The sequence below is a fragment of the Roseibium sp. MMSF_3412 genome (assembly GCF_030733265.1).
GTDB lineage: Bacteria > Pseudomonadota > Alphaproteobacteria > Rhizobiales > Stappiaceae > Roseibium.
In genome coordinates, this window is sequence record NZ_JASHJI010000007.1 from 56880 (window position 1) to 172222 (window position 115343).

Annotated in this window: 104 protein-coding genes (2 of these 104 cut by a window edge); 50 read left to right on the forward strand and 54 right to left on the reverse strand. The window is 59.3% G+C overall.

What is annotated here, in order from left to right; translation table 11 throughout:
* On the reverse strand, window positions 1-437 hold the 5' end (the start) of the coding sequence (gene lptF, locus RBB49_RS14135; protein ID WP_306143485.1) for an LPS export ABC transporter permease LptF. 748 nt of this gene lie to the left of the window's left edge; only the first 437 of its 1185 coding nucleotides appear in the window; it begins with the start codon at window positions 435-437; its stop codon lies off the left edge, out of view.
* 232 nt (window positions 438-669) lie between these two features.
* On the opposite strand from lptF, the gene RBB49_RS14140 reads away from it, so the two are divergent.
* Window positions 670-2169 (forward strand): leucyl aminopeptidase, encoded by a 1500-nt coding sequence (locus RBB49_RS14140; RefSeq protein WP_306143486.1) that lies wholly within the window; start codon window positions 670-672, stop codon window positions 2167-2169.
* A gap of 452 nt (window positions 2170-2621) precedes the next feature.
* Window positions 2622-3074: a DNA polymerase III subunit chi gene (locus tag RBB49_RS14145; protein ID WP_306143487.1), complete on the forward strand. Its 453-nt coding sequence runs from the start codon at window positions 2622-2624 to the stop codon at window positions 3072-3074.
* A gap of 62 nt (window positions 3075-3136) precedes the next feature.
* On the opposite strand, the gene RBB49_RS14150 is transcribed toward RBB49_RS14145, so the two are convergent.
* The 3 genes from RBB49_RS14150 to RBB49_RS14160 all read right to left on the reverse strand — a co-directional run bounded on the left by RBB49_RS14150 (window position 3137) and on the right by RBB49_RS14160 (window position 7788).
* The gene (locus RBB49_RS14150) at window positions 3137-4408 is read right to left on the reverse strand and encodes a hypothetical protein (RefSeq protein ID WP_306143488.1); all 1272 of its coding nucleotides are present in this window, start codon (window positions 4406-4408) and stop codon (window positions 3137-3139) included.
* Between the two features lie 322 nt (window positions 4409-4730).
* Complete coding sequence (locus RBB49_RS14155; protein WP_306143489.1) at window positions 4731-6614, reverse strand: ABC-F family ATP-binding cassette domain-containing protein; 1884 nt, start codon at window positions 6612-6614, stop codon at window positions 4731-4733.
* Window positions 6615-6714: 100 nt separating this feature from the next.
* Window positions 6715-7788, reverse strand: coding sequence for a prolyl oligopeptidase family serine peptidase (locus RBB49_RS14160; RefSeq protein WP_306143490.1), 1074 nt, complete (start codon window positions 7786-7788; stop codon window positions 6715-6717).
* A gap of 144 nt (window positions 7789-7932) precedes the next feature.
* Between RBB49_RS14160 and RBB49_RS14165 the strand changes: the two genes are divergently transcribed.
* The gene (locus tag RBB49_RS14165; RefSeq protein WP_306143491.1) at window positions 7933-8970 is read left to right on the forward strand and encodes an AraC family transcriptional regulator; all 1038 of its coding nucleotides are present in this window, start codon (window positions 7933-7935) and stop codon (window positions 8968-8970) included.
* Here RBB49_RS14165 and RBB49_RS14170 read toward each other — a convergent pair.
* The gene (locus tag RBB49_RS14170; RefSeq protein ID WP_306143492.1) at window positions 8940-9797 is read right to left on the reverse strand and encodes a DUF4344 domain-containing metallopeptidase; all 858 of its coding nucleotides are present in this window, start codon (window positions 9795-9797) and stop codon (window positions 8940-8942) included. The genes RBB49_RS14165 and RBB49_RS14170 overlap by 31 nt on opposite strands.
* A 263-nt stretch (window positions 9798-10060) precedes the next feature.
* Between RBB49_RS14170 and ndk the strand changes: the two genes are divergently transcribed.
* The 3 genes from ndk (at window position 10061) to RBB49_RS14185 (ending at window position 13969) form a co-directional block, all read left to right on the forward strand.
* On the forward strand, window positions 10061-10483 hold the full coding sequence (ndk, locus tag RBB49_RS14175) for a nucleoside-diphosphate kinase (RefSeq protein WP_306143493.1): 423 nt from the start codon (window positions 10061-10063) through the stop codon (window positions 10481-10483).
* Between the two features lie 175 nt (window positions 10484-10658).
* Window positions 10659-11756, forward strand: a complete 1098-nt coding sequence (locus RBB49_RS14180; RefSeq protein WP_306143495.1) for a YHYH protein — start codon at window positions 10659-10661, stop codon at window positions 11754-11756.
* Between the two features lie 113 nt (window positions 11757-11869).
* Window positions 11870-13969, forward strand: a complete 2100-nt coding sequence (locus RBB49_RS14185; RefSeq protein WP_306143496.1) for a molybdopterin-dependent oxidoreductase — start codon at window positions 11870-11872, stop codon at window positions 13967-13969.
* 99 nt (window positions 13970-14068) lie between these two features.
* Here the strand turns inward: RBB49_RS14185 and RBB49_RS14190 are convergent, their stop codons facing one another.
* The 3 genes from RBB49_RS14190 to RBB49_RS14200 form a co-directional block, all read right to left on the reverse strand.
* Window positions 14069-14476: a DUF983 domain-containing protein gene (locus tag RBB49_RS14190; protein ID WP_306143497.1), complete on the reverse strand. Its 408-nt coding sequence runs from the start codon at window positions 14474-14476 to the stop codon at window positions 14069-14071.
* A gap of 177 nt (window positions 14477-14653) precedes the next feature.
* Window positions 14654-16048, reverse strand: coding sequence for a PLP-dependent aminotransferase family protein (locus RBB49_RS14195; protein ID WP_306143498.1), 1395 nt, complete (start codon window positions 16046-16048; stop codon window positions 14654-14656).
* 114 nt (window positions 16049-16162) lie between these two features.
* On the reverse strand, window positions 16163-17323 hold the full coding sequence (locus tag RBB49_RS14200; RefSeq protein WP_306143499.1) for an exo-alpha-sialidase: 1161 nt from the start codon (window positions 17321-17323) through the stop codon (window positions 16163-16165).
* 179 nt (window positions 17324-17502) lie between these two features.
* Between RBB49_RS14200 and RBB49_RS14205 the strand changes: the two genes are divergently transcribed.
* Window positions 17503-18396 carry an amidohydrolase family protein gene (locus RBB49_RS14205; protein WP_306143500.1) on the forward strand — a complete coding sequence of 298 codons (894 nt, stop codon included), beginning with the start codon at window positions 17503-17505 and terminating at the stop codon, window positions 18394-18396.
* A 33-nt stretch (window positions 18397-18429) separates the two neighbouring features.
* Here RBB49_RS14205 and purN read toward each other — a convergent pair whose 3' ends face one another.
* Entirely contained in the window at window positions 18430-19080 is a 651-nt protein-coding gene (gene purN, locus RBB49_RS14210; RefSeq protein ID WP_306143501.1) for a phosphoribosylglycinamide formyltransferase, read from the reverse strand.
* Window positions 19077-20159 (reverse strand): phosphoribosylformylglycinamidine cyclo-ligase, encoded by a 1083-nt coding sequence (gene purM / locus RBB49_RS14215; RefSeq protein WP_306143502.1) that lies wholly within the window; start codon window positions 20157-20159, stop codon window positions 19077-19079. The genes purN and purM overlap by 4 nt, the downstream gene beginning before the upstream one ends.
* A 242-nt stretch (window positions 20160-20401) precedes the next feature.
* On the opposite strand from purM, the gene RBB49_RS14220 reads away from it, so the two are divergent.
* The 4 genes from RBB49_RS14220 (at window position 20402) to RBB49_RS14235 (ending at window position 26285) form a co-directional block, all read left to right on the forward strand.
* Window positions 20402-21487 carry an AI-2E family transporter gene (locus RBB49_RS14220; protein WP_306143503.1) on the forward strand — a complete coding sequence of 362 codons (1086 nt, stop codon included), beginning with the start codon at window positions 20402-20404 and terminating at the stop codon, window positions 21485-21487.
* Between the two features lie 11 nt (window positions 21488-21498).
* Window positions 21499-22179 carry a hypothetical protein gene (locus RBB49_RS14225; RefSeq protein WP_306143504.1) on the forward strand — a complete coding sequence of 227 codons (681 nt, stop codon included), beginning with the start codon at window positions 21499-21501 and terminating at the stop codon, window positions 22177-22179.
* A gap of 376 nt (window positions 22180-22555) precedes the next feature.
* Window positions 22556-24763 (forward strand): RNA degradosome polyphosphate kinase, encoded by a 2208-nt coding sequence (locus RBB49_RS14230; protein ID WP_306143505.1) that lies wholly within the window; start codon window positions 22556-22558, stop codon window positions 24761-24763.
* 1 nt (window position 24764) lies between these two features.
* A complete protein-coding gene (locus RBB49_RS14235; RefSeq protein ID WP_306143506.1) occupies window positions 24765-26285 on the forward strand; it encodes a Ppx/GppA phosphatase family protein in 1521 nt (506 codons plus the stop codon).
* Between the two features lie 10 nt (window positions 26286-26295).
* On the opposite strand, the gene rnd is transcribed toward RBB49_RS14235, so the two are convergent.
* On the reverse strand, window positions 26296-27483 hold the full coding sequence (rnd, locus tag RBB49_RS14240) for a ribonuclease D (protein WP_306143507.1): 1188 nt from the start codon (window positions 27481-27483) through the stop codon (window positions 26296-26298).
* Window positions 27484-27628: 145 nt separating this feature from the next.
* Between rnd and RBB49_RS14245 the strand changes: the two genes are divergently transcribed.
* Window positions 27629-28255, forward strand: coding sequence for a ParA family protein (locus RBB49_RS14245; protein ID WP_306143508.1), 627 nt, complete (start codon window positions 27629-27631; stop codon window positions 28253-28255).
* 1 nt (window position 28256) lies between these two features.
* Here RBB49_RS14245 and RBB49_RS14250 read toward each other — a convergent pair whose 3' ends face one another.
* From RBB49_RS14250 to RBB49_RS14260, 3 genes are all read right to left on the reverse strand, one after another.
* Entirely contained in the window at window positions 28257-28844 is a 588-nt protein-coding gene (locus RBB49_RS14250) for a disulfide bond formation protein B (RefSeq protein ID WP_306143509.1), read from the reverse strand.
* 11 nt (window positions 28845-28855) lie between these two features.
* A complete protein-coding gene (locus tag RBB49_RS14255) occupies window positions 28856-29011 on the reverse strand; it encodes a DUF5993 family protein (protein WP_306143510.1) in 156 nt (51 codons plus the stop codon).
* A gap of 129 nt (window positions 29012-29140) precedes the next feature.
* A complete protein-coding gene (locus RBB49_RS14260) occupies window positions 29141-29431 on the reverse strand; it encodes a hypothetical protein (RefSeq protein WP_306143511.1) in 291 nt (96 codons plus the stop codon).
* A 194-nt stretch (window positions 29432-29625) separates the two neighbouring features.
* On the opposite strand from RBB49_RS14260, the gene aspS reads away from it, so the two are divergent.
* Entirely contained in the window at window positions 29626-31407 is a 1782-nt protein-coding gene (gene aspS, locus RBB49_RS14265) for an aspartate--tRNA ligase (protein WP_306143512.1), read from the forward strand.
* A gap of 100 nt (window positions 31408-31507) precedes the next feature.
* Window positions 31508-33313, forward strand: coding sequence for an ABC transporter ATP-binding protein (locus RBB49_RS14270; protein ID WP_306143513.1), 1806 nt, complete (start codon window positions 31508-31510; stop codon window positions 33311-33313).
* 64 nt (window positions 33314-33377) lie between these two features.
* On the opposite strand, the gene RBB49_RS14275 is transcribed toward RBB49_RS14270, so the two are convergent.
* Both RBB49_RS14275 and RBB49_RS14280 read right to left on the reverse strand, forming a co-directional pair.
* Complete coding sequence (locus RBB49_RS14275) at window positions 33378-34547, reverse strand: hypothetical protein (protein ID WP_306143514.1); 1170 nt, start codon at window positions 34545-34547, stop codon at window positions 33378-33380.
* 120 nt (window positions 34548-34667) lie between these two features.
* Window positions 34668-35567, reverse strand: coding sequence for a sugar kinase (locus RBB49_RS14280; RefSeq protein WP_306143515.1), 900 nt, complete (start codon window positions 35565-35567; stop codon window positions 34668-34670).
* A gap of 193 nt (window positions 35568-35760) precedes the next feature.
* Between RBB49_RS14280 and RBB49_RS14285 the strand changes: the two genes are divergently transcribed.
* The 4 genes from RBB49_RS14285 (at window position 35761) to RBB49_RS14300 (ending at window position 42321) form a co-directional block, all read left to right on the forward strand.
* Window positions 35761-37368, forward strand: coding sequence for an EAL domain-containing protein (locus tag RBB49_RS14285; RefSeq protein WP_306143516.1), 1608 nt, complete (start codon window positions 35761-35763; stop codon window positions 37366-37368).
* Window positions 37369-37512: 144 nt separating this feature from the next.
* The gene (locus tag RBB49_RS14290) at window positions 37513-38070 is read left to right on the forward strand and encodes a TetR/AcrR family transcriptional regulator (protein ID WP_306143517.1); all 558 of its coding nucleotides are present in this window, start codon (window positions 37513-37515) and stop codon (window positions 38068-38070) included.
* A complete protein-coding gene (locus RBB49_RS14295; RefSeq protein WP_306143518.1) occupies window positions 38057-39184 on the forward strand; it encodes an efflux RND transporter periplasmic adaptor subunit in 1128 nt (375 codons plus the stop codon). The genes RBB49_RS14290 and RBB49_RS14295 overlap by 14 nt, the downstream gene beginning before the upstream one ends.
* 32 nt (window positions 39185-39216) lie before the next feature.
* On the forward strand, window positions 39217-42321 hold the full coding sequence (locus tag RBB49_RS14300; RefSeq protein ID WP_306143519.1) for an efflux RND transporter permease subunit: 3105 nt from the start codon (window positions 39217-39219) through the stop codon (window positions 42319-42321).
* Window positions 42322-42698: 377 nt separating this feature from the next.
* Here RBB49_RS14300 and RBB49_RS14305 read toward each other — a convergent pair whose 3' ends face one another.
* Both RBB49_RS14305 and RBB49_RS14310 read right to left on the reverse strand, forming a co-directional pair.
* Complete coding sequence (locus RBB49_RS14305; RefSeq protein ID WP_306143520.1) at window positions 42699-42896, reverse strand: hypothetical protein; 198 nt, start codon at window positions 42894-42896, stop codon at window positions 42699-42701.
* Window positions 42897-42931: 35 nt separating this feature from the next.
* Window positions 42932-43117: a YdcH family protein gene (locus tag RBB49_RS14310; protein ID WP_306143521.1), complete on the reverse strand. Its 186-nt coding sequence runs from the start codon at window positions 43115-43117 to the stop codon at window positions 42932-42934.
* Window positions 43118-43241: 124 nt separating this feature from the next.
* Here RBB49_RS14310 and RBB49_RS14315 point away from each other — a divergent pair, with 124 nt between their 5' ends.
* The 4 genes from RBB49_RS14315 (at window position 43242) to RBB49_RS14330 (ending at window position 46860) form a co-directional block, all read left to right on the forward strand.
* On the forward strand, window positions 43242-44180 hold the full coding sequence (locus RBB49_RS14315; RefSeq protein WP_306143522.1) for a LysR substrate-binding domain-containing protein: 939 nt from the start codon (window positions 43242-43244) through the stop codon (window positions 44178-44180).
* A 10-nt stretch (window positions 44181-44190) separates the two neighbouring features.
* Window positions 44191-45405, forward strand: coding sequence for a PLP-dependent aspartate aminotransferase family protein (locus RBB49_RS14320; RefSeq protein ID WP_306143523.1), 1215 nt, complete (start codon window positions 44191-44193; stop codon window positions 45403-45405).
* Window positions 45406-45536: 131 nt separating this feature from the next.
* Complete coding sequence (locus tag RBB49_RS14325; RefSeq protein ID WP_306143524.1) at window positions 45537-45857, forward strand: antibiotic biosynthesis monooxygenase; 321 nt, start codon at window positions 45537-45539, stop codon at window positions 45855-45857.
* 142 nt (window positions 45858-45999) lie between these two features.
* Window positions 46000-46860, forward strand: coding sequence for a GNAT family N-acetyltransferase (locus RBB49_RS14330; protein WP_306143525.1), 861 nt, complete (start codon window positions 46000-46002; stop codon window positions 46858-46860).
* An 11-nt stretch (window positions 46861-46871) separates the two neighbouring features.
* Here RBB49_RS14330 and RBB49_RS14335 read toward each other — a convergent pair whose 3' ends face one another.
* The 3 genes from RBB49_RS14335 to RBB49_RS14345 all read right to left on the reverse strand — a co-directional run bounded on the left by RBB49_RS14335 (window position 46872) and on the right by RBB49_RS14345 (window position 49610).
* Window positions 46872-48200, reverse strand: coding sequence for a GNAT family N-acetyltransferase (locus RBB49_RS14335; protein WP_306143526.1), 1329 nt, complete (start codon window positions 48198-48200; stop codon window positions 46872-46874).
* 118 nt (window positions 48201-48318) lie between these two features.
* The gene (locus RBB49_RS14340) at window positions 48319-49095 is read right to left on the reverse strand and encodes a glycerophosphodiester phosphodiesterase family protein (protein ID WP_306143528.1); all 777 of its coding nucleotides are present in this window, start codon (window positions 49093-49095) and stop codon (window positions 48319-48321) included.
* 50 nt (window positions 49096-49145) lie between these two features.
* A complete protein-coding gene (locus RBB49_RS14345) occupies window positions 49146-49610 on the reverse strand; it encodes a RidA family protein (RefSeq protein ID WP_306143529.1) in 465 nt (154 codons plus the stop codon).
* 273 nt (window positions 49611-49883) lie between these two features.
* On the opposite strand from RBB49_RS14345, the gene RBB49_RS14350 reads away from it, so the two are divergent.
* Window positions 49884-50756, forward strand: coding sequence for a cell envelope integrity EipB family protein (locus RBB49_RS14350; RefSeq protein ID WP_306143530.1), 873 nt, complete (start codon window positions 49884-49886; stop codon window positions 50754-50756).
* Between the two features lie 36 nt (window positions 50757-50792).
* Here the strand turns inward: RBB49_RS14350 and RBB49_RS14355 are convergent, their stop codons facing one another.
* The 3 genes from RBB49_RS14355 to RBB49_RS14365 are packed head-to-tail and all read right to left on the reverse strand — an operon-like array spanning window position 50793 to window position 53104.
* The gene (locus RBB49_RS14355) at window positions 50793-52097 is read right to left on the reverse strand and encodes a DNA polymerase IV (RefSeq protein WP_306143531.1); all 1305 of its coding nucleotides are present in this window, start codon (window positions 52095-52097) and stop codon (window positions 50793-50795) included.
* Between the two features lie 52 nt (window positions 52098-52149).
* A complete protein-coding gene (locus RBB49_RS14360; protein ID WP_306143532.1) occupies window positions 52150-52812 on the reverse strand; it encodes a hypothetical protein in 663 nt (220 codons plus the stop codon).
* The gene (locus RBB49_RS14365) at window positions 52805-53104 is read right to left on the reverse strand and encodes a DUF3572 domain-containing protein (protein WP_306143533.1); all 300 of its coding nucleotides are present in this window, start codon (window positions 53102-53104) and stop codon (window positions 52805-52807) included. The genes RBB49_RS14360 and RBB49_RS14365 overlap by 8 nt, the downstream gene beginning before the upstream one ends.
* A gap of 133 nt (window positions 53105-53237) precedes the next feature.
* Between RBB49_RS14365 and RBB49_RS14370 the strand changes: the two genes are divergently transcribed.
* Window positions 53238-53609: a response regulator gene (locus tag RBB49_RS14370; protein ID WP_306143534.1), complete on the forward strand. Its 372-nt coding sequence runs from the start codon at window positions 53238-53240 to the stop codon at window positions 53607-53609.
* A gap of 518 nt (window positions 53610-54127) precedes the next feature.
* On the opposite strand, the gene rpmG is transcribed toward RBB49_RS14370, so the two are convergent.
* From rpmG to ruvX, 12 genes are all read right to left on the reverse strand, one after another.
* On the reverse strand, window positions 54128-54295 hold the full coding sequence (gene rpmG, locus RBB49_RS14375) for a 50S ribosomal protein L33 (protein WP_299471361.1): 168 nt from the start codon (window positions 54293-54295) through the stop codon (window positions 54128-54130).
* A gap of 163 nt (window positions 54296-54458) precedes the next feature.
* Entirely contained in the window at window positions 54459-54851 is a 393-nt protein-coding gene (locus tag RBB49_RS14380) for a RidA family protein (protein ID WP_306143536.1), read from the reverse strand.
* 11 nt (window positions 54852-54862) lie between these two features.
* On the reverse strand, window positions 54863-55609 hold the full coding sequence (locus RBB49_RS14385) for an NUDIX hydrolase (RefSeq protein ID WP_306143538.1): 747 nt from the start codon (window positions 55607-55609) through the stop codon (window positions 54863-54865).
* A complete protein-coding gene (locus tag RBB49_RS14390; protein WP_306143539.1) occupies window positions 55606-56076 on the reverse strand; it encodes a DUF983 domain-containing protein in 471 nt (156 codons plus the stop codon). Before RBB49_RS14390 ends, RBB49_RS14385 begins: the two co-directional genes overlap by 4 nt.
* The gene (gene rnr, locus RBB49_RS14395; protein ID WP_306143684.1) at window positions 56073-58325 is read right to left on the reverse strand and encodes a ribonuclease R; all 2253 of its coding nucleotides are present in this window, start codon (window positions 58323-58325) and stop codon (window positions 56073-56075) included. Before rnr ends, RBB49_RS14390 begins: the two co-directional genes overlap by 4 nt.
* Before the next feature lie 62 nt (window positions 58326-58387).
* Entirely contained in the window at window positions 58388-61078 is a 2691-nt protein-coding gene (topA, locus tag RBB49_RS14400; RefSeq protein ID WP_306143540.1) for a type I DNA topoisomerase, read from the reverse strand.
* Between the two features lie 217 nt (window positions 61079-61295).
* A complete protein-coding gene (gene dprA, locus RBB49_RS14405) occupies window positions 61296-62435 on the reverse strand; it encodes a DNA-processing protein DprA (protein ID WP_306143541.1) in 1140 nt (379 codons plus the stop codon).
* Entirely contained in the window at window positions 62432-63097 is a 666-nt protein-coding gene (plsY, locus tag RBB49_RS14410; protein ID WP_306143542.1) for a glycerol-3-phosphate 1-O-acyltransferase PlsY, read from the reverse strand. Before plsY ends, dprA begins: the two co-directional genes overlap by 4 nt.
* 157 nt (window positions 63098-63254) lie before the next feature.
* Window positions 63255-64034 (reverse strand): DUF3108 domain-containing protein, encoded by a 780-nt coding sequence (locus RBB49_RS14415; protein ID WP_306143543.1) that lies wholly within the window; start codon window positions 64032-64034, stop codon window positions 63255-63257.
* Between the two features lie 128 nt (window positions 64035-64162).
* A complete protein-coding gene (locus RBB49_RS14420; protein WP_306143544.1) occupies window positions 64163-65464 on the reverse strand; it encodes a dihydroorotase in 1302 nt (433 codons plus the stop codon).
* Window positions 65465-65475: 11 nt separating this feature from the next.
* Window positions 65476-66441, reverse strand: coding sequence for an aspartate carbamoyltransferase catalytic subunit (locus tag RBB49_RS14425; RefSeq protein WP_306143545.1), 966 nt, complete (start codon window positions 66439-66441; stop codon window positions 65476-65478).
* A gap of 107 nt (window positions 66442-66548) precedes the next feature.
* Window positions 66549-67034, reverse strand: a complete 486-nt coding sequence (ruvX, locus tag RBB49_RS14430) for a Holliday junction resolvase RuvX (protein ID WP_306143546.1) — start codon at window positions 67032-67034, stop codon at window positions 66549-66551.
* A 140-nt stretch (window positions 67035-67174) separates the two neighbouring features.
* Between ruvX and RBB49_RS14435 the strand changes: the two genes are divergently transcribed.
* From RBB49_RS14435 to RBB49_RS14445, 3 genes are all read left to right on the forward strand, one after another.
* Window positions 67175-67879 carry a metal-dependent hydrolase gene (locus tag RBB49_RS14435; protein WP_306143547.1) on the forward strand — a complete coding sequence of 235 codons (705 nt, stop codon included), beginning with the start codon at window positions 67175-67177 and terminating at the stop codon, window positions 67877-67879.
* The gene (locus RBB49_RS14440; protein WP_306143549.1) at window positions 67876-68424 is read left to right on the forward strand and encodes a cupin domain-containing protein; all 549 of its coding nucleotides are present in this window, start codon (window positions 67876-67878) and stop codon (window positions 68422-68424) included. The genes RBB49_RS14435 and RBB49_RS14440 overlap by 4 nt, the downstream gene beginning before the upstream one ends.
* Before the next feature lie 361 nt (window positions 68425-68785).
* The gene (locus tag RBB49_RS14445; RefSeq protein WP_306143550.1) at window positions 68786-69706 is read left to right on the forward strand and encodes a hypothetical protein; all 921 of its coding nucleotides are present in this window, start codon (window positions 68786-68788) and stop codon (window positions 69704-69706) included.
* A gap of 78 nt (window positions 69707-69784) precedes the next feature.
* Here RBB49_RS14445 and RBB49_RS14450 read toward each other — a convergent pair whose 3' ends face one another.
* The 3 genes from RBB49_RS14450 to RBB49_RS14460 form a co-directional block, all read right to left on the reverse strand.
* A complete protein-coding gene (locus RBB49_RS14450) occupies window positions 69785-70981 on the reverse strand; it encodes a lytic murein transglycosylase (RefSeq protein WP_306143551.1) in 1197 nt (398 codons plus the stop codon).
* 142 nt (window positions 70982-71123) lie between these two features.
* Window positions 71124-71564, reverse strand: a complete 441-nt coding sequence (locus RBB49_RS14455) for a hypothetical protein (protein WP_306143552.1) — start codon at window positions 71562-71564, stop codon at window positions 71124-71126.
* Window positions 71565-71769: 205 nt separating this feature from the next.
* The gene (locus tag RBB49_RS14460) at window positions 71770-72858 is read right to left on the reverse strand and encodes a hypothetical protein (protein WP_306143553.1); all 1089 of its coding nucleotides are present in this window, start codon (window positions 72856-72858) and stop codon (window positions 71770-71772) included.
* A 329-nt stretch (window positions 72859-73187) separates the two neighbouring features.
* Here RBB49_RS14460 and RBB49_RS14465 point away from each other — a divergent pair, with 329 nt between their 5' ends.
* The 3 genes from RBB49_RS14465 to RBB49_RS14475 all read left to right on the forward strand — a co-directional run bounded on the left by RBB49_RS14465 (window position 73188) and on the right by RBB49_RS14475 (window position 76335).
* Complete coding sequence (locus RBB49_RS14465; RefSeq protein WP_306143554.1) at window positions 73188-74414, forward strand: ABC transporter substrate-binding protein; 1227 nt, start codon at window positions 73188-73190, stop codon at window positions 74412-74414.
* A gap of 101 nt (window positions 74415-74515) precedes the next feature.
* Window positions 74516-75115, forward strand: coding sequence for a TetR/AcrR family transcriptional regulator (locus RBB49_RS14470; protein WP_306143555.1), 600 nt, complete (start codon window positions 74516-74518; stop codon window positions 75113-75115).
* A gap of 113 nt (window positions 75116-75228) precedes the next feature.
* Complete coding sequence (locus RBB49_RS14475) at window positions 75229-76335, forward strand: alkene reductase (RefSeq protein ID WP_306143556.1); 1107 nt, start codon at window positions 75229-75231, stop codon at window positions 76333-76335.
* Window positions 76336-76439: 104 nt separating this feature from the next.
* Here RBB49_RS14475 and RBB49_RS14480 read toward each other — a convergent pair whose 3' ends face one another.
* On the reverse strand, window positions 76440-77789 hold the full coding sequence (locus RBB49_RS14480) for a sugar porter family MFS transporter (protein WP_306143557.1): 1350 nt from the start codon (window positions 77787-77789) through the stop codon (window positions 76440-76442).
* Between the two features lie 356 nt (window positions 77790-78145).
* On the opposite strand from RBB49_RS14480, the gene ilvD reads away from it, so the two are divergent.
* From ilvD to RBB49_RS14495, 3 genes are all read left to right on the forward strand, one after another.
* The gene (ilvD, locus tag RBB49_RS14485; RefSeq protein ID WP_306143558.1) at window positions 78146-79990 is read left to right on the forward strand and encodes a dihydroxy-acid dehydratase; all 1845 of its coding nucleotides are present in this window, start codon (window positions 78146-78148) and stop codon (window positions 79988-79990) included.
* Between the two features lie 81 nt (window positions 79991-80071).
* Window positions 80072-80428: a hypothetical protein gene (locus RBB49_RS14490; protein WP_306143559.1), complete on the forward strand. Its 357-nt coding sequence runs from the start codon at window positions 80072-80074 to the stop codon at window positions 80426-80428.
* Between the two features lie 199 nt (window positions 80429-80627).
* Entirely contained in the window at window positions 80628-81716 is a 1089-nt protein-coding gene (locus tag RBB49_RS14495) for a metal-dependent hydrolase (RefSeq protein ID WP_306143560.1), read from the forward strand.
* Window positions 81717-81729: 13 nt separating this feature from the next.
* Here the strand turns inward: RBB49_RS14495 and RBB49_RS14500 are convergent, their stop codons facing one another.
* The 3 genes from RBB49_RS14500 to RBB49_RS14510 all read right to left on the reverse strand — a co-directional run bounded on the left by RBB49_RS14500 (window position 81730) and on the right by RBB49_RS14510 (window position 85662).
* Window positions 81730-82671 carry a hypothetical protein gene (locus RBB49_RS14500; RefSeq protein ID WP_306143561.1) on the reverse strand — a complete coding sequence of 314 codons (942 nt, stop codon included), beginning with the start codon at window positions 82669-82671 and terminating at the stop codon, window positions 81730-81732.
* A gap of 214 nt (window positions 82672-82885) precedes the next feature.
* Window positions 82886-83410 carry a TerB family tellurite resistance protein gene (locus RBB49_RS14505; protein WP_306143562.1) on the reverse strand — a complete coding sequence of 175 codons (525 nt, stop codon included), beginning with the start codon at window positions 83408-83410 and terminating at the stop codon, window positions 82886-82888.
* 65 nt (window positions 83411-83475) lie between these two features.
* A complete protein-coding gene (locus tag RBB49_RS14510) occupies window positions 83476-85662 on the reverse strand; it encodes an anthranilate synthase (RefSeq protein WP_306143563.1) in 2187 nt (728 codons plus the stop codon).
* Window positions 85663-86067: 405 nt separating this feature from the next.
* On the opposite strand from RBB49_RS14510, the gene sthA reads away from it, so the two are divergent.
* A complete protein-coding gene (gene sthA / locus RBB49_RS14515; protein WP_306143564.1) occupies window positions 86068-87468 on the forward strand; it encodes a Si-specific NAD(P)(+) transhydrogenase in 1401 nt (466 codons plus the stop codon).
* A 113-nt stretch (window positions 87469-87581) separates the two neighbouring features.
* Window positions 87582-89000, forward strand: coding sequence for an 8-oxoguanine deaminase (locus RBB49_RS14520; RefSeq protein ID WP_306143565.1), 1419 nt, complete (start codon window positions 87582-87584; stop codon window positions 88998-89000).
* A 71-nt stretch (window positions 89001-89071) separates the two neighbouring features.
* Here RBB49_RS14520 and RBB49_RS14525 read toward each other — a convergent pair whose 3' ends face one another.
* Window positions 89072-89806, reverse strand: a complete 735-nt coding sequence (locus tag RBB49_RS14525; protein ID WP_306143685.1) for an FKBP-type peptidyl-prolyl cis-trans isomerase — start codon at window positions 89804-89806, stop codon at window positions 89072-89074.
* Between the two features lie 141 nt (window positions 89807-89947).
* Here RBB49_RS14525 and RBB49_RS14530 point away from each other — a divergent pair, with 141 nt between their 5' ends.
* On the forward strand, window positions 89948-90979 hold the full coding sequence (locus tag RBB49_RS14530; protein ID WP_306143566.1) for a M23 family metallopeptidase: 1032 nt from the start codon (window positions 89948-89950) through the stop codon (window positions 90977-90979).
* Between the two features lie 57 nt (window positions 90980-91036).
* Here the strand turns inward: RBB49_RS14530 and RBB49_RS14535 are convergent, their stop codons facing one another.
* Entirely contained in the window at window positions 91037-91615 is a 579-nt protein-coding gene (locus RBB49_RS14535; RefSeq protein WP_306143567.1) for a MarR family winged helix-turn-helix transcriptional regulator, read from the reverse strand.
* 226 nt (window positions 91616-91841) lie between these two features.
* On the opposite strand from RBB49_RS14535, the gene RBB49_RS14540 reads away from it, so the two are divergent.
* On the forward strand, window positions 91842-92843 hold the full coding sequence (locus RBB49_RS14540; protein ID WP_306143568.1) for a DMT family transporter: 1002 nt from the start codon (window positions 91842-91844) through the stop codon (window positions 92841-92843).
* Between the two features lie 3 nt (window positions 92844-92846).
* Here RBB49_RS14540 and RBB49_RS14545 read toward each other — a convergent pair whose 3' ends face one another.
* Window positions 92847-93740: an ROK family protein gene (locus RBB49_RS14545; protein WP_306143569.1), complete on the reverse strand. Its 894-nt coding sequence runs from the start codon at window positions 93738-93740 to the stop codon at window positions 92847-92849.
* A gap of 369 nt (window positions 93741-94109) precedes the next feature.
* Entirely contained in the window at window positions 94110-95045 is a 936-nt protein-coding gene (locus RBB49_RS14550; protein ID WP_306143570.1) for a pirin family protein, read from the reverse strand.
* 147 nt (window positions 95046-95192) lie between these two features.
* Between RBB49_RS14550 and RBB49_RS14555 the strand changes: the two genes are divergently transcribed.
* Window positions 95193-95747, forward strand: a complete 555-nt coding sequence (locus RBB49_RS14555) for an AAA family ATPase (RefSeq protein ID WP_306143571.1) — start codon at window positions 95193-95195, stop codon at window positions 95745-95747.
* A gap of 7 nt (window positions 95748-95754) precedes the next feature.
* Complete coding sequence (locus RBB49_RS14560; protein WP_306143572.1) at window positions 95755-96369, forward strand: thiamine phosphate synthase; 615 nt, start codon at window positions 95755-95757, stop codon at window positions 96367-96369.
* A gap of 7 nt (window positions 96370-96376) precedes the next feature.
* Here the strand turns inward: RBB49_RS14560 and RBB49_RS14565 are convergent, their stop codons facing one another.
* On the reverse strand, window positions 96377-97255 hold the full coding sequence (locus RBB49_RS14565; RefSeq protein ID WP_306143686.1) for a LysR family transcriptional regulator: 879 nt from the start codon (window positions 97253-97255) through the stop codon (window positions 96377-96379).
* A gap of 279 nt (window positions 97256-97534) precedes the next feature.
* Here RBB49_RS14565 and RBB49_RS14570 point away from each other — a divergent pair, with 279 nt between their 5' ends.
* Window positions 97535-99034 carry a CoA-acylating methylmalonate-semialdehyde dehydrogenase gene (locus RBB49_RS14570; protein ID WP_306143573.1) on the forward strand — a complete coding sequence of 500 codons (1500 nt, stop codon included), beginning with the start codon at window positions 97535-97537 and terminating at the stop codon, window positions 99032-99034.
* 49 nt (window positions 99035-99083) lie between these two features.
* Here the strand turns inward: RBB49_RS14570 and RBB49_RS14575 are convergent, their stop codons facing one another.
* Window positions 99084-99401: a hypothetical protein gene (locus RBB49_RS14575; protein WP_306143574.1), complete on the reverse strand. Its 318-nt coding sequence runs from the start codon at window positions 99399-99401 to the stop codon at window positions 99084-99086.
* A gap of 268 nt (window positions 99402-99669) precedes the next feature.
* Here RBB49_RS14575 and cydD point away from each other — a divergent pair, with 268 nt between their 5' ends.
* From cydD to cydX, 5 genes are all read left to right on the forward strand, one after another.
* On the forward strand, window positions 99670-101439 hold the full coding sequence (cydD, locus tag RBB49_RS14580) for a thiol reductant ABC exporter subunit CydD (protein WP_306143575.1): 1770 nt from the start codon (window positions 99670-99672) through the stop codon (window positions 101437-101439).
* Window positions 101436-103079 carry a thiol reductant ABC exporter subunit CydC gene (gene cydC / locus RBB49_RS14585; RefSeq protein WP_306143576.1) on the forward strand — a complete coding sequence of 548 codons (1644 nt, stop codon included), beginning with the start codon at window positions 101436-101438 and terminating at the stop codon, window positions 103077-103079. The genes cydD and cydC overlap by 4 nt, the downstream gene beginning before the upstream one ends.
* A gap of 285 nt (window positions 103080-103364) precedes the next feature.
* Window positions 103365-104972 (forward strand): cytochrome ubiquinol oxidase subunit I, encoded by a 1608-nt coding sequence (locus RBB49_RS14590; protein WP_306143577.1) that lies wholly within the window; start codon window positions 103365-103367, stop codon window positions 104970-104972.
* A 6-nt stretch (window positions 104973-104978) separates the two neighbouring features.
* Complete coding sequence (gene cydB, locus RBB49_RS14595; protein WP_306143578.1) at window positions 104979-106136, forward strand: cytochrome d ubiquinol oxidase subunit II; 1158 nt, start codon at window positions 104979-104981, stop codon at window positions 106134-106136.
* A 12-nt stretch (window positions 106137-106148) separates the two neighbouring features.
* The gene (gene cydX, locus RBB49_RS14600; protein ID WP_306143579.1) at window positions 106149-106280 is read left to right on the forward strand and encodes a cytochrome bd-I oxidase subunit CydX; all 132 of its coding nucleotides are present in this window, start codon (window positions 106149-106151) and stop codon (window positions 106278-106280) included.
* A 45-nt stretch (window positions 106281-106325) separates the two neighbouring features.
* Here cydX and RBB49_RS14605 read toward each other — a convergent pair whose 3' ends face one another.
* Window positions 106326-107201, reverse strand: a complete 876-nt coding sequence (locus RBB49_RS14605; protein ID WP_306143580.1) for an NHL repeat-containing protein — start codon at window positions 107199-107201, stop codon at window positions 106326-106328.
* Window positions 107202-107423: 222 nt separating this feature from the next.
* On the opposite strand from RBB49_RS14605, the gene RBB49_RS14610 reads away from it, so the two are divergent.
* The 4 genes from RBB49_RS14610 to dusA all read left to right on the forward strand — a co-directional run bounded on the left by RBB49_RS14610 (window position 107424) and on the right by dusA (window position 111657).
* Window positions 107424-107906 (forward strand): TRAP transporter small permease subunit, encoded by a 483-nt coding sequence (locus tag RBB49_RS14610; RefSeq protein WP_306143581.1) that lies wholly within the window; start codon window positions 107424-107426, stop codon window positions 107904-107906.
* Window positions 107903-109459 carry a TRAP transporter large permease subunit gene (locus tag RBB49_RS14615; protein ID WP_306143582.1) on the forward strand — a complete coding sequence of 519 codons (1557 nt, stop codon included), beginning with the start codon at window positions 107903-107905 and terminating at the stop codon, window positions 109457-109459. Before RBB49_RS14610 ends, RBB49_RS14615 begins: the two co-directional genes overlap by 4 nt.
* Window positions 109460-109475: 16 nt before the next feature.
* Complete coding sequence (locus tag RBB49_RS14620) at window positions 109476-110540, forward strand: TRAP transporter substrate-binding protein (RefSeq protein ID WP_306143583.1); 1065 nt, start codon at window positions 109476-109478, stop codon at window positions 110538-110540.
* A 97-nt stretch (window positions 110541-110637) separates the two neighbouring features.
* Window positions 110638-111657: a tRNA dihydrouridine(20/20a) synthase DusA gene (gene dusA / locus RBB49_RS14625; protein ID WP_306143584.1), complete on the forward strand. Its 1020-nt coding sequence runs from the start codon at window positions 110638-110640 to the stop codon at window positions 111655-111657.
* Window positions 111658-111669: 12 nt separating this feature from the next.
* On the opposite strand, the gene RBB49_RS14630 is transcribed toward dusA, so the two are convergent.
* The 4 genes from RBB49_RS14630 to RBB49_RS14645 all read right to left on the reverse strand — a co-directional run bounded on the left by RBB49_RS14630 (window position 111670) and on the right by RBB49_RS14645 (window position 114653).
* Window positions 111670-112386, reverse strand: a complete 717-nt coding sequence (locus tag RBB49_RS14630) for a TIGR02281 family clan AA aspartic protease (RefSeq protein WP_306143585.1) — start codon at window positions 112384-112386, stop codon at window positions 111670-111672.
* Window positions 112386-112565, reverse strand: coding sequence for a DUF1289 domain-containing protein (locus RBB49_RS14635; protein WP_306143586.1), 180 nt, complete (start codon window positions 112563-112565; stop codon window positions 112386-112388). The genes RBB49_RS14630 and RBB49_RS14635 overlap by 1 nt, the downstream gene beginning before the upstream one ends.
* A 71-nt stretch (window positions 112566-112636) precedes the next feature.
* The gene (locus tag RBB49_RS14640; RefSeq protein WP_306143587.1) at window positions 112637-113824 is read right to left on the reverse strand and encodes an alpha/beta hydrolase; all 1188 of its coding nucleotides are present in this window, start codon (window positions 113822-113824) and stop codon (window positions 112637-112639) included.
* A 28-nt stretch (window positions 113825-113852) separates the two neighbouring features.
* The gene (locus tag RBB49_RS14645; RefSeq protein ID WP_306143588.1) at window positions 113853-114653 is read right to left on the reverse strand and encodes an adenosylcobinamide-GDP ribazoletransferase; all 801 of its coding nucleotides are present in this window, start codon (window positions 114651-114653) and stop codon (window positions 113853-113855) included.
* 176 nt (window positions 114654-114829) lie between these two features.
* Between RBB49_RS14645 and cobT the strand changes: the two genes are divergently transcribed.
* Window positions 114830-115343 carry the 5' portion of a nicotinate-nucleotide--dimethylbenzimidazole phosphoribosyltransferase gene (cobT, locus tag RBB49_RS14650; RefSeq protein WP_306143589.1) on the forward strand. 509 nt of this gene lie beyond the right edge of the window, so the window shows 514 of its 1023 coding nt (coding positions 1-514); it begins with the start codon at window positions 114830-114832; the stop codon falls past the right edge of the window.

Sequence of the window (115343 nt, forward strand, 5' to 3'; positions counted from 1 at the left end):
TTGACGATATTCGCGACGAGATCCGCTCTGACGCGGGTAATCTCTGTCCTGAGCTGTGCCAGCCCGCCGGGTGCCACGTAGAGCGACAGCGCGGATATGAGTAGCATCACCGCAACGGAGAAGATCATGACCGGCTTGAGCACGAGAAATCTGGAACCGCCGCTGGCGTCGATGACGATAAGCTCGCTGTCGCCGGACAGTGCGTTGAGGACCAGGATCAGCGCGAGCATAAGTGCAAAGGGGGCAACGATCATGATCAGAAAGGGGAGGGCCAGCATGGTGATGCCGACGAACTGGACAATCGTCTGACCTTTTGATGTCACAAGATCAAGCTGCCTGAGAGCTTGCGTCGCCCACACCACGCCGGTCATGGCTGCAATCGTCAGCGTGAATGCATACAATGTCCGCCGGATAATGTAGCGTTCGAGCGTCTTCATGTCTGACCGGACAAGCCCTTTGCAAATTGTCGAAAAAATCCCCAGCCACCGAATAGCACGTAATGTGGTGAACGCCGCATAAATAAGAATGGTTAATTTGCATTAATTTTGTTCGCTGTTGCCGAAAAGTCGTTAAAACCCCATGATTTGCGTTAAACAGGTCACACTCGCAAGCTGATCCGGGTTGACCTGGAAACCGAAAGACAACCGAAAGCCGAACAAGGACCGACGCATGACCAAGCTAGCAAAGATTTCTTTTTCCAAAGCGGGTGCTCCCACGAAGGGCGTGGCTGTCGTTTTGGCAACCGAGAAGCTTGGCCTCGGCAACATCGCTCATGAGGTTACGTCCGCACTGGAAGGCGGCCTTGAGCGGGCGGCGGGCATTGCCGGGTTTTCCGGCAAGAAGAAGACGACACTCGATCTTGTTGCCCCCGCAGGCCTGACGCTGGACCGTTTGATCGTTTTCGGTCTGGGCAAGGCAGAAGATGTTTCGCTGGGAGACTGGCGCGCGTTTGGCGGCGTGGTTCTCGCCGCACTTCAAAAAGCCAAAGCCGACGCGGCTGAAATCCTGTTTGACGTACCTGAAGGCGTTGAGCTTACCGCTTCGGCGATTGCCGAGTTCGCGATGGGTGCAAAACTGCGCGCTTACACATTCGACACCTACAAGTCGAAAAAGAAGGGGGCCGAACCTGAGAAGGATCTCAAGCTCACCTTGAAGGTGCCGGACACCAAGGCCGCCAGGAAAAGCTGGAACGTTTCTGAGGGCATTGCAGATGGGGTCATCCTTGCGCGCGACCTCGTGAATGAACCGGCAAACGTGCTTGGCCCCGTCGAGTTCGCAAAAAAGGCCGCCGAGCTGCAATCACTCGGTGTCGAGGTGGACATCCTCGGCGAGAAGGAGATGAAGAAACTCAAGATGGCGGCGCTCCTCGGCGTCGCGCAGGGGTCCGTGCGGCCGCCGCGCCTTGCCGTGATGCGTTGGAATGGCGGCAAGAAGGGCACTGCACCGGTCGCGTTCGTTGGAAAGGGCGTGGTCTTCGATACCGGTGGCATCTCCATCAAGCCGTCGGGCGGCATGGAAGACATGAAAGGCGACATGGGAGGCGCTGCCGCGGTGACGGGCGCGATGCACGCGATTGCAGCCAGAAAGGCGAAAGCAAACGTTATCGGCGTTATTGGGCTGGTGGAAAACATGCCGGACGGCAACGCCCAGCGGCCGGGCGATATCGTGACGGCCATGTCCGGCACAACGATCGAAATCCTGAACACCGACGCGGAAGGACGTCTCGTTCTGGCGGATGCCCTCTGGTACACGCAGCAGAAGTACAAGCCGGCCATCATGATCGATCTGGCAACGTTGACAGGTGCCGTCCTCGTCGCTCTGGGCAATCTCAATGCGGGCCTGTTCTCCAACGATGACGATCTTGCGGAAAAGCTTCTGTCATCGGCCGGAACCAGTGGCGAACCGCTCTGGCGCCTGCCGCTGTCAAAGGAATATGACAAGATCATCGACACACCGAATGCGGACGTGAAGAACACCGGTGGACGCTGGGCCGGTTCGGTAACAGCGGCGCAGTTCCTGCAGCGTTTCGTCAATGATGTGCCCTGGGCACACCTCGATGTGGCGGGCACCGCATTCGGCGCACCCAAGGACGACATCAGTCAGGGCTGGGCATCCGGTTATGGTGTGCGCCTGCTGAACCAGCTTGTCGCGGACCACTACGAAGGCTGAGAACCGACGCCTTTCCTGAAACGAAAAAACCCGCCGGAATGGCGGGTTTTTTTACGTTATTTCTGTTGTGTTCAGCAGGTCTTGTATGCCTGGCAAGCGGTGGCCGGTTCAACAAGCATTCCCATTCCAAAGGTTGCCCCGGCAACAACGGCCACCAGCGCACAAAACACAAATACGCGTGCAATCATTCACAAAATCCCCTCTTTGGCCGGTTCGGGACCACCGGACACCGGCCACCCAGCAATGATCCTTGGATCGTTCCCGGGAACGAACACTAGTCAATCGACATTTGCGAAGGGTTAATGATACGAGTCTTAAGGCCTGTCTATGTCACATGCGCGGTGAAGCGCATTTGACTGGCCGGCTGTTGCAGGTGCGCATCAGTTCACCCGGCAAGGCTTGATAACCTGTGCATAAGCATAAGATGACACAGGCCGTTTGGGAGCAGGGCAATGGGCGTCGAAGTGATGTTTTATCATCTGTTGCACAAGCCGCTTGAGGCGGCACTGCCGCAACTCCTGCTCAAGTGCCTGGAACGCGACTGGAAGGTTGTCGTGCAGACGGGAAGCGAGGAACGCTGCAGCGCGCTGGATGCCCATTTGTGGACATTCTCCGACGACAGTTTCCTTCCGCACGGCACGAAGACAGACGGTTATGCGGAGCATCAGCCGATCTATCTCACGACTGACCAGGACAATCCGAACGAGGCGGATGTGCGTTTTCTGGTCGACAGGGCAGACCCACCGGCGCTCGGTGGCTACAAACGTGCGATCTACATGTTCGATGGCAATGATCAGGACGCCCTGGCCGAGGCGCGCTTGCGCTGGAAGGCGGCCAAATCGGAAGGCTTCGAGATTGCCTATTGGCAGCAGACATCGTCAGGCGGCTGGGAAAAGAAGGCTTAAGAAAAATGGCAGGAGACGGAGCCTCCTGCCACTTGCGCAGATGTCTGGATAGACGGTTCCTGTCAGTTGATCCGATTGAAGCGGAGATCATCTTCGGTCGGTTCGCTGCCTGAGGGCAGGGCGGCTGTTTCTTCCAGATCGTCAATCGGCGTATCGTCAACCGGCGTGTCGGCCGTGTCCGGCTTTTCCGTTGCGTTTCGGATCTCTTCGGTCTTGCCGTCCAGAATGTCTCGTGCCCAGTCAACCATCTCATCGTCGATCGCATCGACGCGATTGTCATTGATCATGCCGGCAAGCGCCTCTCTCAATGCTTCGTCTGAGACGCCGTCTTCAAGGCCGGCGACGTTTGCTTCTGCTTGCGCGACATCGTTTTCGGCAGCTTGCAGATCTGCGAATTCCTGGCTGTCGACAATCCCGTTCAAAGTGTCGATCTGCGCCTGCAACGCATTGATCTGATCGCTGACCGGAACCGCATCGTCAGGAAGATCGGTGTCGTCGAGGGCTTCAAGTTCTGCGATCTGGGTTTCCAGCGCGGTAATCTTTTCAGCCACCTGGTCTGCGATTTCCTGCGTCTTCAGATCCGAGATGTCGAAATCTTCGGGTAGACCTGCAGGGTCGACCGATCCGAGAAGAGTTTCGCGCACGGCAGCCACGCTCTCAGAGAGCGAGGCCAATTCCTCCGAAGCCTTCTGGAACTCGATCGACGCACCGACATACGCCACAACAGACGCAAGATGCGGATCCTTGGAGTTGATGTAGGCGTTATAGTTCCTCCTGAGAGAGTTCAGTCTGCCGAGACGTGCATTCAGGTTCTTTTCCTTTAAGCGGGGGCTGACGGCCGGCATCGCGGAGACGCTGGCAAGAGTTGCACGTTCTGCCTTGGGAAGGCGATAGCTGCCGGCCTTTCCGCCACCATTGGAAACTTGCCGTCTTGCGGTGGTCTGCTTTCGGCCGTTTGATTTTTCTCCGAAAACGGTGTTCAGGAAACCGTTCAGGCCTTTTCCGTTTCCGTTTTTGCGGGTTGACTGTTTTTTGCCGTTGCCTCTGGAGAGCAGTCCAAATCCGTTGTTGCCCTTGGTTTTGGATGCCGAATTGCCAGTTCTGTTCGAATTTCCAGCGACGCCGTTTCCACCGCCACTCCCGTTCCCGCCACCATTGGCATTACCGTTCCCGCCACCGTTGCCATTGCCATTCCCGTTGCTGTTGCCATTGCCATTCTTGGCGAAGGCCTTGACACCGGCGTCGGAAACAAGCGGCAGGTCCGCTGCAGCAGCCGGGGCAAGCAGAAATGCCAGGGCGAGTGTCAATTTGAGGGGCGTGTTGCGGGTTGGCATGACATGGCCTTTCGGGGAACTCGGTATTTGAAACCGGGCATGCAAAAGGGCATCCCCTCTCGCTGCGTTAAGTTTTATCTTTGATCCCAATTCCGAACGAAATGTGAGCACGTCGGCTAAAAATTTAGAAGAATCCCACTTGTCGGATTTACGTTTGCGATTCCAGCAATTTAGTAGAAAAAATTTTTTGCCTGCAAGGGCAATTCCAGATTGAAAACAAATACTTATATTTATTTCAGGTTTTATCGAAGTCAGAAAAACGTCGGTTCTCCTGAGTAGCCAAGTCACACCTGGGTGTCATTCGGCCAAAGAAAAACAGTGTCTACCCAGCTTCTTCGAACTCGGCGGAAAGCTCCAGCCATTCCTCTTCCGTATTGACCAGTTTCTTCTCGCAATAGGCCCTTTCCTTGGCAAATTTCGTGGCCCGGTCGGGTTCGCGCTGGAAGAACTCCGGGTCCGCAAGGGCTTCATCCAGCTTGATGATTTTCTCCTGCAGGCGCGCCATTTCCTTCTCTGCCGCGTCGATCTTCTGTTTCAGCGGTTTCAGCAGACTGCGCTTCTGGGCGGCCTCGCGGCGCTTGTCCTGGGCCGACGCCCGTTCGGCTTCCTCATCGGCCCGGGCCCTTGCTTTCTGCACGGCATCCGGGCCTTGCAGGATCAGCCGGCGGTAGTCCTCCATGTCTCCGTCGAACGGAGCGACTCTCCCGTCGGCAACCAGCCACAGCCTGTCGGCGCACGCCTCCACCAGATGCCTGTCGTGGCTGATCAGAATGACGGCTCCCCTATAGTCGTTGAGGGCCATGACCAGGGCCTCACGGCTATCGATGTCGAGGTGGTTTGTCGGTTCGTCCAGGATCAAGAGATGCGGTCCGTCGAATGTTGCAAGGCCAAGCAGCAGCCTGGCTTTCTCGCCTCCCGAAAGGTCCTTTGCCGGCGTGTCCATGCGATCGGTCGGCAATCCGAAGCGGGCGACCCTGGCGCGGACCTTTGCTTCGGGCGCGTCCGTCATGAGTGTTCTGACATGTGCAACGGCGCTTTCGGCCGGGCGCAGTTCATCAAGCTGGTGCTGGGCAAAGAAGGCGATCTTGAGCTTCGTCGCCTTGGTGATGTCTCCATCCATCGCTCCGAGCCGTCCGGAGATCAGTTTGGCGAATGTCGACTTGCCGTTGCCGTTCGCTCCAAGCAGCGCGATACGATCATCCGTATCGATGTTCAAAGTCAGTTTCGACAGGATCTTGGTATCGCCGTAACCGGTTGAAACACCCTCCAGCTTCATGATCGGCGGGGCGAGCTGTGCTCCGGGGTCGGGAAACTCGATCGGCTTGCCGCTTTCTTCGGTCAGCGCCGTGATCGGCTGCAGTTTTTCCAGCATCTTCAGACGCGACTGCGCCTGCCGTGCCTTGCTGGCCTTGTAGCGGAACCGGTCGACAAACGCCTGCATGTGCTTGCGCTGTGCGTCCCGTTTTTCCTTTGCCTTTTCGGCCAGCACCATGGCCTCGCGCCGCTGCCGGTCGAAACTGTCATAGCCGCCTGAATAGTAGGTCAGTTTTCCGCGTTCCAGATGCACAATGCTGTCCACGGCCTTGTTCAGGAGGTCGCGATCGTGGGAAATCAGGAGAACCTGATGCGGATAGCGCGCGACGTAGTTCTCCAGCCAGAGCGTTCCTTCAAGATCCAGATAGTTGGTCGGCTCGTCCAACAGCAGAAGGTCGGGCTCCGAAAAGAGAACCGCCGCCAGCGCGACCCGCATGCGCCAACCGCCGGAAAAGGATGAGCAGGGACGTTGCTGGGCGTCTGCGTCGAACCCGAGGCCGGAGAGAATGGACCCGGCGCGGGCCTCGGCCGTGTGGGCGCTGATGTCCGCAAGCCTCGTGTGAATATCCGCAATCCGGTCGGGGTCGGTTTCCGTTTCAGCCTCGGCAAGAAGCCGGCTGCGTTCCTTGTCCGCGGCCAGAACCACCTCCATGAGCGTGTCTTCCGTTCCCGGAGCCTCCTGGGCAACCTGACCGATACGGGCGCGTTTCGGGATTTGTACCGACCCGGTTTCGACGGAAAGGTCTCCGGTAATGATCTTGAACAGGGTCGACTTGCCTGCGCCGTTCCGGCCGACAAGGCCGGTCTTGGATTTTCCAGGCAAGGTAACGCTCGCCTTGTCTATCAAAAGGCGATCCGCGATCCGGTAGGTGAGGTCAGAAATCTGCAACATGGCCGGATGTTTGGCGGAGCATCGCCCGCGATGCAAGCGGAAACCGAGCCCGGCAAGGAGGACAATGCGGCGCAGCCGGCGCGCATTGTCCTTAACGCGATCACTCGCTGTCGAAAAAATCGATCAGTTCGCTGATGATCCGGCCGTGTTGCGCCTCTCGCTCGGCGCTGCCCTTGATGCAGACGATCTCGTCACCCGGTTCGTGTTCCTTCAGGATTTCATAGCCTTCCGGCTTGCAAATGCCCATGAAATCGAAATGTCCGGCATCGGTAAGTTCGACGTGCCGTGTTGACGCCTCGGGCAGAAGCGCTGCAAGCATGCGTGATTCGATGTCCTGATCGAGCAAGTCTGCGCGCCCGGAGCCGAGAACCAGAACGGGTTTCTCAACCGTTCCAAGGCTTTGACGCGACAGGACCGGCGTGCCGCCGAGATCCATGCTGACGATCCTGGCTATGCGGTCGTCCTGCCGCGATATCTCCATTTCGCGACGATCGGCATCTTTTTCCGCGACCGACCAGCCTTCCAGAACCGGACACACGACATTCGATTTGTCGCCCGTGCAAAGGCTTTGGTAGAGACCGGCATCAAACCGCGCACCGGCGAGAAGCATCACCGTGTATCCGCCGAGCGAGTGGCCGGCGGCAAAAATTCTGCTTTGGTCAATGCGATCGGCCAGCGCGCTCTGCTCAATCAGAAACGTGATCAGACGCGACAGATCCACGGGCCGTTCCCACAATTCGCGCGCGTGATCGGCATCGCGCAGAAAAGTGCTGGTCCCGGGGTGATTGACCATCGCCACGATGTAGCCGTGGCGCGCCAGGGCAGAGCCCAGCCAGGCCTGATTGAGCGTGTTGCCGTACATTCCGTGCGAAATCACCAGGAGCGGGAAGGCCCCTTCGGCAGCAACGCCGTCCGGATCCGCTTCTGCCATCTGCCACACCTTGCTCTTGTCTGCGCGGCCATGTTTTTCCGGTGTCGATGTCGGGTACCAGACGTTCCCGGAAAGCGGGCGGTCGGTGCGCGTATCGGTTACGGTCAGCTCCGACACGCCCGGCCCATAGGGCAGGACAGAAGACGCCGTGGCTTCCGGTGGACCGGCAAGAAACAGCAGGAAAACGAGGAGAGCGGTTGTGGTTCGCAGCGCGTTTGCCGCAAACGTGTTTGGATCAGGCATCGCCATAAGACCTCCGATACTGGTTTGTTCGCTGCCAAGATGGGTGTGCAATGAAGGTGTTGACAATCACCGGAGGGGCGCTGTCCTGTCCTTAATCGTGATAAAGGACAGGTCGGACAGAGTGTCTATTCGACGGGCAACGACATGATCAGCATCCCGGTTTCGTTTCTGCTTGCTGCGGTTTTCTTCGGACTGGGGATGTCGGTGCTTTTCTGGCGCGTTCTGCCACGACTTTGCAGGGTGCTTTTCGTCGTTTTCTTTGCATTGCTTTGTATCGAGGCGGGATTGGTCGGCCTGCGCTTTGCGCATGGGGTCGTCGATCTCATCGCGTTGCAACGGAGCCTGCCCGTCTGGATAGCGCCATCGCTCTATCTCGGCTTCGCGGCCCTTGCCTTGCCAAAGGACACATTGCAGCGGTCGATCGTGCGGAACGGATCTTTTGCCGCGTTTCTGTCGCTCGCGATGCTGTTGCCGGTCCAGGTTCCCGGCTTCGTGGATGGGCTGATCGCGCTGAGTTTCGCGCTTTACACCGTTCTACTGGTCCGGCTCTGGGCGGGCGGACCGGATCGTCTGTCACAGGCACCGACAGGACAGGCGCGTTTCCTGCACAGGCTCCTTGCAGTCGCGATCCTGATCATGCTGGCAACGATCGCGACAGATGTCTGGATCGCACTGCTTTTCACCCGGCAGATGCCGGAGACCGCGTCGCTGGTGATCTCCTATGCAAGCCTCGCCTTCATCATAACGGCACTTGGGGTCGCCGTCTTCGTCGCACGTCAGGGCGTGCCACGCCGCAAGTCGGAGAAGAAAGAGCCGGCGAACGCTGACAACAAAGCTCTCGCGGACAAGGCAAGACAGGTCCTCATCGAGCAGAACCTCTACAGGGACCCGGCAATGACGCTCACGCGCTTTGCACGGCGTACCGGTGTACCCGACCGTGACCTTTCAATCGCGATCAATGAGGTGGCCGGTATCAATGTCAGTCAGTTCGTCAATCAGGTTCGCCTGGAAGAGGCCGCCAGGCTGCTGACCGAAACCGATGAACCGGTCACCCGGATACATGAACAGGTCGGTTTCCTGACCCGGTCCAACTTCTACCGCGAGTTCCGCCGACAGTTCGGTGATGCACCGGGCGCTTTCCGGAAAAAGGCTCAGCCGTCGTCTGAAATCAGGTCGAGATAAAGCTCGGCAAATCCGCCCAGCAACTCATGGCAGATGATGACTTCCCGCGTGTCTGCATCCCAGAACGCGTTGTCTTCGCCGCAGGCCGCCGAGCGAAAGGTTACGTTTTCGGGCAGGTCGTAAAGCGTGTCGAGTTCCTCTGCGATCGTTTCCAGGATTTTTGTCTCTTTGAGAAACGCGGCCAGAAATCCCAGATTTTTAGGTGCAGTCTCGTGGATGACCTTGATCCTACCGGCCGCCGTGTCTTCTTCCCGGACGAAGGGGTCGGTCACGTATTCCCAGGAATCCGCAGCTTGCTCGTAGTCCACTGCGCAACTTTCTATGCGGTCTTCGGGAAGATCGAGCTCCTGGGCCAGATCCAGAAAAGCGTCGTCATCGGCACCCACCATCAGACACAGCATGCGATAGCCGCGCTGCTGGTCCAGATCATGCTCGCCATAGAAGACCAGGGCGTCATAGTCCTCTTCGGACATCAGGAACCAGCCGGTCATCGCGTGGGTGAGATAGACGTCCATGTCATCCGTATCCGCGGCCAGCATGGAGACGGTGGCAAGATTGTCGACGGCGTCTTCCTCCTGCGCAAGTACGGGAAGCTCCAGCTCGGACACAAGCATGTGGCCGGCTTCGTGATAGGTCACGAAAACCGTGTTGCCGGCAACAAAGTCGAAGAACTCGGCCCGTTCCTCCTCGGTGAGAGCCTGAAGGTCTGATTGCAGACCTTCGAACCTGCCGGCGTCATCGGCAGATGCCTTGTCTGTCTGAAAAGGTCCAAGGGTCAGCGCGAACGTCAGGCAGATCACTGACAGGAGAGGGTGTAGTATTTGCACGAACATTGTCCTGCCGGTTCAGGTTCCTTGGAAGATCATTGCCGACGTGAAAACGGTCCGCAAGTCGCGTTTCTCAGACTATGCAGGCTTGCCCGGCAATTCCAGTTGCTTTTGCGGGCAACGGGCAAGTCGCGAACGCCCTCAAAAATGTCTTGCGCGCGCCCCTTGCGGCTCAGGCGCAGCGCCGCTATTAAGGCCGCGAAAATTCTGAAATTCCGGACCGGCATGGCGTCGGCTCCCTTTGAAACGAGAAAGACGAAACCATGGCGATTGAACGCACGTTTTCCATGATCAAGCCGGACGCGACCAAGCGCAACCTGACCGGTGCGATCACCGCAAAGCTCGAAGAAGCAGGACTGCGCGTTGTAGCGTCCCGCCGCGTCTGGATGTCTCTGCGCGAAGCTGAAGCCTTTTATGCCGTTCACAAGGAACGTCCGTTTTTCGGCGAACTGACGGAATTCATGTCCTCCGGCCCGACGGTCGTGCAGGTGCTGGAAGGTGAAAACGCCATCGCCAAGAACCGTGAAGTCATGGGTGCGACCAATCCGGCGGAAGCCGACGCAGGAACGATCCGCAAGGAATTCGCTCTGTCCATCGGTGAAAACTCCGTCCATGGTTCCGATGCCCCGGAAACCGCAGCCGTCGAGATCGCATTCTGGTTCTCCGGCACCGAACTGGTCGGCTGATTGGGCACAGCGCATTGAACTGAATAGGAAGCCGGTCCGGTCGGGCCGGCTTTTTTTGTTTTCAATCGCGCTCCTGATACACCCCGTTACATATTCATACCAAAAGGCGACAGCACCCCTTGGCCGACTCCGTCATACTATTTTAGTCGTGGCATTGGATCTGGAGATAGAAAGCATGCGTTTAAGTCTTGCGCTTGCAAGCGCGCTGATCGCTTCACAGGCCGCTGCACACGACAGTGCAGCGCCAATAGGCGGAGAACAACCGGTTGAACACATTCATCTGTCGGATGAGATCTGGGACCTCTTCCTTCCTCAGGCAGAGGCAAGCGCTGACATAACGGTTCAGGGAAACTCCAGGCGCATTCACGCCAATGGCTATCCGAACAAACCACCCGGGAAATTCCCGAACCGAAACAATCCCCACGCCATTTCAAAGAAAAACTACAACCTCAAGGTTCCGCTCAACCCGCGAAAGAACGCCCAGCCCCGGGATGCGCAGGGTTCCGTTTTCGGGATCGCGCTCAACGGTGTCGTGATGGATTCCGGCACGGCGGAATTCTGGCAGAATGACCGGCGTTCCGGCTGGAACTATGAAGCGCTGGGCGGCGCCTGCAAGCTCGGCCTCGACAAGTACAATGCGCATGTCCAGCCGAACGGAACCTATCACTATCACGGCATCCCGACCGGCGTTGTTTCTGCCAGCGGCGGACGTTCCGTTCCCGCGATGATCGGCTATGCCGCCGACGGTTTTCCGATCTATGGCCAGCACGGATATTCCGATCCTGCCGGGAAATCCCGGATGAAGAAACTTGAAAGCAGCTATCGCCTGAAAAGCGGGAACCGGCCGAGCGGTCCTGGTGGACGCTACAATGGCAAGTTCACGCAGGACTGGGCATATGTGAACGGAGCCGGAGATCTCGACCGCTGCAACGGACGTTTTGCCGTGACACCCGAATATCCGGACGGAACCTATCACTATGTTCTGACGGATAGTTTTCCGTTCATTCCAAGATGCTGGATGGGCAATCCGGACGCAAGTTTCACCAGGCTGAAGGGACGGGGGCAGCGACGCGGCGACCTGTGGCCAGAAAGCGAGGCGCCTGACCAGGATTATGCTGCGATCGGCGATCTGAATGAGGCGCAGGTGATCCAGGTCCAGGGTGGTCCACCGCCGCGGCTGCGTCCGGGCGGGCCGCCGCCGAAGCGCGGCCAGCGTGGACCGCGTCAGCAACGTGGCGGGCCGGGTGGCCGGGCACCCTGCAGCGGCAGCTGATCCGGTTGCTGGCAAAGGATTGACGAAGGAGGCGCTTGACGGCGTCTTCTTTGCTATTCATTAGGTCAGGAGAGGTCTGCCTGTCAGATCGCGCAGAGCCGAATGGATACGCAATGAATCAGCCGCCGCCGAAAAGCACGTTTTCCACCTGTCCGCATGACTGCCCTTCGGCCTGTGCCGTCGAGGTTCACTTTTATCCGCATGGCGATATCCGCCGGCTGAACGGGGCGAAGGAAAACACCTATACTGCTGGCGTCGTCTGCGCGAAGGTCGCGCGCTATCCGGAGCGGCTCTATCATCCCGAGCGCCTGGTCAATCCGATGCGCCGTGTCGGCAAAAAGGGCGAGGGGCGTTTCGAGGAGATTTCCTGGGACGAGGCTCTGGACCTGATCGCGCAGACGTTTCTTAAGGCCGAAGCGGAGTTCGGGGCGGAAAGCATCTGGCCATACTATTACGCTGGGACCATGGGACAGGTGCAGCGGGACAGCATCCATCGTCTGCGCCACGCGAAAGGGTATTCGCGCCAGTTCGACAGCTTTTGCACGAATATGGCCTGGACTGGTTACATTGCCGGAACCGGCAGGCTGGCCGGGCCCGATCCGCGTGAAATGGCGCTTTCCGATCAGATCGTCATCTGGGGAACCAATCCCGTGGCGACGCAGGTCAACGTGATGACCCATGTGGTTGCCGCGCGAAAGAAACGTGGTGCACGCGTCATCGTGGTCGATGTCTACGAGACGGAAACCATGAAACAGGCCGATATCGGCCTTGTTTTGAAACCGGGAACGGACGCGGCGCTCGCCTGCGCGATCATGCATGTGCTTTTCCGGGATGGCCACGCGGATCGGGACTATCTTGACGCCTATACCGACTGCCCCGTCGAACTCGAAGCGCATCTCAAGACACGGACCCCGGATTGGGCCGCAGCGATCACCGGTCTGGATGCCGCCAGGATCGAGGAAGTCGCCGCCCTGATCGGCGAAACCAAAAAGACGTTTTTCCGGCTCGGCTACGGTTTCACCCGCCAGCGAAATGGCGCTGTCGCGATGCATGCCGCTGCTTCCATCGCCTGCGTCACCGGTTGCTGGCAATATGAAGGCGGCGGCGCGTTTCACAACAATGGCGCCATCTATCAGCTCAACAAGGAAATGATCGAGGCCACTTCGCTCAAAGACACGAAGGTGCGCTCGCTCGATCAGAGCCTGATCGGTCGGGTCCTGACCGGCGACGAAGACGCTTTGCGTGGCGGCCCGCCGGTCAAGGCCATCCTGATCCAGAACACCAATCCCGTTTCGGTGGCTCCGGAACAGGAGCGCGTCAAGCAAGGGTTTGCGCGCGAGGATCTCTTCACCGTTGTTCACGAACAATTCCTGACAGAAACCGCGAAAATGGCGGATATCGTGTTGCCGGCGACCCAGTTTCTGGAGCATGACGATATCTACAAGGGCGGTGGCCACCAGTACCTGTCGCTGGGTCCGAAAGCGGTCGAGCCGCCGGAAGGGCCAAAGGAAAACATATTTGTTATCAACGAGATCGCGAAGCGCGTTGATTCAAGACCTCATCCGGGATTCGAGATGAGCGCTGCCGAGCATATTGACTGGATGCTTCAGAATTCAGGCTATGGCACTTTGGCGGATCTTGAAACGGAGAAGTGGCGTGACATGCAGCCGGACTTCGAAACGTCGCACTTTCTCAACGGCTTCGGTCACGCTGACGGAAAGTTTCACTTCAGGCCTGACTGGGGCAAAACACCGGCACCCAACAAGCCGGACGGAGAGACCGTCTTCGGACCATTTGCGGACATTCCCGAGTTCCCGGACCAGTGGGACAGCATCGAACTGGCCGATCGCGAACATCCGTTCCGTCTGGCGACATCGCCGGCGCGGTCTTTCCTCAATTCCACGTTCAACGAAACGCAGACTTCACTCAAGAAGGAGGGGCGGCCCGAGGTCTGGATCAGACCGGATGATGCCGGCAGATTTGACATTGAGGACGGCGCGAAAGTGAAAATGGGCAACGCGCGCGGTGTTGTCACGCTTCATGCTCGTCATGTGGAGACGGTCGCTCCCGGAACGCTGATCTCGGAGGGGATCTGGCCGAACGCGGCATTCGAGGACGGCAGGGGTATCAACACGCTGACCGGCGCCGATCCCGTCGCGCCTTATGGCGGCGCGGCCTTTCATGACACGGCGGTCTGGATCAGACCCTGCTAGAGCGGTATTCGCGTGACGAAACCGGAAAATTGAAGCAGCGCATTCCGGCGGAATGCGCTGCCTTGCCAGACGTGAGCACAGGTTTGGGGCTCCCGGGTCTCACGGCTGGATTTGGGTAACGTCGTCCTCGGGCGTCACCAGCCTGCCTTCTTCGGCCTTGTAGAAATACTGGCTGGCGACCAGCCATCCCTTCAATGGTCTCAGCATCGGGATGCAGGTGAGGAGGATCAGGGGCAGGGTCGTGACCAGGTGCACCCAGTAAGGGGCCGTGAAGGCGATCTCGAGCCAGATCGCGAAAGCGACCGCGGGCACGCAGCCAAAGCAGATCACGAAGAAGGCCGGGCCATCGGCGGGATCCGCGAAGCTGTAGTCGAGACCGCAATGATTGCAGCCGGATTTCATCTTCAGGAACCCGTCAAAGATCTTGCCTTCGCCGCAACGCGGGCAGCGGCCCTTGATACCCGTCTGGATCGGTGAAAGCTTCGGCCAGCTCTGGTTCGTGTTCATCGGCCTTCCAGTCCTGCGAAATCTCCGGAAACACGTTTATCGCGTTTCGCTTTGTGCCGTCATTCATATAATGACTGTAATTGCATGCAGTCAAAATATGATATTGTGGCGCATAGTCAAGAGACTCCGCTGCGGCAAATTGGCTGCTTTCGGCTCTGCGTTCAGCGTCGCCCGCCCTCAGAAATAGACGGAGGACCCCACTGGTGATGCCTCGAGGGTCTGCGAGAGGACTTCAAGCGCATGCCCAAGCTGCGTCCGGTCCACCGGACCTCCAAGACCTATGCGGACACGCTCGGCCGGTGTTCCGCGCGCCGTGAATGCATCGGCCTCGGTGATTCCGATCGGCAGGTTCCGGAGCTGGCTGACAAGGGCCGAGCGGGTCCAGCCGCCAGGAAGCCCGAGCCAGAGGTGAAACCCTTCCGGATCGGCCAGATAGTCCTGCCTGTGTAGATGCTGCGCGGCGAGTTGCTGCCTTGCCGCGCTTTCCGAACGGATGTGATCGAGAAGCAGAAAGGCGGTACCGTCTTCGATCCAGCGGGTCGCCAGGGCGGTCATGATCGGAGACGGCATGACCTGTGATGTTCTGACTGCGCGTGCGAATTTCCATCGCGCCCCGGTGCCCGGCGCGAGAACGTAGGCGAGCCGCAAACCTGCACCGAGCGTCTTGGAAAGGGAGCCGATATACCAGGTTGATTCGGGTGCGAGCGCAGCGAACGGAAGGGGCGCTTTGCGGCAAAGCTGACCATAGGCGTCGTCTTCGAGAATTGCGATGCCGCCTCTTTCCGCGCATTCGACAAGCTCTTTGCGGCGATGGTAGGGAACTGTTTTTGTTGTCGGGTTTTGAATTGTCGGGTTCAGGTAGAGGGCTTTCAGACGGCCTTCGCCTATGGCCGAGTGCAAACTGTCGGGAAGGACGCCGGCTTCATCGGTCTCCAGCCCGATCAGTTCCAGCCCGAACTGGGCCGCAAGTGAGCGGATGCCGGGATAGGTGATGTCTTCACATGCAAGCTGATCGCCCGGTTCCGTTGTTGCGGCCAGGATGTGGCCCAGAGCGGACTGGGCACCGGACGCGAACAGGATCTGCGATGGTTCGGTCGGGAGGCCGGTATTTTCAAGCCAGCGGGCTGCTGCAAGCTGATCCTGCTCGGCTGTGTCGAGGGTCTGATAGCGCAGCAACGGCATCAGTTCGCCAGAGAGCGCGCGGTAGCCCGCCTGCATTTTGGCGTTAAGCTGACGATCGCCTGGCTCCGGCGGCAGGTTCATGGAAAAGTCAGGCGCGCAGATCCGGGTTGAGCCGGCCTCGGAGCGGTCTTTGGAGCCTGCGTCGCTCGGATCAGTGACAAACGTGCCGCTGCCAACCTGGGACGACAACAGGCCGCGCCGCCTTGCTTCCGTATAGCCGCGCGCCACCGTCGTAAAATCCAGGCCAAGGATCTTCGCCAGTTGCCGCTGTGCGGGAAGCCGGTCACCCGGTGAGAGCCTGCCGCTGGAAAGGTCGGATGCAATACTGTCGGCAATGGCAATGTAGCGCGGGGCATCGCTGTTCTTTAGGTCGGGGTGCCAGTCGGTCATGCGGTGTGTCGTCTTTCGGTAAATTGACTGCAAATGACTGTATACCGAAACAGAATTGATTTGTCATTATCTGTATGTGCCGCCGTGATGGTGCGTCTGCAAGCCGGGGTGGGTCTATATGCGATCGAGAACTTCGACGGAAAGGATTGTCGGCAGGTGCCGGGCGATTTCTTCCCAGCTTTCGCCTTCGTCAAAGCTTGCGAAGAGCGAGCCTGAATTTGTGCCGAAGTAAAGACCTGCCGGGTCCCGTTCATCGCCTGCCATCGCCTGGCGCAGAACCGTGAAGAAACACGCCTCTTGCGGCAATCCTTCGCGCTTGGCTTGCCAGTTTTGCCCGCCGTCCGAGGATTTCCAGACTGCAGCTGCCGCATCCGGAGGAAAACGGCCGGCGGCATCGCCGTTGAGCGGAAACGTCCAGACGGTTTGGGGATCGCGCGGATGAACCCGGATCGGGAACCCGAACGTGGAGGGCAGCCCGTCATTGATGCTGTCCCAGCTGCGGCCGCCATCTGCCGAGCGCCAGACCCCGTGATGGTTCTGCTGGTAAAGCAGATCAGCGTCGCCCGGTGCACGCATCATGTTGTGTACGCAGTGGCCCGTTTCTCCGTCCTTTGGTCCGGCCGGATGGGCGTGCCCTTCGCAGGCGGCGGCATTGGACAGGCGGTTGCGCCGTTCCCAGCTCGCGCCGCCATCTTCCGTCGCAAAGACACCGGCCGCGGAAATACCGATCCAGAGTTTTTCCGGGTTCTTCGGATCGCCGACGATCGTGTGCAGGACAAGACCGGCCGCACCCGGGTTCCAGCTTTCTGCCGAAGGGTGGTTCTGAAGGCTCTCCAGATTTTCGAAGGTGACTCCGTTATCGGCGCTTTTCAGGAGCATGGCAGGTTTGGTGCCCGCATAAAGAGTTCCGTTCGAGAGACCGAGCGACCAGATCTGGGAAAATGTGTCGGTAAAGGGAAGGGGCTTATCGATCCATCCGATCATTTTGGCAAAATCAGGATCCATTGCCGCCCAGTCGTCGATCTTTCCCTTGGTGAGCTTGGACAGGTCCCAGCTGTCGCCGCCATCACTGGACCGCCAGACGCCAGCCCCGTTCCAGTCACCGCCGCCACCGGCCCAGAGCCGGCCCGTTTCCGGATCGCCGATCACATGGTTGATTGGCCAGCCGTCGCAACAAGGTCCCTTGACGGTCCAACCGGTTCGCTCGCGACCTCCGGCAACAAGAAAGGCTCCCTTGGTCGTGCCGATCAGGATTGTGAGATCTCCGGAACGCATTGCAGGGCCTCCTCTGAACCATTGTGAATTTTATCATGAAATGGTCGTGAGGGCTTTGGTTGAACGCTATTTTTGCAGTTCAAACGGGCTCAAACATCAATTTAATTGGAAAAATAATAAAAAAGTCGATTTTATGGATGGGTCTGGTAGGTAAAGTCTGGAAGCTGGAAAGGGGAAGCATGTCGGGTGCGCAGTTAACAACCGGTTTTGCAGGCATCTTGCTTGCGTTGTTGATGTCGGTCGCCGCTGCCGACGGAGACCATGAGCCGATCGGGGATGATGTCTGGAACCTTCCGTTGTTCGATGCTCATGTGCACTACAAGGAACCGGCGTGGGATCGCTATCCGGTCAGCAGCGTTGTGGAACTCATGGACGAAAACGGGGTTGCCATGGCGCTGGTTTCCTCCACGCCGGACGAGGGCACCATCATGCTGTGGGAATACGCACCCAACAGGGTCGTGCCCGAGCTTCGCCCCTATCACGGTGCAGCCGGATCTTCGAACTGGACAAAGGCGGAGGGCATGGACACCTACCTTGAAGAACGGCTGGAAAGCTATCCGCACGAGGGCATCGGAGAGTTCCATATCCGGCAGTTGGATATGTCCGACGAGCCGTTGTTCCGCAAGATCATCGCGATGGCAAAGGAGCGGGACATTTATCTCCATGTGCATTCGGGAACGGAACCGATCCGCTGGCTCTACGGTCTCGATCCCGAGGTGAAGATCATCTGGGCCCATGCCGGACTGAGCACCGCTGCGCCGGAGGTTTACGAACTGATGGATGAGTATCCCGAGCTTCTCGCCGACACTTCCTTGCGCGAATACAGCATTCTCGGGCGCGGGGAGAACCTCGACCCGCAATGGCTTGAGATCATTTTCGATTTTCAGGACAGGCTGATGATCGGCAGCGACACGTGGGTCAACAGCCAGTGGGACAGCTATTCCGAGATCATGACGATGAACAGGCTCTGGCTGTCGAAGCTGCCTCGGGGCGTCGCGGAGAAAATTGCATACAAAAACGCAGAGCGCTATTTCGGCCGTGACATTTCCCTGGACCAGATCGGTACGAAATAGGTGCGGTGAGGAACGACCAGCGCGAAACGCAATTCAGACCGGCCATATGAGGTGCGGGTCGGAATCGCTTTCCGCTCCAGTCAGGACCCGGGCCCCGGTCACCTTGGTCTTCCCGGTCGCAACGAGTTCAAGGGCTTTCGGATAGATCCGGTGTTCGACTTCAAGGACGCGTGCCGCCAGCGTGTCGGGCGTGTCCTGGTCGAGCACCGGAACCGCGCCCTGGATGATGATTGGCCCGTCATCCATTTCAGCAGAGACGAAGTGAACCGTTGCTCCATGCAGTTTTACGCCTTCGTCCAGCGCACGTTCATGGGTCGCAAGGCCCTTGAAGGAGGGCAGGAGAGCCGGATGTATGTTGATCATGCGGCCCGACCACGCGTTTACCAGGAAAGGTGTGAGGATGCGCATGAAACCCGCAAGCGCGACGAGATCGATCCGGTGTTCCTTGAGTACGGTGTCGACCGCTTTTTCGAATGCTTCACGGTCGCCGGCAAAACCGGTGTGGTCGACCACCGCGGTCGGAATTCCGAACTCAGCCGCCCGCTCCAACCCCTTTGCATCAGGCCGGTTTGAAACGACAAGCGCGATTTCGGCAGGGTAGGAGGGGGCCATGGCCGCTGAAATGAGCGCGCCCATGTTCGATCCGCGACCGGAAATGAGAACAGCTGTGCGTTTGCGGCTCATCCGGAAAATCCGAGGCTGTTGTCGAAGAGGACCGGCGTGTCCCCGCCAGCTTCGATCCTGCCGATAACCGCGACGGTCTCGCCATTGTCACGCAGGACACCGGCAACGGCGTCCGCTTCATCCCTGGAGACGGCAATCACCATGCCGACGCCGCAATTGAAGGTGCGCAGCATTTCGCTTTCGGCGACACCGCCGGTCTGCGCGAGCCAGGAGAAAACCGCGGGCGGGTCGATCATCGAAAGGTCAATACGGGCCGAGCAGTCGTCCGGGAGTACACGGGGCAGGTTTTCCGGCAGGCCGCCTCCAGTGATATGCGCCAGCGCCTTGATGCCACCTGTTTCCTTCAGGGCCGCCAGAAGCGGTTTGACGTAGATCCGGGTCGGTTCCATCAGCACTTCACCAAGCGACTTGCCTGTTTCGAAAGGAGCGTTGTCTGACCAGGAGAGACCGGCAAGTTCCATGATCTTGCGCACCATGGAGTACCCGTTCGAGTGCACACCGGACGATGCGAGACCGAGAAGCACATCGCCTTCGGCCACGTCGCTGCGCGGCAGGATCTGGCCCCGTTCGACCGCGCCGACCGAAAAGCCTGCGAGATCATAGTCGCCGTCGGAATACATACCCGGCATTTCAGCCGTTTCTCCGCCGATCAGAGCGGCTCCGGCAAGCTTGCAGCCGTCTGCGATGCCGGCGACAACATCACTCGCCGTGTCGACATCAAGTGCGCCTGTTGCAAAATAGTCGAGGAAAAACAGGGGCTCTGCGCCCTGGACGACGAGATCGTTGACGCACATTGCGACGAGATCGATGCCGACCGTGCGATGCTGTCCTGTCTCGATCGCAATCTTCAGCTTGGTCCCGACACCGTCATTTGCCGCGACCAGGATCGGATCGTGAAAGCCTGCACGCTTCAGGTCGAACAGGCCGCCAAATCCGCCAATGTCGCTGTCCGCGCCAGGCCGTGACGTTGCCTTGACCAGTGGTTTGATCCGGTCGACCAGGGCATTCCCCGCATCGATGTCGACACCGGCGTCGGCATAGGTCAGGCCATTGCTTCCTTCGGCTTTGGACGGGCTCATGGCTGCTCCAGACGTTCGTTTGCGGGGTCGGTTGCCCAAGACCTTGTCTTGTCACTGCCGCGCATACAGCCTTGTGCCGGTTTTCACAAGGGCTGCGCCGCCTGTTCACTTGCAAATCCACCTCTTGACCGGGCAATGTTCGACAACCTATGAGCAATGCGCGGGAAAAATACGTATCTTGTCATGTATACTACCGCTGACTTTTCGAGACCCATTCCCGGTCATTGCCCGGAGGAACATTTATGACTTTGCGCCGTCAGGTTCAGTTCTGGTTGCTTTCCCTGGCCGTTTTCTGCGTTTTTCTCTACATCTTTTCCGGTGTGCTTTTGCCTTTCGTCGCCGGAATGGCCGTTGCCTACCTGCTCGACCCGGTGTGTGACCGTCTCGAGCGGCTTGGCATGGACCGGCTTTGGGCAACCCTGACCATCCTTTTTTCTTTCATCCTGGTGCTGGTGCTGTTTTTTATCCTGCTGGTGCCGGTCCTCGGCAATCAGCTGGCCTCGTTTCTTGAGAACTTTCCCGACCTGGTGCGCAGGCTTCAGGTCCTGCTTCAAAAATACTTTCCGGCCAACCTGGCAAGCCTTGCCGGCCTGTCACCGGAAGATCTCCAGGCGTCGATGACGGATCTTATCGGGCAGGGGGCTTCGTTTGTCGGCAAACTCGCGCAGTCGATCTGGAGCGGGGGACAGGCATTGCTGTCGATCCTGTCGCTTTTCGTGATCACACCGGTTGTCGCGTTCTACCTTCTCCTGGACTGGGATCACATGGTCGAGCGGATCGACAGCTGGATCCCGCGTGACCACCTGGAGGAAATCCGGGGTCTTGCCAGGGAAATGGACGCGGCTGTCGCTGGTTTCGTTCGCGGTCAGGTTTCGGTTTGTGTCATCCTGGGTATTTTCTACGCGGTTTCGCTGGCGCTCGTCGGGTTGAATTTCGGGCTTCTGATCGGCATGGCTGCCGGCCTCGTCAGCTTCATTCCATTTGTTGGTGCAGCGCTTGGTTTCGTTCTGTCCATCGGCGTTGCGCTTGTCCAGTTCTGGCCGGACTGGCCGTGGATACTCGTTGTCGGTGCCGTGTTCGCGGTCGGCCAGTTCCTGGAAGGCAACATCCTTCAACCGAAGCTGGTCGGGGAAAGCACCGGCCTTCATCCCGTGACCCTCATGTTTGCACTTTTCGCCTTCGGTTTTCTTTTCGGCTTCGTGGGCATGCTGATCGCCGTGCCGGCCGCCGCGATGATCGGGGTGCTTGCGCGCTTCGGCTTGAGACAGTACCTAGCAAGCCCGGTCTACAAGGGAATTGCCCCTTCTTCGACCGCGGGTGAAGAGTAAGTGACGGGATAATGGCGGAACCACCGCGCCAGTTGCCTTTGGAGTTGCCGCACGAGGCCGCGCTCGGGCGTGAAGACTACCTCGTGGGTGCCTCCAACAAGGCCGCATATGAGCTGCTGGAAAGGTGGCCGGACTGGCCGTCACCCGTTGTTGTTCTTGCTGGTCCCGTCGGATCCGGCAAAAGCCACCTTGTGCAGGCCTTTCAGGACGAAAGCGCCGCCCGCGTCGTCGCTGCGCCCGATCTTGCCGATGACATGGTCGATGAACTGGCCACAGCGCCTGCGGCCGTTGTTGAAAACGCACATCTGGGTGTCGATGACACGGCGCTGTTTCATCTCCTCAACGCGTCCCGGCAGGCCGGCAAGACGGTTCTGATCACCAGCCGCACGTGGCCGGTGAGCTGGAAGCTTTCGCTGCCCGACCTGATGTCCCGCCTGCGTGCCGCCACACCGGTCGAAATCCTCGAACCTGACGATGACCTGTTGCGAAGGGTTCTCGTCAAACTCTTTGCCGACCGTCAGATTTCGGTGGACATCGGTGTCGTCGACTACCTTGTTGTCCGCATGGAACGGTCGCTGGATGTTGCCATGCGCGCCGTCGAGGCGATCGATCAGGAAGCGCTGGCCGGACGTGTCAAAATAACCAAGCCTCTTGCGGGTCGTGTTCTTGAAGATGTGCATAAGGGGCGTTGAGTTAGCGGGTTGCGACATTGGTTTCATTTGCCTGCCGCGCTCACCGTGTTACTCACATTCCAAAGGTCCACGGCAAGGGTACGGACACATAAATGAGACTGAAATGGCATGCGAAATGGCAAAATCCCGTCAGGAAGGGTGTACAGAGCGGGCTTCCTGCCCGGTCAAGCGCGCTGACGCTGCGGGGTGAAGCCATTTCCATGTCCTTCGGATTTGATCGGCTTGCACTTCCTCCGCGTTGCGAAAAACTTGAAAATGAGGAGCATTTCCCGCGCTGCCGCGCCTTGATGAGACGCAAACCGCCTCAAACCAATCCGGCCTCTTTTGTGAGTCCGTACCCTTGGGTCACCAAAGCCTGTATCTGAAGGGAAGCACCATGAATGAGACAAACGACCTTTCAGATGTTTTCACGGCTTCTTCCGACCTGCGCGGTGAAGATCACGAACCGTTGGCCGAAGTGATGTCTGCTCCTGACCGGTACATGAACCGGGAACTGTCCTGGCTGCAGTTCAACCTGCGCGTCCTCGAAGAAGCCATGAACGAGAATCATCCGCTTCTGGAACGGGTCCGGTTCCTGTCGATTTCCGCGAACAACCTTGATGAGTTCTTCATGGTGCGGGTTGCCGGACTTCGCGGCCAGCAGCGCGCGGAAGTGACGAACCTTTCCGACGATGGCCTGACGCCGACCGAACAGCTCGAAAGAATCAGCGAGGCCGTCCGTGATCTGCAGGCATCCCAGCAACGGATCTGGGAAGACCTGCGCGGGGAGATCGCCGAACAGGGAATCGAGATTTTTCATGGCGACGATATCGGCGAAGCGGACAAAGCCTGGCTTCAGGAGTATTTCCTGGGATACGTGTTTCCCGTCCTGACACCGCTGGCCATCGATCCGGCGCATCCGTTCCCGTTCATACCCAATCTCGGCTTTTCCATCGTCTTTGAACTGGTGCCGACATCAGGCGGGCGCGGAATGATCGCGCTCCTGAGGATCCCGAACCAGGTTGAGCGGTTTGTGCGGTTGCCAAATTTGGGTGGCGGTGCGGCGCGTTTCATTGCCATTGAACGTGTGGTCAGCATGTTTATCGGCCGTCTGTTTCCCGGATACGAAATCCGGGGCAAGGGCGCATTCCGTGTCATCCGCGACAGCGACCTGGAAATCGAAGAGGAAGCCGAAGACCTCGTGCGCCTCTTTGAAAGTGCCCTGAAGCGCCGGCGCCGGGGCTCGGTGATCCGGCTGGAGATTCAGGAAACAACACCGCCGGCACTCCAGGAATTTGTCGCCGATGCGCTTGACGTCGGCGAAAGCGAGACGTTTCAGGCAAAGGGCCTGCTTGCGCTCAACAACCTGTCGCAGATCGTCGATCTGGAACGCCCGGATCTCAAATTCGAGCCGTACACGGCCCGTTTTCCCGAACGTATTCGCGAACATGGCGGCGATTGCCTCGCGGCCATCCACCAGAAGGACATCGTCGTCCACCACCCTTATGAGTCCTTTGATGTCGTGGTGCAGTATCTCCGGCAGGCCGCACGTGATCCTGACGTCGTTGCGATCAAGCAGACGCTCTACCGGACCTCGAACAATTCGCCGATCGTCAAGGCGTTGGCTGAAGCGGCGGAAGCCGGAAAATCGGTCACGGCGCTGGTGGAGCTCAAGGCGCGGTTCGACGAGGAAGCCAACATCAAATGGGCGCGCGACCTGGAACGTGCGGGTGTTCAGGTCGTATTCGGCTTCATTGAATTGAAGACCCACTCCAAGCTGTCCATGGTCATCAAGCGCGAGCACGGCCAGCTCAAGACCTACTGCCATATCGGCACCGGCAACTATCACCCCATAACCGCCAGGATTTACGAAGACCTGTCCTTTTTCACCGATGATCCCGGTATTGCCGAGGACGCGGCACGGGTATTCAATTTCATCACCGGCTACGCGGAGCCGGATGAGTTGAACCATCTGCTGGTATCGCCGGTCAATCTGCGCCAGCGCATGCTGGAATTGACCGAGGCGGAGATCCGGCACGCCAAGGAAGGCCGCCCGGCCCAGATCTGGATGAAGATGAATTCGCTCGTCGATCATGAGATTATCGACGCGCTTTATCGTGCCAGCCAGGCAGGCGTTCAGATCGATCTTGTGATCCGGGGCATTTGCTGCCTGAGGCCGGGCATAGAGGGGCTGTCGGACAACATTCGGGTCAAATCCATCGTCGGGCGTTTTCTGGAACACTCGCGCATCTTCTGCTTCGGCAACGGGCACGGCCTTCCGTCTCCAGAGGCCTATGTCTATATCGGATCTGCCGACCTGATGCCCCGGAACATCGACAGAAGGGTGGAAGTGCTTTCGCCCCTGCTCACTGCGACAGTGCACGAACAGGTGCTCGACCAGATCATGGTGGCCAATCTGAAAGACAATCAGCAGAGCTGGCGCATTCTCGCAGACGGCAGCCATGAGCGCATCGTGCCCGGTCCGAACGAGGAACCGTTCAACGCACACCGGTATTTCATGACCAACCCGTCACTTTCAGGAAGAGGAAAATCCTTGAAAAGCGATCGTCCCAAGCCGTTCCTGAAGCGGCAAAAACGAGGCTGACATGAAGAGCCAGTTCAAGCCGGCGCGCGGCCGGCTCAACGGGACAGGGCCGGTTGCCGTCGTCGACATAGGCTCGAACTCCGTGCGTCTCGTGATTTACGAGCGCAAGGCCCGCACGCCAACAATGCTATTCAACGAAAAGCTTCTCGCCGGACTTGGCAGAGGGGTCGCGGCCACGGGGCAGCTTGCCACTGAATCCGTTGAACTCGCGCTCGGCGAACTGGTTCGCTTCAAGGCGTTGATCGAGCATACCGGCTGCAAGGAGCTTTACGTTGTCGCCACCGCTGCTGCACGCGACGCGGAAAACGGGCAGGAGTTTGTCGCCGAGGTGGAACGCATTCTCGATGCGCCCGTTCGGATATTGAATGGCAGCGAGGAAGCCTATTACTCGGCATTGGGTGTCATCGCCGGTTTCTGGCAGCCGCGCGGCATGGTCGGCGACATGGGCGGCGGCAGCCTTGAGCTGGTTGAAATAGGCGAAAAGAAACCCGGCGGCGGCGCGACCTTTCCCTTGGGCGGCCTGCGCCTGTCCGAGGAAGCGGGTGGCTCCATTGAGAAGGCGCACAAGATAACGGAGGCGGCTCTCAAGAACTACGAATGGCCCGGTCTTGCCCCCGGAGAACGCACCTTCTTTGCTGTCGGGGGGACGTGGCGGTCCCTCGGCAGACTGCACCTGATGCAGAACAACTATCCGCTGCACGTGATGCACAATTACGAGATGGACGCGGAAGAGGCGATCGCATTCTGCCGTGAGATCGCCGTGCCAAATCTCGAAGACATCAAAATGGCGGAGGTCGTCTCCAAGCAGAGACGTCCCCTCGTGCCGATTGGCGCGGTGGTTCTCGAACAGGTTCTGATCGCCATGAAAGCCGAACGGCTGATGTTCTCGGCAACCGGCGTGCGCGAGGGCCTGCTGCACGAGAAGCTGTCACCGCAGATGCAGGCCAAGGATCCTGTCATCGAGGCCGCACGCGAATTGTGCGAGCTGCGCGCACGCTCACCGCAACATGCGATCGAGCTGATTGACTGGACGGACGACCTTTTTCGCGAACTCCAGATAGAGGAAACGGCGAACGAAACCCGGTTGCGGCACGCGGCCTGTCTGCTTTCGGACATCGGATGGCGGGCGCATCCGGACTATCGCGGCGAGCAGAGCCTCAACATCATCTCCAATGCCTCGTTCGTCGGTCTTGATCATGCCAGCCGCGCCTATCTCGCCGCCGCCGTCTTTTACCGGCACCAGGGATTGCGCGAAGGAGCCTTGTCTCAGGTCATCCGGGAGCTGTTTACCGATCGTCTCAGGATAAGGGCAAAGGTGCTTGGCGCCACCTTGCGCGTCGCTTCGCTCCTGAGCGCGTCCATGGCCGGGCTGCTTCCCAAGATCGGGGTTGTGCGCACCGAAACCGGGCTCGCGATCGAACTGAGCAGCGAGCTTGCAAATCTGGACGGAGAACGCCTGCGCAAGCGCGCAGCGCAACTTGGCAAAGTGATCGATGCGGAAGTCGTTCTGAAACGCGCCTGAGGCCGGATGGTTATTCGGCCGCTTGCGTTTTCAACTCGCCCTGAACCGAGGACTGCGGAAGCGCGACGATCTGGCGGTCTTGAAAGGCGAGGGCGACTTCGCCGCGCTTGAGTTTCAATGCCAGTTCCCCGAACAACTCGCGGCGCCAGCCTTTCATTGCTGCGACATCGGCGTCATCGCTCGCTGCGATCTTTTCCAGGTCGTCCACCGTTGCAATCACCTTGGCTGCAACGCCATTGGCTTCGCTGACCATTTTCAGGAGCACCTTCAGGAGGTCGACGGCCGCCGCCGAACCATCTGGCGCTTGCCGGCCCTTGGGCAGCTTGGGCAGGTTCTCTCGCGGGACCTTCAAGGCCCGCCGGATCGCCTTCAGGATTTCGTCTGCGGATTTTGAGCGTTCGAAACCGCGCGGGATCGTCCTCAGCCGGCTGATTCCCTCCGGGTCCTGCGGTTGCTGGGCCGCCAGTTCATAGATCGCGTCGTCCTTGATCACGCGGTTGCGCGGTACGTTCCGGTCTTGTGCCTCACGTTCGCGCCAGGCGGCGAGTTCCATCATCACCGCAAGTTCGACCGGCTTGCGCACACGCAGCTTGAGCCGCTTCCATGCCTGTTCCGGATCGGCTTTGTAGGTCCCGACCGACGTCAGCACTTCCATTTCGTCGCGCACCCAGTGGCTGCGGTTCTGCTCCGCAAGATTGGCCTTGAGGAACTGATAGGCATCCCGCAGATGGGTGACATCGGCAAGCGCATAGTCGAGCTGCTTGTTCGTGAGCGGACGTCGGGCCCAGTCCGTGAACCTGGATGACTTGTCGATCCTGGCGCCGGTAACCTTGTAGATCAGCTGGTCGTAGGAGATGGAGTCGCCAAAGCCGCACACCATCGCGGCCACCTGGGTATCGAACAGGGGCGCGGGAATCAGTTCTCCCAGATGATAGATGATCTCGATGTCCTGGCGGGCGGCGTGGAAGACCTTTGTGACGCTGTCATCGCGCATGAGCCCGAAGAACGGAGCAAGGTCCAGACCTTCCGAGAGGGCATCGACAATGAATGCCATGTCGGGCCCGGCCATCTGGATTACGCACAGTTTGGGCCAGAAAGTGGTTTCCCTGAGGAACTCCGTGTCAACCGTTACGTAGTCATTGGCTGCAAGACGTTGACAGGCTTCGGCGAGATCTTTTGTTTTTGTAATCACATGCATGGTGAGACACAGCTATAACGGAGTTCTGCCGCTTTGTCGCCACGAAATGGAAAGTTAAGATCAATCTCCCCTTGAAGAAGCGCAATGAGTGCGCCTATGTTGGAAAGTGCTCAAATTTGTTTTCCCATGAAGCAGGAGATACCGGATGCGCAAAATACTTGTGGTGAATTCCAAGGGTGGATGCGGGAAAACAACCATCGCCACGAATCTTGCAGTTGCGCTTGCCGCACGGGGGGAGGATGTCGCGCTCGCAGACGCGGACCGGCAGAAGTCAAGTCTTTCCTGGACCAAGCGGCGCCCGAAGAATCTCCTGAGAATCGAGGCGTTGAACTGGAGCAAGGAAGGCAATATCGGCGATTTGGACAAGAAGCTGGACGCGGTCGTGATCGACGGTCCGGGCGGACTGCGCTCCGAACTTGCCAAGAACCTGATTGCCGAGGCGTCGGATATCGTGGTGCCCGTGCTGGCGTCCGCATTCGACTGGAACGCCACCTTGAAATTTCTGGACAACATCTCCGACATCAAGAAGGTCAGAAAAGGCAAGGCGGACATTCACGTTGTCGCCAACAGGATCAACAGGCGCTCGACACAGGTGAGCGACCTGGAAAAGACCCTTGCGAAGAAAGGCTATCCGCTGCTCACCAGGATTTCCGACCGGGTTCTTTACGCACGCCATGCCGCGAACGGGACCGGCGTGTTCGACCATTCGGATGCCAAGGCCCACGAAGTGAGGGGGCAATGGCATCCGCTCCTGCAGGCGGTCGACAGCTGATTCAACCCTCTGATTTGAGCTCCTCAAGCAGCTTGTAGTCGGTTGGCGGGTCGTCGCAGATGCCGGGACCGCATTCCAGGAATGTCGAGAGCACATTTGCCAGCGCCAGGAACAGCATCAGGAAAAAGGCGAATTTCGCGAGAGGCTGACCGCCAAACCGCCCGTGTTCGGGCTTGTCGACCAGTGCTTTCTTATACTGTCCCTCGAACAGCAACATGAACGCCGTTCCCAAAATGACCAGGAAGAAGCTGATCCCGGCCCAGGTGTAGTAGTGCAGACCCAGGACGGGCGAACCATAGCTGCCCGTGCCGGGGACAATGTGGAGAAGGATCTGACGAATTGAAACGCTTCCGCCGTAGATGGCAGATAGCAGCATGATGCCGTAATGATGCGGCTTGGCGCCGTAGATCAGGTTGAGGCACAGGCCGTAGCCAACGCCGACAAGCGCAACCCGTTGCAGCAGGCAGAGCGGGCAGGGCAGTTCGTCCAGCGCGAACTGAAAGGCGTACGCGGCAATCAGGATTCCACAGATAACGAGAAGCCCGATCGCATTCAGTGTCCGGGACGGATGAGGAGCGAGAATGATCATGCAACCGGCTCCTAAAGCTTGATCGTGAGCGGGCTCGTTGCGTGATAGTCGAGCCAGTAGATGCTCAACACGAGTGCGACTGTGAAGACCGCATAGGAAAGACGCCAGCGATCCCGCCAGGCAAGGATGATTGCGATTGTCATGAGCGCGAAGAGAAGAGAAATCACGTTCGGTCCCCCCCAATAGATTCGAGACGGAAAAAGCTTATAGCAGGGGTCGCGTTGCGGCAATTTTCAACCAAGGCGATTAACGGCCCTGCAGAAGCGTTCGCAAATACCGAAACGAATAATGCAGAATCATTCTGAAGGAAGTTTGGCGGCAAGGTCGAGAAACTGTTCCGCGGTCAAACCGGTCAGCGTTGGCATCTCGGCATCGAAAAAACGCCTGTCGTCGACGGCGTGCCTGATGAGGGCGCGGATCGCCGAAAACTCAATCGTGGATACCGGCGGTATCGGGATCTCGTTTGCAATCCTGTCCCTGATCTTCACTGCGAGCTGGCCGGGCACCGACGTGGTCATGATCAATTCTTCTTCTTCCTCGAGGCTTTTCAAAGCATCCAGTATGGCTTCGACGAGATCATGGGACACGGTGTCGGCAATCGCCTTTCTATGAACGGATCAAAACAGGGTTGATGGATACCTTTCCTCGCGAGGATCGGCAAGCAACGTCAAACACGCTCCCTTGACTTTCGCTTCGCAACATGGCTTGTGCAGCCGGACACGGCCTGCCATCGGTGGGCCGTAATGATTTTTCATGCCAAGAAGAACGCCGAGGAATTAGAATGCACCCCTACCGTAGTCACACGTGCGGTGATCTCCGACTGTCCGACGAAGGCCAGACCATCCGTCTTTCCGGTTGGGTCCACAGGGTCCGCGATCACGGCGGGGTGCTGTTCATCGATCTGCGCGACCACTACGGCGTAACCCAGTGCGTGGTCGATCCTGATTCCGATGCGTTCGGGCTCGCCGAGAGCGTTCGCTCCGAATGGTGCATCCGCATCGACGGCAACGTGAAAAAACGCACGGACGAAACCATCAATCCCGAACTGCCGACGGGCGAAGTCGAGATCTTCATCCGCGAGATGGAAATCCTGGGCTCCGCCAAGGAACTGCCGCTGCCCGTCTTCGGTGACCTGGAGTATCCGGAAGAAGTCCGGTTGAAGTACCGTTTCCTGGATCTGCGGCGTGAGAAACTGCATGCCAACATGATGCTGCGCTCGGATGTCATCCGGGACTTGCGCGATCGCATGTGGTCGATCGGCTTCAACGAGTTCCAGACCCCGATCATCACGGCGTCATCTCCGGAAGGCGCGCGCGACTTTCTCGTGCCGTCCCGTCTGCACCCCGGCAAGTTCTACGCATTGCCGCAGGCGCCGCAGCAGTTCAAGCAGCTGTTGATGGTCTCCGGCTTCGACAAGTACTTCCAGATCGCGCCGTGTTTTCGTGACGAGGATCCGCGCGCTGACCGCTCGCCAACGGACTTTTATCAGCTCGACATGGAGATGTCCTTCGTTACCCAGCAGGACGTCTTCGACACGATCGAGCCGGTGCTGGCGGGCTGTTTCGAAAAATTCGGCGGCGGCCGCCCCGTAAACCGCAACTGGCCGCAGATTGCCTACAAGGATTCCGCGCTCTGGTACGGAACCGACAAGCCGGATCTGCGCAACCCGATCAAGATGCAGATCGTATCCGAGCATTTTGCCGGTTCCGGTTTTGCCATCTTCGCCAACCTGCTGGAACAGCCCGGCACTCAAATCCGCGCGATCCCGGCCCCAAAGGGCGGCAGCCGCAAGTTCTGTGACCGGATGAACAAGTTCGCGCAGGGCGAGGGCCTTCCGGGCATGGGCTATATCTTCTGGCGCAAGGCGGAAGACGGATCGATGGAAGCGGCCGGCCCGCTTGCCAAGAACGTCGGCCCCGAGCGCACGGAAGCGATCCGCGCGCAACTCGGTCTTGAGGTTGGAGATGCCGCATTCTTCCTTGGCGGCAAGCCGAAACAGTTCGAGGCAGTGGCGGCGAAGGCACGCGTGATCATCGGCGAGGAACTTGGCCACACGGACAAGGAACGCTTTGAATTCGCCTGGATCGTTGACTTTCCGATCTACGAAAAAGACGAAGAGACCGGCGAGATCGACTTCGAGCACAATCCTTTCTCCATGCCTCAGGGCGGACTGGAAGCACTTGATGGCGACCCTCTTGACGTCAAGGGCTGGCAATACGATCTGTCCTGCAACGGCAATGAACTGGTTTCTGGTGCGATCCGGAACCACAAACCGGAGATCATGTACAAGGCATTCGAAATCGCCGGGTATCCGGCCGAAGAAGTCGACAAGCGCTTCGGCGGCATGGTGAATGCATTCCAGTACGGTGCTCCTCCGCATGGCGGCTGCGCGGCAGGCATTGACCGCATCGTGATGCTTCTGGCCAACGAGGCCAACATTCGCGAGGTCATGCTCTTCCCGATGAACCAGAAGGCCGAGGATCTCATGATGGATGCGCCGAGCGAGGCGACCGCGGCCCAGCTGCGCGACCTGCATTTGCGCTTGAACCTGCCGGAAGAATAAACGCATCGTTTTTGGGGCTTAACAAAATTGAGATCAACTCACGTGCTAAGATGCGCGTGGCGTGACTTGTTCAGTCTCAACTGTCGAGGCGATGATACCAATGGAAGCAAAACGCTTGCTGCGTAACCCGTTCAAGTCGGAAACCTGGACCGATCCGCGCGGAACGGTCCAGCTTATCAAACGTGTTCTGGGCGAAAATTTCCGGAAGTATATTCCAAAATACATTCTGGCATTTGTCTTCATGGGCGTGATTGCGGCAACCACGGCTGCAAGTGCGTGGATCATGCGTGATGTTGTGAACGAGGTATTCGTGAACAAGGACTCGCGGATGGTCTACCTCATCGGATTGGTGGTTCTATTCATTTTCACGCTCAAGGGTGTTGCGACCTTCGGTCAGATCGTCGTGCTGGCGCGCGTCGGAAACGAGATTGTCACGGATCTGCGCAGACGCATGTTCGCGATCCTCTTGCGCCAGAACCAGGCCTATTTTGACAGGCATTCCCTCGCGGAGATCGGCGTTCAGGTGAACCAGGGCGTCGGTGCCGTCAAATCCACGCTCGACATGATCGTGACGACGCTGGGCCGGGACGTGCTGACATTGATCGGTCTGGGTTTCGTGATGGTCTTTCAGAACCCGTTCCTGAGTCTGTTCGCGCTCATCACGATGCCGCCGGCCGTTATCGGGGTCACGTTTCTCATCCGCCGGGTGAAGGAATACGTGAAACGCCAGGTCGTTTCGAACCAGAAGGTCAGCACGGTGATGCAGGAGACCATACTGGGGGTTCGCGACGTGCGCGCTTTCGGACTGGAACCGGAAATGCGCGACAAGATGGAAGTCGGTCTTCTGGAGGTTCAGAAACAGGCCAACAAGATCGCCTCCCTGACCGCCAGGACATCTCCTCTGATGGACACGCTTGGCGGTTTCGCGATTGCGCTCGTTATCTTTTATGGCGGGTATTCCGTCATTGAGCTCGATCAGGATCCGGGAGCTTTGTTTTCGTTCATCACCGCGCTGCTGCTTGCCTATGATCCGGCGCGGCGTCTGGCACGTCTGAACGTCAATCTGGGCAAGCAGGTCGTTGGACTGCGCATCATGTACGATCTTGTCGACAGGAAACCCGATCATGAGGATGCCCCCGGCGCGCCCGACCTCGATCTGAAGTCAGCGAAAGTGGAGTTTCGCGATGTCGAGTTTTCTTACGGGGAAAGCGCCGCTCTTCATCGAACCAGCTTTGTCGCCGCTGCCGGAAAGATGACGGCGCTCGTTGGCGCGTCCGGTGCAGGCAAGTCGACGGTGTTTTCGCTGCTTGAGCGCTTCTACGATCCGCAGTCGGGCGAGATCCTGATCGACCAACAGGATATCAAGACCGTCACACAGCGCTCGTTGAGAGAATGCATGGCGTTTGTTGGTCAGGATCCCTTCCTGTTCAACAACAGCATTCGCGAGAACATTGCCGTTGGAAAACCCGGTTGCACGCAGGACGAGATCGAGGCCGCTGCCCGGGCCGCCAATGCACATGATTTTATCCTGGCCCTGCCGGAGGGTTACAACACGAGGGCGGGACAAGGCGGCAGCAATCTGTCGGGCGGCCAGAGACAGCGCATTGCGATCGCGCGTGCCATGCTGCGCGATGCGCCGATCCTGCTGCTGGATGAAGCGACTTCCGCGCTCGATGCCGAATCGGAGGCAACCATTCAGTCAGCGCTTGAAAACCTGATGGAAAACCGGACGACGCTGGTCATCGCACACCGGCTGAGCACGGTTCGGCATGCCCACCGGATCCACGTCATGGACAAGGGCAAGGTGATAGAGAGCGGCAGCCACAACGAACTCTTCGAACATGACGGGATCTACCGCCGCCTGTGTGAACTTCAATTCCAGGACAAGTCGGAAGCAGCCGAATAGCGTCCAAAAACGCCAGGCAAAAAAGCCCGGGAAGATCCCGGGCTTTTTCGTTGCGCGATGAAGCTCACTGGTTGGCGGTGATACCGACTGACAGAATTTGCGGGATCATCTGCGGGGCCAGCATTGCTGTTCCCATGACCTGTGAAAACGGCACCGGAGCACCGGGTGTCGCGGTGATTTCCAGCGATCCGGGCGCATTCAGATAGTCGGTCACGGCCTTGGCGACCTGACCCTCCAGTTCCTTGTTCTGCAGCATCCCGAGCATCAGGGGCAGGCTTCCCGTCAGACCGCCGACATAAGTCGGCACATCAACGCCCGATTTCTTGGCCTCCTGTTCCAGAATGCGGCCGGTGAGCGAAGCATCGTCCAGGCGGATTTTTGCGTCCACGACCGATACGTTCTGCAAAAGTCCCATGGCTTCTTCCGGCTTGTCGGACTTCGCTTCCAGTTGTTCCACGACATCTCGCGTGACGCCGCCGAGCGAAAGGGTGAGCGTCAGGCTGGCAGCATCCTTTGCATCGATCCTGAGTTCCGGAATGGTGATGGTCGCTGCGTCGACATCCCATTTGCCCGACGCCGTTACGTCGAGAGTAAGCGTTTCATAGCCGAGTTCGGAGAGCGTCTTTGCTTCTTCGACCTCAAGCTCTTTCACGTCGACAACCGCGCCGTTCAGCGCAAAACTGCCGGAGGTCGGCAAGTCGCCGTCCATGCTGTCGATCGTGGACGAGATCGACTGGATATCGGCAACCTTGCCGTCTTCGTCATTGATCTGGATGGTCTTGATTTCGACGGTCCTGTAGCCCGGGCCGGACGGCGATGTCTTGGCAGCCGCTTCTGCCGGTGAAGGAAGCACAAGCTGTGTCGCATTGAGCGTGCCCACGGACATGCCGCCGTCATCCGCTTTCAACTCGAGCGATTCCAGATCGAGGCTCTCGAGCTTGAGGCGGCCATTATCGAGGATCTCGCCGCCGCCCAGCATCGTCTTGGCAATCGTTACCTTGCCGTCTCCTCCATCCGCGACGACAAGGTCGCCGATCGTGACGGTATCACCCGAAGCATCCACGGACCCGTAGCTTTCAACGGTACCCTCCTGAGCATCCACAACGGACAGGAAGGCGTCGGCGATATCGTTGCCGGTTGCATCGAAGGCAAGGGCAGGCGCCGACTGAAGCGCTATCAGGCTTACGGCCGTGCACAGGCCGATTGCGAAACGGGGCGAGGGGGAAAACATCATATAAAACTCCACCATGAAAAGGCGGGCACACTCTGCTTGATGTTTCGTGCCGAAGCAAGGCTGTTGCCGCATCCGTTCAAGGTGCGCAGAACCGGCTTTCCGCTCGCATGGGACGGGTCGCTAGGCTGCGGCCTTTTCGTGGAACTGTTCCTTGGCGCGCTCAATATCTTCGAGTGAAGGCAGGCTGGCTTCGTTGCCGAGATGCTGGATCGCATGTGTCGATGCGGCTCGGGCGAACTTAAAATGCTCGCTCCAACTGCGTTCCGGATGGGTGAGATAGGAAGCGATATAGGCGCCGTGAAAAACATCGCCGGCACCGTTTGAATCGACAACCTTCTGCAACGGCACGTCGAGCGCGGGCAGGACCTTGTCCGCACCTCCTGCTTCGTACCAGACCGTGCCGTGTTCTCCGAGCGTGACCGCGCCGACCGGGCAGTTCTTGGATCGGAGGTATTGAAGGGTGTCGCCCGTCGACTTTCCGAGCTGCTGACAGAACCGTTCGGAGACAACGGCGATGTCGATATGGTTGAGCAATTCATCGGTGTTCTCCCGGACCGCACCGCCGTCAAGCGACGTCAGGATGCCGAGATTCCTGCAGGTTGCCGCGTAGTGGTGGGCGGCATCGGGCATGTGGCCGTCCAGGTGCAGCGCTTTCATGCCAGTCAGCGTGAGAGGCGGGAAGGGATGGAGGAAGTCGTTGTCGCGGCAGCGAACGATCGCCCGTTTGCCGGATTTCGGCATGATGAACGAGAGGGAGGAGTCGCGCACCTTTCGCCCATGGACCGAAATGCCGTAGGCACTTGCCATGTCCAGGAACATGCGCGCCAGCCAGTCATCGGCGAGTGAGCAAAGGACATCAGGCCGCCCGCCGAGCTTTGCGCAGCAAAATGCGGCCGTCACGGCGTTGCCGCCAAAACTTATCGCGTATTCCCGGGCGATCGTTTTCTCGTCGCCTGTCGGAAGGTTGTCGGTCAAAAAGGTAACGTCGATATAGGCTTGGCCGATAAACAGTGCCTGCATGAGCAACTCCCGTTTTCCCGTGGAACGTTTCGTGGCAGCACTTAATCACGTGTCCGCTTCGTTCAGCCTTGATCTGGATGAAACATCAACACATTCAGTCCTTGTTTACCCAGATCGGCCATGGTCAGGAAGAGTTTATTGGTCCACAGGTACACAATTGTCCTTCCGGTATCTAGGTTTTGCGAAAACGGTCATGATCGCCCTTGTTCTGGCGACCACACCGCTGTTCGCGATCAATATCATATTGAACCAGTTTGCCGAGCGTCGGGCCTTGACCGAGATGGAAGCCATGGGCGAGGTGTCGATCCGTCGCGCCGAGGAGGCCATCAGTACCACGGTGAGCCTGCTCCAGAGGCTCGACCGGGACGGCGTGCAGACCTGCAGTGCGGAAGACCGGGTCATCTTCGAAAGGCTGATCATTGAAAACGGAATGATCGACGCGCTTGGTCTCGTGGATGCCAAGGGCCAGCGCATGTGCATCGTTCCCGATCGCGAACTCGCCGGCAAGATCATTCTTCCGCCCGTGCGTACCGAAGGACCCCTGGTTGGTATCGGTATGCTGGATCGCGACTATCTCGGCGCAAAAGCGGCAGTCATCAGCTGGGACCTGAAAGACCAGACCAGGCTGTTCGCCGAGGTGACGCCGGCGGTCATTGCGATGGACCCGGGACCGGAATATCTGCGTTCGTACCGTAGAGCCGAATTGCGCCTGGGAGACAATCTGCTCTGGTACAATGTGGGCGGCTACAATTCTGAAGGGTCGAATTCAGAAAGCGTTCTCTCGGTTGATGTCATGTCGGAGCTCTATCCGCTTGTCGCGACGATCACCGCCCCCGTGAGCGCCGCGTCCCATGTCGTCAAGGATCTGAAGGTTGTCGCGGCGGCGGCCTGCGCCGGCATTGCCGTTCTGTTCGTTGCGATCGGTGTCTGGCTGTCGTGGCGGCCCGAGAGCGAAGCGAACGACGAATTCGTGGCGGCGATCCGCAACGGCGAATTCATCCCTTACTATCAGCCGGTCATGGATATCGAGACCCTGCGCCTGCGCGGGTGTGAAGTCCTGATGCGCTGGCGGCGTCCCAACGGCATGATCGTGTCTCCAGGCCAATTCATGGCCTATGCGGAAAACAACGGTCATATATTTGACATGACACGCCACATCATGCGCCTTTCGTCAGAAGAGGTGGGGGATCTCTACGGCGAGAACCCGGACTTCAAACTCTCCATCAATCTGTTTGCAGGGCACTTCCTCGATCGTGAAGTGGTTGCCGATATCAAGTCGATTTTCGAGAACTCCAAAATCTCGTTCCAACAGATTGTTGTCGAAGTCACCGAGCGCCATCCGCTTGAGGATATGGAACTTGCGCGCAAGATCATGGCGGAACTGCAGGCGCTTGGCGTGCGTGTGGCCCTGGATGATGTCGGCACCGGTCATGGCGGAATGGCTTATCTGCAGAAACTCGGCGTCGATATCATCAAGATCGACAAGATGTTCATCGACACGATCAGCTCCGACGACAATTCCACGACGATCGTGGACTCCATGGTGGAACTCGCCGACAACCTTGGAATGGGCATCATCGCCGAAGGTGTCGAACAGGAAGAGCAGATCGAGCGCCTGCTCGAACTTGGCGTGACAGCCGCTCAGGGCTATTTCTTCGCAGCGCCCATGCCCGCGGATGAGTTCATTGCGTTCTCGGAACGCATGGAACAGGAAGCGCTCGAACGCTCGCGTCTTGCGGCCGAGGCCGCGGCTGCCGAAGAAGCCGCCAGCGAAGCGGCAATGTCCAACGCGGCAGCCTGATAGACATCGGGCAACGAGCACCCGGCAAACTTCGAAACGCATTCATCACCGGCACAAAAATCCGTGAGGTCCGGATAAAACACTTGTCTGTACCGGCTGGACGGTTTATGTAATCGCCAGCTTTACTGACCAGACGGTTCAAAAATGACAGCGCGCGCTTCAAGACACTCTCCGGACTCGAAATCGGATATTCTCACCGCTGCGATTGAGGTCATTCGCCGCTCCGGCGCGCAGAATTTTACCATCGACGCAGTCGCGGAAGAGAGCGGATTTTCCAAGGGCGGGGTACTCTATAACTTTCCGACCAAGGACGCGCTCATTACCGGGATGGTCGGGTTTCTGGGCGGGCAGTTCGAAACCGACGTTCTGGCGGCCCGGGCGGCTAACCTGGGCTCAAAATCGCCTACGCTGAGCGGCATGATCGATGTCACGGAACGTTGGCTTGAAACAAAGCGCGATGTGGCGCAGGCGATCCTTGCGACGACGGTGGACCGCCCCGAGCTGACCGAACCCTTTTTAAAGGTGAAGCGGCGGTTCAAGGCGGCGATTGCCGAAGAAACGGGTGATTTCGGGAAGGCCATGGCAATATGGTCCAGTCTTGAGGGGCTGCACTTTTCGGTCGCGCATTGCGTTTCGATCCTGGAAGACCACGAGCGGGCGGCGGTCCTGAGCGAGCTCAGAAACCACCTTGAACAAGATTGAATTGAAAACGGGACGGCAGATGGTGACGGTTCAAAGAAAAAAGACTGCCCGCTGGATGGCAGTTCTGATTGCGGTGGTCGGTCTCGCGGCCTGTCAGGATGATGCGGCAAATCCTGTTGCAGAGGCGGAAGCAAAACTGCATGCAGCGCCGAGGCCGGCGAAGATTTTCACCGTGACGGACGAGATCGGCCTGATCGAAAGACGCTTCGCCGGGCGTGTTGCCGCCGTTCAGACGGTTGATCTTTCTTTCCAGGTTTCGGGAAAACTGCTCGAATTGCCCGTGCTGGAAAGTCAGCAGGTGTCCAAGGGCGACGTGATCGCGAAGCTGGATCCGACCGACTATCAACGTGCTGTCCGCGAGGCGACGATCAACGCGGATCAGGCCAAACGCGAGCTCGACCGGCTTGAAACGCTCAAGGAGCGTTCGGTGATTTCCCAGTCCGCATATGACGAGCAGAAAAACGTTTACGATCTTACGCTGGAACGGTTGGAAGAAGCGCGCCAGAACCTCGAATACACCACCTTGAAAGCTCCCTTCGATGGCATCATGTCTCTTCGCCTCGTTGACAATTTCACCACTGTCAGCGTGGCGACCCCGATCGTGCGCATGCATGATGTCTCGGAAGTCCAGGTCGACATCAATGTCGCCGAAGCGCTTTTCGGGCGGGTCACGGAATCGGAGGTTTCCTCGATTGAAGCGAAGTTCCCGGCCTATGGCGAGAAGATTTTTCCGCTGCAGTATCGCGAACACTCCAGTCAGGTGGACGAGGTCACGCAGACCTACCGGATCACGCTGGCAATGCCGCGGGAGGGTGTTGATCAGCTCTCGCCCGGCATGACTGCTTCCGTCATCGTCAAGCTCGTTCCCGAGGGTCTGGAACTCGGCGAGCAACTGCTTGTGCCCACGGCCTCGGTCGCCGTTGACGGCGAGGGCAACACCTATGTCTGGAAATTCGCAGACGCAACGGGTGCCGTCTCCAAGCAGCCGGTCGAGATCGGCACGATCATGGGAGACTACATCCCCATTCGCTCAGGCATTGAAACGGGTGACGAAATCGTCTCGGCCGGTGTTGCCTATCTCAGCGACGGCCAGATCGTGCGCCGTCTGCGCTGACAAGAGCTGTCATTAGTCAAGGATCACGGACCGTGGATATTGCACGCTACTCCATCGAGAAGCCGGTCAACACATGGATGATCGTGCTGATCGCACTTCTCGGCGGCCTTTGGGGCCTGACTTCGGTCGGGCGTCTGGAAGATCCGGCCTTCACCATCAAGGAAGCGCAGGTCATTACCGCTTATCCCGGGGCGACGGCGGCGGAGGTCGAAAACGAGATCACCGAGATCCTCGAAACGGCAATCCAGCAGATGCCGCAGCTTGATGAGATCAGGTCCGTTTCCGAGCCCGGGCTGTCACGCATTAGCGTGGAAATCAAGCCGACCTATGACGGTTCGGAACTGCCGCAGGTCTGGGACGAGTTGCGCCGCAAGGTCGGAGACGAGCAAAGGAACCTGCCCACGGGCGCGCAACCCCCTCTTGTCTATGACAGTTTCGGCGATGTGTTCGGTCTCTTCTATGCCTTCACCGCCGATGGCTACACAAATCGCGATATTCGCGACACGGTGAAACGGATCCGTCGGGAACTGCTCGCAGTTCCGGGCGTCGGCAAGGTCGAAGTCGATGGCGAACCCGAGGACGTCATCTATCTGGATGTCGACCAGGACAAGATGGCCGGCCTCGGCATATCCATGACCGACATCGTTGGTGTTCTGGATGCGGAGAACCGGATCCAGTCCAACGGCTCGGCGGTTTCCGGCCAGTCCCGCATTCGCTTGATGACGCCGTCGGCCTTCGAGGATTTCAGCGGGATCCAGGATCTCATCGTCGGCCGGCCGGGCTCAACGGCGATGATCCGTCTGTCGGACATATCCACGTTGGAGCTGGGCGAGCCCGAACGCCCGCGCAAACTGATCCGCCATGACGGTCACCGGGCCGTGACCATCGGTGTGTCCCAGGTCGATGGCACAAACATCGTCGATGTCGGCAATCGGGTGGTGGACAGACTGGCGGAAATCGAGGCGCTGCTGCCTGTTGGCATGCAGATCCACCCGATCTACGAACAGAACATCGTCGTTGATGCATCCGTGAACGGCTTCATTCTCAATCTGGCCGCCTCCGTTGTCATTGTCATCGGTGTCCTTGCGCTCTTCATGGGCTGGCGCGCGGCGATGGTCGTGGGAACCGTGCTTCTACTGACCGTCATGGCCACCGTCCTATTCATGCGGATCTTCAACATCGAGATGGAGCGGATCTCGCTCGGCGCGCTGATCATTGCCATGGGCATGCTCGTGGACAATGCGATCGTCGTTGCCGAAGGCATGATGATCAACATGCAGCGCGGGCAAAGGGCGATCGAAGCCGCAAGCCGTGTTGTCAGGCAGACGATGTGGCCGCTGTTGGGTGCGACCGTGATCGGCATCATGGCCTTTTCCGGGATTGGATTGTCACCGGACGCTACGGGTGAGTTCCTGTTTTCGCTCTTTGCGGTGATCGGCATTTCGCTGCTGCTGTCATGGGTTTTCGCGGTAACGGTGACGCCGTTGTTCGGAAAATATTTTTTCCGGACCGCTGAAGGCAATCTCGATGATCACGATCCCTATAAGGGCATCCTTTACACCATCTACCGCGGTTTCCTCGTGGGGGCTCTGCATGTCCGGCTGCTGTCCGTCCTGGCGCTGGTCGGTATAACGGTGGCCTGCGTGATGGCCTTCGGCAATGTGAAACAGGCCTTCTTTCCGGACAGCAACACACCGATTTTCTACGTGCATTACTGGTCGCCGCAGGGCACGGACATCCGATCGACCGAAGCCGATCTTGCAGAGATGGAAAAGGTCATTCTTGCTGATGAACGCGTGGAGGCCGTGACCAGCTTCGCTGGCGGCGGAGCGACCCGGTTCATGCTGACTTATGCGCCGGAAGACGCCAACCCGGCTTATGGCCACATGCTCATCCGGACGAAGAACCGCGACGATATCGATCTTCTGGCGCTGGATCTGCGCGCGCAATTCGGTGAACGGTTTCCCTCCGCCCAGATCATCACCAAGCGCCTCGTGTTCGGTCCGGGCGGCGGTGCGAAGATCGAGGCGCGTTTCTCCGGACCCGATGCCAACGTTCTCAAACGGCTCGGGGACGAGGCGCAGGCCATCTTCGCGCAGCCGGACAACAGGCTGGCAGACGTCAATACGGACTGGAGACAACGCGAACTCGTGGTCCGGCCGGAATTCGAAGAAGACAGGGCGCGCATTTCAGGTGTCACCCGCGAAGAGCTTTCGCTGTCGCTGCAGTTTGCAACGGAAGGCGTACAGGTCGGATCTTATCGCGATGTCGATGAGAGCATCCCGATTGTCGCCCGCAAGGCCGGTCCGGAAGGCATCTCGGTCAATGAAAGTGTTTCCGACTCACTTGTCTGGAGCACAGGCCAGCGCCGTTATGTTCCGATCGACCAGGTCGTGAGCCGGTTTGTCATGGAACCGCAGGACACGTTGATCCACCGTCGGGACCGTGTGCGCACGCTCACCGTCAAGGCGGAAACAACGGCCGGCGAAACGGCGACCGCCGCGCTCGCAAGGGTGAGGCCGCAGATCGAGACGATCGCGCTGCCGCCGGGCTACAAGCTGGAATGGGGCGGCGAATACGAAAGCACGAATGATGCGCAGGCGTCTCTCGGTGCGCAGTTGCCGCTTGGCTTCCTTGTGATGCTGATCATTTCGATCCTGCTTTTCGGATCTGTCCGGCAACCACTTATCATCTGGTTGATGGTCCCGATGTCGATCAATGGCGTTGCGATTGCCTTGCTCGTGACCGACACGCCTTTCGGCTTCATGTCACTGCTCGGCTTCCTGTCGCTTTCAGGCATGCTGATCAAGAATGCGATCGTGCTTCTGGAAGAAATCGACCGGCTGATCGAAGAGGGCAGCGAGAAATACGATGCTATCGTAACGGCAAGCGTCTCGCGTATGCGGCCCGTCATGCTGGCGGCAATCACCACGATCCTCGGCATGGCACCACTCTTGTCGGATGCGTTCTTCAGGGGAATGGCAGTGACCATCATGGGTGGCCTGGCCTTCGCGACCGTGTTGACCCTGATCGCCGCTCCGGTGCTCTATGCCCTGTTCTTCCGGGTGCGTCCGCCAAAGCGCGCGGACAAAGGCGAGGTGCCTGTGGATGCCGCCGCTGCAACGCCGGCTGAATAAAGACCCCGGCCCAAAGGGAAACCCGTCCGCGGATCCTGCGCGGCCCAAAGAAAAAACCCGTCCGCGGGGCTTGCGCGGCCCAAAGAAAAAACCCGTCCGCGGGGCCTGCGCGGCCCAAGGGAAAACCCGTCCGAGGTGCCTGCGCAGCCCAAGGGAAAACCCGTCCGAGGTGTTTGCGCCGCCCAAGGGAAAATCCGTCCGAGGGCTTGCGCGGCCCAAGGGAAAATCCGTCCGAGGGCTTGCGCGGCCCAAGGGAAAGCCCGTCCGAGGTGCCTGCGCGGCCCAAAGGAAAACCCGTCCGCGGGGCCTGCGCGGACGGGTTGATCCAGCTGCCGTGGCAGTATCGGTTTCGGAAGGTCGAAACCCGGACCGGTCTCTCAGCCGGACGCCATCTCACGCTGGACGGTCGACTTGGCGACCTTGATATTGTCGAGCACCTTGGGGCAGCTGGTGCTCGACGCCTGCTTCTCGGACAGGAAAGACGACATGCGTGCTTCCAGGTCTTGCAGCCGGGTTCGGCGGGTGAACTTCGGTTGCATTGCAGGTAAAGCCATAAATGGCCAGAACGGGTTCATGACGGGTTCCTTTCACGGGTGCACTCAGGTGCGCCTCAATATGCCAACTGGTTCGCGTTCAGGCTTGTTTCGATCCTGCTGATTTCGTCGCGCAGGCGGAGCTTGAATTTCTTGAGGGAGCGAATGTGCTGCGTGTCTGGATAAGGATGCAGTTCCTCACGGCGGATCAGGGAATCCAGCGTGTTGTGCTGGCTGCGCAAGGATTTCAAACGGTTGTACATCGCCTACCTCCACGTTGTTGGCTGTTGCTGTGTCGATGACCATGATATGGGGTGATTTAGACATAGAAGAAATACATTGTTTGTATTAATGTGATAGAAGAAAACTATCACTGGGTGGAAGGCGATGCATTTCAGACCATCACCGCGTCAATTGGACTATTTCATCGCTCTTGCCGAGACGCTTCATTTCGGTAAAGCGGCCGAAAAGTGCAACGTCTCCCAGCCGACTTTGTCTTCACAATTCAAGCTCTTGGAAGAGAGCCTCGGATGCGGGTTGCTGGAACGCGGCGGCGGGGAAATCAGCCTGACCGCAGCAGGTGAGCGGTTGCTGCCGCTGGCCCGTCAGGCTCTTGAGAGTTTGGACGAAATTGTGGCGGTGGCGCAGGCCGGCCGTGCAAATCTGGGCGGTCTGATACGCCTGGGAGTCTCGCCCACATTCGGGCCATATTTCATGCCGTATCTGCTGCCGATTCTGAAGGACAGCTTTCCGGATCTGGAACTCTACATCCGCGAGGACCGGCCGAATTTGCTGGAGGAGGGACTGGCTGCAGGCGCGCTGGACTGCATCATAACACCGGATGTCACACCAACAGGCCAACTGACCGAACGCGTGATCTGTCACGAGAGCGTATCGCTTGCCGTACCGAGGGCGCATCCGCTCTCCGGCCTCGACGTGGTCCCTGTTTCGCTCCTGAAGGGCGAAAAGCTTCTGTCTCTCGGGCAGGGCTTCCGGCTGCATAATGATGTGCAGGTGCTCGCCAGGGCCGCCGGTGCCGACTTTCTTCAGGACTACGAGGGCACCAGCCTCGACGCGCTTCGCCAGATGGCCTCGATCGGCATGGGCCTGGCACTCTTTCCTGCCGCCTATATCGCCTCGGAGTTTCCAAAGGAGCAGAACCTGCTTTTGAAACCTGTCGAAGGCATCACCATGCAGCGTGTCATGTATCTTGTCTGGCGCAACGGGAGTTCTCGCGCAGCGCACTATGAAAAGCTGCTGTCTCTTGCGCAGGAGGCCGTTATGAGTATGGCGGCGGAGGGCGTTGAGCCGGCGAACGCGGCATAGGGAGATTGGCGTGAAACGAACAAACAGGAAGCGCGGCCCGATGACGACCGCCATTCACGGCGGCGAAGCGCCGGATCCGGCGACAGGCGCGTCCGCACCGCCCATTCACATGAGTTCAACCTTTGTGGCCGAGGATGTTGCCGGCTTCTCGGCGCACGATCTGGGCGACGGCGGGGAGGGGTTCATCTATTCGAGGTGGGACAATCCGAGCGTCGCGATGCTGGAAGCCAAGATTGCCGCGCTCCAGGGGACTGAAGACTGTCTTTGCCTTGCCTCCGGCATGGCTGCCGCAACCGCCATCTTCCTGACATTCCTGTCGGCCGGCGATCATGTCGTCGTTTCCGATGTTTCTTACGCGGGCGTCGCCGAACTGGCGCGCGAAACGTTGCCCCGCCTCGGCATTGACGTGACGATGGTGGACATGTCGGATCTGGAGGCCGCTGCCGATGCAATCCGGCCGACCACCCGTCTGGTCCACACCGAAACGCCGGTCAATCCGATCATGAGACTGACGGACCTGAAGGCAGTCTCGGATCTCGCACACGCGTCGGGTGCGCTGCACAGCTGCGATGCCACATTTGCTTCACCGCTTGGACTGGATGCGGCCGGTCTCGGAGTTGATCTCGTGATGCATTCGATCACGAAATACATCGGCGGCCACGGCGACGCCGTCGGCGGAGCCGTGGCAGGCCGGGCGGATCTGATCGCCAGGCTGCGCAAGGAAGCGGCGATACACCACGGCGGTGTCCTCTCGCCTTTCAATGCCTGGCTGATTGCAAGGGGCGCTGCCACGCTTCCGCTTCGTATGAAGGCACACCAGGCGGGCGCGTCGGAGGTCGCCGGTTGGCTTGAGGCGCATCCTGCCGTGACGCGGGTCATGTATCCGGGATTGCCGTCCCATCCGCAGTATGATCTTGCCACGCGCCAAATGACAAACTTCTCCGGTATGATCTCCTTTCAGGTCGGTGCCGCCGAGAAGGGGCGTATCTTTGCGCGCCAGATGATCGACCGCCTGGAAGTTATCCATTATGCGGTCTCGCTCGGTCATCAGCGCTCGCTGATCTTCTGGATGGAAACCGGGCCGCTCATGGAGACTTCCTTCCGCCTCGAAGGCAGCCAGTTGACCTCTTACAGGGATTTCGCCGGGGACGGGATATTCCGCCTGTCGGTAGGGCTGGAAGATGCAGAAGACCTGATCGCGGATCTGGAGAATGTGCTCCGCTAGGTGTGCAGCCGAGGAGTATGCTGTGGGAAATCCGAGTTGCCGCCTTCTGTTTTTCGTGCCAGCATTTCGGGCAAGGTTGTACCCTTTTCACAACGGTGACAGCAGCATGACCTGGGCAGAGGAGGAGAGCGATGCCTGAAATTTCCAGCGACCGTGATTGTCAGACTGTGATCACCACGTTCGAGATGACACCGGGAACCTGTTTCGACCTCCTGGATGAACTCAAGGACGCTTACCAGAACTTCATCCAGCACCAGCCCGGGTTCATCGGGGCAGGGCTTCACGTGAACGACGCGCAGACCCGCATCGCCAACTATTCGCAGTGGCGCAGACGGGAAGACTTCCTTGCCATGCTGCGCACCCCGGAAATGCGTGAACGCAACCGGCGCATCCATGCGCTTTGCAAGAGTTTCGAACCTGTCATGTACGACGTCGTGGAGAGCTTCAACTGACCCGCATTCGCGCCGTTTGACCGGTACTGCCCACGCGAAGATAGGTTCGTCGCGACCGGAATTCGCGTGCGATGGGTGGTGTTTCCAGACACAGCGTGACCCATTGTTGCTTTTTGAAAAAGAACTCTGAATACAAGAAACCATGCCTTACCAGATTACCGATTGCCGGGACCTGCAGGCTTCGCAGCTTTGCAGTGCGATGAATGCGGCTTTCTCGGACTATGTTGTGCCCCTGTCGCTGACGGAGGACAATTTCCGGGATTTTCAGAAACAGCGCGGCTTCTCGGCGGAGCATTCCTTTGTCGCAATGGCGCGTGATGAGATTGCCGCCTTCTGGTTCTCAAGTCCGCCTCTGCCTTCCTATGAAAATCACGCTTACACACTGTCTGTCGGAACCGTGCCCGCACATCGCCGCAAGGGCTTGTCTCGAGAGTTGTTGCAAAGGGTGATCGACCGTCAGAAACCCGATGCCGGGCAGGGCCTTCAGCTTGAGGTCATCACGACCAACGAGAAAGCGGTGCAGGCGTATCAGGATTTTGGTTTTGAGACATGCCGCACGTTACGCGTTTGCCGGACAGCCGGGAAACGTCCGGGCCTTGCCCCGGAGCCGGACTTCATCCTTGAAGAGGTTCCGGTCGATCATCTCCCCGGCGACGAAAGCGCATTTTTCGATGTCCAGCCAACACCGCAGAACAGCCGTGCTGCGCTGCGCGGCCTCTTGGAGACATCTCATGTTCTGGGCGTTCGGGTAGATGGAAGCCTTGCTGGCTGGGGAGCTTCCTACGGGGACGGGTCTGTCGCTCAGGTCGCCGTTCACAAAGAGTTCCGGCGGCGCGGAGCAGGGCGAGCATTGCTGGACGGGTTATGGGCCAAATCCGGAGCCGACCAACTGACATTCGTGAATGTGGACGTGGCGGCGGAGGGCGTGAATGCATTTCTCGACCGGTACGGTGTCGAGGATCGTGTCCAACAATTGGAAATGCGGCTGACATTCAAGGACTGAAAGTCCTTGCCTCAGCCGTCTTTCTTGAACGGCGCGTGTTCCGCCAGAGCAGCGTTCTCGCGCTGCACCGCGAATCGTTCCTGTTCCAGATAATCGGCGACCGCCTGATGAAGCCCTTCATGGGCGATCCAGTGGGCGGAATATGTCGTGGTCGGCAAATACCCGCGCGCGAGCTTGTGGGAGCCTTGCGCACCCGCCTCGACCCGTTTCAGTCCCCTTGCAATGGCAAAGTCGATTGCCTGGTAGTAGCACAGCTCGAAATGCAGAAAGGGGTGATGCTCGCAGCAACCCCAGTGCCGGCCGAACAGGGTTTCGCTGCCGATGAAGTTCAACGCACCGGCCACATAGCGTCCATCCCGTTTGGCCATCACCAGAAGCGTCTGCTCGGCAAGCCGTTCATTGATCAGGGAAAAGAATTTCCGGTTGAGATAGGGACGGCCCCATTTGCGCGACCCGGTATCCATGTAGAAGCCGTAAAAAGCATCCCAATGCGCTTCTGTCAGGTCCGCGCCGGTTACCCATTCGACTTCAATGCCGTCGGCGCTGAGCGCTTCGCGCCGCTCTTTCCTGATTGCCTTGCGCTTGCGAGAAGCGAGGTCGGCAAGGAAAGCCTCAAAGCTCTCGTAGCCGTTGTTTTCCCAGTGGAACTGCTGATCGGTGCGCCGCAGGTAGCCGAGGTCGCCAAGGCCGTCCCATTCCGGCTTGGTCAGAAAGGTTGCATGAACGGAGGAAGCGCCGCTTTTCTGGCACACCTGCACGAGACCGGCGGCGAGCGCCTGGAGGCCGGCTTCGCGGTTTATGCTCGGGCCAACAAGAAATCGCCGGCCTGTCGCCGGGGTGAACGGAACCGAGATCTGCAACTTCGGATAGTAATCGCCACCGGCACGGTAAAACGCGTCCGCCCAGCTATGATCGAAGACATACTCACCCTGGGAATGGCTCTTGAGATAGGCCGGAACCGCTCCGAGGACATTGCCTTCGGCATCTTCAAGCAGCATATGGCGCGGCAGCCAGCCAGTGGCATTGGTGGCGCATCCCGCCGCCTCAAGTGCTTCAAGAAAAGCGTGTGAAAGAAAAGGATTATAAGGGGTTTCCTCATGTTCTGAATGAAGAATGCCCAGGGCGTCTGCCAGCTCGGACCGCTCAGGCTGGTTCGCACAGGCAGTCATGTCCGCGCGCGCAAGTTTTCCAACGCTGTCCAATTGCCATCCGGGATTTGCGACCGTGTCCCATTTGTCAGCGGACACATCCTTCAGCGAGGACAGGATCCGCAAAGAAATGGTCGTTCCGTCGGCAGGGGCGTCCGGATCTTTCGTTTCCTCGGGAGGGGAAGAACTCATGCGTCAAAAGCATCCAAAATTGGGGCCACCGTTAAAATGTAGCGCTATCGTTTTGCATCGCAAGAGGGATCAGGCCAAGGTTGCCCGGGAAACGGATTCCCGCGTCCAAAACCGGCAGCTACGTGGAGCGCGGTTCCGCATCCGGATCAAAGCCTTCGAAAACGATCTGATCAGCATACCGGTTTGCGCGCATGCGTTGTTCGCGCGTGCGCACCGTCCAGCTCATCAGCGGTATCTTGAAGACGGAACGCAGCAGGCTTGGTCCGGCCTTTGGCAGATCATTGATGCCGTAGGAGATGAAATGCGGACGCGTGCGCGGAGCATGCAAAAGGTGCCGCAGGATGAAACGGTCGGTGCGCGAATACCGCGCGTAGTCCTGCCCCGGCTCGGCCCCATCCGCAACGATACCGCGCAGGACGGCGGAATTCCGGCTCCGCGCGATGGACAGCATGTCGGGGTCGAAGGATTTCAGGCAGGCAGGCCCGCGATAGCCAGCAACCTGATCGGTTACGCTCCGTACGAAGTCGCCTTGCGCATCGCGCCGCATCAGTGACTTGATCTCGACCACGAGCGGAACCTTGCCGTCGACAAGGTCGAAAAGATCCTGCAACAGCCACAGCTTGTCCGTACCGGTTCGCATGTGTGTCCGAACGAGGTCTTCAGAGGAAAAGTCAATGACTTTGCCGGTTCCTTCCGCCAGCCGGTCCAGCGTGTAGTCGTGAAACACCAGCGCCTTGCCGTCGGCGGTCTCCTGGACATCGACTTCGATCGCTAGATTGTGCTCGATAGCACGGCTGATCGCGCTCGGCGTGTTCTCGATGATGCCATTGTCGGCGTCGTGAAAACCGCGATGGGCGATCGGCCGGGCAAAGATGGCCTGAAGATCGGTGGACATGAAGCAAACGGTCCGGAACTGTCGGCGGAAGGTGTCCGCCAATTATGAGGTCAGCCCTCGATTTCGAAGATGGCTTCGATCTCGACAGCCGCACCAAAGGGCAGAGACGCGGCGCTGACCGCCGAGCGGGCGTGCCGTCCGGCATCGCCCATGGCGTCGACAAGAAAATCGGATGCCCCGTTGATCACCTGCGGCTGATCCGTGAAGTCGGCAGTCGAGTTGACGAAACCGACGATCTTTACCAGCCGGACAACCTTGTCGAGGTCACCCGTGGCAGCCTTTGCCTGTGCCAGCAGATTGATCGCGCAGGTTTTCGCGGCAGCTTTCCCGTCCTCCAGGGATACGCTGTCCCCGAGCTTGCCCGTACAGGCGATCTTTCCTGCTTCCATGGGCAATTGGCCTGAAATGAAAAGCTGGTTGCCGGTCTTGACGAAAGGCACGTAGTTGGCAGCAGGTGCTGCGGCATCCGGCAAGGTAACTCCGAGGTCCGACAAACGGTTTTCGATCGCACTCATGACATGGCTCCAGCTGGCATTATTTTGCGGTGTCTTGGCGTAAATTCCCGGGTGTGACAAGGCCAAAGTGCCGGCATTCAGAAATAAGTGAGAGCAAGGTGGTCCGAAGGCAATCGGCCGGGTCGCTCAATCGCCAGAATTATGAAATAAGTCACCCTGTGTGGATTTTCAGAGCACGGTCTCACATTCGCTGTGGCGAACGTCATGGATAATCGCATAATACCGGAAATGTTCCGGCGGCGGGTTTGCCGGGACGGTACAAGGGAAACTCAGATGCAGCGCGTTCTCATGTCGGGATCACTGGCCGGCGCTTTTTTGGCAACGGCGGCAATTGCCGGCTTCTTTTCCTGGGAGGCAAGCGGTGCGACCGCCGGCGGGAAGGGCGGCTACAAGCTGGTGCCGCACCGGGCGGTCTACGATATGAAGCTTGGCGACAAGGAAGACAATTCCGGAATTGCCGGGCTCGCCGGCCGGATGGTTTACGAGTTTTCCGGCAACGCCTGTGACGGCTACAGCGTGAACTTCCGGTTCGTGACGCGGTTCCAGAACACGGATGGCGGCTCTCAGGTAACCGACCTGCAGACAACGTCTTTCGAGGAACCCGAGGCCGAGAGCTACCAGTTTCTTTCCAAGACCTACGTTGATCAGGAACTGGTCGAGGAATCGCGCGGAACCGCGAAAGCCGATGCCAAGGGCAAGACCGTCGAGTTGAAGGAACCATCGGAAAAGTCGCTGCAGATTAGCCCGGAAGTGATGTTTCCAACCGAGCATCTGCTGAAGATTCTCGATTCCGCCGAGAGCGGGGTTTCGTTTATTGCCGCCGACATTTACGACGGTGCCGAGACCGGAGAGAAGGTTTATTCCACGACCACCGTTATCGGCGCGAAGGCCCCCAGCAATGTTGAGGCCGGGACGGAAAACCCCGATGCCTCGCTCGCCGGCCTGAATTACTGGCCCGTTACGGTTGCCTATTTCGATCCGGCAGACGAAGACGCGACCGGAGAACTGACGCCCGTCTACCAATTGTCCTTCTGGCTTTACCAGAACGGTGTCAGCGGACGACTGACGCTCGATTACGGTGACTTCACCATCAAGGGCAAAATGGCTGCGCTGGAGCTTTATGACGAGAGCGATTGCAATCGCTGATCGCTCATTGCTTCGGGCTCAGTACTGGGCCCGTACTTAGCTCTTTCGAGGCTTGTCTGCGGACCTAGCCGCCAGCGTCAAACCCAGTTCAACGGCGGAATCTCCGAACTTGTCACGCAGTTTGTCGACCGCCAGCTCGGCGTTTTTTCGCCGTTCGGCCGACTGGTCGAGCAGGTCTTCCGGGTCCGCGCGATCCGGGGATTCAAGGTCGCTGACACCGATCCCGATCAGGCGGAACCGCCTGCCATCGGCCTCGTTTTCCAGGAGGGCGTCACCGGCGGCGTAGATCTTGTCGGCCAGTTGGGTCGGATCTGCGAAATGCCGCGCTCGGGTGATCGTCTTGAAGTCGGCGGTCTTGAGTTTCAGCGTGATGCCGCGTCCGGCCAGATCCGATTTCTTGAGCCTTGCCGACACCTTTTCCGAAAGATTGCGCAGTATCGGCCGAAGGGTTTCAAGGTTTGATATATCGGTCCTGAACGTGGTTTCTGAGGACACGCTCTTGGCACCGCGTTGCGGCTTGACCGATCTGTCGTCCGCGCCGTGGGACAGCGTTGCCAGCCTCAGTCCGATGGTGCCGTACTTGCGCGCGAGGTCAGCTGCTTCCATGGTCTGTAACTGGCCGATCGTCCGGATGCCGTCCTTTTCCAGTTTTCTCTGGAAGACCTTGCCGACACCCCAGATCCGCCCGACCGGCATTGCGGCCAGCACAGTTTTGGCCTCGGCCGCACCAATGACCGAGAACCCCCTCGGCTTTTCCAGGTCCGATGCAAGCTTTGCCAGAAACTTGTTGGGCGCGAGCCCGACCGATGCTGAAATCCCCATGTCCGCTTCGATGCCGCGGATGAACCTTGCAAGCGTTTCGGCAGGCGTTGCCTGGTGCAGCCGCTCGGTTCCGGTGAGGTCCAGGAACGCCTCGTCGATCGAGAGCGGCTCGACGAGCGGGGTGAGCGCGCGCATGCGTTCCCGGATTTCCTTGCCGGCCTTTGAGTATTTTTCCATGTTGGGACGTATGACCACGGCGTCAGGACACGCCTCGAGCGCCTTGAACATTGGCATTGCTGAACGAACGCCGTAGATACGGGCGATATAGCAGCAGGTCGACACAACGCCCCGTTGCCCGCCCCCGACGATCACTGGCACGTCCTGGAGCGCGGGATTGTCCCGTTTCTCGATGGAGGCGTAAAAGGCATCGCAATCAATATGCGCGATCGACAGCTGGTCCAGCTCCGGATGGGACACAAGACGCGGGCTGCCGCAGGCAGGACAACGCGACGCGGATACCCGGGGCCTGTGGCCGCAGTCCCGGCAGAGCGCTTTGTCGATTTGCTGATCTTCAGACACGGAAAGGCGCCGCTGTTCGAAGTGGGAATGAATTCCTGGATTGCTCCTGCCTTCAAAGAATAGACCGAATGAAGGCAGCCGTCTCCTGCCAGTCTCCTGTCAGCAGGTCAATGTGACCGTCCGGCCGGGTCGCTGCCAGAAACCGTTCGTCAGCGATGAACTGGATCTGGACGGAAGAAGGCAGCGACGCCTGCACAGAGGTGTGGTTCGTCGGACTGTCGTCAATGAACACTACTGGCCCCGACCGGTTCGCCGCGAGCGCGGCGACCGCACCTCCTTTCGGACCGGAGTTGGTCACGACGGGGAAGGGGACCCCCATGCTTCCAAGGAGCTTCTCGCGCGCCGGTTTGTTGTGACTGCCCGGAAGGTTCGTCAGCAGAACGATGTCCCAGTGTTCCGCAAGCGTTTCCAGCGCCCGGTCAGCGCCGTCTACCAGATCCTGCGCGTGGCTGATCTCGTCAAAAAACGCAAGGAGATGAGCTCTGACCTCTTCTGCGGACAGCACGCTCCGGTCTGCCGCACGGCCGATATTGCCGGTCAACCGGTACTCATGATTGAGGAAAAGCAATTCGCGTTCGTGCAGATAGTCCTCAAGATGCCGGATCAGGTGGAGAATGACTTCATCGACATCGCAGATGATCAGCCGGTTTTCCGACACGGGCAGGGCTCTGATCTGATCCAGAACTTCAGGCAGAACGGGTGTCGGTTCAGGCATCTTCGCCGTCTCCCCCGGCAAGGGCGTAGCGCGCTGCGGCTATCATTGTCGGCCTGACGCCTGCATTTTCGCAGAATGCCAGCAGAAGCGGCTCGTCCATCATGTAGAACTCCAAAACTCCCGCCAGAAATCCCGGTTCGTTGGCCGCCGCACGAATCATCTCCGGTCCGATCCCGGAAAACGCAAGAAACCGGCCGATCTGTTCAGGGTCACGGCTCAGTTGAAGAAGAGCTTCCGTCGCAATTCCTTGAGCTTCTTCAACGGATAATGATTTGCCCTGTGTATATTTCATTGTGTTTTTTTGCCTTTCTGAAACGATTCCGGGTTACAACAAATCTAATGCGGACGGAGGCAGGGTTCTACCGCAGACAAGAAATGGGTCGAGAAATGGGACCGGCCACGCGCCGGGCGAAGGGCCGAACTGAATGGCAAAAACCGTATTGATCGTGGAAGACAACGAGCTGAACATGAAGCTGTTTCATGATCTGCTGGAAGCGCACGGCTACAATACGCTTCAGACCCGGACCGGAATTGAAGCGCTGCAGCTTGCCCGCGATCACCACCCCGATTTGATCCTGATGGACATTCAGTTGCCCGAAGTGTCTGGCCTGGAAGTCACCAAGTGGATCAAGGAAGACGAGACGATTTCCACCATTCCGGTGATCGCGGTGACAGCGTTTGCCATGAAGGGTGATGAAGAGCGCATCCGGCAGGGCGGGTGCGAGGCCTATATCTCAAAACCGATCTCCGTGGCCAAGTTTCTGGAGACCGTGCGCGCTTACCTGGGCGAAAACTGAGCGCATCTTCGTCGAAAGTTTCCCGTCAAAGAAACCGTCAGGGCGTTGTGATCAAGCGATCACGTGTGCGCAAGTGTTCGAAGAAGCATCCTTTCGAATCAGTTACCCGCTTTCACGTTAAGGTTACGAATTTACTAAAAAGGCATTGTTTCTGTGCATATTTCGTGGAATTTATTGCATTCGGGTTTTTATGGAGTAGTGTGACGGCAGGTCAAGCTTTCCTTGACCGCGCGTTGAACGCAAGACCTTGGTCAGAAAAACGTTCGGCAAAAGTTTCCCCTCGGAGTGCTCAGGTCCGCCGCATCTCCTGGGTCCGTGGGGCAGGTCGGCTGGGAACCGGCCGAAGAGTGGCCTCCTCGAATGCCGTGTTCCCGCCGACCACTAATCTTCCAAATTGACAGTGCTGCCCGTGCAACAAAGCTTAGACGGCGCTGACGCACGTTGTTTTCAAAGATCGTTTTTTCAACAAAAAACCCGCCGATGCGGCGGGTCATTGTTCATCCGGCTAAAAACCGGACTTACTTGATCTTGGCTTCCTTGAACTCGACGTGCTTCTTGGCAACCGGGTCGTACTTCTTCTTGACCATTTTTTCGGTCATCGTACGGGAATTCTTCTTCGTGACATAGAAGAAGCCGGTGTCCGCCGTCGATACAAGCTTGATTTTGATTGTTGTCGCCTTGGCCATGGCCTTGGATCCTGTTCTCGTGTGTCGGGCATAGGGTTCTTGTGGCCAGATTGGCTGGCGGTGAATCTGCCCCAATGTCTGAAATCAGCGCGCAAACTACCCATCGCGGCGTGAAAGTCAAGCGCTGCCTTTGGTCCAGCCGGCTTTTGGTGACGAAATCCGCCTATTTTTGCCGGCTGGCAATAACCCTGACCTCAACAATCGCATCTTCGTGCACGAAACCGGCAACTTCAATCGCCGTCCAGGCCGGATAGGGTTCGCGGACAAACTCGGAACGAATGTCCTTGAAGAGCTGCAAATGCTCCCGAAGACCCACGTGATAGGTGGTCATCTCGACAACAGAGCCGAAGTCCAGGCCGGCCTCGGCAAGCACGCGCTCCACCTTCGCGAATGCGTTTCTCATCTGTGCTTCCGGATCGGATGACATATGGCCGGTGGGATCCGCGCCGGTAAAACCTGTCAGAAAGACAAAATCACCGCATGCAAGGCCGGGAGACATCTTCCAGTCGTCATTATAGGTCTGCATGTCGGAGGGGATAATGGCAGTCCTGTCCATGGGCACCTGCTTCAGATCCGGTCGCGCACGAACGCGCCCTTGCGGAAGAAGTAGTAGGGAACCTCGGTGCCGGGCGACAGGTCCGGATCCTTTTCAAGTCTGTCTTCGAGGTCGGTCAGGATTTTCTGGGTGATCAGCGGCAGCTCTTTTTCTCGCGCTTCCTCTAGCGTCAGCCAGGCACAGTCTTCCAGTTCGCCCGAGGGACCGGCGCCCTCCGGCAGACTGTCCGCAATCGCATCCGACCAGACCGCGAGAAAGCGGGTGTCGAAGCGCCGCGGTCTCTGGGGCGGGGTGATTGCTCTGGCGACCATGCGAAGGCCGCTCAGATCGGGCTGAATGCCTCTATCGCCGAATGCCTCGAAACCTTTGCCGAGACGCAAGCCCGTGTCACCTGACTTGCGGCCGACGAAAATACCTGCCTCCTCGTAGGTTTCCCGGATGGCGGCGAGCGCAAACGCTCGCACCCGTGCCGCCGACTTGCCGTTTTTCAGGCCCTGGGAAAGTTTGGTCTCGACTGTCGGGTGATAGGGCAGAACATTTGCAATGCGGCTGTCGCCCGGGTCGACGCGACCACCCGGAAACACGAACTTGCCCGGCATGAATGTATGCCGTTTGTGACGCCGTCCCATCAGCAGACGGACTGCGCCGCCTGCGTTGCGGTCAAGGATCAGAAGCGTTGCCGCGTCCTTGGGCCGGATATAGGGAAAGTCGCCGGCCTTCTCGTCCTTCGCCAGCTGCTTTTCAAACGAACCCGTCATGAGATCCTTTCAGAAGGTGCGGGCGCGACCGGAAACTCGTCTTCGGATTCCGGGTCGAAACCATGCATGTAGAGCGCCCATTGAAGTCCGACCAATGCCCCCTTGATCGGGCGCATCAATGCAAAACAAAGCAGAAGCGTCAAAGGCAACCAGATCGACATATGGATCCAGATCGCCGGCCGCCACATCACCTCGACAATCAGCAGCGCCGGAATGATGATATGCCCCACGATCGTGATGGTGAAATAGGGCGGTGCATCATCGGCCCGGTGGTGATGGAACTCCTCACCGCATTCGGAGCAGTGGTGGCGTATCGTCAGAAAGCCATCGAAAAGCTTGCCGTGACCGCAATTCATGCACCTGTTTCCGGCTCCGCGCAGCATCGCCGGAACAACAGCACGGCGTGGTTTATCCGCGTGAGCTTCCGGGATCTCGACGTCATCCCTCAAATCGTATCGAACCGTCACCTGGGCCTCCTTCGGCTCGTTTTCTTCGGTGAGGTCTTTGCGCGACCACCCTTGGGTGGCCCACGCCGCGATTTTGGAGCCGCTTTCCGGAGTTTCTTGCCGGCGATACGCCCGTGACTGAGCAACTCGAACGTAAGCGCCCCGGCGAAAGGAGCGGCTTCCACAAGTCTGACCTCGACTTGATCCCCAAGTTGGTAAGTCTCGCCCGATTTGTCACCTATCAGGGCATGCGACCCTTCGTCGTAGCGGTAGTATTCCAGACCGATCGTTGAGGCAGGAACGAAACCGTCGGCGCCTGTGTCCTGAAGCCGGATGAACAGACCGGATTTCACCACGCCGGCAATACGTCCCTGAAACGTTGCCCCGATCTGGTCGCTCATCCAAAGGGCGATCAGCCGGTCGATCGTATCGCGCTCCGCCAGCATGGCCCGGCGCTCGGCACCCGAGATTTCCGCCCCAATCGCCTCGAGCTTGCTCTCGATGCCGTCCGGCAGGCCGTCCTTGCCGAAACCGAGTGCCGAGATGAGGCCTCTGTGCACGATCAGATCCGCATAGCGGCGGATCGGCGACGTGAAATGCGCGTAGCGCCGCAGGTTCAGACCGAAATGGCCGATGTTCTGGGGTGTGTACTCCGCCTGGGCCTGGCTGCGCAGGACCACTTCATTGACGAGATGGGCCTGCGGCGTGTCCTTCACCTTGGCCAGAATGCCGTTGAAGACCGAGGGGCGCAGTCCGCCGGACGAGGGCAGCTTCATGTTCAGGGTCGAGAGAAACTCCTTCAGGCTCTCCAGCTTTTCCGGCGTGGACGCGTCATGGACGCGGTAGAGCAGGGGGCTCTTCTTCTTTTCCAGCGTTTCCGCTGCGGCCACATTAGCCTGGATCATGAACTCCTCGATCAGCTTGTGCGCGTCGAGGCGTTCGGGAACGTAAACATGGTCAACGGTGCCGTCATCCTTCAGCTTGATCTTGCGCTCAGGCAGATCAAGTTCCAGCGGCTCACGCGCCTCACGGCCCTTCTTGAGGCTCTCATAGGCAGCCCAAAGAGGCTTGAGCACACCGTCCACAAGTGTTTCGGTCTTTTCGTCCACGACCCCGTCAATGGCCTTCTGGGCCTGCTGATAGGACAGTTTGGCCGCCGAGCGCATCAGGACCCTGTGGAATGTGTGACCTGTCTTGCGTCCTGCCTTGTCGAATATCATGCGCACGCCCAGGGCCGGCTTGTCTTCCTTTTCGCGCAAGGAACACAGTTGGTTGGAAATGCGTTCGGGCAGCATCGGGATGACGCGGTCCGGGAAATAGACCGAGTTTCCCCTGATATTGGCTTCCCTGTCCATCGCGGAGCCGGGCGTCACGTAGTGTGCAACATCCGCGATTGCGACATAAACCACGTGGCCGCCACTGTTTTCCGGATCTCCATCCGGTTCGGCAAAGACCGCGTCGTCGTGATCCTTTGCATCGGGCGGATCGATCGTGATGAGCGGTATCTGTCGCCAGTCCTCCCGTTTGCCGAGGGTGCCGACCGGTTTTGACGTCTCGGCCTGAGCTTCGACGGCGGCCGGAAAGACGTGCGGAATGCCGTGCGACTGCAGCGCGATCTCCGAAATCGCCTTTTCGGAATTCATCGAACCGAACCGTTCGACAATGGAGGCGCGCGGTTGGCCATAGCGGCCCGAGCGCGTCACCTGAACGCTGACAAGGTCGCCGTCGTCCGCTTCCTTCAGATCCGCAGGGTCGACATCCAGTTCCCGCTGCTTTCGGTCGATCGGTTCAAGATAGGGAAGGCGTTCACCGTCGCGCTTGCGGAAGATCCCGAGGATGGCGCCCTGTTTCTTTTCCAGCACCTTGATGACGCGGGCGACATGTTTGGCTTCCGGCCCGGCCTCTGCCTCGGTCAGGCGAATAAGGGCACGGTCGCCGACGCCCGGCTGGGTTGCCTTGGTTTTTCCGCTCAGAACCAGAATATTCGGCGGATCGCCCGCTTCCTCATCCCAGTCGACAGGCGCGCCCAGAAGGTCCCCGTCGCTGTCGCGTCCGAACAGCCTCGCCACAAAGACCGGCGGCAGATCGCCCGGGCGGATCATGCGTTTGTTGCGTTTTTCGATCAGGCCCTCTTCGGAGAGGTCCTTGAGCATCTTTTTCAAATGGATGCGCGCACCGCCGATAATCCCGAAATGGCGCGCGATCTCCCGTTTGCCGGCCCGGCCCGGATTATCCGCAACGAAGGCGAGAATGTCCTCGCGTGAGGGCATCTCGCCTGGAACCTTCGCGTGTTTTCGTTTTGTGTGCTTGCGCGTGTTGATCCGTTTCGCGTTCAAGACGCGTCATCCCAGGGAACGTCTTCGGACGACGCATCGACTTCCGCCTTTTTGGCGGTTTTGGCGGTCGTCTTCTTGGCTGCAGTTTTGGCTTTGCCGTTTGCGGACGAAGCCTTCTTGCTGGTCGACTTCTTGGCCGCGGCCTTCTTCTTGCCGCCGCCCTTCGCCGCCTTTGCCGCAATAAGCTCCAACGCCTGTTCCAGCGTTACCGCCTTGGGGTCGCTGTCCCTGGGCAGGGTCGCATTGATCTTGCCGTGTTTGACATAGGGGCCGTAGCGGCCGTCATAGACGTTGACGGGTCCGCCTTCATCCGGGTGTTCGCCCAGTTCCTTCAGCGGCGTTGCGGCCGCGCCCCTGCGTCCGCCGCCCTTGGCCCGCTTTTCGGCAAGAGCATCGACCGCACGGTTGATCCCGACGGAAAAGACCTCGTCCGGAGCAGAGAGATTGGCATAGGTACCCTCATGCAGGACGAACGGGCCGTAGCGGCCGATCCCGGCCGTGATCATCTTGCCGTCTTCCGGATGAAGGCCGACCTCGCGCGGCAGGGAGAGCAACTGCAGCGCCTTGTCGAGGTCCATGTCCGGGGCGGACCAGCCCTTGGGCAGGGAAGCGCGCTTCGGTTTGGCTTCCTCGCCAAGCTGGACATAAGGACCGAAGCGGCCGTTGCGCAGCGACACGTCCTGGCCGGTTTCTGGATCCGTGCCAAGCACCTTCGGACCCTCGTCCGCATCGCCGTCTTCGCCGTTCGGTTTGCCGAGCTGGCGGGTGAAACCGCATTCCGGATAATTCGAGCAGCCGATGAAAGCACCCCAGCGGCTGACCTTCAGCGAAAGCTGTCCCGTGTCGCAGCTCGGGCACTTGCGCGGATCGCTCCCGTCTTCCTTCGGCGGGAAGATATGCGGTCCGAGCAATTCATTGAGGGAATCTATGACTTCGGCGACACGCAGATCCTTGATATCGTCGACCGAGCCGGAGAAGCTGGTCCAGAAGTCGCGCAGCACATCGAGCCACGACAGTTCGCCGGCCGAAATCTTGTCGAGCTGTTCTTCCAGGCTCGCGGTGAAATCGAATTCGATATAGCGCCGGAAGAAGCTTTCCAGAAACGCGGTGACGATGCGTCCCTTGTCCTGGGGAACCAGCTGCTTCTTTTCCAGTTCAACATAGTCCCGGTCGCGCAGGGTCTGCAGCGTCGAGGCATAGGTCGACGGGCGACCGATCCCCAGCTCTTCCATTTTCTTGACAAGGCTGGCTTCGGTGTAACGCGGCGGCGGCGTGGTAAAGTGCTGGGTCGCTTCGATGGGGTCGGACGTTCCGTCAACCGAAGTCGCCACAAGCGTTGCGCCATTGTCGACGGCGGGCAGACGTCGGGAATTCTCGTCTTCCTCGTCGTCGCGTCCTTCCTGGTAAAGTGCCAGGAAGCCGTCGAACCGGACGACGGAGCCGGTCGCTCTGAGGTTGGCGTTCTTGCCGGAGCCGCTTGCAACGATTTCGATCGTCGTGCGCTCCAGGACGGCGGACTCCATCTGGGAGGCCATGGTGCGCTTCCAGATCAGCTCATAGAGCCGTGCCTGATCGGGATCGAGGAACCTGGCGACGTCCTTCGGCCGTCTGGCGAGGTCTGTCGGGCGGATCGCCTCGTGCGCTTCCTGGGCGTTCTTTGCCTTGGAAGAATACGCACGCGGTTTTTCAGGCACATACTTGTCCCCGAAGTCCTGTCCGATCACGCTGCGCGCGGCGGCGATGGCCTCACCGGCAATCTGGACCCCGTCGGTTCTCATGTAGGTGATGAGACCGGAGGTCTCTCCGCCGATTGAGATGCCTTCATAGAGTTTCTGCGCCACCTGCATCGTTCGGGAGGCTGCAAAGCCGAGTTTGCGCGAGGCTTCCTGCTGCAGGGTCGATGTGGTGAACGGGGCGGCGGGATTGCGTTTCGCCGGTTTCGACGCGACGCTGTCGACCGAGAAACTCGCGGTCTCGAGCATCGATTTGATCGTTGTTGCTTCGGCCTCGTTCTTGATGTCGTGGCGGCCGATCTTGCGGCCTTCGAAACCGGTCAGTCCCGCCTGAAACATGTCCCCGGCGGGCGTCTTCATGTTGGCAAAGATCGACCAGTATTCCTGGGGCTTGAAGATCTCGATCTCCATTTCCCGGTCGCAGATCAGGCGGAGCGCCACCGACTGCACCCGGCCCGCAGAGCGGGCTCCCGGCAGTTTGCGCCAAAGGACGGGAGAAAGCGTGAAGCCGACAAGATAGTCGAGGGCGCGACGGGCAAGATAGGCATCGACGAGAGGACCATCCAGCTGGCGCGGATTGTCCATCGCTTCCAGGATCGCCTTTTTGGTGATCGCGTTGAACACCACACGCTCAACCTGTTTGTCCTTCAGGACGCGTTTCTTCTGCAGCACTTCAAGAACGTGCCAGGAAATTGCCTCTCCCTCGCGGTCGGGGTCGGTCGCGAGAATGAGACGATCGGCGTCCTTGACCGCATTGGCAATTTCCGACAGCCGTTTCTGGGATTTGCTGTCCACCTGCCAGCTCATCGCGAAATTTTCGTCTGGCAGAACCGAACCGTCTTTCGGAGGCAGATCGCGCACGTGGCCATAAGACGCGAGGACCGTATAATCGGTGCCGAGATATTTGTTGATCGTCTTGGCTTTCGCCGGCGATTCCACAATAACGACGTTCATTCTTACCCAAATAATTTTGCCGGAAACGGAGCCCCCGCCCGGTGGAGAAGGAGAATTGAGGTGCGCAGACGATCACGGATCATGCGCCGCCTGTCAAATGGACCTTTGCGCGTCCGGGGTCAAGTGACCTCGCATTTGAGGGAGTTTTCCACGGTTGAGTTGCCCACAGGGCACACACGCCGTCGGTGCCTCCGAAGCGCGGCTTCCCGGCGTCCGGTCACCCCATCATCAGAGAAATCTTCTGTCCTGCATGCCTCTCAAGGCGCCCGGCAAGTTCAAGTTCCAGCAATACGACGTTCACTGTGCGGGCATCGGCATTCACGAACCGGATCAATTCGTCGAGTTGCATCGGCGCGGGACCGAGGGCTTCGATGATACGCTCTCTGGTGCCATCTGCGGGGCCCTCGACAATGGCTTCGGCCCGGTGATCCTTCTCCGACATGCCGTGAAAAAGCGGCAGCTCGATCCCCGTGCGTCCCGCCAGTCCTTCCAGAACGTCCCGCGCGGATCTCGCGAGCGTCGCACCCTGGCGGATCAAGCCGTTCGCCCCTTCTGAGCGCGGGTCAAGGGGGGAGCCCGGCACTGCATAAATGTCGCGGTTCTGTTCCAGGGCGAAACGCGCGGTGTGAAGTGACCCGGAGGCCTTCGCGGCCTCGATCACGACAACGCCGAGCGAAACGCCCGAAATCAGCCTGTTTCGCCTTGGAAAGTCCCGTCCACGCGGCTTCCATCCGAAGGGCATTTCGCTAATGGCCGCACCGCCAGCGTCCAGAATAGCCGCAAGGAGTGGGCCGTGTTCAGGTGGATAAAGAACGTTCAGTCCGCCCGCGAAAACGCCAACAGTTCCGGTTGGAACCGCTGCTTCGTGCGCTGCTGCGTCAATGCCGCGCGCAAGACCCGAAGCAATCGCAAATCCGTGCGCGCCGAGGTCGCGGGCGAAGGCGGCTGCGAGCTTGCGGCCGGAAAGCGATGCGTTCCGGGCACCGATAATGGCTGCCATTTGCGGATTTGCGGTCACGGGACCTCCCTTGATCGAGAGCAAGGGCGGTGGACTGTCGATGTGTTGCAGATGGGGCGGGTAGTCGGGTTCGCCCCGGGCCACCAGCCGGGCGCCGAAGCGCCGGTGCGCCTCCAGTTCGTCGATCGCATCCTGTTCCGAGCAGGGCCGATAGCTCCGTTTGCCGCCGCGTCTTGAAAGCGCCGGCAGAATTTCAAGAGCTTGCTCCGCCGACCCGGCATGATCCAGAAGATCACGAAACGTGGACGGACCTATGTTTTCAGATCGTATTAAACGCAGCCACGCAAGACGCTGCTCCTCGGTGAGGCAGCGTGTTTTATTCTCGTGGCTTGCGTTCATGTGCCTCCGCTGTCTGCGTCCGCTGCGCTGGCTGGCGCCGGTTTCGATTTCGAACCGATCCGGCTTTCTTCACCGCGCAGCAGCCTGCCGATATTCTCGTGGTGCTTGATCCACAAGAGCACGGTCATGAAAAGTGTCATCTCTGCAAGTTGAAAGCGGCTCAGCACGAGATAGAGAAGGACGGGTGTTACCAGGCTCGCCGTCAGCGCCGACAGGGAAGAGTAACGGAACACCACAGCCATGCCGATCCACAATCCGACGAAGATCAAGGCCGCAGGCCAGTACAGACCCAGCAGGACGCCGATATAGGTCGCGACACCTTTGCCGCCCCTGAACTTGAGCCAGACCGGAAACAGGTGCCCCAGGAAAGCGCCAAGACCGGCAACGAGCGCCATGTCCTGACCGTAAAGCGCGTTGACCACCAGGACGGCGACTGTCCCTTTCAGACCGTCTCCGAGCAAGGTCGCGGCTGCAAGGGATTTCTTGCCGGTTCGAAGGACATTCGTCGTGCCGATATTGCCGGATCCGATGTTGCGGATGTCTCCCAGCCCGGCCATGCGTGTCACGACAAGGCCGAACGGGATCGATCCCAGCAGGTAGCCGAAGGCGAGGGCGGCAAGATAATAAGGCCAGGCGAACTCCCAGCTGATCGGATCAGGCACGCGAATCCACTCCCTGTCGCGCTGTGTAAATTTCAGCGGCACTGTAACCGGCTGCCGGTGCGGATCAAGTCCCGATACGGCATCCACACCGCGGCAAGCTTCGTGCAGGCGCGCGAAACCTGCACCGCGCACGCAGGTGGCTGCAGGTTTATTCGCATCACCCCTTGAGCTTGTATTTCTCCGCCTTGACGACCAGTGATCCGAACGGGGCCTTTATGCTCGCTCTGAGCGGTACGAGATAGGGTTTGTCGCCGACCGGCGCCAGCCAGATTTCCATCGACTTGTTGTTGGCAAGCTCCTGGATTGTCTTGCGTTTCGGACGATGTCCGGAAATCGGCTCATACCGGGCGCGGCAGACAAGCACCTCGCCATTGAAGCGGCCGTCGGATGTTTTGGCCTGCCGCTTCGACTTGTAGCTCAGATGGACGTTGTAACGCTCCTTTCCATCGAACAGTTCCAGCGTGCGGTTGCAGCTCTCTGCGGAAAGACCTTTGGGTGCTGGAAAGACGGCGGCGGTCAGCGGATCCAGGACGTTTTTCAGATGATCGGAAGTGACCTTGATCCTCTGGTTCATCCGATCCTGCGGCGGGTTCACGGCAACTTTCTGGACAGCACCCTTGCGCATCTGCATCGAGATCGTGCCGTTTTCATCGTCGCTTTTGACTTTCAGGGCGAATTTCTTCGGCTGCAGCGTGCCGCTGGCAACGTTGCCGCGGACGTTCACGGACCCCTTTCCATCCGACACGAGCTTGCCGAAGGCCGCGGTTCCACCGTTGGCGTCGATGGAATAGGAGCCGTTGCCGAAATCGACGGACATCACGCCGGAACCGATCGGCAGTCCGACCGCGAACAGCTTGTATTTCATGTAGAGATCGGCCGCCTGAACGGGGCTCCCCGCAACCGCGATCACAAAGAGTGTCGATAATAACGCACGCATGTATCAATCCATTTGTTCCCTGAATTTGCGCGGCCCGGTTGGACCGGCGCAAACTTGCAGCCTGGATTGAACACCATGTGACCTGAATGCAGTCTGAATGCGGCGCTTGCAGGTGAGCCTGCCGCGTCTCAGGAGTGCGCGAACACTGTCTTGCCCGCAACAACCGTCCGCAAGACCCGCCCGGAGAACCGGGCATCTTCGAATGGGGAATTTTTCGAATGCGATCGGATGGCGCTCTTTTCAAGCACCCACGGCCGGTCCGGATCGAACACGGCGATATCCGCCGGGGCACCCTTGGCAAGGCGCCCGGTCTCCAGTCCGAGCCTGTCGGCCGGCTTGTTTGTCATCGCGCCCAGCAAGGTGACCAGGTCGACCTGCCCGGAATGAAACAGCCGAAGGGCCGCGGCCAGCATGGTCTCAAGTCCGATGGCGCCGTCTTCCGCTTCCGCCCAGGGATGGCGTTTCGTTTCAACGTCCTGCGGATCGTGGTTGGAGCAGATGATATCGATGGTTCCGTCGGCGATTGCGGCGATCATTGCTTCGCGGTCGTCTTCATCGCGCAGGGGAGGCGACATCTTGAAGAAGGTCCGGTACGCACCGATATCGTTTTCGTTGTGCGTCAGGTGATTGATCGAAATCCCCGCCGTGATGTCCAGGCCGCGCTTCTTGCCGGTGCGCACGACATCGGCACTGTCGGACGTGGAGATCAGGTTCGCGTGATACTTGCCCTTCGACATGCCGACCAGACGAAGATCCCGTTCCAGCATGATGATCTCGGCTTCGCGAGGAACGCCGGAAAGGCCCTTCCAGCTGGCATTCAGACCAGCATTCATGACGCCGCCGGCAAGATCCGGGTCCTCCGTGTGGTGGATGACAAGCGCGTCGAAGTCGCGCGCATAGGTCATCATGCGGCGCATCACCTGCGCATTCTCGACTGACTTGTGCCCGTTCGTGAAAGCGACCGCACCGGCTTCCTGCAAAAGGCCGATCTCCGCCATCTCGGTGCCGTTCAGTCCCTTTGTCAGCGCCGCGAGCGGATGCACGTTGACAATCGCCGTGTCCCGCGCGCGCCGGAGAATGAAGTCGACAAGCGCCGGGTCATCGATGACCGGGTCCGTATCCGGCATCGTGCAGATCGTCGTGACGCCGCCAGCGGCCGCTGCCTGCGACGCGCTTGCAAGGGTCTCACGGTGCTCCGCGCCGGGTTCTCCGACGGACACGCACATGTCGATCAGGCCGGGGCAGGCAATCGCCCCCTTGCAGTCGACTATTTCCGCGCCGTAGGGCGCACCCTGGTTGGCCGCTTCCGGGCCTGCCGCCAGAATGGTGCCGTCGGCAATGATGATGGAACCGGGGGCGTCCAGCTCGCGCGCCGGATCGATCACCCTGGCATTGGAAAGAACCAGCGGTCTTGGAGTATCGAGTGCCACGGATCTTTCCTCTACTGGTTCGGCAGATTGGCTGCGAGGGCCTCGAGGATCGCCATTCTGACGGCGACACCCATTTCAACCTGTTCCCTGATCAGGCTTTGCGGACCATCTGCAATGGAAGCGTCGATTTCGACGCCCCGGTTCATCGGACCGGGATGCATCACCAGGACATCGTTGCGCGCAACGGAGAGTTTCTCCGCATCGAGGCCGTAATATCGGTAGTACTCGCGCACCGAGGGAACGAAGGCGCCGTTCATGCGCTCGCGCTGCAGCCGCAGCATCATTACGATGTCAGCATCCTTCAGTCCGGCGCGCATGTCGTTGAAGACCTCCACTCCCATCTTGGCGATCCCGGAGGGCAGCAGCGTCGACGGCGCGACGACACGGACCCGCGCGCCGAGGGCATTCAGCAGAATGATGTTCGAACGGGCGACGCGTGAATGGGCGATGTCACCGCAGATTGCCACCGTCAGCCGGGCAATCTTGCCCTTGTGACGACGGATTGTGAGCGCATCCAGAAGCGCCTGGGTCGGATGCTCGTGCGGTCCGTCACCGGCATTGACCACCGAACAGCCGACCTTGCGTGCCAGAAGATGGACCGCGCCGGCAGCATGATGCCGGACCACCAGGAGATCGGGATGCATCGCATTGAGCGTTGCTGCCGTGTCGATCAGCGTTTCCCCCTTTTTCACCGAGGAATGCGAGACAGCCATGTTCATGACGTCCGCACCAAGCCGCTTGCCGGCAAGCTCGAACGAACTCTGCGTGCGCGTGGAGTTTTCGAAAAAGAGGTTGATCTGGGTCCGGCCCTGAAGGACCTGCTTGCGCTTGTTGACTTGCCGTGAAACCTCGACGGCTTCTTCGGCACGGTCCAGAAGGCCCAGAATTTCGTGGGGGTGAAGCCCTTCAATGCCCAGCAAATGGCGATGGGGGTAGGGGCTGTCTCGATGGGTGTCTGTCGCGGTCATCGAGACCATCCCTATAGGGAGAATCGGCACGGTGCACAAGTACGAATTCAACTCATGCCCGATGTCCACATGAGGCAGGTGCCCGTTCGGGGCCAGGATCTCGCTCAGGCGGGGTATCAGTCCTCGGAAGCCATGACCCCGAGCCGGTCGAGAAACCCTTGCAGGATGTAGGCGGCGGCCATCTTGTCAACGACATCGGCCCGTTTCGCGCGGCTGGAATCCGCCTCCAGCAGCGTCCGCGTGACGGCGGCTGTCGAGAGGCGTTCGTCCCAGTAGGTGATCGGAAGTTCGGTTTTCTGGGAGAGGTTTCTGGCGAATGCGCGTGTCGCCTGCGCGCGCGGGCCTTCGCTGCCGTCCATGTTCAAGGGCAATCCGAGGACAATGCCGCCGACATTCTGTTTCCCGCAAACTTCGAGCAGTTGCTCGGCATCAATCGTGAATTTCTTTCTGCGGATTGTGTCCATCGGCGTCGCAATGCCGCGGCCGATATCCGACAGCGCAAGACCTATTGTCTTGGTGCCCAGATCGAGCCCGATCAAGCGGCCGTCACGCGGCAGGGCCGATACGAAATCTTCGATGGAAAGTGCAGGGTCGTTTGCCATGAAGGCGCTTTATCAGGGCCGGTCCCAAAAGGCCAGTTGGAACTGTCAGGGGGACCGCTGGCTGCAACAACCCTTTCTTGCACAAATGAAGTCAGCGTCTAAACTCAAAGCACAAAAACGCGTTTGCGCAGGAGATTTAGATGAAACTCACCTGGTACGGTCATTCCGCCTTCAAGCTCGAGTTCGCAGACACATCCATCATGTTCGATCCGTTCCTCACCGGCAATCCGTCGTTTCCGGAAAGTCAGTCGGTCGATCAGGTTAGCGATGGTGTCACCCATGTGGTGCTGACGCACGGCCATGACGATCATATCGGCGATGCCATCGGGATCCTGAAGCAGAATGGCGCGCAGCTGATTTCAAACTTCGAAATCTGCATGTGGGCCGGCAGGCAGGGGATTGAAAACATCAATCCCATGAACTCCGGCGGCATGGTCGATACCGGCACATTCAAGGTCGCGCTGACGCGGGCGGACCATTCCTCATCGAAGCAGACGGACGGTGAGGCCATTTATCTCGGTAATCCGCATGGTGTCATCATCGAGGTTCCGGGAAAGAAGGTGCTCTATCACATGGGCGATACCGACATTTTCTCCGATATGGCGCTGATCAACGAGATCTACCGGCCCAAGATCGGGATCGTTCCGGTCGGGGACCGCTTCACCATGGGTGGCAAGGTCGCGGCCATGGCCTGCACGCGCTTTTTCGACTTTGACACGATCGTGCCCTGTCACTTCGGAACCTTCCCGATCCTTGACCAGTCGGCTGATGCGTTCGAAACCGCCATGGCTCCGGAGGCGGCAAGGGTGAACACGCTGATGCCGGGTGCGAGCATCGAGCTATGAGCCGGTCGCGACATCGCGCATGCCGGCAGGGCTTCAAGATGCTGTGGGCCGGTTTCTCGATGTTGGTCTGCGCGGCGGCTCTGCCGGCTCAGGCAACGGACGGAACGGCAATACCAGCAGAAAAGCCCGAAGCTCCTGCTGCGGCCAGTGTCCAGTCATCCGCGTCCTCAAATGGATCTTATGACAAGGTTCGTGAAGTCTTTTCCGGCGACAAAACCATCGCAGGCGAAAAGATCACGTTTCCGCAAAAAGACGCTTCGGTCAGGGCAATTGTCGTGACACTGGAGCCAGGTGAAACAACGGCCTGGCATCAACATGGCGCGCCGCTCTTCGCCTATATCCTGCAAGGCGAAGTCAGCGTGTTCTACGAAGGCATCGGAGAGAAGGTCTTCGGTGAGGGGGAGGGGCTCATGGAAGCGATGGCCGTGACCCACCAGGGCAGGAACACTGCGGACGGTGAAACGCGCATTCTTGCGGTTTTCATGCTGGGAGACGGCAAGGAAGCGGTTCTTCCCGATGATGCACCGGTCAAGGGATTGCACTAGTCATCTGAATCTGTAGTTCGTCTCTTTTTGCTGTGGGCTTCGAACGAACTGCAAATTCAACGCACTAGTGCCCTTTTGCTGGCGTGTGGATGTGTCTGGTTCACATGGCACCAGGTCAACCGGAATGGGTAACCGGTTTTGGGAAATGCAAGTTGAGACCGGGTCTCTGAGTGATTTCACCTAGGGGCGGTGTCGACCAAATGCTCTCTTGGACAAACATGACAAAAACCTAACGTAACACAGCCCTTTATGAACAAAATTTCACAAGTAATTCCAGGCTTGCATCTTATCTCTCATGAGGAACGCGCCGGGCAGAAGGATGTGGTCCAACTCGGGCGCAGGCACCTCGGAGGATACGCGCGTGCATTTGGTCAAATCGGACAGTCTTGTCGAACGCGGTCTTGATGCCGCAAACTACAACATATTCGAACAGAACAGGATCTGGGCGCGCCATGCGTCAGAAAAACCTGATGTCGCTGCCAGCCTGATGCGCACCATCAGGGCGATCCATAGGAGAATGAAGGAAGAAAGGGACCTCTCGGCCCTCTCGATCGGCGCAGGTAACGAACCGCAATTCCGAATTCTTCAGTCCGCCTTTGAAAGAGGCCTGTGGCTTTACGACATTGATGGCGCAGCGCTGGCAACGCTTCAGGAGCGTCAGACACGTCAGCGCCTGGAAAATGTGCGTCTCGTGCAAGGCGACTACACGATCGATTTTCGCGATGGCGCCGCAGCCGGGCGTACCCGCGACGCATTGCTGGACGGGAGCCGTCAGGATCTTATAACACTTCATCACAGCCTTTATTATTCCAATGCCGCCACCTGGCCCAGGCTTGTGAAAGCGCTCTACGACGAGGCCCTTGCCCCGAACGGCGCAATCCACGCTGTGATGATGTCAGCCCGGGAAACACGGCCGCACACAACCACCTGGCTCTACAATCGTTTTGCCAACAGGTTTTTCGGCGCATCGACGGATCAGGACCTGCTCGGACTCAGGCAGCAATTGCGCGAGGTTCATGCGCTGAGGGATTGCGAGATCTCTTCAGAGACGCGCCAGGTCCAGTTCTGGGTGGACGACTTCGACCTGTTCATGGCGGTGGTCTGGATGATCCTGCTTTACCCACACGCGCACGATTACACGCTGGAACAGCGGATCGAGATCACCGAATTCGTCATTGAGAACTACTGGATCCCGAAAAGACCGTTGGTGCAATCTCAGGACTATGTCACGCTGCACAAACTTGGGCCGGCGCAATCCATGGCCATCTTCGGCGGCAGATAGCTTCTTGACATCCGGTGGAACCTGTCTGCTCCGGAACGGTTTTCATGCAGACAGGAAACGGGCGACAGACCCCGTGTCCTAAAGCTTGTTCAACAGGGCAGGGGTCGGCCATGCGTCCGCCGGCATGCCGAGCTTTTGCTGCATGTCCTGAACGGCTCCGCGGGTTCCGGCACCCAGAATCCCGTCGATCTTGCCGACGTCGTAGCCTCTGGCTTGCAGCTTGGTCTGAAGTTGCTTCATCTGGGCATCGTTCAGCCCCTGGTCAGGATTGCCGGCATTGTAGCGCGGTGCGCCGGCAAGGCGGGTCGCAAAATAGGCAGCGGACGTTGTGTAGATAAGCGACTGGTTCCATTCCAGATAGATGTCGAAGTTCGGATAGGCCAGAAAGGCCGGCCCCTTGCGGCCTTGCGGAAGCAGCAGGGACGCGGGAAGGTTCGGCGAGATCTGGCCCCAGCGCGGTTGAACGCCGAGCGCGGCCCATTGCGCGCCTGTCTTTGTCTTGCCGAGGCCCGTTTCGTACCAGTTGAGGTTCTGGGGAACAGTGACTTCCTGCAGCCACGGTTCGCCCTGACGCCAGCCCAGGTGATTGATGAACGCTCCGGCGGTCAGGATCGCGTCCGACGCACTCTGCTTCAGTTTCACGTGGCCATCGCCATCGCCGTCACGGCCGAATTTGATGATGTCTTCGGGCAGCATCTGAACCATGCCGATTTCACCGGCCCAGGCTCCCGTCGTGCGCTGCGGATCGAGGTCGCCGTGCTGCACCATCTCGATCGCGGCTATCAGTTGGGGGCGGAAAAGCTCCGGACGCCGGCAGTCATGGGCAAGAGTTGCGAGCGCGTTGACCGTGTTGAAGTCGCCCTGCACCGCGCCGAAATCCGTCTCCAGTGCCCAAAATGCGGTAATCACTGGCGCGGGGATGCCGTATTCGTTTTCCGTACGCTGGAAAATGGCGGCATGCTTTTTCATGTTCGCCGCGCCGTTCTTCATGCGATAGCTGGAAATGACCCGCTTGGAAAAATCCAGAAAGGTCATCTTGAATACGCCCTGCGCGCGGTCGCGCGACAGAACCTTCCTGTCGATCTGGGCACGGGCCAGGGTCCGGTCTGCCGCGTCGGGCGAAAGCCCTTTTGCGACCGCTTCCTGTTTGACCCCTGCCAGGAACTGCCTGAAGTCGCCGCCGCATTGCTGTGCCGACGCGGTGGTTGTGAAGAGGCAAAGGCCTGCGGCGATGCCGGTCGCAATGGTGAGCACGAAATTCTTGCGGCGGGTCATGAATGGTCCTGTTGTTGCGGTGTTGCAGCCAAATGCGCGTCGACTGGAAGTCGGCGATAGTTGACTGCGCTTCGCCTGCAAGGTCAACCGGAACGGCGGGCAAAGACGCGCTCATCCACGAAGAGCACATGTCAGGTGACGTTTATTGGCAGTTGCCGAAATCCGACCCCACCATGATGCCGCCTTCCGGGCTGCGCCTGAGCGGTGCGTTGACGCGTGCTGACGAACGGCAATTTGACGACGGAGCCTGAAGGTTTGGTGCCGGAGCATAAGCCGGGTCGCCGTAGTAGGGGGCGGCATTCACGCCGGATGTCTGCTGAAGGCACATCTGGTAGGCCGTGTCGTAAAGCGCCTGCCAGCCACCGGGCATGGAGCCCATGTTGTTCAGGACACCGAGGGCCGCGCCTGCGCGCGCCCCGCGTGCCGCACCCGAGCGTCCGGCCCAGGCACCACCGACAACCGACCCTGCCATTCCGCCGGAGACTGCGTCGCCAACAACGTCACCGTTGCCGACATAGGAATTGGCGTAGTCCGTGGCGTAAACCACGCAATCGGTTCCGTCTGCCAAAGCAGAAACAGGCACGCCGATCACCAAGCCAAGACAAAACGTGCAAAAAGTCATCCTGCGGCGATGAAGCATCTCGGGTCCTCCGTTGGCAGAACAGGCGATGCAAAGGCACGTGGTGTGGCCTGTGCGGAAGTGCAACTCCCTGTTGCCGGACGTCACGGAAACCAGCCTATGTCAGCGGTCTTAACAAGTCTCTACTCTGGATGCCTCGGCCAGGGTCTCATTGCACCGTGCGGTTAACAAATCGCTGACCGACAAACCCCGTTTTCCCTTCATATTCCACGCCGCACCACCATTTGCCGCATTCATTGAAACTGACAGCGGTGTTGCCCGGAATCACGGCGATGATCTCGCTGTTTTTCTTTTCCGAAATGCGCATGTTGACCGAGGCCGTGGTCCTGCCTGAATTCGGATATGCGCCAGGCCCTTGCTCTGGTGATGCCTCAACCGGTGCAGGCCCGGCCGCTGCCTTAATCAGGACCGCATCCGGGCTGTTGTTCGTCGCTACCGCTTCATTTTCCCGGGGTTGAGGCCTTGGGGACTGCGGGTCGGCGGTTCTCCGGCGGGCATAGGCCGGCGTGCTCAATCCCGGTGTCGGATTGGCGATGGGAACAGCTGTGTTCGGCACTGCCTCCGTGGCTGCGGGCTGATCGGACGGTGCCTGCGGATAGACCGGAGCGACAGCACGATCGCCACTACCCGGCGACATGTGCGCAATGCCTGTGTTTCCCGATGCAAAGGCAAGCCTCAACCGGTCCTTTGCTTCGGCAATCTGTTGCGGTGTTGCCGTATTGAACGGGTTCGCTATCCCGGCGCTTTCATGATCGCTGATGGCCGGTGCCGTGTCGGCGACCGTTGTCCCGGCGGCGGGAGCCAAGGGTGGTTCCGTTACGATGAGTTCGGTTGAAACGGGGCGTGTTGCCGGCGCATCCGCGATCATCATGTCCGGAAGGCCGAGCGCCAGCGCGGCACCGCCTGCCAACCCGACCAGCAGTGTTCCGGCGGCCAGGGTTCTGAAACGGGGCGTGCTGAACCGTCGGCCACCAGGAGCTTTAGATCGTGGGGTCTTCTGCGCAGACCGATTGACGACATCAGCAATCTTTTCGGCATGATCCGCCTTGCGCAGAATGCCCGGCATCTCCAACGGGCCGTCGTTTGAGCCGGCAGCCAGGCTCGGTTTTTGCGGACCTGTGTCGTCAATGTCCTCGGCAGCAGCGTGTAACTGCAGTATCTTCGAAGCCAGTTCGCCCGGGTCGATTTTCCTGAGCGACCTTCGGAACTCCGCGCTCGAATGCGTACTTCCGATCACTTTGAAATCGCGTCTCGCCTGAATTGGTTTTCCTGAATATTCAGGCCGGTCTTTCGGCATGGCGCATGATTTGGCTGGCGCGGTTACTGGATACATCTGGCCCTCCTGGTGATGCGGTTCGGGCACGCGCAATGCGGTCACCTTGTTTGGGTAAGACGGCATTAACCTTTGTTAATGCGTCCGCACACGGGCCGGATTGCGGCGAGACTGGGGAATTTGCGGCCAATTTTGACGCGCTTGTGTTCTGGATAAGGGCCCGGGCCGGCGCGTTTGCAAATGCATAACCAGTCTTTGCCATGCTTGAATGCGCATCGGCATGCAGAGATTCTGTGCCGGAGGCGAACGACGCATCGATGAACGGGCAGGAAACGATGAAACGCTGGGTGATCTCAAAAGCTGTTGGAGCTGTGATGGGGCTGGGCGTGTTTCTGTCCGCAGCGCACGGGCAGGAACCGGAGCAACAGGAACTGAGGATTGGTTTCATGGCGACCCTGTCCGGTCCGGCCGCGGTCTTCGGCGAACACATGCGCGACGGCTTCATGCTCGCCGTCAATCAGTCGAACGGCGCATTGGGCGGTATGCCGACGAACGTTCTTGTCGTTGACGACAAACTCGACCCGGATCATGCGGTCAAGGAAATCACGAAGCTGATCAACGAGAATGGCATCGACTTGCTGGTTGGCGTGAACTTCTCGAAGATCATGCTTGCGGTCCACGATCCGGTGGTGCGGTCCAGGACCCTGTTCATCGGGACAAGTTCCGGACCTGCGCCCATCGCCGGGCGCAATTGCAGCCGGTATTTCTTTTCCACCGCGGCACAGGACGATCAGGTGCACGAGACCATGGGACGCTATGCCAGCCTCAAGGGCTATCAGCAGGTCGTGACCATCGCGCCGGACTATGAGGCGGCACGTGACGCCATCGCAGCGTTCCGGCGGCATTTCAAGGGACAGATCGCACGCGAGATTTTTCCGAAGCTGGGGCAGACGGAGTTTTCGGTTGAGTTCGATCAGATCGCGGAGATCGAACCCGACGCGATATTTGCATTCATGCCCGGCGGCATGGGGGTGGAACTCGTCAAGCAGTTCCAGACCTCCGGTTTGAAGGGCATAGTTCCGTTCCTGTCCTCCAAAACGGTCGATGCCGTCACTTTGCCTTACACGAAAGAGATGGGCGAGGGGCTGTTCTCTGCCGCACACTGGGCTCCCAACCTGGACAACCCGGCGAACAAGCGGTTCGTACGGGAGTTTCGCAGAGCCTACAACTATGCGCCGTCGACATACGCGGCACAGGGATATGATGCGGCGAAACTCATTCATTTCGCTCTGGAGCTCACCGGTGGTGCCAAGGACAGGGAAGCGATGCTGTCCGCCATCAATGCCGCACCGTTTGAAAGTGTGCGCGGGGATTTCCGGTTCAACTCCAACCAGTTTCCGATCCAGGATTTTTATCTGGTCGAGGGGGTGCGCCGCACCAGCAGGCTCTACGAAATGGAAGCCGTGGCGCGGGTTTTCGACGATGTCGGGGATGCGTTTTCCGGATCCTGCCGAATGTGACCAGGGGATGCGACCAATCAGATTCCCTATTTTGAAACGGTCGGTCCGAAAATATCAGACGCGCATCTTGCATTCAGGACCGGGCAGTCCATATTAGGCGCATGACCAACGCCGCCCTTCAGTCATCCGACAAAAAGAACCGCGCTCCGGGCCCCGGCAGGCCGCGGACCTTCGACGAGGCGGCTGCCCTGGAAGCCGCGCTGCTGGTCTTCTGGCAAAAGGGTTTTGAAGCAACGTCGCTGGACGATCTGACAAAGGCGATGGGTCTGAGCAGATCGAGTTTCTACGCTGCTTTCGAAAGCAAGCAGGCGCTGTTCCGCCGCGCACTGTCGCACTATTCCCGCAATGGGTTGCAGAACCTGAAAAACGTCGCGCAATCTGCAGAAGGAAATCCCGTGGATGCCATGATGCAGGCGCTTTCCAATCCCCAGGGCGGCGTGAAGGGCTGCATGCTCGTGAACTGTATTACCGAACTTGCGCCGCACGACGAAGGCGTGGCCGAGATCGGGCGCAGGCATCTGGAAAGGATCGAGGAAATCTTCGCGGAGGTGCTCGATCCTGACAATCCGGACGCCGTGCGCGGCAGGGCGCGTGCTCTTTCTTCGCTGGCGATCGGAACACTGGCTTTGCGGAAAGCCGGATATCCGGAAGACCGGATCGCTGACACCCTGAAACAGGCAAAGGTCATTCTTCCGGCCTGACAGAGACACCGATTGGGCCGGTCTTTGCAAAGACGAGATTCTCACAGATAAATATGGACTGATTGGTCCGTAATTGTGCATCGCATTCCGACGACATTGAAAAGGAACCGAAAATGTCAGATCACAAGCTGTTCACACCCGCCAGGGCCGGCTCGCTCGAACTCAGGAACCGCATTGTCATGGCGCCGCTGACGCGCAATCGCGCACGGGCGGAAGACGACGCGCCTTTCGAACTGCACGCAGAATACTACGGTCAGCGTGCAGGGGCAGGGCTGATCATCACGGAAGCCTCCCAGATCTCGCCGCAGGGCAAGGGATACGCCTGGACGCCCGGTATACATTCCCAAGCCCAGATCGAGGGATGGAAAAAGGTGACGGATGCCGTGCATGCCAAAGGCGGCAAGATCGTCATTCAGCTCTGGCATGTCGGGCGGATCTCCCACCCGGTTCTGCAGCCAGGCGGTGCGGATCCCGTCGCTCCGTCCGCGATCGCCGCGAACTCCAAGACATTCGACGGCACCCAGTTCGTGGATACGCCAATGCCGCGCGCCCTGGAAGCGCATGAAATCCCGGGCATCGTGGAAGACTATCGCCAGGCGGCTGAAAACGCGAAAGCGGCAGGCTTTGACGGTGTCGAGGTGCATGCAGCCAACGGCTACCTGATCGACCAGTTCCTGCGCGACGGATCGAACAGGCGCGACGACGCCTATGGCGGTCCGGTCGAAAACCGCTCGCGCTTTCTCAAGGAGGTCATGGACGCGGTGGTGTCCGTGTGGGATGGCGACAGGGTCGGGGTACGGCTCAGCCCGTTCTCCAGCGCCAATGACATTGCAGACAGCAATCCGCAGGAAACATTCTCCCATGTGATCAGGTTGCTCAACGGCTACGATCTGGCGTATCTGCACCTTGTCGAAGGTCAGACCGGCGGTCCGCGCGACTTACCAGAAGGCGGGGATCTTGCAGCACTCTATGCGCTTTTCGACGGCGCGCGGATGGGCAACAACGGCTACGACCGTGCGCTGGCAGTCGACGCGGTCGGTTCGGACACGCTTGATCTTGTCGCTTTCGGGCGCCCGTTCATCTCCAATCCGGATCTGGTCGACAGGCTGGAAAAGGAGGCTCCGCTCAACGCACTTGATCCCGACACGCTCTACGGCGGCAACGAGAAGGGGTACACGGACTATCCGGCCCTTGCCGAGAGCGCCGTGGCTGCGCAGTAAGACCCAGTTCCTCCTGGTTGCCTGGCATCCACTCATCCAGGGCAACCTGAAGGAAAGCCGGTGCAGGTGAACAGCCTGCACCGGCATTTTTGATTACCCGGACGCTAGCCGGTTTTGCCGGTTTCGGGTGCGCCCGCAATTGTCTGATCGATTTCCTCCAGAACCAGGCCGCGCGTTTCGGGTGCGAAGGTCCAGGCGTACCAGATACCGAAGGCACAGCAGGCAGCGAACATGCCGAAGGTCATCGCCTCGCCGAGACCTGCTGCAAGCACAGGAAACAGAAAAACCACAAGGAAATTGCAGAGCCAGTTGGAAATGGACGCAATCGCCATGCCTTTTCCCCTGAGGGCAAGCGGGAACAGCTCAGACATGTAGAGCCAGGGAAGCGGGCCCAGGCTGATGGCGAAAAAGAAGACGAACGAGAACAGGCCGAGAAGCGATAGCCAGGCCAGGTTGTTGTCGTTCAGCTGGAACAGCACCGCGACCAGTGCCATGCTCAGGAACGCGCCGACGAAGCCGAAGATGAACAGCGGGCGGCGTCCGAGGCGGTCGACAACGATCATCGCAAGAATGGTCACGGTCACGTTCAAAGCGCCGATACCCATCGTCGCGACGAGTTCATTGGCCAGACCCTCGAAGCCGGCGTTTTCAAGGATATGGGGCGCGTAGTTCATGATCACGTTGATCCCGCTGAACTGCTGCAGAAAGAACGCGAGAACGGAGAAGATAAGCAGTCCGCGCAGAGCCGGTTCCTTGAAGCGGCTCCAGCTTTCCTCGACCGGGTCCGACGGTCGGCCGCTTTCGATTTCCTCGACGATCTTGTCCAGTCTTTCGGGGGTCGCCTCCGGCTGAACGGTCTTCAAAACATCACGCGCCTGCTTGTCCCGGCCGGCCAGCACCAGCCAGCGCGGGCTTTCGGGTGCCTTGACGATACCGGCAAGGCAGATCATCGCGGGCACCAGGCTGAACCCCAGCATGTAGCGCCACGAGCCGGTGAAGGAGAATGCCCAATCGACGACAAAGGCCGCGAGGATGCCGATCGTGATCATCAACTGAAAGGCGGAAACGACCGCACCGCGGATACGGGCCGGGGCAATCTCGGCGAGATACATGGGTGCGACGAGTGACGAAGCGCCAATTGCTGCGCCGATCACGAGCCGTGCCACGGTGAGGGACCACACGCTGAATGCCATTGCGGCGGCAAGTGACCCGGCCGCAAACAGGATCGCGCAGAACGTCAGGACAGGACGCCTTCCGAACCGGTCGACCGTCACGAGTGCCAGGATGGCGCCGAAAATGGCCCCAAAGGGAACCGCGCCGGTCATGAAGCCTTCACTTTGCGCCGTGAAGACGAATTCTTTTTTCAAAAGCGGCAGAGCGCCGGATATGACCCCCTGATCGGTCCCGAACAGGAAGCCGAAAATTGCGGCCAACAGTGCAATCAAGAACAGCAAGGCATTTCTCCCCACAACGCCTTCGCGTTGCCGACCCGCGTTCGATGCGCGGGTTCTATAGTGTGGACTTCAACCTTCGCCCGACACAGTTCACCGATGCAAGTCAAAAGATAAGCTCCCGCGGAAGGTTTCACCGATTGCGATGCATTTGAAAGGAGTTAGAGCAGGCGAGGGTTTCGAAAGTCAACAGAACCGTACCGTACCGTACTGTTTTTGATTGATCCGGCCTTTCGATCCTGTCGAAAACCTGACAAACCCCGGTTCAAAGGCAATTTCAGGCACGTGCATGCGGCTTGCCGCAGTCACAACGTTGTTGGCCGCGACAAATGAAGCGCCGCTGTTCCAGGGAGAAAAACATGCCCCCGTATCGTTCCAGAACCTCCACGCATGGTCGGAACATGGCCGGTGCCCGCGGTCTTTGGCGTGCCACCGGCATGAAGGATGACGATTTCGGCAAACCGATCATCGCAATTTCCAATTCCTTCACCCAGTTCGTGCCCGGACACGTTCACCTAAAGGACCTTGGCCAGCTGGTTGCCCGCGAAATCGAGAAGGCAGGGGGCATCGCCAAGGAGTTCAACACGATCGCCGTTGATGACGGCATCGCCATGGGCCATGACGGGATGCTGTACTCGCTGCCGTCGCGCGAAGTCATTTCAGACGCAGTCGAGTACATGGTGAACGGCCACTGCGCGGACGCGCTCGTCTGTATCTCCAACTGCGACAAGATCACGCCGGGCATGCTGAACGCAGCGATGCGCCTGAATATTCCGGTCGTCTTCGTCTCGGGCGGACCGATGGAGGCGGGCAAGGTCGTTCTGGAAAACGGCGTTCAAAAATCCATTGACCTGGTCGATGCAATGGTCGCGGCTGCCGATGACGGCATGTCGGATGCAGATGTTCTTTCGATGGAACAAAATGCCTGCCCAACCTGCGGGTCCTGCTCGGGAATGTTCACGGCCAACTCCATGAACTGCCTGACCGAGGCGCTCGGCCTTGCCTTGCCGGGCAACGGCTCGACGCTGGCAACTCATGCGGATCGCGAGCGCCTCTTCGTCGAGGCCGGCCACCTTATCGTCGATCTGGCGAAGCGGTACTATGAACAGGACGACGAAAGCGTTCTTCCGCGCAACATCGCCAACTTCAGGGCATTCGAGAATGCTATGACCCTGGACATCTCCATGGGTGGATCGACCAACACGATCCTGCACCTCCTTGCCGCGTCCTACGAGGGCGAAATCGGCTTCACCATGGATGATATCGACCGTCTCTCCAGGCAGGTTCCCGTGCTTTGCAAGGTCGCCCCGGCAGTGGAGAATGTTCACATGGAAGATGTGCACCGGGCAGGTGGGATCATGGCGATCCTCGGCGAACTCGACCGGGCCGGCAAGCTTCATACGGATATTCCCACTGTGCATTCCACAACCATGAAGGAAGCGCTGTCGCGCTGGGATATCCGCCAGTCCAACTCCGAAGGCGTGCACAGCTTTTACAAGGCCGCGCCGGGCGGTGTGCGGACACAGACCGCGTTCAGCCAGGACCGGCGCTGGGACGATCTCGACCTGGACCGGCAGGCGGGCGTTATCCGGGAGGCTGGCCATGCCTACAGCAAGGACGGCGGTCTGGCGGTGCTTTACGGCAATATCGCCGAGGAGGGCTGTGTCGTGAAAACCGCCGGCGTCGACGAGGGCATCCTCAAGTTCACCGGCCCGGCGCGGATCTTCGAGAGCCAGGACAGTGCCGTCTCGGCGATCCTGACCAACAAGGTGAAGGCCAGCGACGTTGTGCTGATCCGCTATGAGGGACCGCGCGGAGGTCCCGGCATGCAGGAGATGCTCTATCCGACCAGCTATCTGAAGTCGAAGGGGCTGGGCAAGGCGTGTGCCCTGATCACCGACGGCAGGTTTTCAGGCGGAACCTCGGGACTGTCGATCGGGCACATGTCACCGGAAGCAGCGGAAGGCGGCGCAATCGGACTGGTCGAGGAAGGCGATACGATCGTCATCGACATTCCGAACCGCATCCTGAAGGTGGATGTTCCGGACGCGGTCCTGGCAAGCCGCAGGGCGGCAATGGACGCCAGGGGCGAAGCTGCATGGAAACCGGTTGAGAAGCGCAAGCGCAAGGTGACCAAGGCCCTGCGCGCCTACGCAAAAATGACGACCAGCGCTACAAAGGGCGCGGTGCGTGAAGTGGACTGATCTCGGCTGCGTGACATCCGTTTGCAAGGCCGATGCTGTTAGGGTGTTTCGTTGTTTTGACATCATACTGGAGGACTGGGGTTGAGCTTGATCCGGGGGTTGGGTCGTGAACGCGGTTTTCAAACGTTCATTTGCGTTGTGATCCTGTTCGCGAATGTGTTGATTGCCTCTCTGGCCATTTCGACCCTCGGCGACCCTGACGAAACTGGAGACTTCCGGTTCACCGCTCAGGCAATTCCAATTGAGTACTACCTCTACCTGGCACTGAGTATGGGGTTCGGTCTCGTGTCCATGTGGTCCATCCGGTTTCCGGACCCTCAGGGCCGTTGGGGAGCGCGCCTGTTTTGCTCGTTGTTGGTGCCTGCGTTTCTTCTGCTGTTCACCTTGAACATGAAGATTTTTTCCTGGGCGGGAATGCTGGAGACAATTCTGTCTTGACGATAGTCCGAACGCCGGGGCCGGGCTATGTAACCTTGCATAATCGCCGGATGGCCGCGCCTGCCGATGACTGTCTGTTCATACACAGGTCGCAAAACGCGGCTTTTGCCCGCCTTTTTTGCGTCCGCGCATTGCCAAGTCGGCGGCGCTACCACATATCCGGCTAACCTCAATACGCTAAGTCAAAATCGCCGGGTTCATGGATTCAATTACACAATTCGTTTTGGGAGCTGCCGTATCGACCGCTTGCCTTGGCAGCAAGATCGGCCCCCGAAAAGCCGCGATTGTCGGCGGATTGCTCGGCACGTTGCCGGATCTAGACGTGTTCATTCCCTTCGACGATCCGATCGACAGTTTCGTTTATCATCGCGGCTGGTCCCATTCGATCTTCGTACACGCGCTGGCGGCACCGGTTGCCGGCGAAGTTCTGGTGCGTCTTTTCAAGGGGCTGCGTGAGCACCGCTGGCTGACCTGGGGCGCCGTGTTCCTGATTTTCGCGACACACGCCATGATCGACGCGATGACCGTTTACGGCACAAGGATCTTCTGGCCGCTCTATCCCGATCCCGTCGGCGTCGGCTCGGTGTTCATTATTGATCCGCTCTATTCGTTGCCCTTGCTGATTGTCGTGATTTACGCGCTCTGCAAGAAAAACTGGACGTCGCGGCTGCGCAACTGGGTCGCCGGCGCCCTGATCGCCACCACCGCCTATATGGGACTGAGCGTGGTTCTGCAGCAGTATGTGCAGGGACAGGCGCGCCTTGCCTTCCAGTCCGAGGGGATCGAACCGGATGCCGTTTACGCGATCGCTGCCCCGTTCAACATCCTCCTCTGGAAGGTTATCGGACTGGAGGAAGACCGCTATGAGAACCTCTACTATTCGCTGCTCGACGGCCCTGGAACCCCGGAGATCTATGAACACCCGCGCCATCCCGAGCTTGCGGCCTGTCTGTCGGATACGCCGGCCTTCCAGAAGCTGGAATGGTTCAGCCGCGGGTTCTTCAGAACGGAACTGGTCGGCGACAAGATCGTGGTATCGGATCTGCGCATGGGCCTGACACCGGGCTATGCCTTCCGCTTTGCGATCGGTGAACTGGATGACAACGGCATCCGTCCCATCGAACCCAAGCGGGACACAGGCCTTGGCCGTATCGATTCCGACGACTGGGACTGGTTCGTGGCACGGTTGAAAGGACTTCCAAGCGTGCGAAATGCGGAAGCGAATGCCGGAGGGGGCGTTGCTGCGGCAGCACCGCGTACATGCGGCGTCAGCTCGGCCACGGGCTGAAGCGCATACGGCCTTATTCTTTTTGCTCGGATTCCGGGATCGGCAGGAGCAGCGTTTCCGCAAGCAGGGCTTCAGGGTCGTGGATCTGCGGCACCTGCTGGCAATCGGCAGCCGGCTCGCCGGTTTCGCCCTGGTGCTCCTTCAAGGCCGCGCATATCGGGATCGCCGATTGCCGAGTGCCGCTGACCGCGACACTCATAACATCATGCAGCGAGCCGTCGGTTTCCCTTAGCGCAAGTGCAAGATGTTTCGCAAACAGCGAAATTGTGCGGTCTGCCGAATAATTGGCGCTCTGTCCGTCGCCGGCGGAGGACACAAGAGCCTCTGGCCTGTCTTTGTGATCGACGCTGTGCCTGTCGAGCAGGTGCATGTTCACGGCGTAGGAATCGTTCGTGTCGAGGATCAGAATGACCTCTGCCGCCGGGATCGTGTGAAGAATGGCGGCGAATGCGGGCGCGGTTATCCAGATCCCGTCGCTTATGGCTGAAGCGGCTGTTTCCGGTTTCGCGTCTGCCCAGAATTCCAGAACGAAGCCGTTCGCTTCGTCAGCCTGGTCGCCTTCCAACTGGCCGAGCGGCAGGTTTGCGTAGATGATCAGCCGGTCTTCTGCTCCCAGCCGGTTGGCAAGCTCCGTCGCCTTGAGCTTCAGAGCGGAAGCGCTGGCACCCTCGTTGATCAAAAGATGAAGATTATCGGGACCTGCATCCAGGCGTGGGCTCAGCGCCTCCACGACCCGGTCCAGACTGTTGTAGCAGACTTCGAGGGCCTGGGCGTTCCACGGCGGGCAGTTCCCGATCCCGAGCACATGGTTTTTCAGGCCCGCGTCTGTCTGTGCACGCGCTTCGTCAGTGCCGGCAAGACAGGATACGGCCAGCAAGGCAACTGACACCGCGCCAAGCGATCTGCGCAATGCGCGCAAACACCTTGCTGTTTGCATCTTGGCGTTGCCGGACATTGGTCCTCCCCGGATCCCGAACGCTGAAACTCCGCTCAGACTAGTGCAAGCTGGTGAAGACAATGCAAAAGCAAGCTGGAAATTCAATAGAACTCTGACGTGGTCTGTTAATCAACTTATTTCATCAAAAGGTCTTCAATGAGGCAAAAGTTAAACGGTGAATGGTATTTTTATCTGCTTTGCATCATGCAAGGAAAGGCAGTGCCGGTCCCGGTCAATTGCTGAGTTGTTTGAGCTTTTCTATTATATTCACGGTGTCGTCGGTGAGAGTGCCGGTGTCCGCATTTCCAACCTGTGTCACCATCTGAATGAGATCAGGCAACGTGTCCCGGCCACCCAGATGTACCGTCCGTTTGATCAGCCGGCGGATCATGTCGTCGGGATTGCTGCTCTGGCTGGCGAGCCATTTTGAGAACACGTAAAGATCCTCGGCCTCATTCTCGGACATCTCAAAGACCGATTGAAGTTGCTCCATGATGGCATCCTGCTCGGCGCGCGAGATTCCGCCATCGGTTTCCGCAGTCAGCACGAGAAGGGCCGCCGCCGTAACCCGCGGGTCGTCGACACCTTCGCTTGGATGCTGGTTCGCACGTGTGCGGAACCCGAAACGGCGGGCGGCCGCCTTGACCTCGTGAGTGGCGTCCAGCACGACTCGCGTCGTGTCGGCTGCCTGACGGGCGCGGTAAAGCCAATAGGCGGCCCCGGCGACAAGCGCGATGACAACCAGCAATGTGGGCAACGACGATCTCCTTCAGTCTCTGCCTGTTCCCAAGACGACACAATTGCGAATACATCGTGACGAAGTCACGAAACGGCTTCGATTTCCTGCCTCTGCGCATGAACGAGACGCTCGACGACATTCTCGATGATCTTGTGGCCGGCATCCTGATCCAGCGACATGATCGACTCCGGATGAAACTGAACGGCGGCGATCGGCTCGCTTTCGTGCTCGATCGCCATGACGACGCCATCCTCGGTTTCCGCCGTGACCCTCACATCGCCCGGTAGCGTCGCCCGTTTTGCGAAAAGCGAATGATACCGGCCGACGACGACCGGAGCACTCAGGCCGTCAAACAGCAGGGAGTTGCCCGACAGTTTGATCGGGGAGGGCTTCCCGTGCATGGGAATGTCGAGTTGCCCGAGCTCTGCTCCGAAATATTCCGACAGGGCCTGAAGACCGAGACAAACTCCGAAGATCGGCAGGGCGCGCGACCGCGCACGCCCGATCGTGGCGGCGCAATCAAAGTCCTTGGGATTGCCCGGTCCTGGAGACAGGACAACCAGATCGGGGTCGACATCGTGGAAGACGTGATCGGCGACGGGTGTCCGGTAGGTGACGACGTCCGCGCCGGTCTGCCTGAAATAGTTGGCGAGCGTGTGGACGAAGCTGTCTTCGTGATCAACCAGCAGGATTTTCATTCCCTTGCCCGGTTTGGCATTTTCCTGCCGCGCGGTTGCCTTTCCGGCAAGACCCGCCTCGCGCACGGCCGCCCGCATGGCTTCCGCCTTGAGTTCTGTCTCGGCTTCCTCGTCCTCCGGAACGCTGTCATAAAGAAGCGTGGCTCCGGCGCGGATCTGGGCAAGGCCGTCCTTGATGCGCACGGTCCTGAGGGTAAGCCCGGTGTTCATGTCGCCGTTGAACAGAACAGCGCCGATAGCGCCGCCGTACCAGGCGCGGGGTGACTTCTCGTGATCCTCGATGAACTGCATCGCCCAACGCTTTGGAGCACCGGTTACGGTAACGGCCCAGGTGTGGGAAAGGAAGGCATCAAGCGCATCCATGTCAGGGCGCAGGATGCCCTCGATATGGTCGACGGTGTGTATCAGCCGCGAATACATTTCGATCTGGCGGCGTCCGATCACCTTCACCGAACCGGGCACGCACACGCGGCTCTTGTCGTTGCGGTCGACGTCGGAGCACATGGTCAGTTCGGCTTCGTCCTTGGCCGAATTCAGCAATTTGCGGATCTGGGCCTCGTCTTCAATGGCGTTTTTGCCGCGCCGTATGGTGCCGGAAATCGGGCATGTCTCGACACGCCTGCCACCGGTGACGCGCACATACATTTCAGGTGACGCACCGACGAGATATTCGGCATTGCCCAGGTTGAAGAAGAACGAATAGGGCGACGGATTGATTTGCGCCAGTCGTCTTGAGACCGCAGACGGAGGATTGGCGCAGGGCTCGTAGAATGTCTGGCCCGGCACGGTTTCAAACAGATCGCCGCGCCTGAAATAGTCCTTGGCTTCTTCAACCAGTTTTGCATATTCGCCCGGTTCATGATCGCCGCGTCCGGGATCGCGGTTCGCGGGCATATAGGCGTGTTTCTCGCCGGTCCGCTCCAGCCCCTTGGTCGTCCGGCCGTTTACGACGAAGTCATATTCCAGCACATGGGCGCGTTTGCCGTGGTGATCGACGATCAGGATCTCGTCGGGCAGGAACAGGACCACATCCCGCTGGTCCCCGGGCCGTTCCAGCTTCAGGTCAATCGGCTCGAACTGAAAGGCGACGTCATATCCGAAGGCGCCATAAAGCCCCAACTGGTCGTCGTCGCAGGCAAAAAGATCCTTGAGTGCGCGCACGATCGAAAAAGTCGAGGGCTGGCGGGACCGCTCTTCTTCGTTGAAGAGACGGTCGGGCTTCTTGACCGTGAGTTCGATCCGTTCATCGGTGGCCTCGAAGGTTTCGACCACATCATGGCTTTTCAGGGCCTCTGCAATCGCAGGGATCAGAACCTTGCCACGCTCGTTGAGAGCGCGGATACCGACCGTCCTGTCGGCAGCTTCCACAACGAGGGGCGGGTTGACCAGCGCCATGTCCCAGCGGGTGTAGCGACCGGGATACTCGTAGGACGACGCAAGCACGGCGCCCAGCTCGCTGTCCAGCCGATCGATCCAGTCCGACGTGCCGGTTTCGTAGTCGGAAGGGCGTGATGTCCGCAGGATTGTGATCCCGCTTTCCGTTTCAAAGGTCTGGTCTGCCAATGCCGGCATGGTCTTTCCGTTCCCGTTTCGTCGGCCCGTTGGAAGCCTGGCGGCCTCAAAATGCACCAAGGCCGCCGTCGGTATCCCGCGGCGGCCTTTGGTGCGTAACTATGATCCCTTCAGTGCATGATCCATCGCCGGCCGCCTATTTCGCGCCGCGCCACCACCATGCTGCTTTCAGGTTCGTTCTCATGGCTTGACGCATAGCTTATGAGGGCCGCGATGGCAACGGTCTATCGTGTTTGCCGTGCAAGGTGCCGTTTTTTTGCCCATAACCGGGATGCGGCTGCCCATATTTTTTCTCCCGACTTGACCCGAAAACAAAGATGCTGTTTTGCAGTGCGTCAACCATTGTGGATGTATCTTCGGTTCGATGGGCATTCATAATGCCGGTTCGGGTGTGATGAGGGGCAAATGGAACACTACGATCTGATTGTGATCGGCAGCGGGCCGGCGGGGCGCCGTGCTGCCATTCAGGCGGCGAAATTCGGACGAGACGTGCTGGTCGTAGAGCGCGGACGCAGGGTGGGAGGCGTATCGGTGCATACCGGCACAATTCCGTCCAAGACATTGCGCGAAACCGTGCTGAACCTCACCGGCTGGCGCGAACGCGGTTTTTACGGCAGTTCCTATCGCGTGAAGCAGGACCTCACTGCAGCCGATCTCAGGGCACGCCTGCACATCACGCTCAATCACGAGGTCGATGTCCTCGAACATCAGTTCTCACGCAACAAGGTCGATACGGTCAGGGGCGAAGCCCGGTTTCTGGACACGAACCTGATCGAGGTCGAAGGCGACGCGGGCGAGATACTGAAATACTCGGCGGACAAATTTGTCATCGCCGTCGGAACCAAACCGTTCCGTCCCGACTATGTTCCTTTCGACGGTGAATACGTGCTCGACAGTGACGAGATCCTCGAGCTGCGTGAAATCCCACGGTCCATTGCCGTGATCGGGGCAGGGGTGATTGGCGTCGAATACGCGTCGATCTTCTCTGCGCTCGACGTGCACGTCACACTGGTCGAGCCGCGCGACAGCATGCTCGATTTTCTCGACAAGGAACTCGTTGCGGATTTCACGCACCAGCTCCGCGACCGTGGCATCGCGCTGCGTTTCGGTGCCACGGTGGAAAAGATCGAGAAGCACGGGCCGGGAGACTGCGAGATCACGCTCGAAGGCGGCCGCTGCGTGCGCAGCAATGTCATCCTGTTTGCCGCGGGTCGAATGGGTGCGACGCCGAAGCTCCATCTCGACAAGTGCGGATTGTCGGTGGACCACCGCGGCAGGTTGAAAGTCGACCCGGCAACGTTCCAGACCGAAGTCGGCCACATCTTCGCAGCAGGGGACGTGATCGGCTTCCCGAGCCTCGCATCGACCTCCATGGAACAGGGGCGTATCGCAGCGTGTCAGGCGCTCGGCGAAACGGCCTACGACCCGCCGGAGTACTTTCCGTACGGGATCTATGCGGTGCCCGAAATATCGACGGTCGGCATGACGGAAGAGGAAATCAAGGAACGCGGCATTCCCTACGAATGCGGTGTCGCACGCTTCAGGGAAACCTCGCGCGGGCACATCATGGGTCTCGATACGGGTATGCTCAAGATGATCTTCTCGCTGAAGACCCGGCGTCTGCTTGGCTGCCATATCGTTGGGGAAGGGGCTACGGAACTGGTCCACATCGGCCAGGCGGTTCTGAACCTAAAGGGAACGTTGGAGTATTTCGTCGAAAACACCTTCAACTATCCGACCCTTGCCGAGGCCTATAAGATCGCGGCACTGGATGCGTGGAACAGGATGCCGCCACTAGACGAGTAGTCATCTCGTTAACACTTGAAAAAATTTGCGTTTTTCGAATAGAGACCAAAACTTCTTAACGTATACACCGTTAGGATGGTGCGAATACTGATTCGTACATTGTGAAAGTTCTGATGGCACGCACCCTGCTTTTGAAAAACGCGGACATCCTCGTGACGATGGATGGCGGCCGACGGGAGATCGAAAATGGCGGCCTGTTCGCCGTCGACGGTCTGATAACGGCTGTCGGACCGTCGAATGAATTGCCGGAGACTGCCGACAAGGTCGTCGATGCGTCCGGACAGATCGTCCTGCCCGGGTTCGTGAACACGCATCACCATCTCAATCAGACACTGACGCGCAATCTGCCGGCCGCCCAGAACAACAATCTGTTTCCCTGGCTGCAGGCCCATTACCGGATCTGGGCACGCACAAATCCGGACGCGTCGCGCGCGAGCGCACTGGTCGGCCTTGCCGAACTTGCCCTGTCCGGATGCACGACCGTGTTCGACCATTCCTATCTGTTCCAGAGCGGCAACAAGGTCGACTACCAGATCGAGGCTGCCCGCGATCTTGGCGTTCGTTTTCACGCCAGCAGGGGCTCCATGTCGCTGGGAGAGAGCAAGGGGGGATTGCCGCCGGATTCATGCGTTGAAGACGAAGACGATATCCTGAAGGACAGTGTTCGCGTCATCGACCGTTATCATGACGCTTCGCTCGGCGCGATGACCCGGATCGTGGTTGCGCCCTGTTCACCGTTCTCGGTTTCAGAAGATCTGCTGAGGGAGAGCGCCCGGCTTGCGCGCGACAAGGGTGTCATGCTGCACACGCATCTGTGCGAGACGCTGGACGAGGAACGGTACACGCTGGAACGGTTCGGCAAACGCCCCGTGGAGTGGATGGAAGGCCTGGACTGGACCGGGCCGGATGTTTGGTACGCCCATGCCATTCATGTTGACGATGACGAAATCCGCGTGTTCTCGGCGACGGGCTGCGGGGCCGCTCATTGCCCGTGTTCCAACATGCGGCTTGCCTCGGGCATCGCACCGGTCAAGAAATACATGGCGGCAGGGGTCAAGGTCGGGCTGGGCGTTGACGGCTCGGCCAGCAATGATGGCTCCAACATGCTGTCGGAAGTGCGCCAGGCCATGCTTCTGGCGCGCCTGAATCTCGGACTGACGCCGCCGGATGCGCACGAACACGCTTCGCTGCCGCCTTCGCACCCGCTGCGCGCCGGCGAGTGGATGACGGCGAGGGAAGCCCTGGAGCTTGCGACGCTGGGCGGAGCATCCGTGCTCGGACGGGACGACATAGGCTCGTTGCAAACCGGCAAATGCGCTGATTTCTTCACGCTCGATCTCAACGCGATCGAGTTCGCTGGCGGATTGCATGATCCGGTTGCAGCTGTCGTCTTCTGCAGTCCCAAAGGCGCGAAAACGACTGTCATCAATGGGAGGGTCGTCGTCGACGACGGCCGGATCGTGACCCTGGATATCGACAAGGTTGTCGCGGACCACAACAGGCTGAGCCTTGAACTCGCGGCGGGGGTCTGACGAGGATCAAGCGGAATGGGCGGGGCCGGATGGTAAATCCGGTCGTATTTCAAGACTGATCGCGGATCCGCTCAGCATAGCCAGCAGTTTTCGGGCAAGGTGGCGGCGGCGACGGTTTGACCGTTGCCGATCCAGTCCATGATGCCTTTTTCAACGTTCACCACATTGGTGAAACCGGCCTGACCGGCAAGATATTCTGAAAGGACCTGACTGCGGCGCCCCGTTCTGCAGATGAAAACGACTTCCTGGTCAGGCCCGGAAACAAGCTTTTGCAGCTCTGTTCCGAACTCCGGATTGACGTTGCCGTTGGCGTCGAAGAACGTGACGAGATGGGTTCCGGGAATGACACCGGTTTCCTTCCATTCGTCCGGCCGGCGGATGTCGATGACCGTTGCGCCTGCGGCAAGCATTTCCTTCAGCTTTTCGTTGCCGATGTCGGAATACTTCTTGCCTTTGACATCCAGAAGCTCGATCTCGAATTTGAGCGTGGCATTGGGCGGTATCACGCCACCTGCGCCTTGCGGTCCATAGGCCAGGTTCGGCGGTATGATCAGTTCGCGTTTGCCGCCGACCTGCATGCCTTCAACGCCTTGCTCCCAGCCCGGGATGACGCGCCTTTCGCCGAGCGTGAACGAGAACGGCGTGCCCCGGTCAACACTTGAATCGAACTTGGTGCCGTCCATCAGCCAACCGGTGTAGTGCACAACGACGGTCTCGCCGACATTGGCCTCTTCTCCGGTTCCCTTTTCGATATCGCGGATTTGCAGTTCGGTTTGTGCAAGCGCTGAGGTGCTCACGAAAATCATCACAAAAACTGTGGTCAGCCACTTAATCATCACGCTTGGTCCATAAAGTCCATAAATCGGGTTGCCCGAGGGTCGGCGATCGGTCCCCGGAATGCAAGTCACGCTCTTTTAACGAACGATCACGTGAAAAGGATCAGACATATGATGCGGCGCTTTGGCACATTCGGGTTCGTGGCCGGTTTCTCGGTTGGCTTTGGCCTCATCGCCGGGACGCCGCTGCAGGCGGAAGACTTTGAACTGACACTTCCGGTTGACTGCACTCTTGGGAAAGACTGTTTTGTTCAGAACTACGTCGATATCGACCCGACATCTGCCGTGTTGACCGCGTCCTGCGACCAGGCGGGCTACGATGGCCACAAGGGTACGGATTTCAGGGTCCTGAATACCTCCAAAAGCGCCGATGTGGTCGCCTCTGCGCCGGGTGTTGTGAAAGGCGTGCGGGATGAAATGCCGGATCGGCTCGTTCTCTCGGAAGATGATCGCAAACAGGTTGGCGGCAAGGAATGCGGCAACGGTGTGGTGATTGCCCATAACGATGGCTGGGAAACCCAGTATTGCCACCTGCAGCTTGGATCGGTGACCGTAAAGCCGGGGCAGAGCGTGGAACGCGGCACCAAACTCGGCCGGGTCGGCTATTCGGGTTTTGCCGCGTTTCCGCATGTGCATCTGTCCGTGCGCAAAAACGGTCAGATGATCGATCCCTTTCTGGGAACGGAAGATAATGCGCTCTCCCGTCTCGAAACCTGTCAGTCGGACGGACGCGGAACACTTCAACACGAGGACGCCCTTTGGCAGGCCGATGCAAACGGACTGCTGACCGACGGCACAGGCAAGATCATCGAGACCGGTTTTGCCGACGCTCCGGTGAAATCGATCGACGTGGAACGCGCTGATGTGCAGCCGCCTGCCGCAGGTTCATCGGCGCTTGTGTATTTCGCGCGGCTCATCAATGTCCGCAAAGGCGACCGGATCGCCTTGCGGCTGGTCGGGCCGCAGGGGGTTCTTGCCGAAACCGACGGCAAACCGATTGAAGGGCAGAAGGCCCAATGGGTTGCCTTTGCAGGGCGCAAACTGAAGCAGGAGAGCTGGCCGGCCGGAAACTATGTCGGAACGGCAATGCTGATCCGGGATGGCGAGATCATCCAGCAGGAATCGTCTGTGCTGTCGCTTTGATGCCTGCCGCCTTGAGCTTAAAGCCGGAGCCGAGGGTCGCAAGAAAGCGCTTTCTCTCTATTTGCCGGCAACCGGATCGTTGACGCTTCTGATCAGTTTCCCGAGCAGGGAAGACAGCTGTTTCTGTTCGGCCGAGGTCAGTCCGTCAAGCGCCCTGTTCTGCATGTCGACATAGTCGGGGATCATGTCCTTGACCAGTTTCAGGCCCTTGGGCGTCACGCAGACCGTAAGCGCGCGCCGGTCTTCAGGGTGTGGCCGGCGTTCCACGAGCTCCGCCCGTTCCAGTTTGTCGACCCGTGCTGTCATCCCGCCCGAGCTCATCATTGTAGACCTGTAGAGTTCAGTTGGCGTGAGCTCGTAGGGAGGGCCTGACCTGACCAGCGTGGCAAGCACGTCGAATTCACCGAGTTTCAATCCGATATCCGCATAGGCGGGAACCAGATAGTCGCGGTTCATGATCTGGGCGGCTTCATTGAGGCGGCCGAGCAGAACCATGGGTTGAAGCTTGTCGGCGACCGACGGCACTTCCTTTTGCCACTGCCGGCTTGCCCGTTCGGCGCGGTCAATCAGCAGATCATCCGGGTCGCCGAAGAGATTCTTTGCCGTTTTCGAAGTGTCTTTGTCTGTCTTTGCCATGTCCAACTCGAAACTCAGGCTGTCCAGACCAGTCTGCATGTCCTCGACAGCACTGACGGGAAACCGCCGTTCTTTCAGGAATTTATCCAGGGAACCATTCCTTTTCAGGTGCGAAATGTCAATCAATTACAAGAATCTTTATATCAAGTATCTTGAAATCAAGATAAATCTTGCTATCTATCGGCGTGTGGAGAGGCAATCTCCGGTTCAACAGTGAGGAAGCGTCATGACTGTTACGGCAGAGCGTGAAAATCAGGGCGGTGCCGGTGTCGGCGAACCCGGGAAACAGAAAGCTGCCGGTGCAGGCAAGATGCTTGAAACGCCGCTGGTTCTATTGCTGATTATCGGCACGTTCCTGGCCGTTTCGACCGTCTTTGCCAAGGCGGCGCCGGATATTGGCTGGCACCCGGTCGGCTTGTTGCAATGGTCGGTGCTGGGAGGGGCAGCAGGATTGTTTGTGGTCACCAGGCTGTTTGATTTGAGAAGGCGCAACAAAGGCCAGCGCAAGGCGGTGACCGACCGCCGTCAATTGATCGTCTATATCCTTATCACCGGAGGCCTGTTCATCCTGCCGAACATGATCGCGGTAACGGCCGCGCCGAAAGTCGGCGCCGGTTTCGTGGCGCTTTGCTATGCGTTTCCTCTGGTGTTGACCTACGCTTTCGCTGTCGTGCTGAGGCTGCAACGCTTTCAGGTGCTCATGGTCGGCGGCGTGCTTTTCGGTGTTGCAGGCGGTGTACTGCTTGCCATTTCGGGCAAAACGCTGTCGGCAGAGGCGTCCCTTTGGTCTGTCTGGGCGCTGTCGATCCCGGTCTTTCTTGCCGCCGGAAACATCTATCGCACGCTCAAATGGCCGGAGGGAGCGAAACCGGTCGATCTGGCGCTCGGAATGATGGCATTGGGTTTTCTGGCTTTGGTCGCCTTCACCACCCTTTGGAACATTCCGACCGTACCGTCAGACTGGACCGGGGAGGCGGTGATGCTGCTGGTCGCGCAGATCGCGATCTTCGGCCTTCAATACGATCTCTATTTCCGCCTGCAGAAGACTGCCGGCCCGGTCTACCTCAGCCAGATCGGTTCGGTGGCGGCCGTGGTTGGTCTGGCGCTCGGCTTTCTGGTCTTCAACGAAGTGCCGAATGCCGCGAAGCTGGCAGCGGTTATGTTCGTCGGCATTGGTATCGTGCTCGTCACCTTGGGGCAGCGTCGGCTTTCGGGTAACAAAAACTAAGGGTCAATTCCATAGCCAGGCTGCGCCGCGAACACCCGAACTGTCGCCATGGACCGCCTTGCGGATCGGCGTGTCGAATGTGTCGGAAAAGATGTACGGTGCCAAAGCGGGCGGCAGATCGGTGTAGAGTTCTTCTATGTTCGACATGCCGCCGCCCAGCACAAATACATCCGGGTCGAGCAGGTTCGCCGACATGGCGAGCGAACGGGCGAGGCGGCTGACATAGGCCTTGTAGATCTCCCCGGCCACCGGATCTCCCTCGCGTTTGAGCGCCATGATTTCATGACCCTTCAACAGCGTGCCGGTTCTCTCCTTGTAGTCGAGCTGAAACCCGGTGCCTGAACACCAGCGATCGATCACGCCCTTGTGCCCGATCCAGCTGTCAGGTCCCGGAAATTCCTCCGCCGTCAGCCAGGGCACGGTAATCGCCCCCCATTCGCCGCCGATGCCGTTGGCGCCCAGATGCGCCTTTGCGTCGATGGCAATGCCGGAACCGCTGCCTGTCCCGATGATGATGGCGTGCACCACATGCGCACCGGCACCGGCACCATCCGTCGCCTCGGACACCGCCAGGCAATTCGCGTCGTTCTGAATGCGCACGGGTCTGCCAAGCACCCCTTCAAGGTCCTTGTCGAGTGGTTTGCCGTTCATCCAGGTTGAGTTCGCGTTCTTGACGAGCCCGGACTTGGGAGAGAGCGATCCGGGAATGCCGAGCCCTAGCGTGCCCGTTTGACCGGTCGCGGCTTCCGCAGCGTCGACAAGGAACTTCACAGCCTCAAGGCAACCCTGGTAGTCGTCGCGCGGCGTGTCGACACGTTGCCGGAAAAGTTCTTTGCCGTCCTGCGACAAGGCGATGATTTCTATCTTGGTGCCGCCCCAGTCTATCCCAAGCCGCATGATGTCTTTTCCCCTTGTCACCCGCCGGCTCAATCCAACGCGTAATGTGCAACGAACGTGGTTCCGAAGAAGCACAGGATGAATGCACAGAACGCACTCCGGTGCAGTGCGTTTCCGGCCGCCCGGAGAAAGGGCAGCAACGAAACGCGACCGGCGCCGAATGAACTCAGTGCACGTGGACTTTTTTCAGAACGGGGATGTATTTGCCGAGAACCGGGCCCAATTGCAAGGGTTTACCTGCCGAAACAAACCGAAACCCGCTGGTTTTCACCACGGAACCGTCATGTCTGCGAAAGCGCTTAAAAAAGAGAGCCGGGCGCAGCCGGCTCTCCTGTTGTGTTGTTACGTGTTGCGCTGACGCCTTCGGCCTCAGGGTCCGGGCCGGTCCGGCAGCGGGATAAACTCTTCCGCGTCGCCCGGGACCGTGTCAAAGCGCCCCTGCTTCCAGTCTTCCTTGGCCTGCTCGATCCGTTCTTTGGATGAGGAAACGAAGTTCCACCAGATGTACCGGTCGCCGTCCATGGGTTCGCCGCCAAGAACGACGAAGCGCGCGGGATTGGGCGTGTTGTTTTCAACGACGAGATGGTCGCCCGGTTTGAAGACAAGCAACTGTGCCGGGTCGAAGGCCTGCCCGGCGATCGTTATCTGACCCGCGATCGTGTAAAGTCCGCGCTCTTCCCATCCGGCGTCGAGGGGAACCTTGGCACCCGGGTCCAGCGAGATGTCCGCATAGAACATGTCCGACGCCGTCTTGACCGGTGCCGTGTGACCGTAAAGGCTGCCGGCGATCAGCTTTACCGAAGCGCCGTTGTCCGCGAATTCCGGTTGTTCGTCGGTGCCGTGATGCTGGAAGGTCGGATCGCCTTCTTCAAGATGCTTCGGCAAGGCGACCCAGCTTTGCAGCCCGAACAGGGGACGCGTCTGTGTCATGCGTTCGGGCCGCTCCCGCTCGGAGTGCACGATGCCCTTGCCGGCGCTCATCCAGTTGAGCGCGCCCGGTGCAATGGCAATTTCCGTACCGAGGCTGTCGCGGTGATACATTTCTCCTTCGAAGAGGTAGGTCACCGTTGCGAGCCCGATGTGGGGGTGAGGGCGCACGTCAACGCCGCCGCCGACCAGTAGCTCTGCCGGTCCCATCTGATCGAAGAATATGAACGGCCCGACCATGCGGCGTTTCGCCGAGGGCAGGGCCCGCCGAACCGAAAAACCGCCGAGATCGGACGTGCGCGGTACGATAATCGTGTCGATCGGATCGCAACTTGATGCGACACCTGGTATGGGATCGGGACTGTTCAACCAGCTCATTGGCCTCTCCTTGCAGTCTAACTCTGCTCTGCCCCTTAGATAGGGCCGCAGCATGGAAAGTGTCCATTGAACAGTCTGTTTCCATCTGGTCAGCTGATCTGGAGCGTGTATAACGGCAATCCAGCAACCGCCTCCGGAAGCACTTCAATGAAACGCGTCATGATCGTCGGTGGCCCGGGGTCCGGGAAAAGCACGCTCGCGCGCCGTTTGGGCGAACGGACCGGCCTGCCTGTCTTTCATATGGACAAGATCCACTGGTGTGCCGGATGGGTGGAGCGGGCACGTGACGAAAAGGATCGCATGACCCATGAGGTGCACATTCAGGACCGGTGGATCTTTGAAGGCGGACATTCAAGCACCTATCCCGAACGGGTCGCCAGGGCCGACACGTTCGTCTGGCTCGATGTTCCCGTCGGATTGCGTATCTTCAGGGTTCTGAAAAGATCTGTCGTCAACTACGGAACAACACGTCCTGATCTCGCCGACGGCTGTCCTGAGCGGCTTGATTTTCAGACGATCGAATTTCTCAGGTTCATTTGGCGCACGCGGCATTCCGCACGCGCCAAGCTGCTTGCGGTCTATCAGGAGCCCCCTCGGCACCTGAAAGTGTTCAGATTGACAAACAGGGTTGAATTTGAAGCTTTTTTGAGAACATGTGCAGAGCGCGGCGACCGGGATTTGCACGGCACCGGCACAGTTTGAGGGAAACATGCAACTCGATCCATTTTACCCGATTGTCGACAGTTCAGCCTGGGTCGAGCGCCTTGTACCGCTGGGGGTGAGGCTGCTGCAGTTGCGTATCAAGGATGCGGCCAGCGAAGACGTTCTTCGAGAGGAAATCGCAGCTTCCAGGGTGCTATGCGAAAAACACGGTTGCCAGTTGATCGTGAACGACCACTGGCGGCTTGCGATCGATGAGGGCTGTGACTTTGTGCATCTGGGACAGGAAGACCTGGACGGTGCGGATATCGATGCCATTCGTCGTGCCGGCATTCGCCTTGGCGTGTCCACCCATGATGGCGCGGAACTTAAAACTGCACTTGCCGTCGAACCCGACTACATCGCACTTGGCCCGGTCTTCCAAACCAGTTCGAAATCCTTGAAATGGGCACCGCAGGGGCTTGGAAAAGTGATGGGCTGGAAGGAGCAGGTCGGAAATCTGCCCCTTGTTGCTATTGGCGGCATCACCCTGGAAAAGGCCGGAGAGGTTCTGCGGAACGGTGCGGACAGCATCGCGGTTATCAGCGACGTCACGCGCCACCGGGACCCGGAGCAGCGGACAAGGGACTGGATCGAAGAAACGCGTGACTGGCGCGGCGTATGAGCAAGGCTCAGAAAAGTGCTCTATCGCGCGCGACCTGATCGCGTAGAAAGTCCTGGACGGCTGCAACGTGCCGGAGCGGACGCGAACTTTCGTGGGTGACCATCCAGTAGGCGCGCCTCAGTTTCATGGCCGGGAGAACCGACACAAGGCCGGGGTCTTCGCGCGCGATAAAATCGTGCAGGATGCCGATGCCCGCACCGCCGCGCACGGCCTCTGTCTGTCCGAGGGCGGACGCGATTTCGAAGCGTGCCGTCCAGTCCTTGCTGAATTCGGTCCCGTAGTTCAGTTGCGGAGAGTAGAGGAGATCCTCAACGTAACCGATAAGATCGTGCGCGCTTAGGTCGCCTGGTTCGGTCGGTGTGCCATGTTCGCTCAGGTAGGCTCTGGAGGCATAGAGACCGAGCGCATAGTCAACCAGTTTGCCGGCGACCAGACGACCGGTTTCGGGCCGGTCGATTGTGACTGCGATGTCCGCCTCTCGGCGTGACAGGGAAAAGGACCGGGCAACCGGAACAAGCTGGACCGTCAGGCCGGGGTGTCTTTCGGTCAGCTTGCCGAGCCTGGGCGCGAGATAGGCGACACCGAAACCGTCCGGGGCGCCTATACGCACGGTTCCGGCGATTTCAGGCGTGTCACCGCCAAGATCTGCTTCGGCAGCGACCGCCTCTGCTTCCATGCGTTCGGCGCGCTCGAAAAAGCGGCTTCCTGCCTCCGTGAGCAGACAACCGGATGTCGAGCGGTCAAAGAGCCTTGCACCCAGGCTTTCTTCCAGAGACGTAAGGCGTCTCGCCACCGTGGCGTGGTTGACGCCAAGACGTTTCGCGGCGGCCAGAATCTGCCCGGTTCGGGCGATCGAAAGAAAAATTCTGATGTCATCCCAGTTCATGGCTTCCGATCCGACGTCGCTTGTATCCCGCACCACCGGGCTTGACCCGGCTAACCGCGCCGTATTCTCTGGTCTCAAGGAACCTCCGGCATCAGCCGGACCAGTGCATGGACAGGCGCAGAAAATCCTGCAACTGAATGCCATAACTTCAAAATTTGCACAACAGATCCGGAAAACTGGATCTTGTTTGTAACAAAAATAAAAGCGACAAAGATCGCAATCAGAGTGTACACAAGGCCGCGCCGTGAAACCGGCTTCGGTTGATTGGGAGAGATTGAAATGCAGAAAATCGGTCACTTTATCGACGGCAAGCATGTCGAGGGCACGTCGGGCCGTTACACCGACGTCTACAATCCGGCGACAGGTGAAGTTCAGGCACAGGTAGCACTCGCCAGCCAGGCCGAGATGGACGCCGCTGTCGCCAATGCTGCCGAAGCACAGCTTGGCTGGGCCGCGACCAACCCGCAGCGCCGCGCCCGCGTCATGATGAAGTTCGTCGACCTCCTGAACCGGGACATGGACAAACTGGCCGAAGCACTCTCCCGTGAGCACGGCAAAACGCTTCCGGACGCCAAGGGCGACATTATACGCGGCCTTGAAGTGGCCGAGTTCTGCATCGGTGCTCCGCATCTTCTGAAAGGTGAGTACACCGAAGGCGCGGGACCGGGCATCGACATGTATTCTATGCGCCAGCCGCTGGGTGTTGTCGCCGGCATTACGCCGTTCAACTTCCCGGCCATGATCCCGATGTGGAAGTTCTGCCCGGCGATTTCCTGCGGCAACGCCTTTATTCTGAAGCCGTCCGAACGTGATCCCTCCGTGCCGATCATGCTTGCAGAACTCATGATCGAAGCCGGTCTGCCGGCCGGTGTCCTCAACGTGGTCAATGGTGACAAGAGCGCCGTTGACGCGATCTGCGACGACGAGACCATTCAGGCGGTCGGTTTTGTCGGCTCGACACCGATCGCGCAGTATGTCTATTCCCGGGCAACGGCAAACGGAAAGCGCGCCCAGTGTTTCGGCGGGGCCAAGAACCACATGATCATTATGCCGGATGCCGATCTGGATCAGGCCGCCGACGCCCTTGTCGGCGCAGGCTACGGCGCGGCCGGTGAACGCTGCATGGCGGTTTCCGTTGCGGTTCCGGTCGGTGAAACAACCGCGAACGCACTCATCGAAAAGCTGGCGCCGAAGGTCGAAGCTCTGAAGATCGGTCCCTACACGGCAGGCAACGATGTGGATTTCGGTCCGCTGGTGACCAAGGAGGCACTCGGACGTGTCCGCGGGCTTGTCGACCAGGGCGTCAGGGAAGGCGCGAACCTCGTTGTGGACGGGCGCGATTTCTCCATGCAGGGCTATGAGAACGGGTTCTTCATGGGTGGCTGCCTGTTCGACAACGTGACCAAGGACATGGATATCTACAAAACCGAGATCTTCGGCCCGGTTCTGTCCGTTGTCCGCGCGGAAAGCTACGAAGAGGCACTCGATCTGCCGCTCAGCCACGAATACGGCAACGGCACCGCGATCTTCACCCGCGACGGTGATACGGCACGCGATTTCGCGTCCCGCATCAATATCGGCATGGTCGGCATCAATGTTCCGATCCCGGTGCCGCTCGCCTATCACACATTCGGTGGCTGGAAGAAATCCGGTTTCGGCGATCTGAACCAGCATGGTCCGGACGGCTTCAAGTTCTACACCCGCACCAAGACGGTGACCTCGCGGTGGCCGTCAGGCCTGAAAGACGGGGCGGAATTCGTGATTCCGACCATGAAGTAACACGCATCAGAAAGATGCAAAGAAAACGGCGCCAGTGGCGCCGTTTTTTTTATGCTGCTGCAGCCGGCGCTTCGACAGTACGGTCGGGTGCATAGTGTGACATGGTCACAACGGCATCGATTTCAGCGAGGAGAGCAACGAACGTCTGGTCGCTCATGATCTTCTCGGAAGCAGCCTTTGCGCAGGCCAGGTCCTGCCAGAAAACGACATCGGCGAACATGCCGTCGTCTTCAACGGCTTCATAGGCCGTCCAGGAGACAAAACCTTCGAATTGCCTTGCAATGTCCTGTGCCGCCCGCCGTGCCAAGCGGGCTTTGTCCTTGTTCTTGACCTTGAAAACAACGAGTTCCAGGCAGGGATGTGTCATGACTTGCTCCATGAATTCTGTGATTTCAACCGTGACGACCATCGCACAGGCCTCCTGACAGCGTCCCGTCAGCACATCTCGCGGCACCGTGCGCCAAAAAGTCCCGAGAGTTTCATTTGCCCCATTCTGGCGAAACGGGAATGGTCGTTGTAAGACGACATGCAAGGAGACAATGTTTGCTGGCTCCTGTGAATTTTTTTGAGAGGCCGCTCGTTTGAAAGACCACTTTGAATGGTTTTGACGGACATCAGGGGCGTTGGGACGGGGTTTGGGAAAAGACGCGAAAAAAGGTTGTGAGATCGGAGGGCCGGATAACAGCGACAGGAAAGCGCTGACCCGGGCAGGGTCCGTTCTGGCGCTTGCTGATCTGTTGTGGGTGCCGCAGGCAGGTCTCCTCGCATGGTCTTTGGGAGCAGTGCTGTCGCAGTCGGTCGGGGCTTCGGACACGCAGACCCTGCCCATGGATGTCGTCCTCGTGGCTGCCGTCTCGGTGATCCTGATCGCCGTTGTCCGTGTCTTCCTTCAAAAACACGCCCGGGACATCGCTCGGCGCACGGCACGCAACATCCAGGAACGCGCCAGATCCGCCTTGCTGTTCGCCGCTGTGGCGCGATCGCCTTCGGAGAGCTTTCCCTCGTCCGGGGCCTTTGCCGCGCATGTCGTCGACCAGGTCGATCTGCTGGGTCCCTACTATAGAAACTTCATGCCGCAATACATGCGGCTGAAGCTTGTCCCGATCGGCATCGTCCTGATCACGGCCTGGTTCAGCTGGCTCGCGGCCTTGATCCTGCTTGTCTGTGGCCCGGTGATACCGGTGTTCATGGCGCTGATCGGATCCCGTGCAAAGGCAGCGAGCGAGGAACAGCAAGAAGAACTGACGCGTCTCAGCGGTTTGTTGCTGGACCGGATCAGGGGACTTGAAACGCTGACCGTTTTCGGTGCGCTCGACCGTACCAGGTCAGATATCCATGACGCGGGAGAACGCTTCAGGCTGGGCACGATGAAGGTTCTGAAGGTGGCCTTTCTGTCTTCAACGGTGCTGGAACTCTTTTCCGCGCTCGGTATTGCCTTTTCTGCGGTTTACGTGGGTTTTACGCTGCTGGGCGACCTCGATATCGGCACCTGGGGTACGCCCCTCGGTTATGCCGGCGGCCTGTTTGTTCTCCTGCTTGCACCGGAATTCTTTGCTCCTCTGCGCGCCTTTTCCGCCGCCTATCACGACCGCGCTGCCGGTCTCGCAGCTTCCCGCAAGTTGTCCGAACTTCTTGCGGAGATGCAAGCCGGCGGTCCCGAAGAAAAGCCGGCAAGCAACGGTACACAGGAAAGCGGGACAGGGCAGGGCTCCTTGAATCGGTGCGATCCACCTGCAATTTCGTTCACGAACCTGTCGATCACCCTTTCAGGCAGACCGGTATTCGATCGATTCACGTTCAGCATCGCACCAGCCGAAACTGTCTTGCTTGCTGGCAAAAGCGGGCGTGGAAAATCGACCCTTCTCGACTGCGTTCTCGGGTTCCGGACACCGGATACAGGTCAGGTGCTGCTTGATGGCACCGATGTGCGCTTTTTGGCAAGGGAGCTTCGGTCGAGCGTGATGTGGCTCGCACAGGCACCAAGACTGTTCCATGGCTCCGTCAAGGCGAACCTCCTCAAGGGGCATTCAAGCCCGGACGCGATCACTTCGGACGAGATATGGGACGCGTTGCGCCTGGCAGGAGCGGAAGACCTCGTAAGGCGGTTGCCGCAGGGGCTTTCGACCCGCATCGGAGAAAACGGCTTCGGTCTGTCCGTTGGCGAAATCCGGCGCATTGCACTGGCGCGCGCGGCATTGCGGTCCGATGCCGCGTTGCTTCTCGCCGATGAACCGACGGCAGGTCTGGACAGGGAGACCGCCGCCGATGTCGTCAATGGCCTGCAACGCCTGGCAAAGGCCAGAACAACGCTCGTTGCCTCGCATGATGCTACGGTTCTGGGGTTGCCAGGCCGTTTGCTTGACCTGGACAAGCTTGGCGCCCGTGAACTGGAGCCGGCAAAGTGAGGGCGGTCAGGCAAATTGTAAGGCGTCAGGCCACGTATGACCGTTTTCATTTCTGGATCGGTATTCTTGTCGCCGTGTTACCTGCGGCTGCCGGCATACTGCTCCTGGGTGTTTCCGGGTGGTTCATCACGGCAGCAGCGATCGCCGGTCTGAGTGGAGCGTTCCTCAACATATTCGCGCCAAGCGCAATTATCCGTGCCCTCGCGATTGTCAGGACTGCAGGGCGCTATGGCGAGCGTCTGCTGACCCACGACGCGACCTTTCGCTTTCTGGGCGATCTCCGTAACCGGCTGTTCGCGCTCCATTCTTCGACAGCGCTGCAGGGTCGCCGGTCCGGTTTGCTGCTGAACCGCTTGACGGCGGACATTGCGGCGCTTGATGCGATTTACCTTCGTCTCGTTGTTCCCGGCGCGGTCGCGGTGGTCATATTGACCTGTCTTCTCGTGTTCTGGGCTTCCGTTTCGGCGCCGGTGTTCCTGGCGGGTCTCGTGTTCGTTCTGGCGTGGACCTTTTTGGCATTCCGTTCGTTTGCGCGGCCCGACAACAACAGCGCGCGCCGCGCCGACGCCGCGTCCGAAGCAATGCGCCTGCGTGCAGCGGATATGGCGGCGGGCCGGCGGGATCTTGCAGTCTATGGCGGGATGGACGCGGCGGCTGACAATATCGTTGATGCCGGCCACCGGCTTGAGCGGGCCGAAGACCTTCTCGAAGGGCGGGCCGAGACAACATCAGCGGTCTCAAGCCTCGTCGGGCAGACCTTTCTGGCGGCAATGCTGACGGTTTGCGTGCTCGGTGTTGAGGACGGTTCCATCAGCGTCGCCTTCGCCGTCGGTCTCGTACTCGTCGTGATCGCACTGCCGGAAATCATTTCGGTGATGCTTGCCGGACTTGAAAATCTGCCTCGCATGTCGTTGGCCGCCGGGCGTGCCACTAAAGCTGGACAGGCTCCGTCGGGCAGCGGCGAGGCGCAAACTGGCATCGAAGATCCGAAACCGTGCACCGCAGACGTTCTGCGTTTTCGCGGGATTTCCTATCGCTATGAAGGTGCCGCCAAGAACGTTTTGGACGGTTTGTCGTTTGAAATTGGTCCCGGCGAGATCGTCGCCGTTGCCGGGCGCAGCGGGTGTGGCAAAAGCACCATTGCCGCGCTTGCGGCCCGGCTGATCGGGCCCCGCAACGGGCACATTCTGCTGAATGGGCGTCGGGTCGATGATTACCGGGAAGACGAACTTCGCCGCACGGTTACGGTCGTCAGCCAGCGCCCGTATCTGTTCAACGACACGCTCGCGGCGAATTTGCGTCTGGCCGATCCTCGGGCAACAGACGCGGAGCTTTGGCATGCCCTGGAGCAATCCGCGCTGGCAGAACGCATTGCCGCCGGCAGAGACGGACTGTCCGCCGTTCTCGGAGAAGGCGGGCTGGGATTGTCCGGTGGCGAACAGCGCAGACTTGCGCTTGCCCGGGCATTCCTCACCCGGCCTGCTCTATTCGTTCTGGACGAAATGACGGAAGGTCTCGACGAGGAAACCGCCGAAGATGTTCTCGGCAGGTTTCTGGAATACCGGGGGAAATCGGCCGTGTTGATGATCGCGCACAAACAGCGCGAACTGGATGCCGCCGATCGTGTTCTGCACTTGTAAAAAGTGCGCAGAGGTCGACAAAGCTCGGCGAAAGGCGCTCTTTTTTTTCAAAGATGACGTCGCGTTTTTCTGCGATTTCTGGTTGTCCAATACGACTTGTCGCATTGACCTGACAGCTGGCCTGAGCCACCATCCGGACTCGGTAGCCTATTGCTCTTAACGGTTTTTTTGACGGGAAAAGACAAACATTTTGTCCGGCGACACGTGCGCCGTTGAGCAACATGTCAGTTGAGAGCAGCCCTGACTTGAGGTTCAGACCCTGAGGGTCTGAAAAGGGGGAATGCAATGGAACTGAATGTCGTTGATCTGTCCCGGCTGCAATTTGCCATGACAGCGCTTTATCACTTCCTGTTCGTGCCTTTGACCATCGGCTTGTCCATCCTGCTTGCGACCATGGAAACGGTCTATGTCATGACCGGCCGCGAGATCTGGAAACGAATGGTCAAGTTCTGGGGAACGCTGTTCGGGATCAATTTCGTCCTCGGCGTCGCGACCGGCCTCACGATGGAATTCCAGTTCGGCATGAACTGGGCCTATTTCAGCCAGTATGTGGGAGACGTTTTCGGCGCGCCATTGGCCATCGAAGGCCTGATGGCGTTTTTCCTCGAAGCCACATTTGTCGGACTGTTCTTCTTCGGCTGGGACAAGTTGTCCAGGCGCCAGCACCTTGCCGCGACCTGGGCGCTCGCACTCGGGACGAACTTCTCAGCACTCTGGATTCTGATCGCCAACGGCTGGATGCAGAACCCGGTGGGGGCCATCTTCAACCCGGACACCATGCGCATGGAGGTCAACAGTTTCTTCGACGTGCTGTTCAACCCGGTGGCGCAGGCGAAGTTCGTGCATACCGTCTCGGCGGGCTACGTCACCGCCGCCCTCTTCATGCTCGGAATCTCGGCCTGGTACATGCTCCAGGGCAGGCATCTTCAGATCGCCAAGCGGTCGATGGCAATCGCATCCGCCTTCGGTTTTGCTTCGGCGCTGTCCGTTGTCGTGCTCGGCGATGAAAGCGGGTACGAGGCCAACCTGAACCAGAAGATGAAACTCGCGACGATCGAGGCGATGTGGGAGACCGAACCGGCGCCTGCGGCCTTCAACGTCGTCGCCTGGCCGGACATGGAAAAACGGGAGAACATCTTCGCGATTGAGGTGCCCTATGTCATGGGTCTGATCGCGACCCGGTCGCTGGATACGGTTATCCCCGGCATCAACGAACTCGTGGACCGGTCCAAGGACCGCATCCGTCAGGGTGCAATTGCCTGGGATGCCTTGCAGAAGATCAGGGAGAACCCGGAAACGGTCTCCGAGGAGGTGCGCGAGACTTTCAGCTACAACGCAAGTTCGCTTGGATACGCCTACCTGCTGCTGCCCTATACGGACAATCCGCTGGAAGCGACAACGGAACAGATCGAGGAGGCCGCCTGGTCGACCGTGCCCAATGTCTGGCCGATGTTCTATGCCTTCCGGATCATGGTTGCCTGCGGCTTCTTCTTCATCCTGTTGACCACCGTTTTCTTCTATTATTCCTCTTCCGGAAAACTGGACTTGCTGCGCGAAAAGCACAGGTGGCTGCTTCATGTCGCGGTCTGGTCGATCCCGTTGCCGTGGATCGCCTGCGAAATGGGTTGGTTTGTGGCCGAGTACGGCCGCCAGCCCTGGATCATTGAGAGTATGCTGCCGACCTCCGCTGCGGTCTCCAGCCTGTCGGTCACCGAAGTTCTCTTGACCCTGGCAGGGTTCGTGATCCTCTACAGCACGCTCCTGGTGATCGAGATCGCGTTGATGATCAAATATATCCGGATCGGTCCGGATGACGGCGAACCGGCCGAGACCGCACCGCCGCCTGCGAGCGCGCAGCCGGTTTCCGGTGCAGCCCCTGTTCCTGCGGAGTAACCGGCCATGATCCTTTACGAAATGATCGACTATTCGACGTTGAAGGTGATCTGGTGGGTCCTGCTTGGCATCCTGCTGATCGGCTTTGCCGTAACAGACGGTTTCGACATGGGGGTTGGCGCGCTGCTGCCCTTCATTGCCGAAACCGATATCGAGCGCCGTGTGGTGATCAACACCATCGGTCCGACCTGGGAAGGCAATCAGGTCTGGTTCATCCTGGGAGGAGGCGCGATCTTCGCCGCCTGGCCGCCGCTCTACGCGATCAGTTTCTCCGGCTTCTATCTGGCCATGTTCGTGGTGCTTGCCGCCATGATCCTGCGTCCGGTTGCATTCAAGTACCGCTCCAAGCGGCCCGACCCATCCTGGCGCAGCAGCTGGGACTGGGCGCTGTTCGTCGGTTCTTTTGTACCCGCGCTGGTGTTCGGTGTAGCCGTCGGCAACGTGCTTCTGGGCGTGCCGTTCTCGCTCGATAACGACCTCAGGATGACCTACGAGGGTTCTTTCTTCGGCCTGTTCTCTCCGTTCTCGTTGCTGTGCGGACTGCTGTCAGTCGCCATGCTCGTGATGCACGGCGCGGTGTGGCTTGTCATGCGCACCTCCGGCGAGATCGCGACGCGGGCCCGCCGCTACGGTACCTTTGCCGCGCTGCTTGGCATCGCGCTGTTCGCCCTCGGCGGTTATCTCGTCGCAAGCGGATATGTCGACGGGTTCCGGATCACGTCGGACGTCGATCCGAACATGCAGGCGAATCCGCTCGCCAAGACCGCTGCAATTGAAGACGGGGCCTGGATGGCCAACTATGCCGCCTATCCCTTGCTCTGGATCGTGCCCGGACTTGGTTTCCTTGGGCTGGCCGGAACGTTGCTGCTGCTTCAGACAAGGATGGAGATGCTGATCTTCGTCTTTTCGAAATCGGCGATTGTCGGGATCATCGCAACTGTTGGAATTTCGATGTTTCCGTTCATCCTTCCGTCCTCGGTTCAGCCTGAAGCGAGCCTGACCGTCTGGGATGCGTCCTCGACACACAGGACACTGTTCAACATGCTTGTGGCAACCATCATCTTCCTGCCGATCATCCTTGTTTATACCGCCTGGGTCTACAAGGTGCTCTGGGGCAAGGTGGATGAGGAAACCATCGAGCGCGACAACCACACGGCCTACTGAGGAGACGACAAGATGTGGTATTTTGCCTGGATCCTTGGAATGCCCCTGGCGTGTTGCCTGGCGATCCTGAACGCCATGTGGCTCGAACTGCGCTCCGACGACGAGCGCAAAGAGATCGAGCGCCGGCGTTTTCATCGTCCGTGATCGGGATTTCGGCCGGGATACTCAGCCCGGCCGTCATTGACTGGATCAGTTGATTGCGACCGTGTAGCGGACAATCCGGTTGTTGTCGCTGTCCGAGAAATAGTACTCGTTGCCGCGAATGGCGACGCCTTCAGGATCGTCGAAGAGGTTAGGACCTTTTCCGGGTTTGCCAGTTCCCAGAACACCAAGAAGAGCAGCGCCGCCGTCTGCATCCGGATCGATCATCAGGATGCGATGCGCGTCCTGATCGGCGACCACAAGTCTGCCAAAACTGTCGACGTCGAGATAGCGCGGACCGTAAAAACCGAATTGCGGTCCCTCGACCGTCTGAAGTTTTTCAAGGCTTGGCGAGTACCGCACGAGCCGCCGGCTGAAATTGTCGGCAACCCAAACGGAACCGTCCGGACCTTCCGCGACATCATGTGCGCCCGGATGAGAGCCGGCGCTCGCGACCGCTTCTCCATTCTCGTAGGCAATCAGAAGCCCGGTTCCGCCGGCCATGGCATAGATGCGTCCGTTGCTGTGGGCGAGGGCTCCTTCGGTGCGCGGTGCGGGCAACGTGATGCGCGGTGCGATATCGAGCGTCTCGATGCTGCTGAAGACGAATACGCTGCCAAACCCGGTCACGGCAACCGCGACTTCACCGCCGGGGCCAAAGGATATGTCATGCGCGCCGGGGAGTTTTCCTGCGCTCAGGCTTTCCACGACGTCGAGCGTGTCCGGGTCGACGACTGCGATCCTGTTCCCGAACTTGTCCGCAACATAAAGGAGGCCGTCAGGTCCGAAGGCGAGGTCATGCGGATCGTTCAGCACGTCGGGGCCGGCCTTGTCGAAAGACGCGAACGGGGCGGGTGCTTCCTGCGCGGCTGCCACGACGCTTGTCAAGCAGGCAAGAACGAAAATTCCGATGCCGACGCGCATGGGATGAGCCTCCAATTGACCGGAGAGAATGAGCGAAAATACCAAGCGGGAATATCGTGCGGCGAAAGCCGGAACCGGTCAACCGGAAGATCCGTTTGCCGGGCCGCGAACTCCTTGAAGCAGTTGCCTCTATACAAAGCCCCGGGGGCTGAATACGTTGAAGCCGGCCGGTGGGCGGGCCGCAGCGCTGAAGCAGCTCTGTAAGATCATTTGGCGGGATGGGTGTTTTTGATAAGAGTGGTGTTTTCGGGCGTAAGACGCATCTGCATGCTGCTTGCGGTGATCGTCTTTCTGGGCCAGCTTTCCATGGTTCTGATGCGCTACCTACTGGGCTTCGGCTTTCTGGAAATCCAGGATGCTGTCAACTATGCGTTCGCGTCGCTGGTGGCTCTTTCCGTCGCTGTCTCGTTCGAAGCGGACAAGCATGTGCGCGTCGACGTTGTCCGGCAACGCCTCACCGAAACGGCCAATCGGCGGATCGACTTTCTGGGTGACCTGGCCCTGGCTCTGCCGGTCTTCGTCATCATGCTCTGGATGGCCTATCCCTTGGTGCGCAGTTCCTGGGCCATCTTCGAAGGCTCGCCCGAAACCGGCGGTTTGCCGGGACTTTTCCTTGTAAAAACCTGCCTTCTGATTCTGCCGGCCCTGGTGGTCTGGTTGACCCTGGCAAGGCTGATCGGGATCTTTCGGCGGAAACCGTCATGAGCATTGAGATTATCTGGCTGCTCGTCATGGCGCTCGCCGTCTTCGCCTGCATCTTGTCCGGGGTACCGGTGCTGCTCGCGATTGCCGGCGCTCCGACACTTGTCGCACTTCTGGCCGCCGCCTACGGCGATTTTGACCTGGTGTTCTTTCAGGCCGTTCCGCAGCGGATATTCGGCATCATGACAAACCCGCTCCTGCTGGCGGTGCCCCTGTTCGTGCTGATGGGACTGCTTCTGGAAAAGTCGCAGCAGGCGGAACGGATGCTCAAGAGCCTGAGCGCCGCGTTGGGCGGAAACCAGTCGGCGCTTGCACTATCGGTCGTTCTGGTGAGTGCCCTGATTGCCGCATCCACCGGTATCATCGGCGCGACGATTGTCATGCTGGGATCGATCATGCTTCCCGCGCTCCTGAAAGCGGGTGTCGACAAACACATGAGCAGCGGACTGATCTGTGCAAGCGGTACGCTGGGGCAGATCATTCCGCCGTCGATCGTCCTGATCCTTCTGGGAGACCAGATCTCCAACGCCTATTTCGAGGCGCAGCAGGAAGCGGGAAACTTTGCTCCCGACCCCGTGACGGTCGGCGATCTGTTCGCCGGCGCCTTGCTTCCCGGGCTGCTGCTCGTTGCGCTCTATGCAGGCTATGTCGTTTTCAGGCTCAGCCGCAGCGGAGAAGGCGGCGGGCAGGGCCTAGAGCGGGAAACCGTCACCGGCCGCCAACTGGCAAGCGCTATCGCGCCGACGCTCGGCCTTATCGTCGCCGTCCTCGGCAGCATCCTGATCGGTGTCGCGACCCCGACTGAAGCAGCCAGCGTGGGTGTCGCCGGTGCGCTGCTGATTGCTGCCGCGGGGCAGGGCCGGACCATTGCCCGCCCGGCGCTTTTGTGCGCTTTCCTGGCCGTTGCATTGCTGGCGCTGCGGCAGACAGGTGTCCTCGGCCTCGACTTTGAGGCAGGACGTATCAGCTGGACGCCGAAATCCGCGATTTCCGTTGCCGCAACCGCCGGAGCATTTGCCCTGATGCTCGCAGTCGCCGCTCCGCTGCTGCGCAGCGGTGTGCTCGCGTCAGCGCTGCGCGAGACCGTGACCATCACCGGCATGATTTTCGGTATCGTCATAGCTGCGAGCATTCTGTCGCTGGTCTTTCGCGGGTTCGACGGGGACGAGCATGTTGCGGCGTTGCTCCAGTCCCTGCCCGGTGGGGCCTACGGCATGTTGCTGCTGACGATGCTGGTGATCTTTCTGCTCGGCTTCATTCTGGAATTCGTCGAGATCATCTTCATCGTGGTGCCCATTGTCGGGCCAATCATCCTCCAGACGGATATCAGCCCGGTCTGGTTTGCGGTCCTGATCGCGCTGAACCTTCAAACGTCTTTTCTGACGCCGCCCTTCGGGTTTGCGCTTTTCTATTTCCGTTCGGTTGCGCCGGCGGACATCCGAACGTCGCAGATCTATGTCGCCGTAATACCTTTCGTGGTAATTCAGCTTCTGGCACTCGGCCTTGTTGCAATCTTCCCCGCTCTTGCGACATGGTTGCCGGGAGTTTTGTTCTGATAAGAGGAGTCTGGACATGAAAAGACGGGAATTCCTGAAAGCGGGTGCGGTCGCAGCACCCGCCGCCGTGCTTGCGGCACCGGCCGTTGCCGAGGGCAAGGTCGAGTGGAAACTTCCAACGTCCTTTCCCGCAAAGGCCCCGGGCGTCGGTACGAATGTGACCTCGTTCGCCGAGCGTGTCGCCGCCATGTCCGACGGGCAGCTGACGCTCAAGGTCTTCTCCGGCGGCGAACTCGTCCCGCCCTTCGGCGTGGAAGATGCCGTCGAACAGGGAACGGCTGAAATCGGTCACTCAACACCCTATTACGCGGCATCCAAGAACTCCGCACTGCACTTCTTCTCAGCCGTGCCCTTCGGCATGACGGCGGTCGAGACAACCGCATGGCTGCGCTACGGCGGCGGTCAGGACCTCTGGGACGGGATCTACGCCGAACGCGGCCTGAAACCGTTCTACTCCGGGAATTCCGGGGTACAGTCCGCCGGCTGGTTCAAGAAGCCGATTGAAAGCCTGAACGACCTTGCAGGCCTCAACATGCGCATCGCCGGCCTCGGCGGCGAAGCGATGCGCAAGCTCGGCGTCAATGCCGTGCTTCTGCCGCCACCGGAAATCTTCCCGTCGTTCCAGTCCGGGGCAATCGACGCCGCCGAATGGGTCGGGCCGATGCTCGACATGGCCTTCGGTCTCCAGAAGGTTGCCAAATACTGTTACGTGCCGGCCTTCCATGAGCCGTCCGCAGCGCTGGAAATCGTCGTCAACAAGGAGGCCTACGAAAGCCTGCCGGCGCATCTGCAGGCGGTGATCGCCAACGCGGCCGAAGCGACCTCCGTCGAGACAACGGCCCAGTTCGACTATTTCAACGCGGTCGCGATGCAGAAGCTCAAGGCCGACGGCGTGACTTTTGGTGCCTTCCCCGACGAGGTGATCGCGGCCCTGAAGACCGCGGTTGGCGAGGTCATGTCCGAGAATGCGGCAGCCAATCCGGCTTTTGCGGAAGTCCAGAAAAGCTACGACGCGTTCCTGGACCTCGCCAGGGACTACGCGATCGAGGTCAAGGCCGCGACCTTCACTCAGCGGGTCTAGGCATTTGTGTCCGGCGGCGATGCCACACATCGCCGCCGGACCGGTCCTGCAAACCGGACCTTTGCGTCGAAACGCCTGTGATGATATGGAGGCGCGCATGACGACAACAGACGGCCTCTATACCGGCCACAAGCCGCGCTTTTCCGTTGCCCCCATGATGGAGTGGACAGACAGGCACTGCCGTGCGTTTCACCGGCAGTTGTCGCGGCATGCGCTGCTTTATACCGAGATGGTGACGACCGGGGCGGTCATTCACGGGGACCGGGAGCATCTGCTCGGGTTTTCCGATCTGGAGCACCCGATTGCCTGTCAGCTGGGCGGGTCCGACCCGAAAGACATGGCGGTGTCTTCAAGGATTGCGGCGGATTTCGGCTATGACGAGGTCAACATCAATGTCGGCTGTCCGTCCGACCGCGTTCAGTCCGGGCGCTTCGGCGCCTGCCTGATGCAGGAACCGGAGCTTGTCGCCGCCTGCGTTGCCTCCATGAAGGATGCCGTCGACATCCCGGTGACGGTGAAGTGCCGCATCGGTGTCGATGACCAGGACCCGGAAGAAGCGCTGGACCGGATGGCCGATGCAGTCTTTGCCGCCGGTGCCGACGCGCTCTGGGTGCATGCGCGCAAGGCCTGGCTGAAGGGCCTGAGCCCGAAGGAAAATCGCGATATTCCGCCTCTGGATTACGGACGCGTTCTGCGGCTGAAGCTGCGCTTTCCGGAGAAGTTCATCGGTCTGAATGGCGGCTTGCAGAGCCTTGACGAGGCCGAGCCCTTCCTTGAGACACTGGACGGTCTGATGTTCGGACGGGCGGCCTATCACACGCCGCAGATCCTTGGCGAGGTCGACCGCAGGCTCTATGGCGCATCCACGGCGGACATGTCTCCCTGGGAGGCGGTGAGGGCGCATATGGGCTACCTCGAAGAGCAGCTTTCGAGAGGCGTCAAGCTGGCGCACATGACGCGGCACATGCTCGGTCTCTTCCACGGCCGCCCGGGTGCGCGCAGCTGGCGGCGGATCCTGACCGTCGAGGCGATCAAACCCGGCGCCGGGCTTGAGGTTGTCGAAAAGGCGCTTGCCGCCGTCAGCCCGCAGGATCACGCGGCAGAAGCCGCGGAATAGCGTTTCGGAAAATCAGGGATTCATGATCAGGCGGTCGCCTTCGATCCGCCAGCTCCTGAGCTTGTCCAGCGCGGTGAGGCCGAAGAGGCTGCCGGTCAGGGCACCATCGCGGGCGACGAAGCCGCGAATGTTGCGCAGGCTGTGATCGCCGACCGTGAGTGTCTCAATGAGGATTGGGGCAACCATCGCCTGCCCGTTGGCGGTGGAAACGGGGACGGTGAAGGAAAGCTCATCCGGGTTGAAGCCTGCCCGCCGGGCATCGTCAAAGGTCAGGACAACGGCACTGGCACCGGTATCCAGCAGGAAATGCGTCCGTGTTCCGTTGACCCGGCCATCGAGCACGAAATGCCCGGTCGCGTCCCGCACGATCAGGATCGAGCCGTCGGGCTGGGTGACCGCAAGGCCGGGCGCAAGAGCGCCAAGCACCCGGTAGCCCGCCTGAACAAGGTCGGTCCGGTAGGTGTAGCCCACGACCAGAAGGGCGCACAGACCGCCCCAGAACAGCGTTCCCTGAACGATTTCGCGGATTTTCGGCTGACCGAAGATGAAGCTCGCCAGGAAAACGAAGGCGAGCGCGGATAGCGCGACGATCCGCGGCCCGCTGTCATCGAAATTGATGTTTTCCGGATCAGTCGGATCGCCGAAGAAAAAATAGAACCCCGCCGCAAACATGATGACGATCAGCGCAACAACGACGAAGCCCCTGATCTGTCTCGGCCTGTTACTCATCACTCGCCGCCTTCTTGCCCCTCGGCGCTGCGGCGGCCGGGCAGGTCGGCGATGATTTCTGCACGTTGTTCCTCGCTGTAACCGGACCAGCCGGCGATTTCGTCAAGCGAACGCGAACAGCCGGCACACAGGCCAGTGGACTGGTCGATCTGGCAGAATTTTACGCATGGCGAGTTCATGATGCGCATATGGCCACAGATTGTGGCTTTGCCAAGTCATAAAAACGTCTGTCCACGACGGCGATGCGTCGTCAGCGAAGACCGCCGGGATTGAACGGTGCGGTGATGATGTTGACGGGAAGGGCGACCGTGTTGCCGACGAAGGTGCCAAGGCTGTCGCCAAGCGTCGCGCCGCGCGAGGCGTTGGTTCCCGCTCTCAGGCCTGATTGTCCCAATGTTTCGCGGAACTCCGGACTGAGCTGGGCAAGCTGCGCAAACTTGGAGTGATTGGCCGAATCGAGCGAATCCAGCTCCGTCACGTCGATCACGATTGCGCCGAGTTCGGCAAGTTCCTCGTCGTTCGAGTAGGCTCCGACGCGTTCCTTGCCACCGGCGATCGCCCTGGAGAGACGCAGGGCCCGGTCGTCCCTGGAAACGACGACGACATAGGGGTTCGTCGGTCTGCCGAGTTTCCTGAGCTGTGCCTTGAAGAGATCGATGTCGATATCCGGAGCGGCAAGGATCACGACCTTGACTTTGCCTGAAAGGGCCCGCCGCTGTTCCGGCGAGGACTGGATGGCCGTCTCCATGAGCAGCCAGTTGCCCATTGAATGCGCCAGAATGGTGATGTTGTCCGCGTTCGTCTTGGCGAGCAGCAGCATGGTTTCCGCGAGCGACTGCCGCGCGACGGCGGCGCTGTTCAGGTCATAGACATAGTCCTGAAGTTTGCCGCGCGATGCCCAGGTGAAGAGAACGGGCACACCGTCGATGTCACCGTCGTGAACCACCTGAACGAAGCGGTAGAGCGCTTCGGGGAAGAGTGTGTTGTATCCATGGATGAACAGAAAGATATCGCGCTTGCCGCGCGGCATTTTCGCAAGGCGGTTGTTGATCTGGCGGATGAAGGCGCTCTGATCTTCTATGTATCCCGCATCGCGCGCGACGAATTCCGTCTCCGGATTGCCGGGCAGGCTTTCCGGCCATTCGATCTGGCTGACCTCGTGGCTGGGCGGAACGGATATGGTGGCGTGGGCGTAGCTGACCTGTTCGCCGCGCTCACCGTTGAAATAGGTGTCCGGGCGGCTGTCCCGTTCACGGGTCGTGACCACCATGATGTCATGGGATTTTGCGCCCTGCGCGGGGACCTCGGTCAAGGCCAGCGCGCCGAATTCCGGCCGGCTGCCGCACGCGGCCAGCAGCAGAAGCAGCGCGACAAGAAAGACTGACCTTGGCGCAAGCGGCCAAGCCCCTGTCGAATTGTCCTGAATCTGATCAATCATCGCGTGTCGCCGCCCACCTAACACCTGCTCAAGGCACCATAAGCATCCCGACAAGAAATCCAAGTCCGCAGATTTGCTGAATGGCACCGAGGACGTCTCCGGTCACGCCGCCGACCTTTGCCACAGCGACGTGTCCAAGTGCGAAGCCGGCCACAAGCGCGAGTGCGAGGCCAAGAAAAAGAGCTGTGGGTGAGAGAACCAGTGCTGCCGGAACGAGAAACGGAACGGCCAATAGCGCGGCGTTTCGCGCCGTGGTCGCATCAGGTTTACCGAATCTGGCAGCGAGACCGTCCGGGCGCGCCAGGGGTCTCCCCGACCATTGCCAGACAAGAATGGCGCGGCTGATGACCTCGGTGCTGAGGAATATGAGAGCTGCATCGGCCGGGCTGACTTTTTGCCAGAGAACCGCAAGAAGTGAGATACGCAGCACGACCGTCAGAACAAGGGCGAGCGCGCCGAAGGCGCCAATGCGGCTGTCTTTCATGATTTCCAGCCGCCGGTCAGGGGTCGCACCGCCGAAGAAACCGTCGGCGACGTCGCTCAGCCCGTCTTCGTGCAGAGCGCCGGTGGTTGCACAAAGCGCTGCGAGTACCAGCACGGCAACCGCGAAAGCGGGCAAGGCGGTATAGCCAAGAAGGGTCCCGACGCCAGCGGCTGGCAAGGCGACAACCAGGCCGGCAAGTGGCGCTGCGCGTGCGATTTGCCGGAACTGCGGCGCTGCGGCGGGGTTGTCGATGGTGTTCACCCTTGGCAGCGGAAGGCGCGAAAAGAACCGGACACAGGCGGCGGTATCAGCTGCGAGCGTGGTCAGCGAGGCGACAATCGGCAAAGTTGTTGCTCCGTGCGCGTTCGGACCGTGTTTTTCCCGAGAATCTGAGGATTGGTCGGTTTCCGAGCTCATCAGGCCGGTCCTGTGCTTGAGTTTTTCCAACGCGCCGTTATAGATCAGCCGCCAGAGAGGACCAAGTATAGGCACTCCAAGAAAAACAGACCGGGAAAAACAACATGTCCCTATCCGAGACCGCGCTTCCGTTCGATGATATCCGCAACCTCGTCAAATCGATGCCGGGCCCGGACGAGGAGGCGCTTCACAAGGTCAGGGAAAGAGACGGTCAGCTGACAAAGCCTGCCGGGTCTCTCGGGCGTCTTGAAGAGATTGCGGAATGGCTTGCTGCCTGGTCCGGAAACGCTCCGCCCAAGGTCACCCGGCCGATGGTCGCGATCTTCGCCTCGGCCCACGGGGTTGCCGACGAAGGCGTATCGGCGTTTCCAAGTGCCGTGAACAAGCAGATGGTGGAAAACTTCGCTGCAGGTGGCGCCGCCATCAACCAGCTCTGCCGCGTGAACGACATCGGTCTGAAGGTTTTTGATCTCGCCGTTGATATGCCGACGCCGAGCATCACCCGCGAAGATGCCATGGATGAGGCCAATTGCGCCGCGACAATGGCCTACGGCATGGAAGCGCTTGCCGGTGGCATTGATCTGATCTGCCTCGGTGAAATGGGAATCGGCAACACGA

Excerpts from the sequence above, each read along its gene's own strand:
- RBB49_RS14140 (WP_306143486.1), top strand. The coding sequence starts at position 670 with ATGACCAAGCTAGCAAAGATTTCTTTTTCCAAAGCGGGTGCTCCCACG.
- RBB49_RS14145 (WP_306143487.1), top strand. The coding sequence starts at position 2,622 with ATGGGCGTCGAAGTGATGTTTTATCATCTGTTGCACAAGCCGCTTGAG.
- RBB49_RS14150 (WP_306143488.1), bottom strand. The coding sequence starts at position 4,408 with ATGCCAACCCGCAACACGCCCCTCAAATTGACACTCGCCCTGGCATTT.
- RBB49_RS14155 (WP_306143489.1), bottom strand. The coding sequence starts at position 6,614 with ATGTTGCAGATTTCTGACCTCACCTACCGGATCGCGGATCGCCTTTTG.
- RBB49_RS14160 (WP_306143490.1), bottom strand. The coding sequence starts at position 7,788 with ATGCCTGATCCAAACACGTTTGCGGCAAACGCGCTGCGAACCACAACC.
- RBB49_RS14165 (WP_306143491.1), top strand. The coding sequence starts at position 7,933 with ATGATCAGCATCCCGGTTTCGTTTCTGCTTGCTGCGGTTTTCTTCGGA.
- ndk (WP_306143493.1), top strand. The coding sequence starts at position 10,061 with ATGGCGATTGAACGCACGTTTTCCATGATCAAGCCGGACGCGACCAAG.
- RBB49_RS14180 (WP_306143495.1), top strand. The coding sequence starts at position 10,659 with ATGCGTTTAAGTCTTGCGCTTGCAAGCGCGCTGATCGCTTCACAGGCC.
- RBB49_RS14185 (WP_306143496.1), top strand. The coding sequence starts at position 11,870 with ATGAATCAGCCGCCGCCGAAAAGCACGTTTTCCACCTGTCCGCATGAC.
- RBB49_RS14190 (WP_306143497.1), bottom strand. The coding sequence starts at position 14,476 with ATGAACACGAACCAGAGCTGGCCGAAGCTTTCACCGATCCAGACGGGT.
- RBB49_RS14195 (WP_306143498.1), bottom strand. The coding sequence starts at position 16,048 with ATGACCGACTGGCACCCCGACCTAAAGAACAGCGATGCCCCGCGCTAC.
- RBB49_RS14200 (WP_306143499.1), bottom strand. The coding sequence starts at position 17,323 with ATGCGTTCCGGAGATCTCACAATCCTGATCGGCACGACCAAGGGAGCC.
- RBB49_RS14205 (WP_306143500.1), top strand. The coding sequence starts at position 17,503 with ATGTCGGGTGCGCAGTTAACAACCGGTTTTGCAGGCATCTTGCTTGCG.
- purN (WP_306143501.1), bottom strand. The coding sequence starts at position 19,080 with ATGAGCCGCAAACGCACAGCTGTTCTCATTTCCGGTCGCGGATCGAAC.
- purM (WP_306143502.1), bottom strand. The coding sequence starts at position 20,159 with ATGAGCCCGTCCAAAGCCGAAGGAAGCAATGGCCTGACCTATGCCGAC.
- RBB49_RS14220 (WP_306143503.1), top strand. The coding sequence starts at position 20,402 with ATGACTTTGCGCCGTCAGGTTCAGTTCTGGTTGCTTTCCCTGGCCGTT.
- RBB49_RS14225 (WP_306143504.1), top strand. The coding sequence starts at position 21,499 with ATGGCGGAACCACCGCGCCAGTTGCCTTTGGAGTTGCCGCACGAGGCC.
- RBB49_RS14230 (WP_306143505.1), top strand. The coding sequence starts at position 22,556 with ATGAATGAGACAAACGACCTTTCAGATGTTTTCACGGCTTCTTCCGAC.
- RBB49_RS14235 (WP_306143506.1), top strand. The coding sequence starts at position 24,765 with ATGAAGAGCCAGTTCAAGCCGGCGCGCGGCCGGCTCAACGGGACAGGG.
- rnd (WP_306143507.1), bottom strand. The coding sequence starts at position 27,483 with ATGCATGTGATTACAAAAACAAAAGATCTCGCCGAAGCCTGTCAACGT.
- RBB49_RS14245 (WP_306143508.1), top strand. The coding sequence starts at position 27,629 with ATGCGCAAAATACTTGTGGTGAATTCCAAGGGTGGATGCGGGAAAACA.
- RBB49_RS14250 (WP_306143509.1), bottom strand. The coding sequence starts at position 28,844 with ATGATCATTCTCGCTCCTCATCCGTCCCGGACACTGAATGCGATCGGG.
- aspS (WP_306143512.1), top strand. The coding sequence starts at position 29,626 with ATGCACCCCTACCGTAGTCACACGTGCGGTGATCTCCGACTGTCCGAC.
- RBB49_RS14270 (WP_306143513.1), top strand. The coding sequence starts at position 31,508 with ATGGAAGCAAAACGCTTGCTGCGTAACCCGTTCAAGTCGGAAACCTGG.
- RBB49_RS14275 (WP_306143514.1), bottom strand. The coding sequence starts at position 34,547 with ATGATGTTTTCCCCCTCGCCCCGTTTCGCAATCGGCCTGTGCACGGCC.
- RBB49_RS14280 (WP_306143515.1), bottom strand. The coding sequence starts at position 35,567 with ATGCAGGCACTGTTTATCGGCCAAGCCTATATCGACGTTACCTTTTTG.
- RBB49_RS14285 (WP_306143516.1), top strand. The coding sequence starts at position 35,761 with ATGATCGCCCTTGTTCTGGCGACCACACCGCTGTTCGCGATCAATATC.
- RBB49_RS14290 (WP_306143517.1), top strand. The coding sequence starts at position 37,513 with ATGACAGCGCGCGCTTCAAGACACTCTCCGGACTCGAAATCGGATATT.
- RBB49_RS14305 (WP_306143520.1), bottom strand. The coding sequence starts at position 42,896 with ATGAACCCGTTCTGGCCATTTATGGCTTTACCTGCAATGCAACCGAAG.
- RBB49_RS14310 (WP_306143521.1), bottom strand. The coding sequence starts at position 43,117 with ATGTACAACCGTTTGAAATCCTTGCGCAGCCAGCACAACACGCTGGAT.
- RBB49_RS14315 (WP_306143522.1), top strand. The coding sequence starts at position 43,242 with ATGCATTTCAGACCATCACCGCGTCAATTGGACTATTTCATCGCTCTT.
- RBB49_RS14325 (WP_306143524.1), top strand. The coding sequence starts at position 45,537 with ATGCCTGAAATTTCCAGCGACCGTGATTGTCAGACTGTGATCACCACG.
- RBB49_RS14330 (WP_306143525.1), top strand. The coding sequence starts at position 46,000 with ATGCCTTACCAGATTACCGATTGCCGGGACCTGCAGGCTTCGCAGCTT.
- RBB49_RS14335 (WP_306143526.1), bottom strand. The coding sequence starts at position 48,200 with ATGAGTTCTTCCCCTCCCGAGGAAACGAAAGATCCGGACGCCCCTGCC.
- RBB49_RS14340 (WP_306143528.1), bottom strand. The coding sequence starts at position 49,095 with ATGTCCACCGATCTTCAGGCCATCTTTGCCCGGCCGATCGCCCATCGC.
- RBB49_RS14345 (WP_306143529.1), bottom strand. The coding sequence starts at position 49,610 with ATGAGTGCGATCGAAAACCGTTTGTCGGACCTCGGAGTTACCTTGCCG.
- RBB49_RS14350 (WP_306143530.1), top strand. The coding sequence starts at position 49,884 with ATGCAGCGCGTTCTCATGTCGGGATCACTGGCCGGCGCTTTTTTGGCA.
- RBB49_RS14360 (WP_306143532.1), bottom strand. The coding sequence starts at position 52,812 with ATGCCTGAACCGACACCCGTTCTGCCTGAAGTTCTGGATCAGATCAGA.
- RBB49_RS14365 (WP_306143533.1), bottom strand. The coding sequence starts at position 53,104 with ATGAAATATACACAGGGCAAATCATTATCCGTTGAAGAAGCTCAAGGA.
- RBB49_RS14370 (WP_306143534.1), top strand. The coding sequence starts at position 53,238 with ATGGCAAAAACCGTATTGATCGTGGAAGACAACGAGCTGAACATGAAG.
- rpmG (WP_299471361.1), bottom strand. The coding sequence starts at position 54,295 with ATGGCCAAGGCGACAACAATCAAAATCAAGCTTGTATCGACGGCGGAC.
- RBB49_RS14380 (WP_306143536.1), bottom strand. The coding sequence starts at position 54,851 with ATGGACAGGACTGCCATTATCCCCTCCGACATGCAGACCTATAATGAC.
- RBB49_RS14385 (WP_306143538.1), bottom strand. The coding sequence starts at position 55,609 with ATGACGGGTTCGTTTGAAAAGCAGCTGGCGAAGGACGAGAAGGCCGGC.
- rnr (WP_306143684.1), bottom strand. The coding sequence starts at position 58,325 with ATGCCCTCACGCGAGGACATTCTCGCCTTCGTTGCGGATAATCCGGGC.
- topA (WP_306143540.1), bottom strand. The coding sequence starts at position 61,078 with ATGAACGTCGTTATTGTGGAATCGCCGGCGAAAGCCAAGACGATCAAC.
- dprA (WP_306143541.1), bottom strand. The coding sequence starts at position 62,435 with ATGAACGCAAGCCACGAGAATAAAACACGCTGCCTCACCGAGGAGCAG.
- RBB49_RS14415 (WP_306143543.1), bottom strand. The coding sequence starts at position 64,034 with ATGCGTGCGTTATTATCGACACTCTTTGTGATCGCGGTTGCGGGGAGC.
- RBB49_RS14425 (WP_306143545.1), bottom strand. The coding sequence starts at position 66,441 with ATGGTCTCGATGACCGCGACAGACACCCATCGAGACAGCCCCTACCCC.
- ruvX (WP_306143546.1), bottom strand. The coding sequence starts at position 67,034 with ATGGCAAACGACCCTGCACTTTCCATCGAAGATTTCGTATCGGCCCTG.
- RBB49_RS14435 (WP_306143547.1), top strand. The coding sequence starts at position 67,175 with ATGAAACTCACCTGGTACGGTCATTCCGCCTTCAAGCTCGAGTTCGCA.
- RBB49_RS14440 (WP_306143549.1), top strand. The coding sequence starts at position 67,876 with ATGAGCCGGTCGCGACATCGCGCATGCCGGCAGGGCTTCAAGATGCTG.
- RBB49_RS14450 (WP_306143551.1), bottom strand. The coding sequence starts at position 70,981 with ATGACCCGCCGCAAGAATTTCGTGCTCACCATTGCGACCGGCATCGCC.
- RBB49_RS14470 (WP_306143555.1), top strand. The coding sequence starts at position 74,516 with ATGACCAACGCCGCCCTTCAGTCATCCGACAAAAAGAACCGCGCTCCG.
- RBB49_RS14475 (WP_306143556.1), top strand. The coding sequence starts at position 75,229 with ATGTCAGATCACAAGCTGTTCACACCCGCCAGGGCCGGCTCGCTCGAA.
- ilvD (WP_306143558.1), top strand. The coding sequence starts at position 78,146 with ATGCCCCCGTATCGTTCCAGAACCTCCACGCATGGTCGGAACATGGCC.
- RBB49_RS14495 (WP_306143560.1), top strand. The coding sequence starts at position 80,628 with ATGGATTCAATTACACAATTCGTTTTGGGAGCTGCCGTATCGACCGCT.
- RBB49_RS14500 (WP_306143561.1), bottom strand. The coding sequence starts at position 82,671 with ATGTCCGGCAACGCCAAGATGCAAACAGCAAGGTGTTTGCGCGCATTG.
- RBB49_RS14510 (WP_306143563.1), bottom strand. The coding sequence starts at position 85,662 with ATGCCGGCATTGGCAGACCAGACCTTTGAAACGGAAAGCGGGATCACA.
- sthA (WP_306143564.1), top strand. The coding sequence starts at position 86,068 with ATGGAACACTACGATCTGATTGTGATCGGCAGCGGGCCGGCGGGGCGC.
- RBB49_RS14520 (WP_306143565.1), top strand. The coding sequence starts at position 87,582 with ATGGCACGCACCCTGCTTTTGAAAAACGCGGACATCCTCGTGACGATG.
- RBB49_RS14525 (WP_306143685.1), bottom strand. The coding sequence starts at position 89,806 with ATGATTTTCGTGAGCACCTCAGCGCTTGCACAAACCGAACTGCAAATC.
- RBB49_RS14530 (WP_306143566.1), top strand. The coding sequence starts at position 89,948 with ATGATGCGGCGCTTTGGCACATTCGGGTTCGTGGCCGGTTTCTCGGTT.
- RBB49_RS14535 (WP_306143567.1), bottom strand. The coding sequence starts at position 91,615 with ATGGCAAAGACAGACAAAGACACTTCGAAAACGGCAAAGAATCTCTTC.
- RBB49_RS14540 (WP_306143568.1), top strand. The coding sequence starts at position 91,842 with ATGACTGTTACGGCAGAGCGTGAAAATCAGGGCGGTGCCGGTGTCGGC.
- RBB49_RS14545 (WP_306143569.1), bottom strand. The coding sequence starts at position 93,740 with ATGCGGCTTGGGATAGACTGGGGCGGCACCAAGATAGAAATCATCGCC.
- RBB49_RS14550 (WP_306143570.1), bottom strand. The coding sequence starts at position 95,045 with ATGAGCTGGTTGAACAGTCCCGATCCCATACCAGGTGTCGCATCAAGT.
- RBB49_RS14555 (WP_306143571.1), top strand. The coding sequence starts at position 95,193 with ATGAAACGCGTCATGATCGTCGGTGGCCCGGGGTCCGGGAAAAGCACG.
- RBB49_RS14560 (WP_306143572.1), top strand. The coding sequence starts at position 95,755 with ATGCAACTCGATCCATTTTACCCGATTGTCGACAGTTCAGCCTGGGTC.
- RBB49_RS14565 (WP_306143686.1), bottom strand. The coding sequence starts at position 97,255 with ATGAACTGGGATGACATCAGAATTTTTCTTTCGATCGCCCGAACCGGG.
- RBB49_RS14570 (WP_306143573.1), top strand. The coding sequence starts at position 97,535 with ATGCAGAAAATCGGTCACTTTATCGACGGCAAGCATGTCGAGGGCACG.
- RBB49_RS14575 (WP_306143574.1), bottom strand. The coding sequence starts at position 99,401 with ATGACACATCCCTGCCTGGAACTCGTTGTTTTCAAGGTCAAGAACAAG.
- RBB49_RS14590 (WP_306143577.1), top strand. The coding sequence starts at position 103,365 with ATGGAACTGAATGTCGTTGATCTGTCCCGGCTGCAATTTGCCATGACA.
- cydB (WP_306143578.1), top strand. The coding sequence starts at position 104,979 with ATGATCCTTTACGAAATGATCGACTATTCGACGTTGAAGGTGATCTGG.
- cydX (WP_306143579.1), top strand. The coding sequence starts at position 106,149 with ATGTGGTATTTTGCCTGGATCCTTGGAATGCCCCTGGCGTGTTGCCTG.
- RBB49_RS14605 (WP_306143580.1), bottom strand. The coding sequence starts at position 107,201 with ATGCGCGTCGGCATCGGAATTTTCGTTCTTGCCTGCTTGACAAGCGTC.
- RBB49_RS14615 (WP_306143582.1), top strand. The coding sequence starts at position 107,903 with ATGAGCATTGAGATTATCTGGCTGCTCGTCATGGCGCTCGCCGTCTTC.
- RBB49_RS14620 (WP_306143583.1), top strand. The coding sequence starts at position 109,476 with ATGAAAAGACGGGAATTCCTGAAAGCGGGTGCGGTCGCAGCACCCGCC.
- dusA (WP_306143584.1), top strand. The coding sequence starts at position 110,638 with ATGACGACAACAGACGGCCTCTATACCGGCCACAAGCCGCGCTTTTCC.
- RBB49_RS14630 (WP_306143585.1), bottom strand. The coding sequence starts at position 112,386 with ATGAGTAACAGGCCGAGACAGATCAGGGGCTTCGTCGTTGTTGCGCTG.
- RBB49_RS14635 (WP_306143586.1), bottom strand. The coding sequence starts at position 112,565 with ATGAACTCGCCATGCGTAAAATTCTGCCAGATCGACCAGTCCACTGGC.
- RBB49_RS14640 (WP_306143587.1), bottom strand. The coding sequence starts at position 113,824 with ATGATTGATCAGATTCAGGACAATTCGACAGGGGCTTGGCCGCTTGCG.